Origin of the sequence: Aeromonas sp. 603079, from assembly GCF_049172135.1 — a bacterium.
GTDB classification, from domain to species: domain Bacteria; phylum Pseudomonadota; class Gammaproteobacteria; order Enterobacterales; family Aeromonadaceae; genus Aeromonas; species Aeromonas veronii.
On the sequence record NZ_JAAKPX010000003.1, the window covers coordinates 1 to 114,963 of the forward strand.

At 59.9% G+C, this 114,963-nt stretch carries 92 protein-coding genes, 1 other RNA gene and 1 riboswitch (1 of these 94 only partly in view); of the genes, 46 read left to right on the top strand and 47 right to left on the bottom strand.

Annotated features, from left to right (window positions below; genetic code table 11):
* Nucleotides 1-271 precede the first annotated feature (271 nt).
* The 3 genes from G5287_RS02375 to G5287_RS02385 form a co-directional block, all read right to left on the bottom strand.
* Complete coding sequence (locus G5287_RS02375) at nt 272-1,324, bottom strand: lipocalin-like domain-containing protein (RefSeq protein WP_421230850.1); 1,053 nt, start codon at nt 1,322-1,324, stop codon at nt 272-274.
* A gap of 185 nt (nt 1,325-1,509) precedes the next feature.
* Nucleotides 1,510-3,939, bottom strand: coding sequence for an FtsX-like permease family protein (locus G5287_RS02380; RefSeq protein ID WP_421230742.1), 2,430 nt, complete (start codon nt 3,937-3,939; stop codon nt 1,510-1,512).
* 30 nt (nt 3,940-3,969) lie between these two features.
* Nucleotides 3,970-4,650 (bottom strand): ABC transporter ATP-binding protein, encoded by a 681-nt coding sequence (locus G5287_RS02385; RefSeq protein WP_338774637.1) that lies wholly within the window; start codon nt 4,648-4,650, stop codon nt 3,970-3,972.
* Nucleotides 4,651-4,847: 197 nt separating this feature from the next.
* On the opposite strand from G5287_RS02385, the gene G5287_RS02390 reads away from it, so the two are divergent.
* Together G5287_RS02390 and nhaD are read left to right on the top strand one after the other, a co-directional pair.
* On the top strand, nt 4,848-5,315 hold the full coding sequence (locus G5287_RS02390) for a DUF4357 domain-containing protein (RefSeq protein ID WP_005333716.1): 468 nt from the start codon (nt 4,848-4,850) through the stop codon (nt 5,313-5,315).
* 107 nt (nt 5,316-5,422) lie between these two features.
* A complete protein-coding gene (gene nhaD, locus G5287_RS02395) occupies nt 5,423-6,847 on the top strand; it encodes a sodium:proton antiporter NhaD (protein ID WP_421230743.1) in 1,425 nt (474 codons plus the stop codon).
* A gap of 80 nt (nt 6,848-6,927) precedes the next feature.
* On the opposite strand, the gene G5287_RS02400 is transcribed toward nhaD, so the two are convergent.
* From G5287_RS02400 to G5287_RS02450, 11 genes are all read right to left on the bottom strand, one after another.
* Nucleotides 6,928-8,139 (bottom strand): Bcr/CflA family multidrug efflux MFS transporter, encoded by a 1,212-nt coding sequence (locus G5287_RS02400; protein ID WP_421172186.1) that lies wholly within the window; start codon nt 8,137-8,139, stop codon nt 6,928-6,930.
* A 113-nt stretch (nt 8,140-8,252) separates the two neighbouring features.
* Nucleotides 8,253-9,947 (bottom strand): hypothetical protein, encoded by a 1,695-nt coding sequence (locus G5287_RS02405; RefSeq protein ID WP_421172185.1) that lies wholly within the window; start codon nt 9,945-9,947, stop codon nt 8,253-8,255.
* Nucleotides 9,948-10,005: 58 nt separating this feature from the next.
* Entirely contained in the window at nt 10,006-11,334 is a 1,329-nt protein-coding gene (locus tag G5287_RS02410; RefSeq protein WP_421230851.1) for a hypothetical protein, read from the bottom strand.
* Between the two features lie 106 nt (nt 11,335-11,440).
* Entirely contained in the window at nt 11,441-12,001 is a 561-nt protein-coding gene (locus tag G5287_RS02415) for a hypothetical protein (RefSeq protein WP_227340711.1), read from the bottom strand.
* Nucleotides 12,002-12,035: 34 nt separating this feature from the next.
* On the bottom strand, nt 12,036-13,460 hold the full coding sequence (locus G5287_RS02420; protein ID WP_227340710.1) for an NAD(P)/FAD-dependent oxidoreductase: 1,425 nt from the start codon (nt 13,458-13,460) through the stop codon (nt 12,036-12,038).
* Between the two features lie 102 nt (nt 13,461-13,562).
* Nucleotides 13,563-14,402, bottom strand: a complete 840-nt coding sequence (locus G5287_RS02425; RefSeq protein ID WP_164536636.1) for an FTR1 family iron permease — start codon at nt 14,400-14,402, stop codon at nt 13,563-13,565.
* Nucleotides 14,402-17,392: a YncE family protein gene (locus tag G5287_RS02430; protein ID WP_421230744.1), complete on the bottom strand. Its 2,991-nt coding sequence runs from the start codon at nt 17,390-17,392 to the stop codon at nt 14,402-14,404. The genes G5287_RS02425 and G5287_RS02430 overlap by 1 nt, the downstream gene beginning before the upstream one ends.
* Nucleotides 17,393-17,396: 4 nt before the next feature.
* The gene (locus tag G5287_RS02435) at nt 17,397-17,846 is read right to left on the bottom strand and encodes a hypothetical protein (RefSeq protein ID WP_100653541.1); all 450 of its coding nucleotides are present in this window, start codon (nt 17,844-17,846) and stop codon (nt 17,397-17,399) included.
* Between the two features lie 310 nt (nt 17,847-18,156).
* Nucleotides 18,157-18,633, bottom strand: a complete 477-nt coding sequence (locus G5287_RS02440; protein WP_216953818.1) for a DUF2919 domain-containing protein — start codon at nt 18,631-18,633, stop codon at nt 18,157-18,159.
* 150 nt (nt 18,634-18,783) lie between these two features.
* Nucleotides 18,784-19,731 carry a magnesium/cobalt transporter CorA gene (gene corA, locus G5287_RS02445; RefSeq protein ID WP_266133904.1) on the bottom strand — a complete coding sequence of 316 codons (948 nt, stop codon included), beginning with the start codon at nt 19,729-19,731 and terminating at the stop codon, nt 18,784-18,786.
* A 292-nt stretch (nt 19,732-20,023) separates the two neighbouring features.
* The gene (locus tag G5287_RS02450; RefSeq protein ID WP_421230745.1) at nt 20,024-21,667 is read right to left on the bottom strand and encodes an electron transfer flavoprotein-ubiquinone oxidoreductase; all 1,644 of its coding nucleotides are present in this window, start codon (nt 21,665-21,667) and stop codon (nt 20,024-20,026) included.
* A 169-nt stretch (nt 21,668-21,836) separates the two neighbouring features.
* Between G5287_RS02450 and G5287_RS02455 the strand changes: the two genes are divergently transcribed.
* The 5 genes from G5287_RS02455 to aroG all read left to right on the top strand — a co-directional run bounded on the left by G5287_RS02455 (nt 21,837) and on the right by aroG (nt 27,613).
* A complete protein-coding gene (locus G5287_RS02455) occupies nt 21,837-22,589 on the top strand; it encodes an electron transfer flavoprotein subunit beta/FixA family protein (RefSeq protein WP_069553891.1) in 753 nt (250 codons plus the stop codon).
* Nucleotides 22,586-23,512: an electron transfer flavoprotein subunit alpha/FixB family protein gene (locus G5287_RS02460; protein ID WP_216978614.1), complete on the top strand. Its 927-nt coding sequence runs from the start codon at nt 22,586-22,588 to the stop codon at nt 23,510-23,512. Before G5287_RS02455 ends, G5287_RS02460 begins: the two co-directional genes overlap by 4 nt.
* A 225-nt stretch (nt 23,513-23,737) precedes the next feature.
* Nucleotides 23,738-24,826, top strand: a complete 1,089-nt coding sequence (serC, locus tag G5287_RS02465) for a 3-phosphoserine/phosphohydroxythreonine transaminase (RefSeq protein ID WP_216978615.1) — start codon at nt 23,738-23,740, stop codon at nt 24,824-24,826.
* A gap of 227 nt (nt 24,827-25,053) precedes the next feature.
* Nucleotides 25,054-26,337 carry a 3-phosphoshikimate 1-carboxyvinyltransferase gene (gene aroA / locus G5287_RS02470; protein WP_421230746.1) on the top strand — a complete coding sequence of 428 codons (1,284 nt, stop codon included), beginning with the start codon at nt 25,054-25,056 and terminating at the stop codon, nt 26,335-26,337.
* Between the two features lie 220 nt (nt 26,338-26,557).
* The gene (aroG, locus tag G5287_RS02475; protein WP_144713523.1) at nt 26,558-27,613 is read left to right on the top strand and encodes a 3-deoxy-7-phosphoheptulonate synthase AroG; all 1,056 of its coding nucleotides are present in this window, start codon (nt 26,558-26,560) and stop codon (nt 27,611-27,613) included.
* A gap of 92 nt (nt 27,614-27,705) precedes the next feature.
* On the opposite strand, the gene G5287_RS02480 is transcribed toward aroG, so the two are convergent.
* Complete coding sequence (locus G5287_RS02480) at nt 27,706-29,961, bottom strand: LTA synthase family protein (RefSeq protein ID WP_421172176.1); 2,256 nt, start codon at nt 29,959-29,961, stop codon at nt 27,706-27,708.
* Nucleotides 29,962-30,216: 255 nt separating this feature from the next.
* Here G5287_RS02480 and G5287_RS02485 point away from each other — a divergent pair, with 255 nt between their 5' ends.
* The gene (locus tag G5287_RS02485; RefSeq protein WP_421230747.1) at nt 30,217-31,302 is read left to right on the top strand and encodes a hypothetical protein; all 1,086 of its coding nucleotides are present in this window, start codon (nt 30,217-30,219) and stop codon (nt 31,300-31,302) included.
* 81 nt (nt 31,303-31,383) lie between these two features.
* Here G5287_RS02485 and lysC read toward each other — a convergent pair whose 3' ends face one another.
* Nucleotides 31,384-32,736, bottom strand: coding sequence for a lysine-sensitive aspartokinase 3 (gene lysC, locus G5287_RS02490; RefSeq protein WP_421230748.1), 1,353 nt, complete (start codon nt 32,734-32,736; stop codon nt 31,384-31,386).
* 90 nt (nt 32,737-32,826) lie between these two features.
* Nucleotides 32,827-33,050: riboswitch (Lysine riboswitch) on the bottom strand.
* 107 nt (nt 33,051-33,157) lie between these two features.
* The gene (argA, locus tag G5287_RS02495) at nt 33,158-34,486 is read right to left on the bottom strand and encodes an amino-acid N-acetyltransferase (RefSeq protein ID WP_005345063.1); all 1,329 of its coding nucleotides are present in this window, start codon (nt 34,484-34,486) and stop codon (nt 33,158-33,160) included.
* A 268-nt stretch (nt 34,487-34,754) separates the two neighbouring features.
* Here argA and msrA point away from each other — a divergent pair, with 268 nt between their 5' ends.
* Nucleotides 34,755-35,387, top strand: a complete 633-nt coding sequence (msrA, locus tag G5287_RS02500; protein ID WP_005352745.1) for a peptide-methionine (S)-S-oxide reductase MsrA — start codon at nt 34,755-34,757, stop codon at nt 35,385-35,387.
* 261 nt (nt 35,388-35,648) lie between these two features.
* Here msrA and G5287_RS02505 read toward each other — a convergent pair whose 3' ends face one another.
* The 3 genes from G5287_RS02505 to G5287_RS02515 are packed head-to-tail and all read right to left on the bottom strand — an operon-like array spanning nt 35,649 to nt 36,910.
* Entirely contained in the window at nt 35,649-35,984 is a 336-nt protein-coding gene (locus G5287_RS02505; RefSeq protein ID WP_005333735.1) for a DUF3802 family protein, read from the bottom strand.
* 57 nt (nt 35,985-36,041) lie between these two features.
* Entirely contained in the window at nt 36,042-36,530 is a 489-nt protein-coding gene (locus G5287_RS02510) for a GNAT family N-acetyltransferase (RefSeq protein ID WP_115520955.1), read from the bottom strand.
* Nucleotides 36,527-36,910, bottom strand: a complete 384-nt coding sequence (locus G5287_RS02515; RefSeq protein ID WP_421230749.1) for an MmcQ/YjbR family DNA-binding protein — start codon at nt 36,908-36,910, stop codon at nt 36,527-36,529. The genes G5287_RS02510 and G5287_RS02515 overlap by 4 nt, the downstream gene beginning before the upstream one ends.
* Nucleotides 36,911-37,028: 118 nt before the next feature.
* Here G5287_RS02515 and G5287_RS02520 point away from each other — a divergent pair, with 118 nt between their 5' ends.
* The 3 genes from G5287_RS02520 to G5287_RS02530 all read left to right on the top strand — a co-directional run bounded on the left by G5287_RS02520 (nt 37,029) and on the right by G5287_RS02530 (nt 40,373).
* On the top strand, nt 37,029-37,820 hold the full coding sequence (locus tag G5287_RS02520; RefSeq protein WP_158112256.1) for an alpha/beta fold hydrolase: 792 nt from the start codon (nt 37,029-37,031) through the stop codon (nt 37,818-37,820).
* 251 nt (nt 37,821-38,071) lie between these two features.
* Nucleotides 38,072-39,442 (top strand): leucine-rich repeat-containing protein kinase family protein, encoded by a 1,371-nt coding sequence (locus G5287_RS02525; protein WP_421230750.1) that lies wholly within the window; start codon nt 38,072-38,074, stop codon nt 39,440-39,442.
* Nucleotides 39,443-39,725: 283 nt separating this feature from the next.
* On the top strand, nt 39,726-40,373 hold the full coding sequence (locus tag G5287_RS02530) for a thiopurine S-methyltransferase (protein WP_005337003.1): 648 nt from the start codon (nt 39,726-39,728) through the stop codon (nt 40,371-40,373).
* A 331-nt stretch (nt 40,374-40,704) separates the two neighbouring features.
* Here the strand turns inward: G5287_RS02530 and G5287_RS02535 are convergent, their stop codons facing one another.
* Nucleotides 40,705-43,491 carry an insulinase family protein gene (locus G5287_RS02535; RefSeq protein ID WP_266133915.1) on the bottom strand — a complete coding sequence of 929 codons (2,787 nt, stop codon included), beginning with the start codon at nt 43,489-43,491 and terminating at the stop codon, nt 40,705-40,707.
* Nucleotides 43,492-43,653: 162 nt separating this feature from the next.
* Here G5287_RS02535 and sixA point away from each other — a divergent pair, with 162 nt between their 5' ends.
* The 3 genes from sixA to G5287_RS02550 all read left to right on the top strand — a co-directional run bounded on the left by sixA (nt 43,654) and on the right by G5287_RS02550 (nt 45,543).
* A complete protein-coding gene (sixA, locus tag G5287_RS02540) occupies nt 43,654-44,121 on the top strand; it encodes a phosphohistidine phosphatase SixA (RefSeq protein WP_005351311.1) in 468 nt (155 codons plus the stop codon).
* Nucleotides 44,122-44,254: 133 nt separating this feature from the next.
* Nucleotides 44,255-44,461, top strand: coding sequence for a DUF1107 domain-containing protein (locus tag G5287_RS02545; protein WP_005336998.1), 207 nt, complete (start codon nt 44,255-44,257; stop codon nt 44,459-44,461).
* A gap of 164 nt (nt 44,462-44,625) precedes the next feature.
* Entirely contained in the window at nt 44,626-45,543 is a 918-nt protein-coding gene (locus G5287_RS02550) for a DMT family transporter (protein WP_266133916.1), read from the top strand.
* Nucleotides 45,544-45,647: 104 nt separating this feature from the next.
* Here G5287_RS02550 and G5287_RS02555 read toward each other — a convergent pair whose 3' ends face one another.
* Nucleotides 45,648-47,264 carry a peptide ABC transporter substrate-binding protein gene (locus tag G5287_RS02555; protein WP_421230751.1) on the bottom strand — a complete coding sequence of 539 codons (1,617 nt, stop codon included), beginning with the start codon at nt 47,262-47,264 and terminating at the stop codon, nt 45,648-45,650.
* A 382-nt stretch (nt 47,265-47,646) separates the two neighbouring features.
* Between G5287_RS02555 and fbp the strand changes: the two genes are divergently transcribed.
* A complete protein-coding gene (gene fbp / locus G5287_RS02560) occupies nt 47,647-48,681 on the top strand; it encodes a class 1 fructose-bisphosphatase (protein WP_236341877.1) in 1,035 nt (344 codons plus the stop codon).
* Between the two features lie 245 nt (nt 48,682-48,926).
* Here the strand turns inward: fbp and mfd are convergent, their stop codons facing one another.
* Nucleotides 48,927-52,409, bottom strand: a complete 3,483-nt coding sequence (gene mfd, locus G5287_RS02565; protein ID WP_421230852.1) for a transcription-repair coupling factor — start codon at nt 52,407-52,409, stop codon at nt 48,927-48,929.
* A 56-nt stretch (nt 52,410-52,465) separates the two neighbouring features.
* Entirely contained in the window at nt 52,466-53,041 is a 576-nt protein-coding gene (locus G5287_RS02570; protein ID WP_005351323.1) for a hypothetical protein, read from the bottom strand.
* Between the two features lie 76 nt (nt 53,042-53,117).
* Here G5287_RS02570 and G5287_RS02575 point away from each other — a divergent pair, with 76 nt between their 5' ends.
* The 3 genes from G5287_RS02575 (at nt 53,118) to lolE (ending at nt 56,390) form a co-directional block, all read left to right on the top strand.
* A complete protein-coding gene (locus tag G5287_RS02575) occupies nt 53,118-54,353 on the top strand; it encodes a lipoprotein-releasing ABC transporter permease subunit (RefSeq protein WP_421221558.1) in 1,236 nt (411 codons plus the stop codon).
* Nucleotides 54,354-54,450: 97 nt separating this feature from the next.
* Nucleotides 54,451-55,149, top strand: a complete 699-nt coding sequence (gene lolD / locus G5287_RS02580; RefSeq protein WP_005336988.1) for a lipoprotein-releasing ABC transporter ATP-binding protein LolD — start codon at nt 54,451-54,453, stop codon at nt 55,147-55,149.
* Nucleotides 55,149-56,390, top strand: a complete 1,242-nt coding sequence (lolE, locus tag G5287_RS02585; RefSeq protein WP_421230752.1) for a lipoprotein-releasing ABC transporter permease subunit LolE — start codon at nt 55,149-55,151, stop codon at nt 56,388-56,390. The genes lolD and lolE overlap by 1 nt, the downstream gene beginning before the upstream one ends.
* 87 nt (nt 56,391-56,477) lie before the next feature.
* Here the strand turns inward: lolE and yfbR are convergent, their stop codons facing one another.
* Together yfbR and G5287_RS02595 are read right to left on the bottom strand one after the other, a co-directional pair.
* Nucleotides 56,478-57,068, bottom strand: a complete 591-nt coding sequence (yfbR, locus tag G5287_RS02590) for a 5'-deoxynucleotidase (protein WP_019445066.1) — start codon at nt 57,066-57,068, stop codon at nt 56,478-56,480.
* 92 nt (nt 57,069-57,160) lie between these two features.
* Nucleotides 57,161-57,595 (bottom strand): YccF domain-containing protein, encoded by a 435-nt coding sequence (locus G5287_RS02595; RefSeq protein ID WP_005336982.1) that lies wholly within the window; start codon nt 57,593-57,595, stop codon nt 57,161-57,163.
* A gap of 441 nt (nt 57,596-58,036) precedes the next feature.
* Between G5287_RS02595 and tig the strand changes: the two genes are divergently transcribed.
* The 6 genes from tig to ppiD all read left to right on the top strand — a co-directional run bounded on the left by tig (nt 58,037) and on the right by ppiD (nt 66,475).
* The gene (gene tig / locus G5287_RS02600) at nt 58,037-59,347 is read left to right on the top strand and encodes a trigger factor (protein WP_005336981.1); all 1,311 of its coding nucleotides are present in this window, start codon (nt 58,037-58,039) and stop codon (nt 59,345-59,347) included.
* An 86-nt stretch (nt 59,348-59,433) separates the two neighbouring features.
* Nucleotides 59,434-60,057: an ATP-dependent Clp endopeptidase proteolytic subunit ClpP gene (gene clpP, locus G5287_RS02605; protein WP_005336979.1), complete on the top strand. Its 624-nt coding sequence runs from the start codon at nt 59,434-59,436 to the stop codon at nt 60,055-60,057.
* A 70-nt stretch (nt 60,058-60,127) separates the two neighbouring features.
* The gene (gene clpX / locus G5287_RS02610; RefSeq protein ID WP_005336977.1) at nt 60,128-61,402 is read left to right on the top strand and encodes an ATP-dependent protease ATP-binding subunit ClpX; all 1,275 of its coding nucleotides are present in this window, start codon (nt 60,128-60,130) and stop codon (nt 61,400-61,402) included.
* A gap of 141 nt (nt 61,403-61,543) precedes the next feature.
* Nucleotides 61,544-63,898 (top strand): endopeptidase La, encoded by a 2,355-nt coding sequence (gene lon, locus G5287_RS02615; RefSeq protein WP_227340692.1) that lies wholly within the window; start codon nt 61,544-61,546, stop codon nt 63,896-63,898.
* A 240-nt stretch (nt 63,899-64,138) separates the two neighbouring features.
* Nucleotides 64,139-64,411: a nucleoid-associated protein HU-beta gene (gene hupB / locus G5287_RS02620; protein ID WP_005315375.1), complete on the top strand. Its 273-nt coding sequence runs from the start codon at nt 64,139-64,141 to the stop codon at nt 64,409-64,411.
* A gap of 150 nt (nt 64,412-64,561) precedes the next feature.
* On the top strand, nt 64,562-66,475 hold the full coding sequence (gene ppiD, locus G5287_RS02625; protein ID WP_227340691.1) for a peptidylprolyl isomerase: 1,914 nt from the start codon (nt 64,562-64,564) through the stop codon (nt 66,473-66,475).
* Between the two features lie 193 nt (nt 66,476-66,668).
* Here the strand turns inward: ppiD and G5287_RS02630 are convergent, their stop codons facing one another.
* The 5 genes from G5287_RS02630 to G5287_RS02650 all read right to left on the bottom strand — a co-directional run bounded on the left by G5287_RS02630 (nt 66,669) and on the right by G5287_RS02650 (nt 72,911).
* Nucleotides 66,669-68,261, bottom strand: coding sequence for an ABC-F family ATPase (locus G5287_RS02630; RefSeq protein WP_069553922.1), 1,593 nt, complete (start codon nt 68,259-68,261; stop codon nt 66,669-66,671).
* Between the two features lie 167 nt (nt 68,262-68,428).
* Nucleotides 68,429-70,081: a cation acetate symporter gene (locus G5287_RS02635; protein WP_040068108.1), complete on the bottom strand. Its 1,653-nt coding sequence runs from the start codon at nt 70,079-70,081 to the stop codon at nt 68,429-68,431.
* Nucleotides 70,078-70,389 carry a DUF485 domain-containing protein gene (locus tag G5287_RS02640; protein ID WP_040068110.1) on the bottom strand — a complete coding sequence of 104 codons (312 nt, stop codon included), beginning with the start codon at nt 70,387-70,389 and terminating at the stop codon, nt 70,078-70,080. The genes G5287_RS02635 and G5287_RS02640 overlap by 4 nt, the downstream gene beginning before the upstream one ends.
* A gap of 105 nt (nt 70,390-70,494) precedes the next feature.
* Nucleotides 70,495-71,121, bottom strand: a complete 627-nt coding sequence (locus G5287_RS02645; RefSeq protein ID WP_421230753.1) for a 3'-5' exonuclease — start codon at nt 71,119-71,121, stop codon at nt 70,495-70,497.
* A gap of 2 nt (nt 71,122-71,123) precedes the next feature.
* The gene (locus tag G5287_RS02650) at nt 71,124-72,911 is read right to left on the bottom strand and encodes a putative nucleotidyltransferase substrate binding domain-containing protein (protein WP_421230754.1); all 1,788 of its coding nucleotides are present in this window, start codon (nt 72,909-72,911) and stop codon (nt 71,124-71,126) included.
* 168 nt (nt 72,912-73,079) lie between these two features.
* Here G5287_RS02650 and G5287_RS02655 point away from each other — a divergent pair, with 168 nt between their 5' ends.
* Nucleotides 73,080-73,886 carry a crotonase/enoyl-CoA hydratase family protein gene (locus G5287_RS02655; protein WP_216953774.1) on the top strand — a complete coding sequence of 269 codons (807 nt, stop codon included), beginning with the start codon at nt 73,080-73,082 and terminating at the stop codon, nt 73,884-73,886.
* Between the two features lie 70 nt (nt 73,887-73,956).
* Here the strand turns inward: G5287_RS02655 and G5287_RS02660 are convergent, their stop codons facing one another.
* Nucleotides 73,957-75,456 (bottom strand): alanine/glycine:cation symporter family protein, encoded by a 1,500-nt coding sequence (locus tag G5287_RS02660; RefSeq protein ID WP_100645999.1) that lies wholly within the window; start codon nt 75,454-75,456, stop codon nt 73,957-73,959.
* Between the two features lie 349 nt (nt 75,457-75,805).
* Between G5287_RS02660 and G5287_RS02665 the strand changes: the two genes are divergently transcribed.
* Complete coding sequence (locus G5287_RS02665; RefSeq protein WP_204483368.1) at nt 75,806-76,243, top strand: GNAT family N-acetyltransferase; 438 nt, start codon at nt 75,806-75,808, stop codon at nt 76,241-76,243.
* A gap of 76 nt (nt 76,244-76,319) precedes the next feature.
* Complete coding sequence (locus G5287_RS02670) at nt 76,320-77,084, top strand: zinc-dependent peptidase (protein ID WP_421230853.1); 765 nt, start codon at nt 76,320-76,322, stop codon at nt 77,082-77,084.
* 81 nt (nt 77,085-77,165) lie between these two features.
* On the opposite strand, the gene G5287_RS02675 is transcribed toward G5287_RS02670, so the two are convergent.
* The 9 genes from G5287_RS02675 to G5287_RS02715 form a co-directional block, all read right to left on the bottom strand.
* A complete protein-coding gene (locus G5287_RS02675; RefSeq protein WP_005336948.1) occupies nt 77,166-77,762 on the bottom strand; it encodes an acetate uptake transporter in 597 nt (198 codons plus the stop codon).
* Between the two features lie 225 nt (nt 77,763-77,987).
* Complete coding sequence (locus G5287_RS02680) at nt 77,988-80,990, bottom strand: DUF748 domain-containing protein (RefSeq protein WP_421230755.1); 3,003 nt, start codon at nt 80,988-80,990, stop codon at nt 77,988-77,990.
* Between the two features lie 52 nt (nt 80,991-81,042).
* Entirely contained in the window at nt 81,043-81,804 is a 762-nt protein-coding gene (locus G5287_RS02685) for a substrate-binding periplasmic protein (protein ID WP_421230756.1), read from the bottom strand.
* A 36-nt stretch (nt 81,805-81,840) separates the two neighbouring features.
* Nucleotides 81,841-82,251, bottom strand: a complete 411-nt coding sequence (locus G5287_RS02690; protein ID WP_005336945.1) for a MerR family transcriptional regulator — start codon at nt 82,249-82,251, stop codon at nt 81,841-81,843.
* Between the two features lie 2 nt (nt 82,252-82,253).
* A complete protein-coding gene (locus tag G5287_RS02695; protein WP_421230757.1) occupies nt 82,254-83,222 on the bottom strand; it encodes a hydroxymethylglutaryl-CoA lyase in 969 nt (322 codons plus the stop codon).
* A complete protein-coding gene (locus tag G5287_RS02700; protein ID WP_421230758.1) occupies nt 83,219-85,189 on the bottom strand; it encodes an acetyl/propionyl/methylcrotonyl-CoA carboxylase subunit alpha in 1,971 nt (656 codons plus the stop codon). The genes G5287_RS02695 and G5287_RS02700 overlap by 4 nt, the downstream gene beginning before the upstream one ends.
* A complete protein-coding gene (locus G5287_RS02705) occupies nt 85,186-86,040 on the bottom strand; it encodes an enoyl-CoA hydratase-related protein (RefSeq protein WP_421230759.1) in 855 nt (284 codons plus the stop codon). The genes G5287_RS02700 and G5287_RS02705 overlap by 4 nt, the downstream gene beginning before the upstream one ends.
* 11 nt (nt 86,041-86,051) lie before the next feature.
* Complete coding sequence (locus G5287_RS02710) at nt 86,052-87,653, bottom strand: carboxyl transferase domain-containing protein (protein ID WP_421230760.1); 1,602 nt, start codon at nt 87,651-87,653, stop codon at nt 86,052-86,054.
* Nucleotides 87,650-88,792: an isovaleryl-CoA dehydrogenase gene (locus G5287_RS02715; protein WP_421230761.1), complete on the bottom strand. Its 1,143-nt coding sequence runs from the start codon at nt 88,790-88,792 to the stop codon at nt 87,650-87,652. Before G5287_RS02715 ends, G5287_RS02710 begins: the two co-directional genes overlap by 4 nt.
* 319 nt (nt 88,793-89,111) lie before the next feature.
* Here G5287_RS02715 and G5287_RS02720 point away from each other — a divergent pair, with 319 nt between their 5' ends.
* From G5287_RS02720 to ffs, 8 genes are all read left to right on the top strand, one after another.
* Nucleotides 89,112-90,269, top strand: a complete 1,158-nt coding sequence (locus G5287_RS02720) for an acyl-CoA dehydrogenase family protein (protein ID WP_421230762.1) — start codon at nt 89,112-89,114, stop codon at nt 90,267-90,269.
* Nucleotides 90,270-90,409: 140 nt separating this feature from the next.
* Nucleotides 90,410-91,192 (top strand): enoyl-CoA hydratase, encoded by a 783-nt coding sequence (locus tag G5287_RS02725; protein ID WP_421230763.1) that lies wholly within the window; start codon nt 90,410-90,412, stop codon nt 91,190-91,192.
* 18 nt (nt 91,193-91,210) lie between these two features.
* Complete coding sequence (locus G5287_RS02730; RefSeq protein ID WP_421230764.1) at nt 91,211-92,323, top strand: enoyl-CoA hydratase/isomerase family protein; 1,113 nt, start codon at nt 91,211-91,213, stop codon at nt 92,321-92,323.
* Between the two features lie 51 nt (nt 92,324-92,374).
* The gene (gene mmsB, locus G5287_RS02735; RefSeq protein WP_421230765.1) at nt 92,375-93,277 is read left to right on the top strand and encodes a 3-hydroxyisobutyrate dehydrogenase; all 903 of its coding nucleotides are present in this window, start codon (nt 92,375-92,377) and stop codon (nt 93,275-93,277) included.
* 52 nt (nt 93,278-93,329) lie between these two features.
* A complete protein-coding gene (locus tag G5287_RS02740) occupies nt 93,330-94,109 on the top strand; it encodes an SDR family oxidoreductase (RefSeq protein ID WP_139429631.1) in 780 nt (259 codons plus the stop codon).
* 358 nt (nt 94,110-94,467) lie between these two features.
* Entirely contained in the window at nt 94,468-95,904 is a 1,437-nt protein-coding gene (gene arcD / locus G5287_RS02745; RefSeq protein ID WP_005336921.1) for an arginine-ornithine antiporter, read from the top strand.
* Nucleotides 95,905-96,009: 105 nt separating this feature from the next.
* Nucleotides 96,010-96,798 (top strand): sulfite exporter TauE/SafE family protein, encoded by a 789-nt coding sequence (locus G5287_RS02750; RefSeq protein ID WP_202002487.1) that lies wholly within the window; start codon nt 96,010-96,012, stop codon nt 96,796-96,798.
* Nucleotides 96,799-96,900: 102 nt separating this feature from the next.
* Nucleotides 96,901-96,997: signal recognition particle sRNA small type (gene ffs / locus G5287_RS02755), an RNA gene on the top strand.
* A 317-nt stretch (nt 96,998-97,314) separates the two neighbouring features.
* On the opposite strand, the gene G5287_RS02760 is transcribed toward ffs, so the two are convergent.
* Both G5287_RS02760 and G5287_RS02765 read right to left on the bottom strand, forming a co-directional pair.
* Nucleotides 97,315-99,141 (bottom strand): ATP-binding protein, encoded by a 1,827-nt coding sequence (locus tag G5287_RS02760; RefSeq protein ID WP_421230766.1) that lies wholly within the window; start codon nt 99,139-99,141, stop codon nt 97,315-97,317.
* Between the two features lie 8 nt (nt 99,142-99,149).
* Complete coding sequence (locus tag G5287_RS02765; RefSeq protein WP_005351410.1) at nt 99,150-99,641, bottom strand: molybdopterin-dependent oxidoreductase; 492 nt, start codon at nt 99,639-99,641, stop codon at nt 99,150-99,152.
* A gap of 338 nt (nt 99,642-99,979) precedes the next feature.
* Here G5287_RS02765 and G5287_RS02770 point away from each other — a divergent pair, with 338 nt between their 5' ends.
* From G5287_RS02770 to G5287_RS02795, 6 genes are all read left to right on the top strand, one after another.
* Nucleotides 99,980-100,330, top strand: a complete 351-nt coding sequence (locus G5287_RS02770; protein ID WP_005333409.1) for an STAS domain-containing protein — start codon at nt 99,980-99,982, stop codon at nt 100,328-100,330.
* Nucleotides 100,327-100,743, top strand: a complete 417-nt coding sequence (locus tag G5287_RS02775) for a hypothetical protein (RefSeq protein WP_019445317.1) — start codon at nt 100,327-100,329, stop codon at nt 100,741-100,743. Before G5287_RS02770 ends, G5287_RS02775 begins: the two co-directional genes overlap by 4 nt.
* Nucleotides 100,744-100,761: 18 nt before the next feature.
* Nucleotides 100,762-102,867, top strand: coding sequence for an SLBB domain-containing protein (locus tag G5287_RS02780; RefSeq protein WP_224969957.1), 2,106 nt, complete (start codon nt 100,762-100,764; stop codon nt 102,865-102,867).
* A 1-nt stretch (nt 102,868) separates the two neighbouring features.
* Entirely contained in the window at nt 102,869-103,537 is a 669-nt protein-coding gene (locus tag G5287_RS02785; RefSeq protein WP_317115164.1) for a capsular biosynthesis protein, read from the top strand.
* A 23-nt stretch (nt 103,538-103,560) separates the two neighbouring features.
* Nucleotides 103,561-105,051 carry a SpoIIE family protein phosphatase gene (locus tag G5287_RS02790; RefSeq protein ID WP_421230767.1) on the top strand — a complete coding sequence of 497 codons (1,491 nt, stop codon included), beginning with the start codon at nt 103,561-103,563 and terminating at the stop codon, nt 105,049-105,051.
* 80 nt (nt 105,052-105,131) lie between these two features.
* The gene (locus G5287_RS02795; protein WP_421230768.1) at nt 105,132-106,133 is read left to right on the top strand and encodes a glycosyltransferase family 4 protein; all 1,002 of its coding nucleotides are present in this window, start codon (nt 105,132-105,134) and stop codon (nt 106,131-106,133) included.
* A 296-nt stretch (nt 106,134-106,429) separates the two neighbouring features.
* Here the strand turns inward: G5287_RS02795 and G5287_RS02800 are convergent, their stop codons facing one another.
* From G5287_RS02800 to G5287_RS02810, 3 genes are read right to left on the bottom strand one after another with little or no spacing between them, the layout of a single operon-like run.
* Entirely contained in the window at nt 106,430-107,065 is a 636-nt protein-coding gene (locus tag G5287_RS02800; RefSeq protein ID WP_005333398.1) for a sugar transferase, read from the bottom strand.
* Nucleotides 107,062-108,255, bottom strand: a complete 1,194-nt coding sequence (locus G5287_RS02805; RefSeq protein ID WP_042083499.1) for a glycosyltransferase family 2 protein — start codon at nt 108,253-108,255, stop codon at nt 107,062-107,064. The genes G5287_RS02800 and G5287_RS02805 overlap by 4 nt, the downstream gene beginning before the upstream one ends.
* Before the next feature lie 31 nt (nt 108,256-108,286).
* Nucleotides 108,287-109,414: a glycosyltransferase gene (locus G5287_RS02810; RefSeq protein ID WP_421230769.1), complete on the bottom strand. Its 1,128-nt coding sequence runs from the start codon at nt 109,412-109,414 to the stop codon at nt 108,287-108,289.
* 157 nt (nt 109,415-109,571) lie between these two features.
* Here G5287_RS02810 and G5287_RS02815 point away from each other — a divergent pair, with 157 nt between their 5' ends.
* The 3 genes from G5287_RS02815 to G5287_RS02825 all read left to right on the top strand — a co-directional run bounded on the left by G5287_RS02815 (nt 109,572) and on the right by G5287_RS02825 (nt 113,288).
* Nucleotides 109,572-110,987, top strand: a complete 1,416-nt coding sequence (locus G5287_RS02815) for a GumC family protein (RefSeq protein WP_421230770.1) — start codon at nt 109,572-109,574, stop codon at nt 110,985-110,987.
* 404 nt (nt 110,988-111,391) lie between these two features.
* Entirely contained in the window at nt 111,392-112,414 is a 1,023-nt protein-coding gene (locus G5287_RS02820; RefSeq protein ID WP_108539686.1) for a restriction endonuclease, read from the top strand.
* 85 nt (nt 112,415-112,499) lie between these two features.
* Nucleotides 112,500-113,288 (top strand): HNH endonuclease, encoded by a 789-nt coding sequence (locus G5287_RS02825; protein ID WP_421230771.1) that lies wholly within the window; start codon nt 112,500-112,502, stop codon nt 113,286-113,288.
* Between the two features lie 217 nt (nt 113,289-113,505).
* On the opposite strand, the gene G5287_RS02830 is transcribed toward G5287_RS02825, so the two are convergent.
* Nucleotides 113,506-114,351 carry a DUF1194 domain-containing protein gene (locus G5287_RS02830; protein ID WP_421230772.1) on the bottom strand — a complete coding sequence of 282 codons (846 nt, stop codon included), beginning with the start codon at nt 114,349-114,351 and terminating at the stop codon, nt 113,506-113,508.
* 157 nt (nt 114,352-114,508) lie between these two features.
* On the opposite strand from G5287_RS02830, the gene G5287_RS02835 reads away from it, so the two are divergent.
* Nucleotides 114,509-114,963: the 5' portion of a hypothetical protein gene (locus G5287_RS02835; protein ID WP_100645977.1), read on the top strand. It continues 313 nt past the right edge of the window; 455 of the gene's 768 nt are visible here — the first part of the coding sequence; its start codon is at nt 114,509-114,511; the stop codon falls past the right edge of the window.

Below are 114,963 nucleotides of genomic sequence, written 5' to 3' on the forward strand. Positions count from 1 at the left end.
TGTCCGTTTCACACCTTGTCCCATCGGGCTCTCCATTTATTGGGGGGAAAGGTGTAAACCATATTCAGGACGGGACAGCGGCAACAAAAAGGGGCGTTCTGCGCCCCGAATTCTTTATCATGCCCCCTTTAAAATCGCCGGGTCCTGGTGCGGCGCGCCCTGTGTGCTGCAGTGAGGGGCGAGAGCCCCGGCGCCATGGTGGCTGCGTGCATCATCAAGCCCGCCTGGCAGGGCATTGACGGCGATTGCAATCAACAGACACGCTCCTGGATCAATAGCCCGTCATCTCCAGATAGCCGACCCCCTTGGCATCCCCCGAGACAGAGACCGCGCCCTCCCAGTAGTCAAAGCGACCTGTCATGGCCTGATTGGGCTGACGGGCTTTGATGGTGAGGATCATACCGGCGGCGTTTAGCTGCCACTCGACGGGGTAATTCTGCCCCTTGGGGCCGCGCCAGGTGTTGCCCGGCGTAAGGCGAATCGCGTCGGGGGCGAGCACCCGGCTGCTGCCATCCCGCTCAATGAGAATGCCGTAGCGGTTTTCTGGCTGGTTTTCGGGATTAGCGCGGCCCGGTTTGGTGCGCAGGCGAAACAGCATCAGCTCGCGGCCATCGGCCAGTTGCAGCGAAAACCAGTCCCAGCCCGATTGCCATTCGGCCAATACCGAGCTGCTCCACTCGTGATCAAACCAGCCTTGTCCGGTGACGGTGCGGGTCTCGCCATCGCGAGTCAAGGTGCCGCGAAGAGTGAGGCGCGGGTAGGAGTAGTAAAAGGAGGCGTTGCCCGGGCTCTTCTCGCTGTAACCGGCCTTGCCTTGCAGCACCAGCGGCTTGGCGGCAGTGACGGTGAGGTTCAGCTCGCCAATCTTGCTCTGCACCTTGAGGGTGGCGGGGAAGAGCGCCGCCCCTTGCGAGGCAAGCCGCCACTCCCTGAGCCAATATTGGCCGCCGCTGGCCCCCGCCAGTCCCGGCCCCTGCCGACTGGCCCGCTCATCTTGCTGGTGGCTGCCACGGTCGAGATCCGTGATGGCAAATTGGGCCAGCCAGAGCTGGGGGGTGAGCCAGGGGGTGCTGGTGCGAAGATCTTGCTCAATCCCTTGGCGAAACAGGGTCCACTGCATGCCATATTCGCGCCCCTGTTCATCCTTGAGGTTGCCGGTGAGATACCACCACTCGGAGCGGTAATCGGGGTGGGCAGCGTGATCCTCCGGCAATTGGATGGTTTGCCCCGGCAGCACCTTTTTAAAGCTGTCGCTGCCGCCGCCGAGCAGGGCGCCCAGATCGCTGGCCTGCGCGCTGCCGATCATGGCTATCAGCGGGAGCAAGAGGGTGGCGAGCCACAGGGGCCGTAAGGAGGACAAGATCCCCCTCACCCTGGCCCTCTTCCAAAGGGAGAGGGGATGATTCAATGCCGCACTGTGCTCCTCTCTGCGCTGAAGAAGGGGCGTAGAGAGGGAAGTGGTCAATGGGAGCTTCAAGCCATGGCTGAGCCAGTGCGCTAACCGATATTTCATACCACTCTCCTTGCCGCATACCAAGATGCCAGTGCGCCACAGACCGGTGCCAGCAACAGGGCGGTGACCGCATGAAGTGGGGCGGCCTCGAAGGCGAGGCGCCAGCCAAAGGCGCGCGGGTTGACCACCTCGATCAGCACCCAGGCGAGGCCATACCCCACCGGCAGAGCCAGCAGGGCGGTGAGTAGCCCCAACCCCGCCCCTTGCCACACCAGCAGCTGGCGGCAATGGCGGGGGCTCAAGCCCAGACTCTGCAAGGTCTGCAGCTCGCCACGGCGCGCCAGCCCCAGCACCATAAAGGCCGAACCAATGCCGACAAAGGCGATGCCAAGGATCAGCAGTTTCAATAGCTCGGTCACCACAAAGGTCTGGTCAAACACCTTGAGCGCCGCGCTGTGGATGGCGGGGGCGGAGAGCAGATTGAGCTGCTCGCCAAAGCGCTCGCGCAGGCGGTCGGCCAGCTGCTCAGGGTCGTTGCTAAAGAGGGCGAGGGATTGCACCGCTCCCGCCTCGAAGGCGTGCAGGATCTGCCCCTTGTCGCTGCCGTAGTCCTGATAGACGCCGGTGACGGTGAACTGCCGTGGCCCCTGCTCGCCGCTGATCGCCAACTGCTGGCCCACCTTGACCCCGAGGCGCACCGTCAGCGGTTCGCTCGCCAGCACTTCGTCGGGGCGGGTCGGCCAGCGCCCGTCCAGCAGCGGGTAGGCCGCTTTAAGCTGGGGGATAAAGTCCATCTGCGCCCACTCGATGGGCTGCCCCTGCCAGCGGGCAGGGTGCACCGAGCGGCGCGAGGCGGCGCTCACCAGCGGGTTGGCGAGCAGGGTCTTAAGGGTTGTATCGCTCAAGGTGCCCTTGTTGCCCGCCACCCCCTTGGGGGCTGTGACATAGAGATCGGCGGCCAGACGCTGGCCGAGCCAGATCTCCACGCTTGAGCGAAAGCTCGACACCATGACTCCGATGCCGATGGCTGCCGCGATGGCCAGCTGCAACGCCATCACCGCGATGGCGGTGCGATCGAGGTGATAGAGGGTCTCGGCCACCCCGAGCCGGGCGGTAAGGGGGCCGCCCGCACGTCTTCTCAGCCAGCCAAGCAGGCCGCGCAGGGCATCGGGCAGCCAGAGCGCCATGGCCAGCAGCCAGCCTCCGGCGATAAAGAGGGCGCCACTCAGACCTGTTTGTGGCAGCCACAGGCAGAGGGCGCACAGCAGCAGGATGGCGATGGCCAGCACGCGCCGTCGCCACGGGTGAGCGGGGGGGCGGCTGCTTCCCGCTCGCAGTTCGAGGGGGGATTGGCGCAGCAGTTGCCACCAGCCGGGCAGGTTGGCGGCCAGTGTGCCGAGCAGCCCGATCAACAGTGCCTTGAGCAGGCTCACAGGGGAGAGGCGCAACAGGTCGATGGGGTTGGGCCCATAGAGATCGGCCAGCGCCTGGGTCAGTTGCCCCATCAAGGCGAGCGCCAACAGGCTGCCGAGCAGCACCCCGAGCAGGGTGCCGATGGTGGCGAGAATAAGTAGCTCCAGAATGAGCCAGCGCAGCACCCGACTCGGCCCCATCCCCAGTATGATCAACTGGGCCAGCTGGGGGCGGCGTACGCTCTGGACAAATCGCTGGGCGTTGAACACCAGAAACAATCCCACCGCCATGGCGAGCAATGAGAGCGCCGTCAGATTGAGGGCCAGTGCATCGCCAAGCTGGCTGGCATCGAGCGCCGGGCTGATGGGCTCAAGCCACAAGGGCTGGTTGGGGTAACGGGTCTGCAGGGTGGCCTGCAGGGTGCGAGCCTCGGCGTCGCTTAGCTTGAAAACGATGCGATCGAGCCGACCCGCTTTGCCCAGCAGCGGCTGGGCGAGGCCGATATCGGTTATCAGCAGCCGCTCCATGGGCACGGCGCCCGGTTCAAAGGTGCCTGCCAGCGTCAGGGTCAGGGGGCGGGCGCTGGCGCCATCGCTGCCGCCCAGCACAAAGCGTCGGCTCTGGCCCGCTTGCCAGCCAAGGCGCTCTGCCTCGGGGGTAGCCAGCCAGATGCTGTCGGCGCGGTTTAAGGAGAACGCGGGCTCGCTCTCCCGAGTGGCGCCAAACAGCTGGCGCAGCGGGCCGGGGTTGAAGAGATCCATTCCCAGCAGTTGAAAGCTGCGCCCCTCTTCATCCTTGAGCCAGCCATGGAGCTGGGGCATGGCATCGAGGGCGGGCTGGCTGGTCACCAGCTGCACATAAAGCTGCTCATCCAGCCCGCCAGCAGGGGCCAGCCGGTAGTTGGCTTCCCCCGCCAGCTGGCTGCGGGCAGCGACAAAATTGGTGCGGGCACTGTGATTGAGCCGCTCGATGGCCACCACCAGCGACACCCCCAATACCAGCCCTGCCAGACTCATCAGCAGCAACCAGGGGTGGCTGCGATAGAGGCGCAGCAGCGCTTTGAGTGGCAGCATCAGCGTGACTCCGGCAGGCGCAGTCGCTGTTTAGTCATGGCGGGGCCCCTTGAGCTCGATAAGTTGCCCCCCTTCGAGGCGCAGCACCCTGTCGGCCAGGGCGGCATAGGCCGGGTTGTGGCTCACCAGCAGCAAGCCAGCACCGGTATCGCGTACCGCCGCCACCATCAACGCCATCACCTGTTCGGCATTGTGCTCATCGAGGCTGCCGGTGGGCTCGTCGGCGAGCAGCCAACTGGGTTGATGGATAAGGGCGCGGGCCAGCGCCACCCGCTGTCGCTGACCGCCGGATAGCTGCTCCGGCCAGGCATGGCGCTTGTGGCTCATATCGAGCCGCTGCAGCAACTGGTCAATCTTTGTCTCATCCGGTGGCAGAGCGTTGATGGCGAGCGGCAGGGCCAGATTCTCGGCCACGTTCAGGGTCGGCAGCAGGTTGAAATCCTGATAGACGATGCCGAAATGGCGACCCCGCAGGCGCGCCCGCTCATCGGGGGAGCGGGTGTCGATCCGGGTCTCCCCCAGCCAGATCTCCCCTTCGTCCGGTGCAATCAGCCCGGCGATCAGATTGAGCAGGGTCGACTTGCCGCAGCCGCTTTGGCCCAGCAGCAGGGTGATCTCGCCAGCAGGGAGGGCGAGATCGAGATGGTGGAACAGCGGCAGTCGTTCACTGCCGTTATCGAAGCTCTTGCAGAGGTTGCGCAGGGTCAGCATGGGATAACCGTTTGATGGTCAATGGCTTTCATCATGCTTGGTACGCTAGCACGGCCAGCATTGATCAACACCCCTTACGGTTGATCAAGAGTGCCAGTTAGTGATCAAGGCGGCAAAAGAGCAGTGGATCCTCGCTGGATCCCGCTTGCCCGAGGTGGTTAGAATAGGGGCTTCCATGGGTCACAGGATGAGCAAGGATGTTACACAAGCAAGTCAGTTTTATCATCGATAGCAAGGGCAACAAGCAGGCTGCCGTCGTCCCCATCGAGATCTACAACGAGCTGATGACCCTGCAAAAGGCACTCTCCGACAACCGGCCGGGGGAGCGCGAGCTCTACCACTTCAATGGCAAGGGGGCCGAGGCCCACGGTTATCCGGTGGGCAAGCGGCAAAATCCGGGTTTTATGGTGCTGGCCGGTTCCACCGCCAATGGCGAGGATGCTGCCTCCCTGCGTGAAGCGGTGATCGAGCTGCGTCACGAGCTGCTGGAGAAGGGGGTCATAGTGCCCCGCAGTCAGGGCGGCTTTGTCTTTACCGCCGATCAGCTGTTCAACAGCCCGAGTCTGGCCGCCAGTCTGGTGGCGGGCAATAACCGCAGCGGTCTGGATGCCTGGCAAAACAGCGCAGGCTATACCCTCAAGCAGTCGGGTTTCGGCAAGAAATAATCCCGCGTTTCGACAGCAAACCAATTAAGCGTTAATTGACCTGGATGAATTTTTCTTTTCATCCAGGTGCTAGCATCATTGCCAGATGGTTCTAAAAGGAAGAGACCATGTCTGCGCTCACCCCTGTTATTTTGCTGCTGTCCCTGTTTATCCCTCCTGCCCATGCCAGTAGTGGCCCTGTTCTGTTGACATCTTCCTCAATCGGGCTTTTTTGTGTCGGATTGTTTGTGTTGGCCTACGCCCTGGTGATGGCTGAAGAGTATCTGCAACTGCGCAAGTCCAAACCCGTGCTGGTGGCCGCCGGGGTGATCTGGATCCTGATCGGTATCGCCTATGCACAGCAAGGGATGAGCCCTGTCGCCGAGCAGGCCTTCCGCCATACCTTGCTGGAATATGCCGAGTTGATGCTGTTCCTGCTGGTGGCGATGACCTATATCAACGCCATGGAGGATCGCAGGTTATTCGATGCCCTGCGCGCCTGGCTGGTGCGATCCGGCTTTCACTTGCGCACCCTGTTCTGGTTGACCGGCGGGCTTGCTTTTTGTATTTCGCCGGTGGCAGACAACCTGACCACTGCGCTCTTGATGTGCGCCGTGGTGTTGAAGGTGGCCAACGGTGATCGGCGTTTTGTCAATCTTGCCTGCATCAACATAGTGATCGCCGCCAACGCCGGAGGGGCGTTCAGTCCCTTTGGCGATATCACCACCCTGATGGTGTGGCAGGCGGGCAAGGTGCAATTTGGCCAGTTCTTCACCCTGCTTATTCCCTCTCTGCTCAATTTTCTGGTGCCGGCCATCCTGATGAGCCTGATGGTGCCGCGTCATGTGCCGGAGGCTGATAACGAGGTGGTCGAACTCAAGCGGGGGGCCCGCCGTATCGTCGCGCTGTTCTTGCTGACCATCATCACGGCGGTGCTATGCCACAGTTTCCTCCACCTGCCACCCGTACTGGGTATGATGCTGGGGCTCGGTTATCTGCAGTTTTTCGGCTTCTATTTGCGCAAGTCGCTGCCACGATCCCTTGCCCGCAAGCGTGCGCTCTATGAACGCAATGGCGATGAGGTGCGGTTGCGCAGTCTGGGTTCTGTGGTGCCATTTGACGTGTTCAACAAGGTGGCCAAGGCGGAGTGGGATACCTTGCTCTTCTTCTACGGGGTGGTGATGTGTGTAGGGGGGCTGGGCTTTATGGGGTATCTGGAGCTGGTATCACACTGGTTGTATGACGCTGGGGATCCCACCATGGCCAACATCTTCATCGGGGTCTTGTCCTCCGTCATAGACAACATTCCCGTGATGTTTGCCGTGATCTCGATGAGCCCAGACATGGCGCTGGGGCAGTGGCTGCTGGTGACCCTGACCGCCGGGGTGGGCGGCAGCCTGCTCTCCATCGGCTCTGCCGCCGGTGTTGCCCTGATGGGGCAGGCCCATGGCATGTATACCTTCTTTGGCCACCTGAAATGGTCGCCGGCTATCTTGCTCGGCTATCTGGTGAGCATAGGGGCGCACCTCTGGCTCAACAGTGCCCAGTTCTGAACGTCTGCCCGCCAGTACGAAAAGAGGCTTCCGTTGATGGAAGCCTCTTTCGTTTTCCTGGCCGAGGGGGATAGGGGGGGTCAATCGCCCCGCTTGCCCGCCAGCAGCCAGTAACTCAGGGTGGAACCCACGCCACAGCATGCGATGGCGATGGCCATGGGCAGCGGCGATTGGGGCGGATTGAGGTTGACCAGAATCCCGACCAGGGCGCCGATGCCAAAGCGCAGGGTACCCGCCAGTGCCGAGGCGGTACCCGCAGATTGCGGGAAGTGGCCCATCAGACCGGTCATGGCGTTGGCCCCCACCAGACTGATATGGCCGATAAAGAGTACCACCGGAATGACGATGCCCCACAGACCGCCGGTCTGGCTCCAGGCGTTGTAGATCAGCAGGGCGCCAGCGCAGGGCAGCACCAGCAGGCCGTATTGCAGCATCCGCTCGGCACCCACCCCTTTTACCAGTCGGCTATTGACGAAAGTGACCACCATCATCAGCAAAATATTGAGACCAAACAGCCAGCCGTAGTGCTCGGTCTGCACCTTGAAATACTCGATATAGACATAAGGGGAGCCACTCAGGAAGGCGAACATGCCGGAGCTGGAGAGGGAGCCGCACAGCACGTAGCCCATGGCGCCGCGATGGGAGAGTACCCCCCAGTAGTTCTTGAGGATCTGGCCCAGATTAAGGGGCTGACGGTGCTCGGGTTTCAGGGTCTCCTGAATTTTCCACTGCATCACCAGACAGATCAGCAGGCTGATCCCCACCAGCAGCCAGAAGATCACCCGCCAATCGGCGTGGGCGCTGATATAGCCGCCGACCACAGGGGCTACCAGCGGCGCCAAGGTCATCACCAGAATGACGAACGACATGGCGCGAGAAAACGCATCCTTCTCGAACAGATCGCGCAGCAGGGCATTGACCACTACCGAGCCCGCCGCACCGCCCGCTGCCTGCAACATCCGATAGGCCAGCAATTCGGGCAGGGAGTCCGCCATGGCGCAGCCCACCGAGGCGATGGCAAACATCACCAGCCCCGCCAGGATCACCGGCTTGCGGCCATAGCTGTCGGCCAGCGGGCCGTAGAAGAGTTGGCCGATGGCAAAACCGCCCAGAAAGGCGCTGATGGTGAGCTGGGCACCGTCGATGCTGGTGGCTAGATCCCGAGCGATGGCCGGAATGGCGGGCAGATACATATCCACCGCCAGCGGGGTCAGACCCGCCAGAGCGCCGAGCAGGATAAACAGGAAACGGGGAGAGAGCATGGTGGCCTGGGGGGACTGTGCGTGGGGCATAGGGTATCCGCTGGTGAACCTTGGTTGAAAAAGGGAGAAGGGCGAGTCTATCAGGTTTGCCCCCGCTCGGCATGACGTTCCTACCCCCTCAAAAGGGGGAGGTGTCCGATCGCTCAGGCACCTTGGGGATCACGCTTGCGGTCATGTCGGCGCGCTGCGCGGATCACTCCCCCCAGCCAGAGCAGCCAGGCCAGCAACGAGATGGCGTAACCGAGCCGCTCCGGCCAGCGGGCGGTGAGGGTGAAGGTGAGGCTGTGTTGTCCGGCGGGCACCCAGACCTGCACCAGCCCGTTGCGGGTGCTGCTGACGCTCAGCGGCAGGCGCTGGTCGAGCCTTGCCTGCCAGCCCGGGTAATCAAACTGGTGCAGGACCAGCTTGGCGGGTGCCGGGGCATCCACCGTCAATTCGATATGACGAGGCTGCCAGCGCTGGATCTGCCAGTTCACCCCCTGATGGTCGCTGGTGATGGCGGGCTGGAATTCCTCTTTCCAGGCCAGCAGGGTGGGGGCAAACATGCCGCGTGGCACCTGCTTTGGTCGGTATTCGCGGGCGCTGCGCTTGCTGTCGAACTCCCCGTCGAGCTGACTCTTTACGGGAGCCTGGGTGAGCGGCGCCTCGCGTACATAGAGTCCCTGCGAGAGCAGGGTGAGGGCAAGCAGTAACCACCAGACCCACTGCCACGGGCGATAGGTGGGGGTACCCAGCGCCACCACGGCGACGGTAGCGATGACCAGCAGCAGATTGAGGCGCCAGGGAAATTGCACCAGTTGCAACGGAGTGAGCAGGCGCCACAGGGGCTCGCTTGGAGGCAGCATCATCAGAAAGCTCAGGGTGCCAATGACCCCCCAGAGCAGCAACTCGGGATGGCGCGGCTCGCGGGCGGCAGCCCAAGCTACCAGCAGCAGAGCCAGGGTGAGCAGCGTCAGCCAGGCGAGATGGCCGCGAAAGCGCCAGTCATCACGGCTTTGGGGCAAACGATCGAGAAAGTTGCGCTGAAATTCGAACATGCCGGTGCGCATCTGCTCCATGGAGATCCCCCCCTGATCCAGCAGAGCGGGCAGCAGCAACAGGCTGGCCATCGCCAACCCCCAGAGCTGGCCCAGCAGGGTGCCAATGAGCGGGGAGGCGGTGACAGGGACACTGACAAGCGCTGTGCTCCCCTTGTAGCGCCAGACCAGTAGCAGGCTGCGCAGGGTGAGCAAGCCCAGAATGAGCAGGGTGCTTGGTAGATGGGAAAGCGTCAGCATGGAGACGGCCAGTGCGAGCTGCAGTAGTGCAAAGGGGGCGCCGCGGCAGAGGCGATCCTGCGCCAGCAGAGCCAGCGGCGCCCAGACGAAGGCCCAGCTCTCCGCCAGGGCAAAGCGGGCGTAGATATCGATGGCCAGATGATAGGGCAGCGCCATATAGAGCAGACTGGCCGCCAGCGCCCGTCCGTGGCCGGCAAAGGGACGCAACCAGAGATAGGCAAACAGGCCGGAGAGCCAGAGTGCCACGCTGCTGCTCCAGAGCAGCGGCGTCATCGCCTCGTGGGCCAGTGGGGTGGGGCCGGCGAACAGTGCGCTCACATAGTAGGGCAGGGGGGGATAGAAGAAAAAGACCGGGCTGCCGAAGGCGCCGTTCATCTCCATCAACCAGCGCGGATAGAGTTCACCTTGCCACAGTTGCACGGCAAAGAAGTGACCGGAGAGCAGGTGATGAAACAGATCATGGCCCTGACTGCCGCCGCGCAGCCAGAATGGTAGCAACAGGAGGGCACAGGCCCCGGTCAGCACCGACAAAACCCACAGCCACTCTCTGGTTACACGCATAAGGAGACTCGTCTGTTATGGATGCGCTGTGAGTGTACCCGAGTTGTTCCCCTCTTTTTTAGTTGCCTTGGCGGATTTTTGTGCTCTTTATATGTTTCTTGTCACTTTCCCCATGGGTTGTCTGCAGCGAGGGAATGGCGAGCCAGAGTCCGGGCTCGGCGGCAAAGCGCGGGGCAAACCAGTGCTGGCGCACCGCGCTGGGCATTTCGTTCGCGGCGATGGGGCGGCGACTGAGGCGGCAGGCTCCCTGAGAGAGTGCCAGCGCCGCATCCCCCTTGTACCAGCCGTCCGTTACCGGCAGTGCCGTGGTTTCCCGCAGCAATCTTACCCCCCACTGGGTCACCAGCGCAGGGCACGCTTTCTCTGCCAGCCTTGCTGCCTGCACCATGGCGGGTGGACGGGGCAGGGTAAAGGTTACGCCGAGCAGCAGCAATCCGGCCACCGCGACCACCCCCTCGCCACGGCGCGGCAGCCAACCTGCCAGCAGCACGATACCGAGCAGGGTGACGGGGGCCAGATGGCGGGGATTGTCGGGATTCTGGCCAAACAGGGTCCAGAGCAGCAGGGCGAGCCAGTAGAGCGTCCAGAGCACGGAGGGGGTCGCATTGTGATCCTTTGACCGTTGCCAAAGCGGCGGTACCAGCAGCGCCCCAACAGCCAAGGGCCAAAGCGGGGTGAGCTGATCGTTGAAGGTGCGCGCCCAGCTCAGCAGCCGATCGCCGTGGGCCGCCGCCGTGTTGCCCCACAGGGTAAAGTGGCCGTCGGTAAAGCGGCCTCCCTCGCTGAAATAGGCCCAGCCATCGGCCTGCCAGACAAAGAGCAGGCTGATAAGCCCAACCAGTGCGATGGGGAGCACAAATCTGACGCGTGTTCCCTTTTGCGCCATCCCCAGCCACAGAGGTAGCAACGCCAGTACAAAATAGGAGGGGCGCAGGGCCAGCATAAGGCCCAACAATAGGCCTGCCAGTGCGAATCTGCGCTGCTGCAAGGCCAGCAGCGCCCCAAGCCAGGCGGCGAGCGCGGACCCGTCAGAAAGGCCGGAGAGCGCCAGCGTCGGGGTGAGCGGCAGGGCCAGCACCAGCAGCCAGACGGGGGCGAGCAGGCTTGGCCGTTGCCACAATCTGACCGCCAGCAAGGCGGCGAGCGGCGCCAGCAAACTGCTACCGAGCAGACTTGCCCACTGCACCGCACGGGCTGGATCGTCTACCGCCAGATTAATCAGCCGCGCCAGCCAGATAAAGGCGGGGTAGCCCGGAAAGTGGGGGGAGAACTCCAGCACGCTAAAGCGCGTCACCCCGTGGGCGAAATTGAGGGCATCATCGGAATCGAGTGCTACCGGGAAGGCTAGCAGCCAGCCGAGCCAGGCCAGTTGCAGCAGGATCAGCAAGTAGGGTCGATTAGCGAAGCGTAATCGGCCGTGGTGACGCCCCCCTTCTCCCCTTGCGGGAGAAGGGTTGGGGATGAGGGGGGCTGTCATCATCGATGAGAGGCCATCAAAGCGGCGCCAGCACGGCCATCAGCGCTTTTTCCGCTGCGGCAAAGGCGGCGGCGTCGGCGGGCTTGGCGCCCACCCCGAATACCCCCGGGTTGCCGATGGCATCCAGCACCTTGGCCAGCGCCTGTTCGGCCGCCTTGCGATCCCCTTCATCGAGGGAGGGGAGGATCAAGTCGAGGAAGCGCTTGCTCTTGACCACCAGCACCTTGGCGGTCTGGTAGTCGCCAAGATTCTGGCTGGCCCCTTCGAGGCGGCGTTCGATCTCCGCCTTGTAGGCGCGATTGAGCAGGGCGGCGGTGGCGGCAGCGTCTTTCCCCTTGATGGCGGCGGCCAGCGGCCCTTGCAGCTCCACCTTGTGGTGCTGTTCCAGATAGGTCAGCTCGTCGGCAATCTCGCTCAAGGTGGCGCTGGCATCCTTGCCGTCAGTGGCGGCGCCCAGCAGCGCCTCGCGGGCGTCGATCAGTGGCTCCTTGCCGGCGGCGGCGTAGGAGTATGCCTGCGCCTGCCCGCTCAGGGTCAGCAGCAGGGTGAGGGCGAGTAAACCCGGGCGGATGGTCATCCTGTTCTCCTTACTTATGCCAATGGCGCGGCACTCAGGCCACGCTCTGGGTTTCAATCACGGTATTTTCGTTGCGATGGTTAAAGATGGCGTGGCGTCTGTCCACCCCGTCGATCACCATGTCGGCCGCCATCATCCCCATCTCCATGGCGGTGTCGGTGAAGATATAGCGAAATGTCCCCTGACGGCCGGTCATGATGAGGTTGGTGATGGGCATCAGCGCCTTGATGGCTTCGTTGCGGCGCGCCTGATAGCCCAAATCCATCAGCGGATAGGCGTACTCGCTGCGGGCTTCGAAGGTCTCATCGCCAAGCTTGGCGGTATCGACGCCGAGGCTCGCCAGATCGGCGGTGACCCGACCGCGCAGATCAGAGAGCGGCGCCTGCCAGGTGGCATCCCCCGGATTGCAGGGGATCTCCAGCATCACCGAGGTCTGGCCCTGGGGCGCCATAAAGGGGCTGCGGCGGCGCGGCTCCTGCAGACGGGTGGCCAGAATATGGGGGTCGGAGAGGTACTGCCAGGTGTTGTCCGACAGGTTTTCCTGTTTGAGGGGCATATTGACGAAGCGAAGCGACCGGTATTGGAGATCGCACGGCAAGCCCAGATGCTGGCAGGTGAGCGGCAGCGGCAGGGTGGAGATCACCTGATCAAAGCGCTCGCTCTGTTCAACGTCATCTTGTTTCCAATACACCCGTTCAATGCGGCCATCAGCCTGCTCAAGGCGGGTGATGGTGGCGCCGGTTTTGAGCTCGACTCCCTCGGCAACCAGCCGCTCCCCCAGAGTGGTGAAGATCTGGCCGAAGCCATATTTGGGGTAGCGGTATTTGCGGGCATAGGTGCGCACCGAGATACTGCCGTTGCGTCTTGGCAGCAGGCGGCGGGCCACGTCTTTGAGATCGATCAGGCTGATGCGCTGGCCGGCCCAGTCGGCGGAGAGCTTGTCCGGGTTGATGCCCCACAGCTTGCCCGTGTAGCCCTCGAAAAACTGGCGATAGAGGGTGCGGCCGAAGTGGCTCTGGATCCACTCGGCAAAGCTTGCCTTGGCAAAATCATCCGGCTTCTTGGCAAAGGGTAACAGCAGCAAGTCTTTTACCGCACCGGCCATCAGGGCGAGCGGCGCCGTCTTGAGCAGGTTGGGCAGGTTCAATGGGTAGTCATAGGTGCGTCCGCCAAAGCGGATGACGCTCTTGCGCTCGGCGTGGAGCAGATCGTCCCCCATCAGTTCATCGATAAAGGCGAGCAGCTCGGGGTTTTTGGTGATAAAGCGGTGACCGCCGTAGTCGAATCGATACTCCCCATCGCGCCCCTTGAAGGTCTGGGTGGCACACATGCCGCCGACCACCGGCTCCTGCTCGAACAGGGTGACTGCAAAACCGGCGCGGCGCAGGCGCCAGGCCGCCATCAAACCGGCGGGGCCAGCGCCCAGCACTGCAATGCTTTTCTTGTTGTTATCGCTCATGACCTATTCCGAAACTGCTTGATAGATAAGGGAACCGCGCCAAGGCGCGGCTCCCGAATGGTGTTGTTACCCCGTGGCCTTGTTGCCACAGGGCGTGTTGGCTCAGCCCTTGCTGGATGCGGCGCTCACCTGCGGGCGATAGCTGCGCTGCCAGAGGGTAACGAAGATCGCCAGATAGAGGGCCCAGGTCAGCAGCTGCAAGCCAGCGGGTGAGGCATTGTAGCCAAACAGAGCGCGCAGGAAGGTACCAAATACCCCCTGATCGTCGAGAATGTGGCTGATGTCGAATACCGGCGTGGTCCAGAAGGTGATGATATCTGCCGCCTGCAACATGTTGACGGCAGACGAGAGCAAGCCTGCGGCGATGATGATGATAAGCAGGCCGGTCCAGCGGAAGAAGGGGGCCAGCGCCACCTTGCGGGTGGAGCGCAGCAGCCCCCACACCAGCGCGATGGAGACCAGCAGCCCCGCCAGCGCGCCCATCAGGCCCGATTGCAGATCCACCCCTTGGCCCGAGTAGAGCAGGGCGGAGAAGAAGAGCACGGTTTCAAACCCTTCGCGCATCACCGCCAGGAAGGCGAGCAGCACCAGACCAAACAGGTTGCCGCCATCGATGGCTGCATCGATGCGCGCCGTCATGGCCCCCACCTGGGATTTGGCCTGTTTTTGCATCCAGATCGCCATATAGGTGAGCACCAGAGTGGCGAAGATGAGGATCCCCGCCATCAACAGGTGGTTGTAGCGCTCGCTCTCGAACTGGCTCACCACCACCTGGAACAGGAAGGCGACCACAAGGGAGGCGACAAGGCCAAGCCCCACCCCCAGATAGATGAACTTGTTGTAGCGGCTCGCCCCCAGCTTGGCGAGGTAGGAGAGGCAGATGCCGACCAGCAGGAAGGCTTCCAGCCCCTCGCGCAGGGTAATCAGAAAACTTGCAAACATCAGGATTGAGGCTCCGTAGCGGGCGTGATGGAGAGAGGCTGCAGGGTCAGTTGCAGCCGATTGAGTTGCACTATGGGTGGCTCCGGCAAGCTCGGCTCGGCGGCGCGCACCGCATCATTGACCCACTTGGGGTAGGTGCGGAAATTGAGTTTGATATCGGCCTTGAAGGGCCCTTGGGCTTCTGCGGGCAGCGACCAGGCTTCATCGCGCCAGCCATCGGCCGGAATGCGGGTATCTTCCAGCAGTTTGGCGTAGCGCCAGAACTTGAGCCCCACCGGCTTGCCCTCGGCATCACCGAACACTTTGCGAAACAGTCGCGCATCTTCAGGGACGGCACCATCCACCGGCTGGCCGCTGGCAAGCACCACCTTGCCGCTGGCGTCGGTGACGGTCAGCTCCAGCCAGAGTTCACGAAAATCGGCCACTCCGGTGGGCAGGGCATGGCCTGCGCCGGTATTGGTGACCCGCACCACCAGCTGTTGGCTATCGGCAGCCTGTTCGATACGGGCGGAGAGGGTAGCGCTGGAGCGCAAGAGCGCCAGACTCTCCTGTTCAAGGTCGGGATTGCGCAGCCCCACCAGCTGGTGCTGGGCGCCGGTAAAGTTGTGGCGATAGAGCCGGGCTTTCATGGTGCCGTTTTCGGTGGACTGGCCCGCCACCGGCGCGCCGCCATTGCCCGGCTCCGGGTTCATGTGGCAGTCGATGCAGGTGCGCCGTTTGGCGGGATCCTCGGCCTTGGCGAAGCTGGATTTTTCCCACTCGTCCCAGGTGTTGACGATATTGGCGCCGGTGCCCGGGGCAAACTCGTTGTGGCACGACTTGCACAGTGCCGCGTCGCGGTAGAAATCCTTCTGATAGGAGGCTTTGTGGGCTGCCGGGCGGGCGTTGATCTGCCGCTCGGCTAGCCAGTGCTGGAGGCTGCCGCCTGCGGCATCCTCGAACACATAGCTCTCGCGGTCTTTCAAATTCACGGTAAATGCGCTGTTGCCGCCCGCGTCTTCTACCTTGGTGATGCGATGGCAGAGCACGCAGCCGGTCCCTTCCTCCACCACAGGTTCGCCCGCCTTGTGGGCGGCAATCAGCGAGGCGCCACCCTGCTCGAACATATGGGAGCCCTTGGGCAGATCCAGCTGGCCTGTCATCACCTGCTGGGGCATGTGGCAGCCCTGACACCACTGGCCGAAGGCTTCGCCCTCGGTTTGGCGGGCCAGCGCCTGCACCACCTTATAGTAGGGGTGGGAGTTGCCCATCAGTCGGTGGTTGCTCTCGCTCCAATCTTTGAACGCCTGTTGGTGGCAGTTCTGGCAGGAGGCGGAGTTGAGCCAAGCCTTCGGGTGAGTGGTTGGTGCCTTGGCGGGATCCGTGCGCAGGGCATCGAGTCGCAGCCAGTTGGCGAGATAGGGGAGGTTGCCATCGGCGGTGACGAAGGCGTGTAAGTCCTCCATCATCGCTTTCACTTCCGGTTGGGGCATCGCGGGGTCAACTGCCTCGGCCCCATCGCGGGTGTCATGGCCCATGCCGCCCTGGGTCTGCTGGGTCATGCGCAGGTATTCGCCGACAAAATCCCCCGCCACCATGTTGGTGAGGTTGGCGTGGCCGTTGATGGCGTTGTCGCCGCTCTTCTGGCGATGGGCCGCCATCAGATAGCGGTTGGTGAAATTGAACCCATCCAGATGGCAGGAGTTGCAGCTCATCCAGTTGTCCCCCGCCATGGGGAAGCGTGAGTTGGACGCTGTGTTACCAAGGTTGAACAGCCGCTCGCCGCGCTGAAGCGGCTCGGGGCGCGGATCTGTCTCTACCAGCTTGGCAAAGTGGGGCACATCGACGGTGACCCGGGCAAACGGGCCGCTGCCGCCGCTATTGAGGCGGGTGAGATCCTGCCCCATGGCGTTGTGCACCAGAATATGGTCGCCATCGATCAGCAGATCCCGCGGATTCTGGCCCGGCAGGTGACGCAAGAGCTGGGTCGCCTTGGCCCCCCCCTGAAACTTCTTGCGGCGGTGGCGGTTGTTGTTGGACTTGCCGCTGCGGGAGAGGTCAAACACCAGCAGATCTTCCGAGCCCGCCAGCGTCAGATAGACCCGCTTGCCATCGGCGGTGAAGCGCGCCGCGAAGGGGTTGGAGACGATCTGGCTGCGGTTGCCGACGCTTGGCAGGTTGATCTGCAAAAAGAGCTGTTTTCTTTCATCGACCCGCTCTTTCTCCTCATCGAGATCGATGATGGAGACGGCCGGAAAGACGGTGCTCTGAAACTGGAAGGGGTGATCGAAGCTCCACAGCACATGGGGCAGCCAGGCCTCGCTGCCATCGGGGGAGAGGGCGATGCCATCGAGCAGGCGCGGCAATCCCTGGGAGTCGCTCGGCGTGTCGCTATGGGTCTCGGCCAGGGTAATGAGTTTGGGCTTGGGAAGCGAAGATCCCTTGGCGCCGTGGCCAAGCTTGGCGAGATCATAGATGGCGAGCTGGCCGGTCATGGCGTGGGTGAGCAGCAGGCGATCGTCGTCGGTCAGGGCCAGTCCACGGGGAGTCTCGGCGGTTTCTGCATCCAGCTTGAGGTTGCCTGTGGTGTCATAGGCCTGCAGGCGAGCGGATTCGAACTGCGTGACCCAGAACCACTGCCGCTTGGCATCGAAGATGACCCCGTAGGGGCGATGGCCGGTGGGGATCGCCTTTGCCAGATCGAGATCATCATCCAGCAGCAGCAGGCGATCGCCGCTGTAGTCGGTGACCAGCAGGGTGCCGTCATCGGCGCGGGCAAGCTGGCGCAGATCGCCTCCCAGCTGCACCTCTTTGAGCCGCTTGCCGCTATCGCGCTCAAGCAGGGTGACCGATCCTGTGCTCAGGTTGGCGGTGACGAGGCGCGGGGCGCTCCCTTCCTCATAGGCGATCATCCCGGCACCCATCTGCTGGGCAAACGCGAAGGGGCTGGTCAGCAGCAGGACGAGTGCCAGCAGGGGTGACAAATATGCAGAAAACGATGACTTCAACATGGGATCAGGATCGCCATTTCAAGATGGTCCAGCGCCAGGCGTGGCGCAGCACCAGAGGAGTTAACGCCAACGCGCTCAGCCAGTGGGCCCAGCTGGCGAGGTTGCCCGTGGCATCGCCCGGAGTGCCGTGCAGCACCAGCAGCAGGCCGCTGGCCAGACAGATCAGCAGCAGGGCTTCAATAATCCGCCCAGTGGTGCGTAAAAAGGGTTTGTTGCTGCGGTTCAACAAGCTGCGATGGGAGAGCCAGAAGGCGCCAAACAGCAGGGGGAACAGGGTGAGCGAGAGCATCACATGGAAAAACAGATTCCAGCGTGCCAGCGACCAGAGCGGGGTCAGCGGTTCCCACAGCAGCAGGCCTGAGAAGAACATCAGATAGAGGGTGCCCTCGGCGGCCTGATGGTGGTAGGCCAGCCACTGCCAGAATTGTCGGGGTGAGAGAGAAAGGCTTGTCATAAAGGCTCCAGCACCCGGGCGGGGCCGCCCGGGGGGAGCAAGTTTATAACGCAGTAAGAGTAATGAAAAGTGTTATCAATTCCATTGATAATGAATCAAGCCTGAATGAACGGGGTGACCGAACACGGCTATTGATAATCCCTTATCCGCTTGGCCGCCACCTATGGGGCGAGAGTGCGGGCGCAGCCGTTCCTCGACAACGGGGCCGCTTGCGGCTCGGGGTTATGATCGCGCGTCTGGCTTGTTGTGGGTGTTCAGCTCACCAAGAGGCTTTTTATATTTATTTCAATTGATTGCAGCTAAAGCTTGGCTAGATGTTCGACTCCTGATGAGGATCATCAGCAGCATATTCCCGTAGCTGGCGACTGCGCAGCAGATACCAGAGTGACCAGAGGCTGGCGACCAGCACCAGTGCGGTGGGCCAGCTGAATGACCACTTCTGCAGATTGAGGCTGTGCAACTGCATCAGCAGGCCGCTGACGGCAGAGCAGAGCAGCAGCAGCGGGCTGTGGCGCCGGAGTCTGGCGCGAATGCTCTGGGTCTGCTGATAGGTGCCCCCGCAGGCGAGCAACGCCAGCATGGCGGGTACGTCGGTCAGCAGGCTGATGTAGAGGGTGATTTTGTCCGGATAAAAGAGGGTCAGGATCTCGCTGCCGCTCTCGCGGGTGACGCCGGCCATCAGAAACAGCCAGACCGAGCGGGTCAGCAACAGGGCGATGGGCCAGAACCAGAGGGGAGGGCGCAACTGGCCGTGATCGTCATATCGATGTTCGGGGTAGAGGGTCATGGTTGCCCGATATCCATTCATAGAGTGCAAGTGATGCAAGGGATATGGGGCGAAGGCGAGCCCTTTGCAAGGCGCGGGAGAGAGCGGGAATTAATCGGGGGGCCATGCCCCCCAATCCGCGAAAAGTTGTCTTGTGCCGAGCGGCTGGCGTTACAGCCACCCCTTGCGCTTGAAGAAGAGCCCGGTGCCCAGCGATGACATCACCATCAGCACCAGCGAGAGGGGATAGCCATACTCCCAGGCGAGCTCAGGCATGCGGCCAAAGTTCATGCCATAAATACTGGCGATCAGGGTCGGCGGCAGGAAGATCACGGCGGCAACCGAGAAGATCTTGATCACCTTGTTCTGCTCCAGATTGGTCACCCCCATGGAGGCCTCCAGCTGGAAGTTGATCTTGTCGAACAGGAACTGGGTGTGAGGCAGTAGTGACTCCACGTCGTGCAGCATCTCGTCGATCCACTTGTTCTGCTCCAGGCTCATGCGCTGGCGCAGGCTGCGTTTGAGGAAACGCAGGGCGCGGCGGGTATCGTGCAGGGAGAGACGGATCTGGCCGTTGGCCTCTTCCTGTGCCAACAGCTCCTTGAGCATAGGGTTGATCTGATCCGGCTCGAAGATCTGATCGGCGGTGTTTTCCAACGTCTTGTAACCATCTTCGATAAGATCGGAGAGGTACTCCACCTTGAGGTTTTGTACCTCCAGCAGGATATCGAGGGCATCCTCCACCTCCAGCCGATCCTGGCGCATATAGTGGCGCAGCAGGCGCACCAGCCCGATGTCATCTTCACGAATGCTGATCAGCAGGTTGTTGCGCAGGGTAAAAGAGACGTGGACACCCTTGGTGTCACGACCGATCCGTTGGGGAAACAGGGAGTGAATGTGCAGACCATCGGTATCCCAGTAAAAACGGGCGGATGCTTCGATGTCGTCGAGCTCTTCCTTGTCGGGAACCTCTTCCAGGAACAGGCCCGTCAACCATTCTCGCTCTGCCGTGTCCGGCTTGTAGGCATCCAGCCAGACCGTGTTGTCAGGTACTATGTCGTCAGGCCCGAGCGTGACTATGTCCAGCACCTTGTTATTGAGAATGTAGGCGGTGATCATCTGTCCCCCCTTAAAAAGTCATGGGTAATCAGGGATGGTTGCACAGGTCATGCGGCCTTAGATCGCTGCAGAAGGCGATCCCGTGGATAAGCAGATCGGGCCGATGGAAAACCTGAATGCGGCGAACTATACAGGGGTGGGCCCCGCTTGTCAGGGGCTATTCATCAGGGATTCAGCTTGTTTGTCCAAAAAAACAGCGAGGTCGGATCACCTGAGCGGCTATGCGGGGTAGAACCCGCCTTTGGCTGGGGGAGGGGCAGCTGGGGCTGCTTGTTGCCGCTGCCCCGCTTCATCACATATTCGGATAATTGGGCCCGGAGCCCCCCTGTGGCGGCGTCCAGATAATGTTTTGACTGGGATCTTTAATGTCACAGGTTTTGCAGTGAATACAGTTGGCGGCGTTGATCTGCAGTTTGGCCGCGCTTTCCATTTCCAGTACCTCAAACACCCCGGCCGGACAGTAGCGTTGGGCGGGTTCGGCCCAGGTGGGCAGATTGACCTCGACCGGAATGCGCTCGTCCTGCAGCTTGAGGTGGCAAGGCTGATCCTCGTCGTGACTGGTGTTGGCCAGATACACAGACGAGAGCTTGTCAAAGCTCAGTCTGCCATCGGGTTTGGGGTAATGGATGGGCTCGCAGCGGCTGGCCACGCGCAGCTGACGGTAATCGTGAGCCTTATCGAGCAGTTTGAAGGGCGAGTTTGCGCCAAACAGCCGTTGCTCCAGCCAGTTGAAGGCACCGCCCAACCAGGGACCATAGCGATGAAGAGCCGCGCCGAAGTTGCGCGCCGCCTTGAGTTCGCGGGCCAGCCAGCTCTGGTGCAGCTCGTCACCATACTGGGCCAGATCCCGGCCCCCTTCATCGCCCCCCCGCAGGGCCATCGCGACGGTTTTTGCCGCCAGCATGCCGGACTTCATGGCGGTGTGGATCCCCTTGATCCGGGAAAAGTCGAGAGTGCCCGCATTACAACCGATCAGCAGGCCGCCCGGGAAGTGCATGCGGGGCAGGGCGTGCCAGCCCCCCTTGGTGATGGCGCGGGCGCCATAGCTGATGCGCTCCCCATCTTGCAACACGCCGGCGATAAGCGGGTGATGCTTGAGGCGCTGGAATTCGTCGAACGGGCTGAGCCAGGGATTCTGGTAGTTGAGGTCGACAATCAGCCCGACCGCCACCTGATCCCCCTCCATGTGATAGAGATAGAAGCCACCGTGGCTATTGCCGCCCCCCTGCTTGCCAAGGGGCCAGCCACTGCCGTGCAGCACCTGTCCCGCCTTGCCTTGGCCAGCAGGCAGTTGCCACAGCTCCTTGAAGCCGATGGCATAGTGCTGGGGCTGGGCAGGGCTTGCTAGGTTGAAGTCGGCGATCAGCTGCTTGCCGAGATGACCGCGGGCCCCTTCGGCAAAGAGGGTGTAGCGGCCGAGCAGCGCCATGCCGGGCACATGATCTGCTTTCGGATTGCCCACCCGATCCAGCCCCAGATCGCCGGTGATGACCCCCTTGACCCGGCCCGCTTCCATGATAAGTTCGCTGGCGGTAAATCCCGGGTATATTTCGACTCCCAGTTTTTCCGCCTGTTGGCCAAGCCAGCGGCAGAGATTGCCGAGGCTGATGATGTGGCAACCCTCATTGTGCATCCGGGGCGGCACCGCCCAGGCGGGGAGTTGCAGGGAGCGTTGCTCGCTTTGCAGCAGATGAACCTGATCGTCGCTGACCGGCACGCCGAGCGGCGCTTGCTGCCAGCAATCCGGCAGCAGCTCTTGCAAGGCGACGGGATCAAACAGGGCGCCGGAGAGCAGATGGGCGCCAATTTCCGCTCCCTTCTCCAGCAGACAGACAGAGAGAGTGGCATCCTGCTGTTTCAGGGCGATGGCTGCACTGAGCCCCGCCGGACCGCCGCCGACGATGACGACATCAAATTCCATTGCTTCCCGTTCCATCTTGCCTCTGCGCTCTGGTTGGCCTAGGGTAATGCTGGTAGTTTACGTAAACGTAAAGTAGTTGTAAGCAAAACTGAGCAAGAAAAAGCAAAAAATTAGGGAAGAGCGTACTGCAACAAACGCAGAGGCACACTAATGAATTCAATCCAAAGAGACGAGGCATGACCCCATGAAGCTGCTGGTCGCAATCAAACGGGTAGTCGACTACAACGTCAAGATCCGGGTGAAGGGAGACGGCTCCGACGTGGAGCTCGCCAATGTGAAGATGGGGATCAACCCCTTTTGTGAAATTGCGGTGGAGGAGGGAGTCAGGCTGCGGGAAGCCGGGGTTGCCAGCGAGCTGGTGGTGGTGACCTTCGGCCCTGACGCTGCCGCCGAGCAACTGCGCCATGGGCTGGCGCTGGGGGCGGATCGGGCGCTGCATTATGTCACCGATGAGACGCTCACCCCGCTGACTGTCGCCCGCGCCTTGCACAAGGTGTGTGAGCAGGAGCAGCCAGATCTGGTGCTGCTCGGCAAGCAGTCCATCGATTCAGACAACAATCAGGTGGCCCAGATGCTGGCTGCCCTCAATGATTGGCCGCTGGCGACCTGTGCGTCCGCCCTCAAGGTGGAAGCTGGGGAGCTGCTGGTGACCCGCGAAATCGACGGTGGCCTCGAGACCCTCGGCATGCCGTTGCCTGCGGTAGTGAGCGCCGATCTGCGTTTGAATGAACCGCGCTTTGCCTCGCTGCCCAACATCATGAAGGCCAAGCGTAAGCCGCTTGATAGCGCTCCGTTCTCGACACTCGCCGTTGAGGTGGCCAACCAGACCCGTTTGCTCGGGGTGATGGCGCCGCCAGCCCGCAGCGCCGGGATCAAGGTGGGCTCGGTGGACGAGCTGGTGGACAAACTCAAACACGAAGCGAAGGTGCTGCCATGAGCGTGCTGATCATTGCCGAACATCATCAGGGCCATCTGGCCGACAACGTGGCACAACTGGTCACCGCCGCCGGAGCCATCGGCGGTCAGGTTGACCTGCTGTTGCTGGGTCAGGGGCTGACCGAGGCGGGTGAACAGGCGGCAGCCCTCAGCGGCGTCGACAAGGTGTTGCTTGCCGAACATCCCCTGCTGGCCGACGGGCTGCTGGATGGGGTGGACAAGCTGCTGGCCAGCTGGTGCGAAGGTTACAGCCACTGCCTTATGGCGGCGAGTGCCATGGGCAAGGCGCTGCTGCCACAGGTGGCGGCCCGGCTCGGGGTGGAGATGCTCTCCGAGGTGACGGCTATCGAGAGCAGCGACACCTTCCTGCGCCCCATCTATGCGGGCAATGCCATCGCCAGAGTGGCAAGCTCGGCGCCCGTCAAGGTGATGACGGTGCGGGCCACCGCGTTTGCCAAGGCGGCGACGGGCGGGCAGGCTCTCATCGAACGCTTGGCCGTGCCCGAATTCGCTGGTCGTACCCGGTTGGTCGAGCGCCGCGCGGTGCGCTCCAGCAGGCCCGAACTGACCGCCGCCCGGGTGGTGGTCTCCGGTGGCCGGGCACTGGGCTCCAAGGCGCAATTTGCCCTGATTGAGGCGCTGGCCGACAAGCTGGGTGGGGCGGTGGGGGCATCGCGAGCCGCCGTTGATGCAGGATATGTCGCCAACGATCTGCAGGTGGGGCAGACCGGCAAGGTGGTGGCACCCGAGCTCTATATCGCGGTCGGTATTTCGGGCGCCATCCAGCATCTGGCGGGGATGAAGGAGTCGAAGGTGATCGTGGCCATCAACAAGGACAGCGATGCCCCCATCTTTCAGGTGGCGGACTACGGGCTGGTGGGGGATCTCTTCACTCTGCTGCCGGAGCTCACCGCCAAACTGTAAATTTGTCAGAAATGGCTGAGCTGTGGTCGTTTATGCGCTCTGCCCGCCATTTCTGTGCATGTTCCCTGCAAGCCCTGACCCGTTCAGGGCTTTTTCTACTGCAAGGGGGAGGCAGAGTGACGGTAAAAGGTTGAGCCAGCTCCCAAAAAGCCTTTGATCCGCTGGCTGCTCTTGTGTAAAACCTGACAAGTCATCGATTACTCTCATCCACTCACGGAAAGCGTCATGAGCAAACAGATTTACAACTTCTGCGCCGGCCCCGCCATGCTGCCGGTTGAAGTCATGGAGCGCGCCCAGCGCGAATTTTGTAATTTTCAGGGGCTGGGAGCCTCGGTCATGGAGCTTTCCCATCGCGGCAAGCCCTACATGGCGGTGGCCGAGAAGGCCGAAGCGGATCTGCGCGAGCTGCTGGCGGTGCCGGACAACTACAAGGTGCTCTTCATGCATGGTGGCGGCCGCGGTCAGTTCTCCGCCGTGCCCATGAACCTGCTGGGCGGCGCCAACAAGAAGGCGGACTTCCTGCTGACCGGCGTCTGGTCCCAGAGCGCTGTGGATGAAGCCAAAAAGTATGGCGATATCCAGACCTTCCAGGGGGTTGCCAAGAACGAGCAGGGGATCTCTCACCTGCTGCCGACCCCGGCGTTTCGCGCCGATGCGGCTTATGTTCACTACTGTCCGAACGAAACCATTGACGGCATCGAGATGTTTGACATCCCGGCTACCGGCGAGGTGCCGCTGGTGGCGGATCTCTCCTCCACCATTCTCTCCCGTCCTCTCGAGGTGAGCCGCTTTGGCATCATCTATGCCGGTGCCCAGAAAAATATCGGGCCGTCCGGGCTTGCCATTGCCATCGTGCGCGATGACCTGCTGGATCAGGCGAGAGCCGATGTCCCCTCGATTTTCGACTACAAGCTCACTGCCAAGAACGACTCCATGTTCAACACGCCGCCCACCTACGCCTGGTATCTGGCCGGTCTGGTGTTCGAGTGGCTCAAGGAACAGGGTGGCCTCGAGGCGATGGAAGCGCGCAACAAGGAGAAGGCCGACTTCCTCTATGACTATCTCGATCAGTCGAGCTTCTACGGCAATCAGGTGGATGTCAGCTGCCGTTCGCGGATGAACATCCCGTTCCAGCTGAAAAATGCCGAGCTGGACAAGCAGTTCCTGGCCGAATCGGAAGCCGCTGGCCTGCTGGCCCTCAAGGGGCACCGTATTGTCGGTGGCATGCGCGCCAGCATCTACAACGCCATGCCGCTGGAGGGGGTGAAGGCCCTAGTGAGCTTTATGGATGGCTTTGCCAAGCGCCACGGCTGAGAAGATAGTACCCACGTGCTTGCCGGCGGCCTCTCGTGACAACCAGTGAGCCGCTTCCAGCTATTGCAGTGATTCAAGACGCCGGGGATACCCCGGCGTCTTTTTTTCAACAGAACCAGCGCGCTGGCGTTTGCCGTGCGATTTCCCCTGAAAGTGCCCTTGCCGAGCGGGACGCAGGCTGTTAACGTCCGGACAGGCGTTTATTTTTGAGATAGCACAGGAAGTCTATGAATTCGTTGCGTTTGGAACCCATTTCTCGTGTGGCCGGTGAGGTCAATCTGCCCGGCTCCAAGAGTGTCTCTAACCGTGCGCTGCTGCTGGCGGCGCTGGCTCGTGGCACCACCCGTCTGACCAACCTGCTCGACAGCGATGACATTCGTCATATGCTGGCTGCGCTGACCCAGCTCGGGGTCAAGTACAAGCTCTCCGCCGACAAGACCGAGTGTACCGTGCAGGGTCTGGGTCGCAGCTTTGCGGTGAAAGAGCCGGTCAATCTGTTCCTCGGCAACGCCGGTACCGCCATGCGACCGCTGTGCGCCGCGCTGTGCTTGGGCTCCGGTGAATATACTCTGGGCGGCGAGCCGCGCATGGAAGAGCGTCCCATCGGCCATCTGGTGGATGCCCTGCGTGAAGCGGGTGCCCATATCCAGTACCTGAAACACGATGGTTATCCGCCGCTGGTGGTGGACGCCAAGGGGCTGTGGGGCGGCGATGTGCACGTCGACGGCTCCGTCTCCAGCCAGTTCCTGACCGCGTTTTTGATGGCGGCGCCGATGGCGGCGGGCGATACCCGGATCCACATCAAGGGGGAGCTGGTTTCCAAGCCCTACATCGACATCACCCTGCACATCATGAAGCAGTTCGGGGTGGTCATCGAGCACGACAACTACAAGCTGTTCTACATCAAGGGCAACCAGACCTACATCAGCCCGGGTGACTTTCTGGTGGAAGGGGATGCCTCCAGCGCCTCCTACTTCCTCGCGGCGGGTGCCATCAAGGGTAAGGTGCGGGTCACCGGTATCGGCAAGCACAGCATTCAGGGTGATATCCACTTCGCCGACGTGCTGGAGAAGATGGGCGCGCGCATCACCTGGGGTGGTGATTTCATCGAGGCGGAGCAGGCGCCGCTGCACGGAGTGGATATGGATATGAACCATATTCCCGATGCGGCCATGACCATCGCCGTAGCGGCGTTGTTTGCCGAGGGGCCGACCTCCATTCGCAATATCTACAACTGGCGGGTGAAGGAGACCGATCGTCTGCACGCCATGGCGACCGAGCTGCGCAAGCTGGGCGTCGAAGTGGAGGAGGGGCATGACTTCATCACCGTGACCCCGCCGACCCAGCTCAAGCATGCCGAGATCGATACCTACAACGATCACCGTATCGCCATGTGCTTCTCGCTGGTGGCGCTGTCGGATACCCCGGTCACCATCAATGATCCCAAGTGCACCTCGAAGACCTTCCCGGATTACTTCGACAAGCTAGCCAGTATCAGCCAGCGTGGCTGATCACTGACAAACCCGTCATCACCGACGCTTCGGGCCCGCGCTGAGCGGGCTTTTTTGCCTTCCTCATCCGCACTTCCATTTCGCGTAGCATCATTTCAATAACTTGCAAGATTGCTCCGCAAAATAGTTTTGTGATTGCTGTAATTTCCTATTTACACATGGGCTGTCGCGGGCTATGTTGAGATTTCCTAATCGCAGTCATCTAGCAGGAAGCCTTGTCATGCAGCATCAAACCGACGACGTTCGTATCAGTGAAATCAAAGAGTTATTACCCCCGGTTGCGGTGCTTGAGAAGTTTCCGGCTACCGAGGTGGCCTCGTCCACCGTTTTTGAATCCCGTCAGGCCATTCACAATATCCTGGCCGGCGAAGATGATCGTCTGCTGGTGGTGATTGGTCCTTGCTCCATCCATGATCCGGTTGCCGCGCTGGAGTATGGCAAGCGCCTCAAGGCGCTGCGCGACGAGCTGAAAGGTCAGCTGGAGATCGTGATGCGGGTCTACTTCGAAAAACCGCGCACCACAGTGGGCTGGAAGGGGCTGATCAACGATCCGTACCTCGATAACAGCTGCAAGATCAACGACGGTCTGCGCATTGGTCGCAAGCTGTTGCTGGATCTCAACGACATGGGGCTGCCGACTGCCTCCGAGTTCCTCGACATGATCACCCCGCAATATGTGGCGGATCTGATGAGCTGGGGCGCGATCGGTGCCCGTACTACCGAATCCCAGGTACACCGCGAGCTGGCCTCCGGTCTCTCCTGTCCGGTGGGCTTCAAGAACGGCACTGACGGCACCATCAAGGTTGCCATCGATGCCATCGGTGCCGCCAGTGCGCCGCACCACTTCCTTTCGGTCACCAAATACGGTCACTCCGCCATCGTGGCGACCCGCGGCAACCCGGACTGTCACATCATTCTGCGTGGTGGTCGTGAGCCGAACTACAGCGCCGCCCACGTGGACGAGGTGGTGAAGGGGCTGGAGAAGGCCGGTCTGCCCCAGAAGGTGATGATCGACTTTAGTCATGCCAACAGCAGCAAGCAGTTCAAGAACCAGATGCTGGTGGCCGAGGATGTGGCCGGCCAACTGCGTGCCGGCAGCAAGGCGGTGTTTGGTGTGATGGTGGAGAGCCATCTGGTGGAAGGCCGTCAGGATCTGGTGGAAGGGTGTGAACTCACCGTCGGCCAGAGCATCACAGATGCCTGCATAGGTTGGGCCGATACCGAAGTGCTGCTACGCAACCTGGCGGATGCCGTTGCAACCCGTAACGCCCGCTAAAGACCGGATTTCGCAGTCGCAGTGACAAAGAGAAAGTGATAACCAGAGGCCGCTATTGCGGCCTCATCTATTCGTGTTGCGGGGCTTAAGGCTCAGGGCAGGGCATCGGGCCGGAAGCTGGCGCGGATCTGCGGCACCAGGCTCGAGGGGTCGAATCCCTTCTCTTCACCCAGCACCGGATGGAGCAGGGGCTTCTCTTCGATGGGGGTGATATCCCCCGCCAGCAGCTGGCGGGTGGCCTGACCCATCTGGTAGAGCTGGCGCACCGGCGCAAACTGGGTCGCCAGATTGAGGGGGTCATCGGCGCGGGTGAAGGCCATCATGGGGATCTGGTAGGTGGCATCGCGCGCCGGCTTGTCACCGTGAATCCCCTTGCCGGCAGACATCAAAAACGGCTGGTGATCGCCAAAGGCCACCACCAGATAGCGCTTGTCCGACTGGTCTAGGGTCTTGAGCAGTCGCTCCAGCGAGGCCATGGCATCCACCACCCCTGTGTAATAGGTGTTGAGTAACTGGGTGTCGCTCTCGCTCTGGTTCGGACAGGCGCCGCTGCGCTCCTGCCCCTGATAGCGGGGGCCATCGAAGGGGCCGTGCCCCTGCATGGTGACCGCATAGGCAAACAGCGGTTTGTCATCCTGTTCGCTGCGCTTGAGCAGGTGGTCGATCAGCGCATCATCTGAGATATAGAGCCCCTTGTGCTCAAGGGTGGTGAAGCGGGTGTCGAACCAGCGCTCCTCATAGCCGAGCGCCGGGATCGCCTTGGCGCGGCCCCAGAATTTTTCCACATAAGGGTGGGCGAACAGGGTCTTATAGCCGCTCTGTCTGGCGCTCTGGGCTAGCCCCGGCACCTGCTGCGAGAGGTAGTAGTAGGGCACTACGCCCTGCTTGAGCAATCCCACCGGCAAGCCGGTGTTCATCTCGAACTCCGCCAGCACCGTCATGCCGCCGGTGGTGGGGGAGTGGATGGTCTTTTGCCACTGCTGCACGCTGGCGGGCAGGGAGAGGGTGGGAGCCGGTGCGCAGATCCGCCCCTTCCAGTCGAGCCAGAGCGATTCATATTGCAGCACGATCACCAGATCCCAGCGCGGCGCTATGCCCTGGGGCGGATGGCTCAACTGCGGGGTCAGCTCGTTGATCTGCAAGGGGTAGCGAAACACGCTGCCGCTTTGCAGCATCTCGTCCACCAGATTGAACAGATAGAGGCCGGGGCCGGAGCGGATGATGTCCCTGTGGTAGTTGACTGCGCGGTCCACGTAACGAATGTTGGCCCCCAGCAACTTGTTGCCGGTCTGGGTGGCAAAGACACAGAGGGCAAAGAAGGCGACGGTGGCGGCTGCGGTGCGCAGCACCCAGCGCGACAGGGCAAAGCGCCAGCAGAGAAACAGTGCCAGCAACACGGTGAAGATGGGCAGGATGGGGTGCTGGTCGAGCAGGATCCGCAGCAGCGCCAGCAGGTTGCCAAAATCGTCCCCGCCGAGCGGCACGCCGTAGATGGCGATCTTCATAAAGTTGGCCAGCAGACCTATGCCTGACAGCGCGGTAAAGACCAGCCCCATATAGAGGTTGAAGCCCGCCAGCGCGCAGAGGCTCCAGCCCAGCACCATGCTGCCCCAGGCCAGATAGTAGTGCTCCGGCCGAAAGCCTGACCAGAGCAGAAACTCCCCCAGCTTGAACACCACGAAGCCGTGCAGCAGCACGAAGGTGAGGTTGCCGAGCAGCAGGCTGCCGATGATCCGCCAGCGCAGGCTGCGGCGCAGCTTTGGCAGCACCGTTTTGAGCACGGCGGCGCTCAGGGCCAGCACTAGGGTCAGGCTCACCACCAGATAGGTGAGGTTGAAGCCCTGCTCCGGCAGGGTTTGCAGGATCTGGCTGAAATCACCGCTCTCGGGGCGATCCTTGAGCAGCAGACCGATGCGCAGCTGATAACGGCTGGCCAGTGCATCGTCCGGTGCGCGCAAGGTGCTGTTGAGATCCAGCGAGCAGCGGTTATTGCGGCACACCTGACGCTTATCCACCGATTGACTGAGCTGGTCGATCCGCTCCCCCTTGTCGTTGAGCAGCTCCACTCGCACCTTGTCCCCCGCTTGCAGCGGCCCCCGCAACAGCCACTGGCTGCGCACCACCAGATAGAGGCCGCGGCTGTCGCTTTTATAGAGCAGGGCGTGGCGGGTGAGGGTGGCCAGCGGATTGTCGGCGGGGCCCAGCACCAGCGGTTGGGCACGGCCCAGCCAGCTACCGGGATTGATCAGCGGCAACAACAGGGTCAGCAGCAGCAATCCGCCCAGCAGGGCAAGCAGCCCAGAGGGCAGGCTCAGAACGCGGGGGCGGCCTGAGGAGGGGCGATTCATATAAGCTCATCCTTTGAGCGAGTGAGGGAGAGATCGTTCATCCGCATAGAGTTTGACCCGATGGTGCGGGCCTTGTTTCAGCTTGTCAATTTAATGACCACTTAATGAATATTTGGTTACAGCTCAACCTTGCAAATTGTGATCCCGATCGAGGGGTTGTTCGGAATATGTGATGAAAGCGTCATCATGGGGTTTTGCCACTGGCTTGGGAGGGATCTGCTGTTTAGTCTCTCGATAGCGACTGGAGGTACATGTATGAATCCCAAAGTGATGGCACGTCAGGCCAGATTGCTGCGCATGCTGGAGAGCAAGGAAGAGATCCGGATCGGACGCGAGCGCGACTGCCCGCTGCCGCTGGCCCAACTGGTCAAGCTGAAGGATAGCCATCCGGCTGTGGTCAAGGTCTATCGCCACGGTCTCACCGCCGAGGTGTTTCACCTCAAGGTGGATGGGCATCACTGGTGCCTCAAGCGGCGCCGTCAGGATTCACTGGTGGCCAACCTCGATGGCAAGACCGCCTTTCTGACCGAGCTGGAGCGGCGGCGCGAAATCGAGGCGCTGCGCGAGCTGCATCCTACTGTCCTCTCCCACGTGGTCTGCACCAGCTTTGGCTCGGCGCGCGCCGGGGTGCTGGTCTCCCCCTGGTTGCGGGGTGTGCCGGTCCATCAGCTCAACGAACGCAATCTGGCCCAGATGCTGGAGGTGCAGGGTGAGCTGGCCCGCTGGGGCTGGTTTGACTGGGACCCGAGTCCGGGCAACCTGCTCGATGACGGCGAGCAGATCTGCGTGTTCGACTTTGGCTATATGTGGACCTTCGATCCCCGCTTTGAATACAACTCCAACGGTCTGGTCGATCCGCAGTTCCATGTACCGGAGCGGTTGGAGACCCGTACCCTATCTGGACTCTGGCTCGATGAGGCCGATCCTTTACCGCAATTTCGCTACTGGCGCGAGCTTTGTCTGAAATGGGTGAAACGGGAGATCCACCACCTGAACCGTGAAGGGGCCAGCGCGCCCGTGCTGGCCCGCCTGCACGCCCTGCAAGGGGAGTGGAGCGCCGCGCTGGCGAGCGACGAGGCGCTGGTCGCCAACTGGTGGCGGGACATGTATCGCAGCCACCGGCTCGATGTGGCCGATGATCTGAGCGGCCAGAGCTGCGGCCCGCTCACCCTGCGTCGCCTCGACTGGTTGATGCAGGCGGTGACGGATCACTATCCGCTGCTGGTGGACAATCTCTCGCCTCAGGAGACGGAGCTCGGCCAGACCGGGCTGCTGGCCCGCTTGCAGCAGCTGCGCCGCGAAGCCGTGGCCTGCCAGCTGCCTGCCACCAGCCTTGCCTGAGCCAACACATCTGCGGAATAAAAATGAACAGGGCGCCTTGTAGGCGCCCTGTTGCATGGCCGGAATTTCCTCGGTTGAGGGTCAGTCCAGCAGCTCCTGATGGAGGCGGTTGACGATATTGCCCGCCTCGCTCTCCTTGACCAGAAAGCAGAGGTTGTGGGCGCTGGCGCCGTAGCAGATCATCCGGATGTTGTGCTCGCGCAGGGCGTCGAAGACCTGACTGCCCACCCCGTTCACTTCGCTCATCCGGTTGCCGATGAGCGCCACCAGTGCCAGACCGGTTTCCACCTCCACCTTGCAAAGCTGGCCCAGCTCGGCCAGTACCTTGTCGCTCAGGATCGGCTCGCCGTTACTCTGGCTGCCGGTGTGATCCAGCGTCAATGACACGCTCACCTCCGATGTGGTGATGAGATCGACCGAGATGCGGTGACGGGCCAGAATGCCGAACACTTCGGCCAGAAAACCGTAGGCGTGGAACATGTTGAGGCTGTGCAGGGTCACCAGCACCTGCTGGCGGCGCAGGGCGACGGCGCGAAACAGCGGGCTTGAATCTGTGCTGGCGCGGATCCAGGTACCACCGGCGGCAGGATCCCTGGCGGAGCCGACAAACACCGGAATATTCTGGCGCACCGCCGGTTGCAATGTGGCGGGGTGCAGCACCTTGGCGCCGAAAGTGGCCATCTCGGCCGCTTCGACAAAGCTGATTTCGGGAATGGGGCGGGCGCGGGTGACGAGGCGCGGATCCGTGGTGTAGATGCCGGGCACATCGGTCCAGATCTCGATACTGGCGGCATCGAGTGCTTCGGCGAGCAGGGCTGCGCTGTAGTCAGAGCCGCCGCGCCCCAGCGTGGTGGTGCGGCCATCGCCATCGGCGCCGATAAAGCCCTGGGTGATGATGAGGCTGTCGCCAAGCTGCGGGCCCAGCGTCTGCTGGCAGAGGGTTCGGGTGGTGGCCAGATCGACGGTGGCCTTGCCAAAGCGGCTGTCGGTGCGCATTAGCTGGCGCACATCCTGCCAGTGGGCCTTGACGCCGCGCTGGCGCAGCAGCTCGGTAAAGAGGCGGGTAGACATCAGCTCGCCGCAGGCGATGAGGCGGTCGGCCAGCTCCGCATCGGTATGCTGGTGGGCTTGCTGGGCCATGAGGCGAATTTCGTCCAGCTGGCCATGAATGAGGGCGCTCACATCAACGGGGTTGCCGAGATCGGCCAGAATGGCCTGCTGGATCCCGGCCAGTTTGGCCAGCTGCTCGTCGCGGCCCGCCTCGTCCAGCTCCCCTTGTGCCAGAGCGACCAGCAGGTTGGTGACACCGGCACTGGCGCTCAGTACCACCACCCGGGTGGCGGGATTGGCCAGCACGATGTCGGCGCAGTGATTCATGGCCGGGAAGTTGGCGACACTGGTTCCGCCAAACTTGGCGACATTGATCGGGCTCATTGCTTACTCCTGTCTTATTTTAAGATTCCGGTTCCATCGGGCAAAAAAGAGAGGAGGAGGCTGAAAATGGCAGGAATGAACGAAGCTATCCCGGCCAGAAGCACTCCACCTGCAGAGCCCATCCCGTACCGCCCCTGACAGGGCGCGGTGGGGGATGATCACTACCGATGACAACCCGGGGGATTCAGCCCCCGCAGCCGACGTTGAGGTCACCAGTCTCCTCACTCGTCTCGGCGCTGCTCCCCCTGACCCAAGTTCACCGGACGCTGGCGTCCTCCCTTGGGCTGCCTGGGCAGCGCTCCTCTTCTGGCTCCACCAGGGCGGTGGAGTGCATTTAGAAATACCCTGCGTTGGATTGCACTGTCAATCGAGTTTGTGAAAAAGTTCAAATTGTCGGCTAACTCAACACAGAATCAATGGCTTAGGCAATGGTCTTTGACAAAACCTTGGAACGGCGCTGCCAGTTGTAGAGACGCTGGCGCGCCACCGGCAGATCTTCCACTTCCAGCGGATCGAAGCCCCGCTCCCGGAACCAGTGGATGGAGCGGGTGGTAAGCACGAACAGGCGACGGATCCCGAGCCGCTTGGCCCGCTCGGCCACCTTGGCCACCAGCTGATCCCCCCGGTTGGAGTTGCGATAATCGGGGTGGATGGCGACGCAGGCCATCTCCGCCATCGCCTCTTCCATAAAGCAGTAGAGGGCCGCGCAGCCGATGATGAGGCCATCGCGCTCGATGATGGTGAACTTGTCGATCTCCATCTCCAGCTGCTCGCGGGAGCGGCGCACCAGAATGCCTTCCTCTTCCAGCGGGCGGATCAGATCCAGAATGCCGCCGATATCCTCGATGGTGGCGGCGCGGGCCTGCTCGGCGCTTTCCCGCACTATCTGGGTGCCGAGACCGTCGCGGCTGAACAGCTCCTGCAGCATGGCGCCATCATCCTGATAGCTGACCAGATGGGAGCGGGGCACCCCGCCACGGCAGGAGGCGATCGCTGCACGCAGGTAGCGGGCGGTGCCGGACATCTCTTCGCCCGCCTGCTCCAGCTCCACCAGCAGCTCTTCGGCCTGCTCGGGGAAGAGCTCGGAGATGGCTTCGCCGCGTCTGTCCATCACCCCCTGGGTGCTGCTAAAGCAGATGAGCTTGTCCGCCTTGAGGTCGACCGCCACCCGGCGGGCCACCTCTTCGGAGCTCAGGTTAAAGCTCTCGCCGGTGACCGAGCAGCCGATGGGGGAGATGAGCACCAGACTCTTCTGGTCAAGCTGGCGGGTGATCCCCTCCACGTCGATGCGGCGCACCCGGCCGCTGTGGCAAAAGTCGATGCCATCATCCACCCCCAGCGGCTGGGCAGTGACGAAGTTGCCGCTCACCACGCTGATCCGCGCCCCCTGCATGGGTGTGTTGGCGAGTCCCATGGAGAGCTGGGCTGTGATGTCATATTGCAGGCCACCACACACCTGTTTGATGATGGTGAAGCTCTCGTCATCGGTGACCCGGATCCGCTTGTGATACTGGGCCTCGATACCGGCGCGGGCCAGCGCTTCATCGTTTTGCGGACGTGAACCAAACACCAGCACCAGGCGTATGCCCAGTGTCTGCAGCAGGGCGATATCGCTGACGATATTGGCGAAGTTGGGGTGGCAGATGGCTTCTCCCCCCATCATCAGCACAAAGGTGGCACCCCGATGCACATTGACATAGGGGGTGGATTGCCGGAAGGCATTGACCAGACTGGGTTCGCGTTCACGCACTTGATATTTCTTCCATAAAAAAACAGCGATTGGCTCAATATATGAAAATTAATTCACAAATCAAGACTAAATATTGATTTTGGCCGTTTCTGGTCTACGCGGGGCGGCTTGGCCGTGCGGATCGGGAAAGGATGGTTCGAAGCGCAGACGGCCGCCGGGGCGAGCGGGGAGGGGCCCTCCGGTTGATCCGGCGCGATAAACTGCTATCTTCGATGCTCCTTTTCGTCAGCTGTGTGATTTCACAGGGTTTTATACAAGGACAGAATTCATGGAACAGATTATTTCACCGGCAGATGCCCTGCCGGGACGACGCGAAGCGATGGTGATTGGTCAGCAGCATGCGGTGAATGGCAACCCGACCCAGGGGCCTTGGCCCGAGAACATGGAGATCGCCTGGTTTGGCATGGGCTGTTTCTGGGGCGTGGAGCGCCTGTTCTGGCAGCAACCGGGCGTCTACTCCACCGCGGCCGGTTATCAGGGCGGCGTGACCCAGAATCCCACCTACAAAGAGGTGTGCAGCGGGCTGACCGGTCATGCCGAAACGGTGCAGGTGGTGTTTGATCCGGCGGTGATCAGCTACGGCGACCTGCTCAGACTGTTCTGGGAGCAGCACGATCCGGCGCAGGGGATGCGTCAGGGCGGGGACATTGGCACCCAGTATCGCTCGGTGATCTTCTATGGCGACGAGAGTCAGCAGATCATTGCTCAGCAGAGCATGGCGGCCTACCAGCAGGCGATGGCGGCAAGCGGTGACAGCCGTGCCATCACCACCCGCATTCTGCCGCTGGCACCCTTCTATTACGCCGAGGATTACCATCAGCAATATCTGGAGAAAAATCCGGATGGCTACTGCGGATTGGGTGGCATTGGAGTCTGTTTGCCGCCCAGCCTGAACCGCTGAACAGGTTTGTAGTCGATTTCTTAATAAAAGTGAAAATAAATGGTCGGAGGAGGGAACTTATCGCGACCAGTCGGGACTAACTAGGTAGCGTCCAGGGATCGGATGCAAAGTCCAGACACATTTCTTGCCTTGATAACCGCCTGATGAATGAACGCACTGGCGGGTTGAAAATGATAGCAAGCAGGGCTGCCCACCAAGGCGGCCCTTTTCCTTATCTGCTGCTTTGAAATCTTGCGTTGGGCGGGAGAGCCGGACGGCAGATCAGCCGATGGCGCTGTCGAACAGGTTCTTGATGAGATCGATAAACTCGATGAGGAAGGTTTTCTGTTCCGGGGTCGGGGCGCGCAGCCAGACGGCGGAGAGCACCTCTTCCAGATCGGCGACCACGGCGTCGGCCTCCTGCATGATGGCGAAACGCACCTTGGGATCGAGCTGGGGGTTTTGCTCGCAAATGGCCATCAGATTGCTGGCAACACGGCCACTGACCAGATCTTCGATGGTCTCTTCACCATCGTTCTGCTGTTGGGATTCAAACAATCCCAAACTCTCCACCAGATACTCGATCAGCGAGATATAGCCTTCACTTTCTACCACCATGGTTGCTGCCTCAATACAGTAACAATACGAAAATTAAGCGTATTTTAGTGGCTTGCCCTAGCTTGGCAAGCAGCAGTGCAGGCGATGGCGAGTAAAACTGACTCCGCCCCGCTCCACGCACTCCAGCCCGGTCAACGTAAAGCCATGTCGTAAAAATAGCTCATAACTGAAGGCGCTGGCCTCGGTGGTGATGAGCGTCAGACCGAGCCCTCTGGCCCCCGCGAGCGCCGTGGTGAGCAGCAGATTGCCCAGCCCCTGGCGCTGATGGTCGGCGCTCACATAGAGCAGGCTGAGGTGGCCATCGGGGCTCAGAGTGACAAAACCGAGGGGCACATTTGCCTGCTCCGCCACCCAGCCGTGGTGTTCACGCAGCTGGCTGACAAAGCCCGGATGCTGTGAACCGAGGGCCCACTGCTCCACCTGTTCGGCGCTGTAGTGCTCGGGGCCGCTGCGTCGCACCGCCTGCTCAAACAGGGTCACGAGAGCGGGGATATGTGCCTCGCCAAGGGGGACAATACAAAGTGCTGGACTAAGTGCTGGCGTCATAAGATTGGGCCATCAGTAGGGGTGAGGGGGCGCGGCGCCTGTGGCCGTTTGGCTTTGGGCAGACCCGCGACAACCCGCTCATAGGAGTGGTGCACCCAGCCCTGCCACAGATCATCTGGCAAGGTGCTGTTCAGGGTCACTGTGTTCCAGTGTTGCTTGTTCATATGCCAGCCCGGTTTGACCTCGGGGTGGATCTCGCGCAGCAGCAACGCCAGCTCGGGCTCGCATTTGAGGTTGATGGTGAGCGGCTCGGCCTGCCAATCCACCAGCGCGAACATCTTGCCCGCGATGCGGTAGACCAGGATCTCCGGGCCAAACGGGGTATCTTCGGTGGCGCCCGGCAGGGTCAGCAGAAAGTGGCGCAAACGGGTCAAATCCATGGAAAATTCTCGCGCAAGGGGTGATCCGGGTCATTTCAGGCGCATATCTATCGGCGGGCCTGTTCTGTTAATATGCGCGCAGCCGAGTATACCCCCCATCACCAAGGGAGCCTATTGGATGTTGTATCACAAGACTTTCGAACTGGGTCCCGAGCGGGATTGGGTGGTGTTTGTCCACGGTGCCGGTGGCAGCTCCTCCATCTGGTTCAAGCAGCTGCGCGCCTATCGCGAACACTTCAACGTACTGCTGCTGGACTTGCGCGGCCACGGCCAGTCTCACCAGCTGCAACAGGTGGTCAAGGGCCACTACAGCTTTCGGGAAGTGACCGAAGATATCGTTCGGCTGCTCGATCATCTCGATATCCGCCGCGCCCACTTTGTCGGCATCTCCCTTGGCACCATCCTAATTCGCCATCTGGCCGAGCTCTGCCCGGAGCGGGTGAAAAGCATGGTGCTGGGAGGCGCTATCTTGCGGCTCGATATCCGCTCGCGGGTGCTGGTGCAACTGGGCCGACTCGGCCAGCACTTCCTGCCCTATATGTGGCTCTACCGGCTGTTTGCCTTCATCATCATGCCGCGCCAGCATCATCAGGAGTCGCGCAACCTCTTTGTGCGCGAGGCCCGCAAGCTCTGCCAGAAAGAGTTCAAACGCTGGTTCCGCCTCGCCACCGAGGTCAATCCGCTGATGCGTTACTTCCGCGAACGCTCCCTGCCCATTCCCACCCTTTATGTGATGGGGGAGGAGGATCATATGTTTCTGGCCCCGGTGCGCGAACAGGTGGCCCGCGATGCCAGCTCCTCGCTGGCGGTGATCCAGCAGTGTGGCCATGTCTGCAATGTGGAGCAGCCGGAGCAGTTTAATCGCCGTACGCTGGCATTTATTCAATCGCTGGGGAGCGGACGGAAATAAGGATTCATTACGCTGTGCATTCAGGTCATGCTACAGCGGCATTGCAAGCTGGCCGCGAGCAAAGCGCTGCCAACGTGCAATAGATGCCGCTGTCTTGGCGATCGTATAAGCCGCATACTTTCAAGCTACAAGGGGTGATCTGCCCCCCTGATTCTTTATAATGCCCCCCTTTAAAACCGCCGGACCCCGGTTCGGCGCGCGCTGATGGCTGGCTACGTCATCAGGCAGATTATCAGGATTGAGAAACGGTTATGCATACTCTGGAACAGCTGCGTGCGGGTGAACTGTGCGGTGCCCGCCATCTGAAGCTTTGTGAAAACCTGACGGAGTTCCCCACCGAGATTTTGAGCCTGAAAGAGACGCTGGAGGTGCTGGATCTCACCGGCAACCAGCTGAGCACGCTCCCTGACGAGCTGGCCGGGTTTGGCAAACTGCGCATTATCTTCTGCTCCGAGAACCGCTTTATCGAGCTGCCCGAGGTGCTGGGGCGCTGTCCGGCGCTTACTATGGTGGGCTTTAAGGCTAACCAGATTGCTACCGTCTCGGCCAAGGCGCTGCCCGCCGGTTTGCGCTGGCTGATCCTGACCGACAACGCGGTGGAACAGTTGCCTGATGAGCTGGGTCAGTGCGACGCCCTGCAAAAGTTGATGCTGGCGGGCAACCGCCTGCGCGAGCTGCCCGTAAGTCTTGCCAACTGCCGCAATCTGGAGCTCCTGCGCATCGCCGCCAACCGCATCGAACGTTTCCCCGAGTGGCTGCTCTCACTGCCGCGCCTTTCATGGCTCGCCTACTCCGGCAACCCCTTTAGTGAAGGGGAGGAGGCGCGGGCCATCGATGATGCCCATGTAGAACCCCTTTCCTGGGAGACGCTGGCGCTGGGCGAGTTGCTGGGGCAGGGAGCATCCGGCGTTATCCATCGCGCCACCCTTGTGGGCAATCCTGCTGATGAAGTGACTCAGGCGAGCGACAGAGGTGATGGCTGTCAGGTGGCGGTCAAGCTGTTCAAGGGGGCGGTGACCAGCGACGGGCTGCCCCGCTGCGAGATGGCGGCGTCGCTGGCGGCGGGCACTCATCCCAACCTTATCAAGGTGATAGGCAAGGTGGCGGATCACCCCTCCGGCATTCCGGCGCTGGTAATGGAGCTGATCGATCCGGCCTTTGCCAATCTGGCCGGGCCGCCGAGCCTGGACTCCTGCACCCGGGATGTCTATCCCGAGGGGCTGCACCTGAGTGTGCCGGATGCGCTGGCGATGGCCCACGGCATCGCCTCGGTGGCGGGCCATCTGCACCGCGCGGGCATCATGCACGGGGATCTCTACGGTCACAATATCCTGTTTGCCCGCGGGCCTGACGCCCCGGCTCGCGCCCTGCTGGGGGATTTTGGTGCGGCTTCCTTATATGACCGCAGCAACCGCGAGTGGGCCGTGGGCCTTGAGCGGTTGGAAGTGCGCGCCTTTGGTTGTCTGCTTGAAGAGCTGTTAGCCCATTGCGATACGCAAGACTCATCGCTTGATGGGTTGCATCAGCTCAAAGCGGCCTGCCTCTCGGAACTCCCCGCCGAGCGCCCCGATTTTGCTTATATCGAGCGTCAGCTGGCGGCTGCTCGCGCCACGCTGTCGTGATCTTTCTGGCGTTGGCAGGCACGAGTTGGCCTGCCAACGTCATTCCTTTTATTCCTTCATCGCCATACACCCATGACGTTTTTGTATGGGTTGGTATGCTTCTGCCCGTCATAAACGCACTCAATAGCGCTCATTGCGACTGTGAGGCGCACGGAAAGGTGACGTCCCGCCATTCGCCCGATAACACGCAGAGGCTGCGCGGCAAAAAGGGGAGGGCAGAGGGTTGCGCGGTGCCGGTTAAGTTGTGATATTGAGGCATCTTTAGTACAGAAGGGTAATAACGATGGAAGCTGCGTTTTGGCATCAGCGTTGGGAAGAGAACCGAATTGGCTTTCATCAGGCGGACTTCAACCACTGGCTGCAATCCTGGTGGTCAGCTCAGCAAGCGGACGAGCCGGTGCTGGTTCCCCTGTGTGGCAAGTCTCGCGATATGCTCTGGCTGAGCGCTCAGGGCCATCCGGTCGACGGTTTCGAGCTATCGAGCCTTGCCGTCAGCCAGTTCTTCAGTGAAAACCAGCTCGCCGCGACCGTGAGCGAAGTGGGCCCTTATCAGTGCCATCAGGTGGACAGCCTGCGCATTTTTCAGGGAGATTTTTTCGCTGCCCCCAGTCTGGGTCGCCGTTACCGGCTGGTCTATGACCGCGCGGCGCTGATCGCCCTGCCGACCGCGATGCGCCGCCAGTATGCTGCCCTGATCAGTTCGCTGGTCGAGACCGGTGGCCAGATCCTGCTGGTAACCCTCGAATATCAGCCGGAGCAGCAGAGTCAGCCCCCCTTCTCGGTGGGTGAGATGGAGGTGCGGGCCCTGTTTGAGCGCGATTTTCGTATCGAGGTGCTGGGGCGCGCTGCCGAGGTGGATCACCCGCGGGTGTTGTCGGGCCAGCTCTCCTACTTCGATGAGGTGGCCTACCGGCTGGTTCGCCGGGGTTAACGGGCAGCTAACGGGCGGCCAAAGAGTGATCTGCGCCGACAAATCATCGGGCTACGCGCTCTTCGCTACCTCCTTTGACGTAGATCAACGTGATTGGCGGGGGGAGTGCCTAATATGAGGCTGTTTCTCAATCACTGTTGGCATTGCAAAGCGAGTGTCGGGTCTTTCCCGCTTGCTGATCAGCAACTCAGTGTCTGATTTTCACGCTCATGTTCACTTTTGGCGGCTTTGGTCGCAATTGTTATGGTTTTTCCAGCCGACCCTGATGGGTCGGCTTTTTATTGCCTGCGATTTGCCGTGGGAAGGAAAAACGGGGGATGTCGAGGCCTGATCAGGCTTCGAAGGTGGCGGCATTGAGCCGAAATGCCCGTGGATCGTCGATAAACTGGCCGGTGATCCGCTCGTCATGTTCGTGCCCCTGACCATAGCTGCAGAGGATCAGCCGATCGGAGGTGCGCGAACGCAGTTGGGTGATAAAGCGCACCAGATCGGCGCGGCTCAACTTGCCCACCTCGTCGCAGACCCGCTCCCGCTGATCGAACCCCAGATCCTTGTTGCCGATGCTGACCCACAGCCGCTGGCCGCGACTGCGCAGGTTGGCATCCCGCTCGCTCAGCTGGGCTTGCAGCCCCGCCTTGCTCTCCTGCCACTGCTGTTCGGTAAATTCGAGCATGGCGAGCGGGAAGAGGTCGATAAACTCCTCCACCGCATCGAGCAGGATCTGCGGCCCCGCCACCGGCGACTGGATATAGAAGATCAGCCCCGGGTGGCGATTGAGGGGCAGGTTGCCGGCACCCACCACATACCCCAGTTGTTGGCGGGTGCGCAGCTCGTGGAAGAAAGTAGAGGACATGATGTGGTTCGCCAGAGTGAAGCAGGCGAGATCCCGCGCTCGGGTGGTGCGGGATTGGTAGTAGACCAGGAGCGCCGAGTCTTCGTGATCGCAACCCTGCTCGCGAATAAGGGTGCCCCTGTCCTGAATGGAGATGAGCGGACGACGGGTCTCGCCGCTCGGCTTGCTGCTGGTGCCATTGATATCGCTCAGGTGGCGCTCCATCAGGGCGGCCAGCTCCAGTGCTTCGGCGGCAGTCCAGTCGCCATGCACCAGCGCTTCGACATGCACCTCGCCAAACAGCTGGGCCACGAAGCCGGGCATCTCTTCCAGCTCGACGGTGCGCAGGTGACGCAGCAACTGCTCGAACGGCGGGTTGTTGGGTTGCAACAGGCTGGTGAGCTGGTTAAAGAGCTGGGAGATGGGGCGCGCCTTGGACTGGTTGTCCCAGTTGCGAATGAGCTGCTCCTTGATCTCGGCGAAGCGACCCGGATCCGGATACCCCAGGGTGCGGTTGCCGAGGATCATGTCGAGCAACAGCGGCTGCTTGTCGGCAAAGCCGCTCAGGTTGATGGTAAAGCCCCCCTGATGGGCATAGATCTGGTAACCCAGCCCCGCCAGCTCCGCAGGATAGGTGAGGGCGTTGAGGTGGTCGGCCAACAGCTCCACGGCGAGGCGCGCCATGGCGATATTGCGCGGATTTTTTACCGCATGTTCGCTGTCGATGGAGATGTAGAGATTGCCCTTGGGCACGCTGAACAGGTGCTCATGGAGGTGCCAGAGGCGAAAACCGGGGCGATCGATAAGACAGGCGGGCATGTCGGCGGCAAGCTCGGGCGTACGCGGATCGAGCCTACTGCTGATAAAGGGGTTGGGCTTGGGTAGCGCCAGCGCCGGATCCGGCTCGCTCTGCTGCCAGCGAATTTTCTCGGCCTCGGTAATGGTCGTCACGCTGTAGGGGGTCTGATACCAGCGGGCCAGCCGATCGGTCGCCACTTCCGGCGCAGTGATGGTGATACGCAGGTTGTGCGGGGTGAGCTTGGCGAGGAAGCGGCGGATCAGCCCCTCGTCATATTCGCGCATCATGTAGTCGCCGTAGAGCAGATCCTCAGGCTGGTAGCTAAAGAGGTTGAGCACCAACCCCGACACCGTATCGAGGGGGCGGCCGCGCTCCTGAAAACGGAATGCCGATTCGAGCACGGTCCGTTTTTCGTCATAGCGCCAGCTCTGCAGCCCTTCGCGGCCAATCAGTTTCAGATAGCCAAACAGGGCGGCGAGGATGTCGTCCACATGTTCAAGGCCGAGCGGGGTGAGGCCGAAGTTGACGCCAAAATCCTTGAAGTTGGCGCCGCTGATGCCACCGCCCGCCGAGAGCTGGTTGACCCAGCCTTTCGCTTTAAGCAGGGAGAGCAGGCTGCCATCCCCCTCATAACCGATCAGATGGCTCAGGAAGGTGAGGGGCTTTTTGTCGTAGAACTCGTCCACATTGGGCAAGGGGAAGCTGAGCGACAGCTTGCGGGTCTCCTTGACCGGATTGATGTGGATGCGCACGCCGAGATCATCGAGCCGGTAAAGCGGCATGGTGAGCGTCGGGGTTCCCAAATTGCGATTCAAAATGGGAGCAAAGTAGCGACAGCACCACTGCAACTGGGTATCGATGGATTCCGGCGAGATCATCACCAACGCCATGCGATCCGCGCTGTAGTGGCTTTCGTAAAAACGAATAAGATCGGAGCGCAGATCCCGTCCCGGCAGATCGGCCAGGGTATCGAGGTTGCCCACCGAGAACTTGGAGAAGGGGTGCGCCGGGTTGACCGTCTCTTTATGCACCTGATAGCTGCGGCGCATGTCGTCCTGCAGTTTGAGGCGATACTCGGAGTCGACCGCGTTGCGCTCCTTGTCCACCCACTCCGGATCAAAGGTGGGGCAGATAAAGAACTGGGAGAAGCGATCCAGCCCCGCTTCGAAGAAGCCGTTGTCGATCTCGAAGAAGAAGTTGGTGAATTCGGTGCCAGTCCAGGCGTTGTTGCTGCCGCCATGACGGCTCATAAATTGCTGGTACTCACCAGGCTTGGGGTAGGTGCAGGTGCCGAGAAACAGCATGTGCTCCAGAAAATGTGCCATTCCCTGCCGGTCGGCGGGATCGTCAAAATGGCCGGTATTGACCGCCAGAGAAGCGGCGGATTTGTCGGTGTCGGGATCACAAATCAACAAGACCCTGAGCCGGTTGGCCAGCTCCAGAAAATGGTATTGCCGATGGTCATTGGGACTGGCATATGGGCTCATTGGCGTGTGACTCACGTTGGATTTATTTGAATTTAAACATGATTATCGACCCCGCTATCCCGTCAGGCAAACCCTTTTCTGAGAGGTAGCGCAATTGTTTCCACACCCGTGGCGGGGTAAGATCCCCCGGCTATCAAAACAGGCCCGTTGGGCGAGGTTGTAATGAAGATCTATATCATGCGTCATGGCCAGGCTGGCATGAATGCGAAAACAGATGAACAGCGTCCATTGACCGAGCAGGGTATTGAAGAGTCTATCCAGATGGCCCGCTGGCTGGCGCCTCAGCTGATTGGCCCGCTGGATCGGGTGATCCACAGCAACTATCTGCGGGCACGCCAGACCTGGCAAGCCATATGCAGTGAATTGCCTGACGCAGCAGCCGTTGAAGAGAGTGGCGACATTACCCCTTACGGTGATCCCGCTTTCGTGGCCAGCTACCTCACCACTTTGGCGCAGCAACATGACCAAATCCTGATGGTCAGCCATCTGCCGCTGGTGGGTTATCTGGTGCAAAGCCTCTGCCCGGCCGCAGGAGCACCCATGTTCGCCACCTCGGGGATCGCCTGTATCGAGTGGCACGATGGCAAAGGAGCCTTGCTCTGGCTCGAAGGGCCGCATACAATAGGCTAAAAGTTAATAAAAAGTTATAGATTGAATTTTTTGGGAAGAGATGGGCGAGTTTTCCGGATTTTTATAAATATTTTACGGAATTAATTCGCAGAAGCTGCTGTCATACGGATACAACTGCAAGAGGTTGCAAACGATGAGAGTGTTCAAGAAGTACCTGCCACTGATGGTGGCAAAGCATGTCAAAACCTTCTTTAAAGGTCGGATTTACATTCATGGTCGGGGGCGGTTTGATTTCCAATCCGGTTTGTTGCTGATGCCGAATCCGGCGGATATTCCCCATCGCCAGACAGTCACCGAGGTCAACGAGCTGATCTCCAGACTGCACATGGATGCCGCGTGATGCGCTTCTGAACCTGTTTCTGCACTGATATGCCCGCACTTTTGCGGGCATATTTGTTTCTGGCTACTGGCGTTCACCATGTGGCTGTTCAGGCCCACACCTTTGTTTATCTTCCATCGCCCCCTATACTGGCCCGCTGTTGTTTCTTCGGTCTGGATCCTCTCATGCCCTTTGCCTTTCTGTTTCCTTTCTCCTGCATTGCCATCTGGGCTGGCAATGGCATCGTCAGCAAACTGGCGGTTGGTGTGTTGTCCCCGGCAGCCTTGGCCTGGTCGCGCTGGGTGGTGGCTGCGCTGGTATTAAGCCCGTTTCTGGCCCGTCGAGTATGGCGTGCGCGTGCCCGCATTCGTGCCGGCCTTTGGCAGATCGCCATGCTGGCCTCGCTGGGCATGGTGCTTAATCAGACCTTTGGGTACTACGCCGCACAGACCATGGGGGCCACCGAGATGGGATTGATGATGGGGCTGACGCCACTGTTGACCGTGTTACTCAGCATCTGGCTGCTGCGTGAGCGGCCCACCTGGGGCGCCGTGCTGGGGGCGCTGCTCTCCATCTTTGGCTTGTCTATCTTGCTGGGGCAGGGGGATCCGACCCGACTGTTTACCCAGGGTATTCATATCGGCTCTGTCTACATGCTGCTCTCGGCGGGCACTTATGCCCTTTATAGCGTGCTGCTCAAGAAGTGGGATTTGGGGCTCGACAACTGGTCGCTGCTCTACGGTCAGGTGCTCTGCAGTGTGCTGATCCTGACCCCCTTCTTTCTGCTGGTGGATGGTCAGCTGCCAGAGGGGCGTGCGATCTGGCTGATCTTCTATGCGGGGATCCCCGCGTCGGCCCTCTGTCCCTGGCTCTGGATGCAGGGGATCACCCTGCTTGGTGCCAATCGTACCGCCATCTTTATGAATCTGCTGCCAGTGATGACGGCTGGCCTTGCCATCACCCTGCTGGGAGAGCGGCTGACCAGCTATCACCTGATCGGGGGCGGTCTGACTCTGCTGGGGGTTTTGCTGGCTCAGTTGCTGGTGCGTCCGGTGGTGATGGGTCGTCGCCGGGAGGTGTTGGCTCCTTGTCCCGAAGAGTAATCTTGCGTGAAAGCGTAGATGGGCCCAATGGCCCGCTTGGCCGCCAATGAAAAGCGCCTGCAGCAATGCCGGCGCTTTTTTATGGTCACATCTTGCCGAGCCGGTTACTGGGCAACCAGATAGAGCTCCTTGCTGTAGACCACATCCTGCGGGTTAAGGTGGGGATAGCCTTTCACGAAAGGTTTGAGCAACCTTGATTTGACCGAGAAATAGATGGGGGCGATGGGGGCATCCGCATCAATGAGTGCCTCTGCCTGTTGATACAGGGCATTGCGTTCAGCGGGATCCAGCGAGTCTTGGGCCTTGGCCAGCAGGGCGTCGTACTCCTTGTTGAACCACTTGCCGCTGTTGGCGCTGCTGCTGGAGGTCATGATGTCGAGGAAGGTGGAGGCATCGTTATAATCCCCGTTCCAGCCATAGCGGCTAACCCCGAAATCCCCCTCGTTGAGTGCCGAGACCATGGTCTTCCACTCCATGTTGTTGAGGGTGGCAGTGACCCCTAGGTTGTGTTTCCACATGGAGGAGACGGCCAGCGCAATCTTTTTGTGGCTCTCGTTGGTGTTGTAGAGAATGTCCACTGTGAGTGGCTTGTCCGGGCCATATCCCGCTTCGGCCAACAGGGCTTTGGCTTGCTTGATCCGCTCCTCTTTGCTCTGCAGCTGGCTGGCCGGTTTTTTCAATTCAAAACCGTCCACAATGGGGGGCGTGAAGCTATATGCGGCAATTTGTCCCTGTCCCAGGATCTTGTCGGTGATGGTCTCCCGGTCGATGGCGAGCGAGAGCGCCTTGCGTACTTTCGGGTCATCGAACGGTTTGCGCTGGGTATTGAAGACATAGTAATAGCTGGCCAGCGTGGGGACGCTGACCAGTTCTTCCGGGCTCTTGCTCTTGAGCTGCTTGTACTGCTCCAGCGGATAAGGGGTGTAGTGCAGTTCACCGGTGCGATAGCGGTTGTAGGCGGCGGTTTCGGAGACGATCTCCAGATAGATCACCTTGTTCAGGACGGTGTGCTGGTTGTTCCAGTAGTGGGTATTGCGCTCGGCACTAAGCCGCTCGTTGGGGGTCCACTCCTTGAGTACAAAGGCACCGTTGGAGACGATATTGCCCGGTTTGACCCAATCCTTGCCGAATTTTTCAATGGTGGCCTTGGGGGCCGGGAACGTGGTGTAGTGGGCCAGCGTCTTCAGGAAGAAGGGAACCGGATTTTTCAGGGTAACCTGCAGGGTGTGGTCATCGAGCGCCTTGATCCCGAGCTCTGACGGGCTCTTCTTGCCCTGGGTCACCTCGCTTGCATTGACCACTCCGGTCAACTCGATAAACCAGGCGTAGTTGGAGGCCGTCTTGGGATCGGCCGCCCGTTGCCAGCCGTACACATAATCGGCGGCGGTGACCGGTTCACCGTTTGACCACTTGGCCTCGGGCCTCAGCTTGAAGGTGTAGACGGTACCTGTCTTGTCGACCTCGTAGCTGACGGCGCCTGCTGGTTTGATCTTGCCGGTATTATCCAGCTCATAGAGCCCTTCAAACAGATCGTTGACGATGGCACTACCGGCGGTCTCTTCCACCAGCTGGGGGTCGATGGTGGTGGGTTCGGTGCCGATATTGGTCACGTAGATTTGTTGGGCATCCGGCAGCAGCTTGGTACCGGCAGGCACCTGGGCAGCCCAGGCGGGAAGTGCAAACAGTCCGGCTACCATGCCGGCAATGAGAGTCTTGTTCATTGATAATCCTTGAGTTTTATTTGCTTCCAAAGCGAAATCAGTGTGCTGGATTGGCGATCGGATCTCAAGAGGCAATGGCTGAGGGAACGGCAGGCCCACCAGACTCCATTTTTAATGGCTCAAGGCCAGTCAGCTCATGGCTTGTCGCAGGTTATTGCCACGAATTAAGGGTCCGGAAGTTATCGATTGAAACCGAATGAAAAGCCTCTTTTACCATAACGTGAGGCGAAATAGCCTATTTAATAGGCCGCTTAATTCGCTGCAAAAACAAAAAACAGACGTTACATTAGGTTACAAATCAAGGCCGCCGGTGATCGGCATTTTTTTTGCCGATGCCTGCAAACGTTTTCAATGCCAACGGATGCGATCTAAAGGAACAAAAATGCGAAACATGATCACCATGGGTGAGTTCATAGTCAAAAAGCAGGCGGATTATCCTACCGCGACCGGCGAGCTGACCTCGTTGCTCAGCTCGATCCGCCTTGCTGCCAAGGTGGTGAACCGGGAGATCAACAAGGCGGGACTGGCGGATATCATCGGTTCCATGGGCGCTGAAAACGTACAGGGCGAGGTGCAGCAGAAGCTGGATGTCTACGCCAACGAACGCTTCAAGGCGGCGTTAGAAGCGCGCGGCGAGGTGTGTGGCATGGCCTCTGAAGAGGAAGAGGACTTTGTCGCCTTTGACTCACCGCTCTCCAAAAACTCCAAGTATGTGGTGCTGATCGACCCGCTCGATGGCTCCTCCAATATCGACGTCAACGTCTCGGTCGGAACCATCTTCTCCATCTACCGCCGTTTGAGCCCGCAAGGTTCGCCGGTGACGCTGGAGGACTTCCTGCAACCGGGCAACCGTCAGGTCGCCGCCGGTTATGTGGTCTACGGCTCCTCCACCATGCTGGTCTACACCACCGGCTTTGGCGTCAACGGCTTTACCTACGACCCCTCCATCGGTTGTTTCTGCCTCTCCCACGAGAACATCCGCATTCCGGACGAGGGCAAGATCTACTCCATCAACGAGGGCAACTACATCAAGTTCCCGGATGGGGTGAAGAAGTACCTCAAATATTGTCAGGAGCGCGACGAGGCGACCCACAGACCTTACACCTCACGTTATATCGGCTCCTTGGTTTCCGATTTCCATCGCAACCTGCTCAAGGGTGGCATCTACATCTATCCGTCCGGCACCAACTCGCCGAACGGCAAGCTGCGCCTGCTCTATGAGTGCAACCCGATGGCGTTTCTGGTGGAGCAGGCCGGTGGCAAGGCATCCGATGGCTTTGGCCGCATCATGGATATCCAGCCCACCGCGTTGCACCAGCGTACCCCTTACTTTGTTGGCTCGACCAAGATGGTGGAGCGGGCCGAGGCCTTTATGCGCGAGTTCTCCGCCCATGAGGATCCAGCCAACCAGGGCTGATCGTCAGAGGTGTAGGTTGGTGCTGAGCGCAGCGAAGCCCAACATTTACCGATGCGATTCCCTCTCCCCAGGGATAGGGCAGGGTGAGAGGAATGGTTTTCACTGCCCCCCTCATCCCCGACCCTTCTCCCACAAGGGGAGAAGGGAGACGCTAGTAGCCAGCCAACATAAGCAAAACGGGAGCCAATTTGGCTCCCGTTTTTGTTGGCATTCTCTTTCTGGCTCGCCGCCAGCGTTGCAGAGACTCACAGGCTGTTGCTGGCCAGATCAGCCAGCAAACCATCTACCAGTTTCAGGCGCATGGCGCGATCCTGGGTCGGCACCTGGAAGCGCAGCCGGGTCGGCCCGTCCATCTTGTAGACCCGTGGCTGGCTGGAGAGCAGTTTGACCAGATAGGCCGGATTGACCTTGGTCTCTTGCGTGAAGTCGAGATAGCCGCCGCGCTCGCTCATCTCCACCCGGCGAATGCCAAGGGCAGTGGCACGCTGACGGAAGGCAGCCAGCTCCAGCAGGGTTTTGGTCGCCTCCGGCAAGAGGCCGAACCGGTCGATCAGCTCCACTTTTAGCTCGCGAAGCTCCTGCTCGTCCGCCGCACTGGCAATCCGCTTGTACATGGAGAGACGCATATTGACGTCCGGAATATAGTCATCCGGCAGCAGCGCAGGCAGGCGCAGCTCCACCTCGGTGTGCTGGCTCATCAGTTGCTCCAGCGACGGCTCCTTGCCATTTTTCAGTGCCTCGACCGCCTGCTCCAGCATTTCCATGTAGAGGGTGAAGCCCACCGATTCAATCTGGCCGCTCTGATCGTCGCCGAGCAGTTCGCCCGCGCCACGGATCTCCAGATCGTGGGTCGCCAGCGCAAAACCGGCGCCGAGATCTTCGAGCGAGGCGATCGCCTCCAGCCGCTTGGCCGCATCCTTGGTCATCAGCTTGGGGTGGGGGGTGAGCAGGTAGGCATAGGCCTGATGATGGGAGCGGCCAACCCGGCCCCGCAGCTGGTGCAGTTGGGCCAGACCGAGATGATCCGCCCGATCCATGATGATGGTGTTGGCGCTCGGCACGTCGATACCGGTCTCGATGATGGTGGTACAAACCAGCAGGTTGAAGCGCTGATGGTAGAAGTCGGACATGATCCGCTCAAGGTCGCGCTCGCGCATCTGGCCGTGGGCGATGCCGATGCGGGCCTCGGGTACCAGCTCCGCCAGATCGGCGGCGCACTTCTCGATGCTCTCGACATCGTTGTGCAGATAGTAGACTTGACCACCACGCTTGAGTTCCCGCAGTACCGCTTCGCGCACCACAGCCGGTTCGTGCTGACGCACGAAGGTCTTGATGGCGAGCCGCTTGGCGGGTGGGGTGGCGATGATGGAGAGATCCCGCATGCCGGACATCGCCATATTGAGGGTGCGTGGAATAGGGGTGGCGGTGAGGGTGAGGATATCCACATCGGCCCGCAGAGCCTTGATCTTCTCCTTCTGGCGCACCCCGAATCTGTGCTCCTCATCGACGATGAGCAGCCCCAGATCCTTGAAGGTGAGTTCGGATCCGAGCAGCTTGTGGGTGCCGATGATGATATCCACCTTGCCCTCGGCCAATTCCTTCATCACTGCGCTCTGCTCCTTGGCGGAGCGGAAGCGGCTCAGCACCTCGACCCGCACCGGCCAGTTGGCAAAGCGGTCGCGGAAGTTGTCGTAGTGCTGTTGCGCCAGCAGGGTGGTGGGCACCAGCACGGCAACCTGCTTGCCGCCGTGCACCGCCACAAATGCCGCCCGCATCGCCACTTCGGTCTTGCCGAAACCCACGTCGCCGCACACCAGTCGGTCCATGCTCTTGGCCTGACACATGTCCCCCAGCACCGCATTGATGGCGTTGAGCTGATCGTCGGTCTCCTCGAACGGGAAGCTTGCAGCAAATTGGCGATAGGCCTCTTTGTCGTGCTTGAAGGCAAAGCCGGCGCGAGCGGCGCGATGAGCGTAGACATCCAGCAACTCGGCTGCCACGTCGCGCACCTTCTCCGCCGCCTTGCGCCGCGCCTTGCTCCAGGCCTCGCCACCCAGCTTGTGGCTGGGCGGGTTATCAGAGCCGGTGTAGCGGCTGATAAGGTGCAAACTGGTGACCGGCACGAACAGCTTGTCGCCGCCGGCATATTCGAGGGTCAAAAACTCGGTGGGCAGACCACCGGCGTCGATGGTTTCGAGCCCCAGATAGCGGCCGACCCCATGATCCAGATGGACCACCGGCTGACCCTGGGTCAGCTCGCCCAGGTTTCTGATCACCGCATCGGAGCTTAAGTTTTTGCTCTTCTCCCGCGCCCGCTTGCTGCGCACTTTGCCGCCCAGCAGTTCGGTCTCGGTGATCAGCGCCAGTGGATCCTGACCAGCCTCCTGCCAAAGGAAGCCACGCTCAAGCGGTGCAACCAAGAGGCCGTGGCGATCCTGGCTTGCCATAAAGGCGTCGAGGGAGGGGAACTCTTTAGGTTGCAGCGAGATACGCGCCAGCAGATCGCCGAGCACCTCCCGTCGCCCTTCGGATTCCACCGCAAACAGGGTGCGCCCGGCAAAGCCTTGCAGGAACTGGTTAAGCGCCAGCAGAGGTTGCTCCTTGCTGTGATCGAGTTGCAGATCGGGCAGCGCGGAGATGGGCAGATCGTGCTGACCGGCATCACCGGCGGTGGCGGCCTCTTGCAGCCGCACCGCGCCATATTGGCCGAGGGAGGCAAAGAGCTGCTCCACCGGCAGATAGAGCTGGGCCGGTGGCAGCAGTGGGCGGGTGTTGTCCCAGCGTCTGTCTTCATAGCGCTGGCCGATGTCGTTCCAGAAGCGCTGGGCGGCGGGGTAGATATCCCCCACGGTGAGCAGCAGGGTCTCTTCCGGCAGATAGTCAAACAGGCTGGCGGTCTGGTTGAAGAAGAGCGGCAGATAATACTCGATGCCGGCGGGCCAGCGTCCCTTGCTCACCTCCTGATAGACGGAACCCTCGGCCCGCGACAGCTCGAACTGCTCGCGGAACTGGCCGCGAAACAGTTCGATGGCCGCCTCGTCGGTAGGGTATTCCCGGGCGGGCAGCAGGCTGACCGTCTTGACCGGTTCGCTGGAGCGCTGAGTCTCGGGATCGAATGGGCGGATGGAGTCCACTTCATCGTCGAAGAAGTCGATGCGATAGGGGCTGCTGCTGCCCATGGGGAAGAGATCGAGCAGGGAGCCGCGGGCGGCAAACTCGCCGTGCTCCAGCACCTGATCCACCGCCACGTAACCCGCCTCGGCCAGGCGGCCGCGCAACTGTTGCAGATTGAGGCGCTGGCCGGCCTTAACCATCAGGCTGTATTTGTCGAGATAGACCCGGGGGGCGCAGCGCAACATCAGGGTGGAGATGGGGACAATGAGTACCCCCTTGCTCATCTGCGGCAGCTTGTAGAGAGTCTCGAGCCGCTGGGAGATGATGTCCTGATGGGGGGAGAAGGTGTCGTAGGGCAGGGTCTCCCAATCGGGGAACAGCAATACGGGGGCGGACTGATCGGCTAGCTGCTTGTCTGCCAGCAGCTTGCCTGTCAGCAAATACTGTAGCTCCTGCTCCAGGCGCAGGGCGCTCGGGGTATCGGCGGTGATAAGCAGTACCGGCCCTTTGGCTTCATTGGTGAGACGAGCTGCAATCAGCGAGAGGCTGCTGCCGACCAGCTGGCCGAGCGTGATCTTTTGGCCCGCTTTGGCGGGCAAGGCGGGGAGTGTCATTGGCATGGTTCGATTCTTTTAACGTTGACGTTATCTATCGCTGACGTTCGCTCTGGTTAGCGCTGACGTTCTTGGGCGCGCAGCTTGAGCTGCTTCGATTGCACGTGGAGGCTGGCTCGAACCAGCAGTTCACGGTCATCTTCGCGGATCCGCACATAGTCGAGCTGCACATGGGTGCCATGTTCACCGCCGTCGAGCTGTTTGACCTGGCCATAGCAGTAGATGGCGGCCGCCTCTTCCCGCAGGAAGATCTTGAGGCGGACGATCTGGTGCAGGTGCGGCGCATCCCCGTGATCATGATAGGGGTGCAGGTAGGTGAGCTGGCCAGCCCCGAAGCGCAGGGTGTGAAAGCGCTGCTCCGGATGGTCCTGCAGGGAGAGCACATAGCCCATGATCATGTCGATCTTGCGGGACTGCTGATTGACGATCTCGATCAGATCGTGCATCGACTCGTTCTGGTTGCGCAGCAGGCGAGTGGTCACCAAATCGATGGAGGTAATGGCCGAAGAGATCCGAAAGGGCTCCGGCAGCTCAGCGTCCAGCTCCTCCAGCGAGGGGAGGTGGAAGTCGGCCGGCATGGGGATCACATTGACCGGCGTGGCATGAGTGACGCTGAAGAACTGTTCCTGCATGGAGGCTATCCCTTGTTGTCATGGACGGTTTCCCTTTATTATCCGGTATCTTATTTTGTTGGCAACGTACATATCCTTGAAGACCGGACTTTTTCAGCCCCTTTCGCTGGCCATCGGCCTGCGTTATGCAGGCTCGAAGCGCAGCAATCGCTTCGTCTCATTTATCTCCCTGTTCTCTACCTTTGGCATCGCCATCGGGGTCGCCGCCCTGATGGTGGTCATTTCGGTGATGAACGGTTTCGAAGGGCAGCTCAAAGGGCGCATCCTCGGGGTGATCCCCCATGTGGTGGTGACCAATCAGGCTGGCCGCATTGATGCCGACCCGCAAGGCTTGCCGGATCTGGCCAAATTACCCCATGTGGTCGCCTCGGCCCCCATGCTCGACAGCGAAGGGATGCTGCAAAGCCCTGGCCAACTGACCGGGGTGAGCGTGCAGGGGATCGACCCTGCTAAGTGGCCCAAGGATGACATCCTCCATAGCCAGATGCTGGGGGGGCGCCTCGATACCCTGCAGCCCGGCCACTACCGCATCGTGCTGGGGCAGGGGGTGGCACGCCGTCTCAATGTCTCCATCGGCGATCAGGTTCGCCTGATCCTGACCGAGGGGACCCGCTTCACTCCGTTTGGCCGGGTACCGGCCCAGCGCCTCTTTACTGTCTCCGGCATCTTCGGGGTCGGTGCCGATGTGGATAACCAGATTGCGCTGATCGCCCTGGGGGATGCCCAGCGGCTGCTGCGCCTGCCGCCAGAAACCGTCGGTGGCATTCGCCTCTGGCTCGATGATCCCTTTGCCGCTGACGAGGTGATCAAGACGCCGTTGCCGGATAGCTTGCTATGGCAGGATTGGCGCCGCGAGCGGGGCGAGCTGTTCCAGGCGGTCGCCATGGAAAAACGGATGATGGGGCTGATGCTGGTGCTGATCATCGCCGTCGCCACCTTTAACATTCTCTCCGCGCTGGTGATGGTGGTGACGGACAAGGAGGGCGAAGTGGCCATCCTGCGCACCATGGGTATGAGTGAATCAGGTATCGTCAAAATCTTCATGGTACTTGGCGCCTCCAGCGGGGTGATTGGGGCTCTGTTTGGCGGACTGGCGGGCCTTGCGCTCTCCTTGGGTCTCAACCCCCTGCTCAATGCAGTGGGGCTCAACCTCTATATGGCGGCTGGCGGCAGTGGCTTGCCGGTGATTGTCGAGCCGGCTCAGGTCATCACCATTTTGCTGGGCGCCGTGCTGCTGAGCTTCAGTGCCACCCTCTATCCGGCGGCCCGCGCCGCACGGGTGAAACCGGCCGAGGCGCTGCGTTATGAGTAATGCCGTGAATAATACATCTTCTGTTGTTACCTCCGGTGCGAGTACCGGCGTTGTTACTGGTGCCTCTGTGGTCACTGGCGTAAGTGGAGCCCCTGTTATGAATGAAGCCGTATCCCGTGAACCTCTGCTGCGCTGCCAGGCGCTCAATCATGTCTATAAAGAGGGGGAGCTGGAGACTCAGGTGCTCAAGGGGATCGATCTCTGCGTCGCGCCCGGTGAAATGCTGGCGGTGGTGGGGAGCTCGGGCTCCGGCAAGACCACTCTGCTGCATCTGATGGGGGCGCTGGACAACCCCTCCAGCGGCGCCGTGCTGTTCAAGGGGGAGGATATCCACCATTGGGACAGCCGTACCCAAGCCCGTTTTCGCAACCGCGAGCTGGGCTTTGTCTACCAGTTCCACCACCTGCTCTCCGAGTTCAGTGCGCTGGAAAATGCGGCCATGCCGCTGCTGATCGCCGGTGAGTCGGTGGCGGTTGCCACCGAAAAGGCAACCAAGATGCTGGGGCGGGTGGGGCTTTCCCATCGCTTGAATCACCGTCCCTCCGAGCTTTCTGGTGGCGAACGTCAACGTGTGGCGATCGCCCGGGCGCTGGTCAACGAACCGAGTCTGGTATTGGCGGATGAACCCACCGGCAATCTGGATCACGCCAGTGCCACCGCGGTGTACGAACTGCTGTGTGAACTGAATCGTGAACTGGGCACTGCGTTTGTGGTAGTGACTCACGACTTGAGCCTCGCGGCCAAGCTCCATCGCCGGGTGACCCTGGTGAGCGGCGTGATGGCGGAGGTTGCCTGATGTTCAAACCGCTGCCCCTCTTTCTGGGCCTGCGTTACAGCCGCTCCCGCCGTCGCAACGGGTTTATCGCCTTTATTTCTGCCTCTTCCCTGATCGGTATCGCCCTCGGGGTGATGGCGTTGATCCTGGGCCTCTCTGCCATGAACGGTTTCGAGCGGGAGCTTAAAGATCGGGTGCTCTCGGTCGTGCCGCAAGGTGAGCTGGACGCCGTCGAGCGGCCGTTGCCGGATTGGCCGCGTCTGCGTGACTACCTGCTGGCCCAGCCGGGCGTTGAGGCGGCCGCGCCGGTCATTCGCCTCAATGGCCTGCTGGAGCATGGCTCTGCCCTCAAGGGGGTGCAACTGCGCGCCGTGCTGCCCGATCTGGAGGCCAATCTGTCGGATGCAGGCAAATACATGACGGGCCGTGGTCTGCGTGAGCTGCAACCGGGTGAACGTGGGGTGATTCTTGGCAAGACCATCGCCGACAAGCTGGGGGTCAAGGTGGGGGATTCGGTCGCCCTGCTGCTGCCGCAAGGGGGCGATCAGGCCGGGATCAAGAATCCTCGGCGCGAAGCCCTGACCGTGGTGGGGCTGCTGGAGATCGGCGGTCAGCTCGACGGCCTGCTCGGCTTTATGCATCTGGCCGATGCACAAGCGATCACCGGCATGGGCAGCGATGTGGAGGGTTTCAGCCTGCGGGTGAGCGATGTGCTTAATGCACAAAATATTACGATCGCCGCCGCGCAGCAGTTCCCCCATCACGTCTATATCCGCAGCTGGATGAACAGCCAGGGTTATCTCTATCAGGACATCCAGATGGTGCGTACCGTCATGTATGTGGTGATGCTGATGGTGGTGGCCGTCGCCTGCTTCAACATCGTCTCCACCCTGGTGATGGCGGTGAACGAGAAACGCAGCGAAATCGCCATCCTGAAGACCATGGGGGCGAGCCCCTGCCAGATCCGGCTCACCTTCGTTATTCAGGGGATGGTCAACGGCGTGGCTGGTGCCCTGCTTGGCGCCCTGCTGGGCGGGCTGCTTTCGAGCAAGCTGACCCAGATCCTGGGTGTTATTGAGAAGCTCATTGGCCACCGCTTCCTCAATCCGGATATCTACTTCATCGACTTCCTGCCGACTGAGTTGCATATGCAGGATCTGCTTATCGTGACGTGCGCAGCCATCCTGATGAGTCTGGTGGCGACCCTCTATCCCGCCTGGCGGGCGAGCGGTCTGGTGCCATCTCGCGAGCTGGGGCACTGATGCGTTGCATCTAATGCGCAATAAAGAATGAAGGGCCCGCTGGTGCAAACCGGCGGGCCCTGCTGTTTTCAGGTCATGTAGACAGGCTTAGTGAGCGTTAAGCTCATCGAGCGGCAGAGAGAAGCTGGCTACGAAGGTGTCGATAAAGTAGCGCATCTCATCGCTCATCCGCGCTGCCAGCATGGCCTCAAGGCGCTTGCGAGCCGGTTCGAACTCCCGGTTGCCCGCGTTGATCTCCTCCAGACACTTGGTATAGGCGCAGAGGGTGTCGGCATCCTTGACCAGTCTGGCCAGTTCGCCATCCTGGGCTGCCGAATCGAGCAGGGGGCGAAAATCCTCCACCAGTTCCGGCGGCAGCATGCCAAGCAGCCGCTGTTCGGCGGCCAGTTCTATCTTCTTGTACTCGCGGGCGATCTCGGGATTGAAGTATTTGACCGGGGTGGGCAGATCGCCGGTCAGCACCTCACTGCTGTCGTGATAGAGGGCCATCACGGCGGCGCGGTCGGCATTCACGCTGCCGCCAAATAGCCGGTTTTTGATGATGCCGAGGGCATGGGCCACCATGGCCACCTGCAGGCTGTGCTCGGCAATGTTTTCCGGCTGGATGTTGCGCATCAGGGGCCAGCGATAGATGAGTTTCATGCGGGCGAGATTGGCGAAAAAGTGACTGGGTAACATGATGGCCTCAACAAAAGAGAATAGAAAAGGGCAGACCCTAGTCTGCCCTTTTTTTCGTTGCTGGGCAGCGTCTGCCCGCGCATTTCCCGCAGTTAGCGGATATAGCGGCCCGATTCCGCCTCCTGATTGGTCACAATCATCTGGCCAATGGGCGCCAGGCTGATCAGCGCCAGCTTGAGGTGCTGGATACCGAACGGGATACCGATAATGGTCACGAAGCAGGCCAGCGCGGAAGCGATGTGGCCGATGGCCAGCCAGACACCGATCAGCACGAACCAGAGGATATTGCCAATCAGTCCCAGCGTGCCGGTGCCGATATCGCTCTGGCCGGTCATGGTCTTGCGATTGACCGCCTGCTTGCCAAACGGGAAGAAGGTAAAGGTGCCGATCACGAAGCAGGCACGTCCCCAGGGGATGCCGACCAGCGAGATAAAGCAGACAAGACCGGCCAGCCACCAGGCCAGGCCCATAAAGACACCTCCCAGTACAAACCAGAGCAGATTGAACAAGAAGCGGAAAAAGGCCATGTGAGTGACTCCAGATCATCAATTTGGTTGCCACCATAACGAGGGAGGGGTAGGGACGCAATGGTTGATTGGCCCAATCGCCATTTGGCTGGTCAAATTGAGTCGTCGTCCGCAACGGTGACCTGTTTATCGGCGAAAAATGGGTAATAAAGCGGCGTTCGGATGAAAAAAGGTGAGCAAACGCAAAATTATCCTCACTGGATGGTTGAACTAGAGGGCCTCTCTCCCCATATAAAGGGCAGTTTTGCACGAATTGTGCTTGCACGCCGCTCAATGTGGGGGATGTGTGGCTCGACTCGACCAAAGTGCGCCGCTATAATGCCGCGTCATATTTTCTCATCACAAAGACATATCGTTGTCTTTATAAACAGGAAGACTCCGGGCTTTGCCCAGGGGCAATAAAGGGTCAGCACACAGTGCTGAGTTGAACGAGGTAGAAGAATGCAAGTTTCTGTAGAGACAACCCAGGGTCTGGAACGCCGTCTTACCATCACTGTACCGGCCGCTACCGTAGACGCCGCTGTGCGTAAAGAATTGAATGGCCTGGCCAAAACTCGTCGCATCGACGGTTTCCGTCCTGGCAAGGCTCCGGTTGCCATCATCAAGAAGATGTTCGGCGCCATGGCTCACGCCCGCGTTGCTGATGAAATGATGCAGAGCAACTTCATCAAAGCCATCATCGAAAACAAACTGAGCCCGGCCGGTGCCCCGACCATGGATCCGAAAGAGATCAAAGAGGGTCAGGATTTCGAATTCACCGCCACTTTCGAAGTGTATCCGGAGTTCGAAGTTGCAGGCCTCGAGACCATCAAGGTCGAGAAGCCGGTTGCGACCGTGAAGGATGAAGATCTGGCCAACATGATCGACACCCTGCGCAAGCAGCACGCTACCTGGGCTGATGCCGATGTTGCCGCTGCCAATGGCATGCGTGTGACCATGGACTTCGTCGGTTCCATCGACGGTGAAGAGTTCGACGGCGGCAAAGCTGAAGGCTTCAACTTGGTGCTGGGCGCTGGCCGCATGATCCCGGGCTTCGAAGACGCCATCATGGGCAAGAAAGCGGGCGACGAGTTCACCATCGAAGTGACCTTCCCGGCTGATTACCACGCTGAAAACCTGAAAGGCAAAGAAGCCAAGTTCGCTTCCAAGCTGATCAAGGTTGAAGAGCAGATCCTGCCTGAGCTGACCGAAGAGTTCGTGAAGCGTTTCGGTATCGAAAGCGGTTCTGTTGAAGAGCTGAAAGCCGAAGTGCGCAAGAACATGGAGCGCGAACTGGCTCAAGCCCTGAAAAACAGCGTTAAAGAGCAGGTTCTGAACGGTCTGGTTGAAGCCAACCAAATCGACCTGCCGAAAGCTGCCGTTGCTCAAGAGATCGACGCACTGCGTCAGCAGGCGCTGCAGCGTTTCGGTGGCTTCCAGGGCGGCAACGCTCCCGAGCTGCCGGCTGAACTGTTCCAGGCTCAAGCCGAGCGTCGTGTACGCGTAGGCCTGCTGCTGGGTGACGTGATCCGCACCAACGAGATCAAGGCTGACGATGCTCGTGTAAACAGCATCATCGAGTCCATGGCGACTGCCTACGAAGATCCGAAGGAAGTGATCGAGTACTACCAGAAGAACGAACAGATGCTGAACGGCGTTCGTAACTTGGCAGTAGAAGATCAAGCCATCGACCTGATCCTGTCCAAAGCGCAAGTGACCGAAAAAGAAGTTGCCTTTGACGAAGTGATCAACAAGTCTGGCGCCGCTGCCTAAGAACATTTGACTTAAGGTCAAGACTGTTAAGTATAATGGCTCGTGTGATCTCCACTCGGGCCATTTTATTTTAGGGACAATGCCTTATGTACAAGAACTATAACGATATGACCGATTCTCCCAGCAATGCGCTGGTCCCCATCGTGGTCGAACAGACTGCCAAGGGTGAACGTTCCTACGATATTTACTCCCGTCTGCTGAAAGAGCGGGTGATCTTCCTGACTGGTCAGGTTGAAGATCACATGGCCAATCTGGTGGTTGCCCAGCTGCTGTTCCTCGAGTCCGAGAATCCGGACAAGGACATCTATATCTACATCAACTCACCGGGTGGTTCGGTGACTGCGGGCATGTCCATCTATGACACCATGCAGTTCATCAAGCCGGATGTCAGCACCGTCTGCATGGGGCAGGCCTGCTCCATGGGTGCCTTCCTGCTGGCTGGCGGTGCCAAGGGCAAGCGTTTCTGCCTGCCTAATGCCCGCGTGATGATCCACCAGCCGCTGGGTGGCTTCCAGGGGCAGGCATCTGATATCCAGATCCATGCCCAGGAGATCCTGAAGATCAAAAATACCCTGAACGAGCGCCTGGCGTTCCACACCGGTCAGGACATGGCTACCATCGAGCGTGACACCGATCGTGACAACTTCATGTCCGCCGAGCAGGCCGTGGCCTATGGTCTGGTTGACGGTGTCCTGAGCCAGCGTAGCTGAGCAGGGTGTCCCGGTCTGTTGTAAACTCAACAGGCCGATCCATCCTCTATTGATAAAACGAGGTTGCTGAATGACAGAGAAACGCAAGGGTGAGGGTGATAAGCTGCTCTACTGCTCTTTTTGCGGCAAAAGCCAGCATGAAGTGCGCAAGCTGATCGCTGGCCCTTCCGTCTACATATGCGATGAGTGTGTCGAGCTGTGCAACGACATCATCCGCGAAGAGATCCGCGAGATCTCGCCCAAGCGCGATGGTAACGAGCTGCCGACCCCTCATCAGATCCGCGCTCATCTCGATGACTATGTGATCGGGCAGGAGTACGCCAAGAAGGTGTTGGCCGTTGCCGTCTACAACCACTACAAGCGTCTGCGCAACAGCGGCGAAAACAGTGGTGTGGAGCTCGGCAAATCCAACATCCTGCTGATTGGCCCGACCGGTAGCGGCAAAACGCTGCTGGCCGAGACCTTGGCTCGTCTGCTGGATGTGCCGTTTACCATGGCCGATGCGACCACCCTGACCGAAGCCGGTTATGTGGGCGAGGACGTGGAGAACATCATCCAGAAGCTGCTGCAAAAGTGCGACTACGACGTAGAGAAGGCCCAGCGTGGCATCGTCTATATCGACGAGATCGACAAGATCTCCCGCAAGTCGGACAACCCCTCCATTACCCGCGATGTCTCCGGGGAAGGGGTACAGCAGGCACTGCTCAAGCTGATCGAAGGGACCATCGCTTCCGTGCCGCCGCAAGGTGGTCGCAAGCATCCGCAGCAGGAGTTCTTGCAGGTTGATACCTCCAAGATCCTCTTCATCTGCGGCGGTGCCTTTGCCGGTCTGGACAAGGTGATCGAGCAGCGTTCCGTGAAGGGAACCGGTATCGGTTTTGGCGCCGAGGTGAAATCCAAGGATGCCAAGGCCACCCTGAGCGAGACCTTCGCCAAGGTAGAGCCGGAAGATCTGATCAAGTATGGTCTGATCCCCGAGTTCATCGGCCGTCTGCCGGTGGTCGCGACCCTGACCGAGCTGGACGAGTCTGCCCTTATCCAGATCCTGAAAGAGCCGAAAAACGCGCTGACCAAACAGTACGCTGCGTTGTTCGATCTGGAAGGGGTTGAACTGGAGTTCCGTGACGACGCACTCAACGCCATTGCCCGCAAGGCGATGGAGCGTAAAACCGGTGCTCGTGGTCTGCGTTCCATCGTGGAAGCCGTGCTGCTGGATACCATGTATGACCTGCCTTCTCTGGAAGGGGTCAGCAAGGTGGTGATCGACGAGACCGTGATCAAAGGGGACTCTGCGCCCTTGATGATCTACGAAAATCCCGAAACCCAGGCTGCTGCATCAGAGTAAATGTCTGATTTTTAATCAAATGGAAGGGGCTTTTTGCCCCTTTCATGCTTTTTACGGTTTCGGCGATTGAATCTCATCTCAGCGCCCCCATATACTCAGCCAAGCGCTTTGCCAACGGTATAACAAGCCGAGAGGACATATATGAACCTAGAGCGTTCAGAACGCATCGAGATTCCCGTCCTGCCTCTTCGTGACGTGGTGGTTTATCCCCACATGGTCATTCCACTCTTTGTGGGGCGGGAAAAATCCATTCGCTGTCTGGAAGCGGCCATGGAGCAGGACAAGAAAGTTCTGCTGGTGGCCCAGAAGGATGCGTCAACCGATGAGCCGACTGTGGAGGAGATCTTCACCGTCGGGACAGTGGCCAATATTCTGCAGATGCTCAAGCTGCCGGACGGCACCGTCAAGGTGCTGGTAGAGGGTGGGCAGCGTGCCCGCCTGGAGCGGATGATCGACGACAAGGATTTCTTTGTCTGCGAGGCTCAGTACATCCCCTCCCAAGCTATTGAGGAGAAGGATCAGGAAGTACTGGTTCGCTCAGCCATCGGCCAGTTTGAAGGCTATATCAAGCTCAACAAGAAGATCCCGCCCGAGGTACTGACCTCGATATCGGCGATCGACGATGCTGCGCGTCTGGCTGACACCATGGCGGCCCACATGCCGCTCAAGCTGGAAGACAAGCAGAAGGTGCTGGAGATCGTCTCTGTCTCCGAGCGCATCGAATTCCTGATGGCGATGATGGAGTCGGAAATTGACCTGCTGCAGGTTGAGAAGCGCATCCGTACTCGCGTCAAGAAGCAGATGGAAAAGAGCCAGCGCGAGTATTACCTCAACGAGCAGATGAAGGCCATCCAGAAAGAGCTGGGTGAGCTGGAAGATAGCCCGGATGAGTTTGAAGCCCTCAATCGCAAGATTGAAGAGGCTGGCATGCCGGAAGATGCCCGTGAAAAGGCCCAGGCCGAGCTCGCCAAGCTGAAGATGATGTCTCCCATGTCCGCCGAGGCTACCGTGGTTCGCAGCTATGTGGACTGGATGGTACAGGTGCCGTGGAAGGCGCGCTCCAAAGTCAAAAAAGACCTTGGCAAGGCGCAAGAGGTACTGGATGCCGACCACTATGGCCTCGAGAAGGTCAAGGATCGCATCCTCGAATATCTGGCGGTACAGGCACGGGTGAACAAGCTCAAGGGCCCGATCCTTTGTCTGGTTGGCCCTCCCGGTGTGGGCAAGACCTCGCTGGGCCAATCCATCGCCAAGGCGACAGGCCGCAAATATGTGCGGATGGCCCTCGGTGGGGTGCGTGACGAAGCGGAGATCCGCGGTCACCGCCGTACCTATATTGGTTCCATGCCCGGCAAGCTTATCCAGAAGATGGCGAAAGTCGGCGTGAAGAACCCGCTGTTCCTGCTCGACGAGATCGACAAGATGAGCTCGGACATGCGTGGCGATCCCGCATCCGCCTTGCTGGAAGTGCTTGATCCGGAACAGAACAACAGCTTCAACGATCACTACCTGGAAGTGGATTATGACCTGTCGGACGTCATGTTCGTGGCCACCTCCAACTCCATGAACATCCCGGGCCCCTTGCTGGACCGGATGGAAGTGATCCGCCTCTCCGGTTACACCGAAGATGAGAAGCTCAACATTGCCAAGCAGCATCTGGTTGCCAAGCAGATCCAGCGCAACGGCCTGAAAGCCTCCGAGATCACCATCGAAGATTCTGCCTTGGTCGGAGTGATCCGCTACTACACCCGTGAGGCGGGTGTGCGGAGTCTGGAGCGCGAGATCTCCAAGATTTGTCGCAAGGCGGTCAAGCGTATCCTGCTGGACAAGAGCATCAAGCATGTTCAGGTCAATCAGGAGAACCTCAAGGAGTTCCTCGGGGTGCAGCGTTTTGATTACGGCAAGGCCACCGACCAGAACCAGGTGGGTCAGGTGTGTGGTCTGGCGTGGACCGAAGTGGGGGGCGACCTGCTCACCATCGAGACCACCAACATGCCGGGCAAGGGCAAGCTCACTTATACCGGTTCCCTCGGCGACGTAATGCAGGAGTCCATCCAGGCGGCCATGACGGTGGTACGGGCCCGTGCCGAGAATCTGCGCATCAATGCCGACTTCTACGAGAAGCGCGATATCCATGTGCACGTACCGGAAGGGGCAACCCCGAAAGATGGTCCGAGCGCCGGTATCGCCATGTGTACCGCCCTGGTCTCCAGCTTGACCGGTAATCCGGTTCGTGCTGATGTGGCGATGACAGGGGAGATCACCTTGCGCGGCGAAGTGCTGCCCATCGGTGGTCTCAAGGAGAAGTTGCTGGCAGCCCACCGTGGCGGCATCAAGCGAGTGCTTATTCCGAAAGAGAACGAGCGTGACCTTGAGGAGATCCCGGCAAACGTCAAACAAGACCTTGAAATTTATCCGGTTCGCTGGATTGACGAGGTGCTGGAACTGGCGTTGCAGGACAATCCACAGGGGTTTGAGCGCGTTTCTGTCGTGTAAATGTTGATGCGCCGCAAATTTGGCGCATTCGGCGGGTGGTTAAGGCTTGCATGCGCCCGATAACGGAAGTAGCCTTGACCACCGATCGGGTACTCGTGATGAGTCGCAATGCGTTGTGTGGCGCGGGTTTGCGCCAGATTGTCACTTGCAACTGATCAGGAGGCTTGCTATAAAACCTCCACTTGTTGTGGCCAGGGAAATCAGCGCCGCAGCGGTGTTTGATAAAAGGGGAATATAAGAGTGAATAAATCTCAACTGATTGACAAGATTGCAGACGGTGCCGATATCTCCAAAGCTGCCGCTGGCCGTGCGTTGGATGCCTTCATTGATGCTGTTGGTGAAGCGCTGAAAGAGGGTGACCAGGTTGCTCTGGTTGGTTTTGGTACTTTCGCTGTACGCGAGCGTGCTGCCCGTTCAGGCCGTAACCCGCAGACTGGCGCGACCATCGAAATCGCTGCTGGTAAAGTTCCTGCCTTCAAAGCCGGTAAGGCCCTGAAAGACGCTGTTAACTAAGTCGGTCGCTGATATCCGTCGGCTACCGTCCTTGGTCGCAGACCAGACAAGTTAGAGAGTCTTCTCTCATACTGATTGACCAAGGCGCATCGCAATCGGTGCGCCTTTTTATTGTTTACGCCCATCGAGTTCGGGAGCATAAGTACAAACATGATGTTGGATAAACTACGCGAAGGGGCGCAGGGCAAGGTAGCCAAGGTTATCTTGGGCCTGATCATCCTCTCCTTTGCCTTGGCTGGTGTAGGTAGTTACCTGAACGGCCCGGCCCGTACCGCCCCCGCCACCGTCAATGGCACCGAGATCAGTGCTGCGGCACTGGAAAATGCCTACCGTAACGAGCGCGCCCGCATGGAATCCCAGATGGGAGAGGCATTCAGCCAGCTGGCCGCGAACCCCGATTACATGAAACAGTTCCGCCGCGGCGTGCTGGATCGGCTGATCGATCAGGCGCTGCTGGACAGCAAGGCTCGCGAGCTGGGTCTGCGCGTCAGCGATGAGCAGATCAAGCAAGCCATCGTGGCCATGCCGGAGTTTGCCGAGAACGGCAAGTTCAACAATGACCGCTATCTGCAACTGATCCGTCGTGCTGGCATGACTCCCGAAATGTTCCGTGACTCCCTGCGTCAGGACATGGTGCGTCAACAGTTGATGAGCGCCCTGCTGGGCACCGAATTCTCCCTCAAGGGTGAAGCGGAGCAGCTCGACAAGCTCTACAACCAGACTCGCGATCTGCGTCTGGTGCGTCTGGCTGCTGCCAACTACATGGCTGACGTTCAGGTCTCCGACAACGAGCTGGAGCAGTACTACAAGACCAATGGCGCCCGTTTCATGAACGACGAGCAGGTCAAGGTCGACTATCTGCTGCTGGACGCTGCCAACCTCGCCAAGGATATCAAGGTCACCGAGCAGGATGCCCAGGATTACTACGATCAGCACCAGGATCTGTTCCAGCGTGCCGAGCGTCGCCACGTGGCTCACATCCTGATCCCGTTTGGCAAGGATGAGAAAGCGGCCGAGCAGAAAGCAGAAGCCGTGCTGGCCAAAGCCAAGGGGGGTGATGATTTCGCTGCGCTGGCCAAGGCTGACTCTTCCGATACCTTCTCTGCCAAAAAAGGCGGCGAGCTGGACTGGTTCGAGAAAGGGGTGATGGATCCGGCCTTCGAGAAAGCCGCGTTCGCCCTGAACAAGGCTGGCGATCTCTCCGGCGTGGTGAAGAGCCCGTTCGGTTTCCACATCATCAAGCTGCTGGGGGTTGAAGCAGCCCAGACCAAGCCGTTTGCCGATGTGAAAGAAGAGACCATCACTCGTCTGCAAGCTGACAAGGCCAAGGAGAAGTTCTTCGCCGAGCAGCAGAAGATGGCTGACAACAGCTTCGAAAACCCGGACTCGCTGGATCTGACCGCTGATGCCATGGGGATGAAGGTTCAATCTTCCGATTTCTTCACCCAGGCGACTGCTCCGGCTCCGCTGAACGATCCCAAGGTGCTCTCCGTGGCGTTTTCCGAACAGCTGCGCGATGACAACACCAACTCCGACGTGATCGAGCTGGCTGACGGCAAGGCGCTGGTGCTGCACATCACTGGTCACAAGCCCAAAGCGGTCAAGCCGCTGGCCGAGGTGAAAGAGCAGGTGATTGCCGCCATCAAGCATGACAAGGCTAGCGAAGTAGCCCGTGGCAAGGCCCAGGGCCTGCTGGACAAGCTGAAAGTCGGTGAGAGCATCACCGCCGATCTGACTGCACTCGGTCTGAAAGTGGAGACCCACAAAGGGGTTGCCCGCTTCGATCGCGAGCTGGATCAGAACCTGATTGCCCAGGCGTTCACACTGCCTCATCCGGTCGACGGCAAGCCGAGCGTGGCTCTGGTTGCCGAGACCAATGGTGACCGCGTTGTAGTTGCGCTGGACAAGGTCAACGTCCCTGCCGCCGCATCCGGTATGGCCGCCATGCTGCAAGCTCAGCTGGGTCAGGGCAAAGCCCAGGTGGATTACAAATCTCTGATCGACGAGTTGCGTAAAGCGGCCAAGATCGAGTACTTCACCAGCGTGGAAGCGACCGTCGAGTAATCGTCAGTTCAATTCAGTGAAAACGGCTCCTTGATGGAGCCGTTTTTTTATCTGTGGGCGAGGGGAATAATCAAGCCCAGCTCCCAGTGATCGCTGCGCAGCCGTAAGCCATATCAGTCGCCATAAACATGAGATATAAAAAAACCGGCACATAAGTGCCAGTTTCTCATTGCTAGCTTGTGCTGCGCAGGGGTTACACCACGCCCTGGGTGCGCAGGTAATCCTCGTAGGTGCCGCCGAAGTCGCGGATGCCATCTTCGGTCAGCTCTAGGATACGGGTCGCCAGAGAGGAGACGAATTCGCGGTCGTGAGAGACGAAGATCAGGGTCCCTTGGTAGAGCTCCAGCGCCATGTTCAAGGATTCGATGGATTCCATGTCCAGGTGGTTGGTCGGCTCATCCATGATCAGGATATTGGGGCGCTGCATCATCAGCTTGCCGAACAGCATGCGACCCTGCTCACCACCGGAGAGCACCTTGACCGGCTTCTTGATGTCGTCCTGAGAGAAGAGCAGACGGCCCAGTATGGAGCGTACAGCCTGCTCGTCTTCGTTCTCCTGTTTCCACTGGGCCATCCAGTCGAACACGTTGAGATCAGTGTCGAAGTCTTCGGCGTGATCCTGAGCGTAGTAACCGATCTGGGCGTTCTCGGACCACTTGATGGTGCCGGTATCCGGTGCCAGTGCGCCTACAAGGGTCTTGATCAGAGTGGATTTACCGATACCGTTGGTACCCAGAATGGCGACCTTCTCGCCCACTTCCATCATCATGTTGAGGCCCTTGAACAGGGGACCGTCGCCATAACCCTTGGATACACCTTCCACTTCCAGGATGTTGCGATAGAGCTTTTTGTCCTGCTCGAAGCGGATGAAGGGGTTCTGGCGGCTGGAGACCTTGACGTCCTCAATCTTGATCTTGTCGATCTGCTTGAGACGGGAGGTCGCCTGACGGGACTTGGAGGCGTTGGCGCTGAAACGGGAGACGAAGGATTGCAGATCGGCGATCTGGGCCTTCTTCTTGGCGTTGTCGGCCAGCAGACGCTCGCGCGCCTGGGTGGCGGCCAGCATGTAGTCGTCGTAGTTGCCCGGGTAGACGCGCAGCTCGCCGTAGTCCAGATCCGCCATGTGGGTACAGACGGAGTTCAGGAAGTGACGGTCGTGAGAGATGATGATCATGGTGCTTTCACGTTCGTTGAGCACCTGCTCCAGCCAGCGAATGGTGTTGATATCCAGGTTGTTGGTCGGTTCGTCCAGCAGCAGGATGTCAGGGTTGGAGAAGAGGGCCTGTGCCAGCAGCACCCGCAGTTTCCAGCCTGGGGCCACTTCGCTCATTGGGCCGTTGTGCTGCTCAAGGGGAATGCCGACACCCAGCAGCAGCTCGCCTGCGCGCGCTTCGGCGGTGTAGCCGTCATACTCGGCAACCAGACCTTCCAGCTCGGCGGCCTTCATATAGTCTTCGTCGGTGGCTTCGAGGTTGGCGTAGATGGCATCGCGCTCGGCGATAGCCGCCCACAGCTCGGTGTGACCCATCATGACCACGTCCAGTACGCGCATCTCTTCGTAGGCGAACTGATCCTGACGCAGCTTACCGATGCGCTCGTTGACGTCCAGGCTCACATTACCGCCAGTGGGCTCCAGATCACCACCGAGGATCTTCATAAAGGTGGACTTGCCACAGCCGTTGGCGCCGATAAGGCCATAGCGGTTGCCGCCGCCAAACTTGACGTTGATGTTCTCAAACAGCGGCTTGGCGCCGAACTGCATGGTGATGTTGTTGCTGCTTAACAAGGTATGTGTCCCGATTGGTCTGTCAAATGGCGCGCATTATGGCACAGATCCCCCGAAAGTTTTAGCGAGAAGTGTGATCTTGATCGGGGCAAGCGGGGCGTGCAGCCGATTGATGGGCAATAAAAAAAGCCGGCTTGAAGCCGGCTTGGAAGGATGAACTTGATCTGTTAGTGGGAAGTTGCGCCAGAGGCCCCCAGCCCGGTTTGGGAGCGAACGAACTGCGGCAGGAACTTGGCATGCTCGTCGGCGGCGTTCTGGGAGCTGTCAGTGATGGAGAAGAACCAGATCCCGATGAATGCCAACCCCATGGAGAAGAGGGCAGGGTATTCGTAGGGGAAGATGGCCTGGGCATGGCCCAGCACTTTCACCCACACGGTCGGACCCAGGATCATCAGGGTCACTGCGCTCGCCAGTCCCAGCCAGCCACCGTAGACGGCGCCACGGGTGGTCAGGCGTGACCAGAACATGGAGAGGAACAGCACCGGGAAGTTGCAGCTGGCGGCGATGGAGAAGGCCAGACCGACCATGAAGGCGATGTTCTGCTTCTCGAACAGGATCCCCAGACCAATGGCAACCACACCCAGCACCAGAGTCGTCATCTTGGAGACGCGCAGTTCATCGGTCTCGTTGGCCTTGCCCTTCTTCAACACGCTGGCATAGAGGTCATGGGAGACCGCAGAGGCACCGGCCAGGGTCAATCCGGCGACTACCGCCAGAATGGTGGCAAATGCCACGGCAGAGATGAAGCCAAGGAACAGACTTCCACCCACTGCATCAGCCAGGTGGACGGCTGCCATGTTTGTGCCGCCCAGCAGGGCGCCGGTGGCATCCTTGAAGGCCGGGTTGGTGCTCACCAGCAAGATGGCGCCAAAACCGATGATGAAGGTGAGAATGTAGAAGTAACCGATAAAGCCTGTGGCGTAGAACACCGATTTACGCGCCTCTTTGGCGTCACTTACGGTGAAGAAGCGCATCAGGATGTGGGGCAGGCCGGCGGTACCGAACATCAATGCCAGACCGAGCGAGATGGCGGAGATGGGGTCGGAGACCAGCCCGCCCGGGCTCATGATGGCGGAGCCTTTCTCGTGCACTTTGACCGCTTCGCTAAACAGGGCGCCGATGTCGAAGTTGACTGACTTCATCACCATGATGGCCATGAAGCTGGCACCGGAGAGCAGCATCACTGCCTTGATGATCTGCACCCAGGTGGTAGCCAGCATGCCGCCAAACAGCACGTAGAGCACCATCAGGATACCGACCAGCACCACGGCCACATGGTATTGCAGGCCAAACAGCAGCTCGATCAGTTTGCCGGCACCGACCATCTGGGCGATCAGGTAGAGGGCGACTACCACCAGCGAACCGCAGGCGGAGAGGGTGCGCACTTCAGTCTGTTTGAGACGATATGAGGCGACATCGGCGAAGGTGTATTTGCCGAGATTGCGCAGCCGTTCGGCGATCAGGAACAGAATGATGGGCCAGCCCACCAGAAAGCCGATGGAGTAGATGAGGCCGTCATAGCCGGAGGTGTAGACCAGCGCGGAGATCCCGAGGAAAGAGGCGGCGGACATATAGTCACCGGCGATGGCCAGACCGTTCTGGAAGCCGGTGATACGGCCACCGGCCGCATAGTAGTCGGAAGCCGAGCGGTTGCGCTTGGAGGCCCAGTAGGTGATGAACAGGGTAGCGGCCACAAACACCAGAAACATCACGATGGCGGCGACATTAAGGGGCTGACGCTCCACGGCGCCAGAGATTGCATCGGCCGCCAGCAGGGGAGAGGAGGCCAGTGAGGTCAACAGCAGCAACTTGCCTTTCATGATTGCACCCCTTTGAGGATCTTCTGGTTCAGTTCATCAAACTCGCCGTTGGCGCGAAAGACATAGACGCCGGTCAACACGAAGGAGGAGAGGATCAATCCTACCCCGACAGGAATGCCGCGAGTAATGGTCGACCCTTCGCTCAAGGGGGTGCCCAGCCAACCGGGGGCAAAGGCGATGAGCAGAATAAACGCCAGGTAGAGTCCCAGCATCAGAGCCGAGAGGGCCCAGGCAAAACGCTGGCGCTTGGCGACCAGCTCCTGGAAGTTGGGATCTTGCTGGATCCTCAGATAGCTTTGCTGTTCCATTGCAGTTCTCCATGACATGAGTGTCAGCGGTGGATGGGGTAACCTCGACGAGCAGGCAATCTGCTCATGTAAGCAAAATGTGAATTAAATGTTATTTCTCGACAATTAGACTTTGGGATAAGTGAGCGGCGAGCCGCAGGTCAGGCGCAGGTAGATGAGCGCGGCCTTGGTGGCATCGGCAAGGGCATCGTGGGCGGGCAGGGATGGGAGTTCAAGGTGGCTGCAGATGGCACTCAAATGGAGGTCAATAGCCGCATCGGGATAGCGGCGATAGAGGTGGTCGTGATAGAGCTGGCTCACCTCGATCCCTCGCTGGGGCAGGGTCAATCCCCACAATTTCTGGCAGGCGAGATTGAGAATACGCAGATCGTAGGCTACGTGATAGCCCACCAGTTCACGGGGGCCGATAAAGTCGAGCAGCAGGCGCAGCGCGGCTTCCAGCGTCATCCCCTGTTGCAGATCCTGATGGCGCAGACCGTGGATTATCACCGATTGGCCGGTCAGGCTGGCCGGTGGCTGCACCTTGATGGCGAGAGCCTCGCCGGTCAGCAGTCGGTTACCCTGAATGCGCACTGCCCCGATGGAGACGATCTCGGCCTGCTCGGGATCGAGACTGGTGGTCTCGAAATCGAGGGCGATCCGTTCATCTTCAGGTGGGGTGGCAAAAAGCGGCGCGAACTCGCCCGTTCGGTACGCGCGGCCATACCAGTAGCGTCGAGCGCGGCTCAACATGACTATTGTCTCAGACGAAAGTGCAAGGTGAGCCACTGCTGGAACTTCTTCACCTGATGCAGCGCCTGACGCAACAGATCCCGCTCGCTGTGGCTAAGCTCGCTTGTCTGCACCCGACTATTGCCCCCCTTGAGCTGGCTGCGCAGCCTCAGCCGGATAAAGAGCCGAAACGCCTCTGCCAGATTGCTGCCATAGTCGGCACTGAGCCGCTCGGCGGCCACCAACGCATCGATGCGCCCCAGGGTCGAGGTCTCCAGAATGCCTGCCTCAAGGGCCAGCATGCGGATACCGTGCACCAGCGGGAACAGGCCGCCCCGCTTGAGATCCAGCCCTTCCGGTGGCTGCTCCAGCCTGCCAAACAGGGTGAGCGGGGCATGGAAGGCCACCGCCGGTCGCACCATCTCCGCCAGCAGATCCCGCCTGTCCGCCAACTGCTCGCGCAGCGCTCTGGCAACCGGCAGATGGAGCTGACGATCCCCTGCTATGGGGTGAGCATCGGCCAGGGTGGCGAGCCAGAGCAGCTCATCCTCCTTTGCCGTGGTGCAGGCGCTGGCAATGGCGCTTTGCCACTCGCTGCCCATTTTCACCCAGGCCGGATTGTTCACCATCACCTGCCCGGGGCACAGCGGGTAGCCGAGGCGCTCCAGCAGGGCGCTGAATTCGGCCAGATCGGCTGCTTGGGTGGGCCATGCCAGCCCCTCTGGCAGGATCAGGGCGTTGTCCTGATCGGTTTTGAGGATCTGCTCGCCGCGCCCCTCCGAGCCCAGCATCAGCAGGCAGACCTTATCCTGCACCTCGGGGGGGATCACCAGCGCAAAGGCTTTGGCGATCAGCTGTTCATTGATGGTGGCGATGAGCTTCATCAAAAAGGCGGTGTGGATCCCCTGGGCAAACAGCGAGCGGGTCAATTGTTGCTGCTCGCGGGCGACCGCCTCCAGCGCCGGTAGACTGTCGGCGCGGGCGATACGCAACGTCAGCACGTGGGAGTGGGTAGAGAAGAGCCCCAGCACCTGAGTCAGTTGCAGGATCCCCGCCACCTCATTGCCGCGCCACACCACCAGTCGCTTGATGCGATGGCGGGTCATCAGCAGCAGGGCATCAAACAGATAGCTCTCCAGCGGCAGACCAATCAGGGGCGTGGGGGTCAGCACCGAGAGCGGGGCCGTCAGCGGCAATCCCTTGAGGGTCAGGGCGTGGAGCAAGGTCTTGCGGGTTGCCAGCGTGAGGGAGCCATCGTGGGCCGGGTAGAGCAGGCAATCGGTCCCCTTGCTCACCATGGCTTCGGTCGCCGCGAGCAGTGAGAGCTTGCTATCGACGATAAGCGGTGCCTGCAGGTGGCCGGGTTCGATGCGGGTCAGGATAAATTCCGCCAGATTCTTCTGACCCAGTTGTTCGCGTTGCTCCTGCTGGCGCTGGCGCTCGGCCAGATTGGCGGTGAAGTAGCTGGCAAACTGCAGATCCTGCTCACAGAGCGCCAGAAAGGTGTGGCGAGGAATGAGCTGGCAGAGGCTATCTTCCAGCGCGGTGAAGCGGTGGCGGCAGCGGCCGTCAAACTGGGCGCGCACGTCGAACAGATCATCGACCCCGTAATCACCAAACTGGTGGTGAGGGGCCGACTCTTCCACCGCCCCCTTGATGATGAGATAGAGGCCGGGAGGCTCGTCCCCCTCCTTGAGCAGCAGATCCCCGGCCCGAAAATAGCAGAGCGAGAGGTGACGGGAGAGCCGCTCGCGCGCCTCCTCGTCCAGTCGGTCGAACGGTGGTCTGGCAAAATTGAACAGGGTTGACATGACAGCGTCCTCTGCTGGCTTGCGGCACTCATGCAGCTCCCAGTGTGACAAAGGGAGGGGGAGGCGACCAGCCGACTTTAGTCTCAGCTGTACCGCCTGTTCACACTCTGATAACGTGGTGGTATGACCAGTGAGTCAGTTTCAGGGATCAAGGGGAGGACAAGGGAGATGGAAAAACCAAGGATCAAGTGCGAGATCCACGACGGGATTGCCGAAGTGATGCTGACGCGGGGGGACAAACTCAATGCGCTGGACCGCGCCATGTTCAGCGCCATCGATGAGACATTGACGCAGCTCGCCCGGCACAAGGGGCTGCGGGCGGTGATCCTGCATGGCGAGGGGCGAGCCTTCTGCGCCGGGCTGGATGTGAAATCCATGCTGAGACAGCCGGTAGCGGCGCTCGATATTCTCAAGCGTGAAGCAGACGAGGCGACCAATCTGGCCCAGCGGGTTGCCTATGGCTGGCACCAGCTGCCGGTGCCGGTGATTGCGGTGACCCAGGGAGTCTGTTTTGGCGGTGGCTTGCAGATTGCGCTCGGCGCCGATTTTCGCTTCAGCACCCCCGATTGCCGCTTCTCGGTGATGGAGATCAAGTGGGGCATCATTCCCGATATGAGCGGTAGCGTCACCATGCGCAACCTGATGGGAGTGGATACCGCCATGGAGCTGGCCATGAGCGGGCGCGAGCTGGATGCCATCGAGGCCAAATCCCTCGGGCTGGTGAGTCGGGTCTGCGCCGATCCGCTGGTGGAGGCGCGGGAGTTTGCCCGCACTCTTATCACCAAGTCGCCGGATGCACTGGCGGGGATCAAGCAGCTCTACAGTCAGGCCTGGGCCCGCAGCGATGAGGCGATGCTGAAGGAAGAGACCCGCTTGCAAAAGCAGATCCTGGGGCGACCCAATCAGTGGCGGGCCACCCTTAACAGCCTGTTTCGCTGGCGCCTGCCCTTCGGGCCGCGCCGCAATCCGCTCTGAGATGAGGTGACAGGAAAAAGAAATGGCAGCCGAGGCTGCCATTTTTATCGAACGGTTATTTCGTGTCGGTTTAGGAGATCTTGCGATCCTGATCCGGCTCGAACTGATGGCCCGATTTCTCCCGCTCCAAGTTCTCTTCGGAGCGTTTGCCCACCCAGTAATCGGCGTTCTTGATGCCGAGCTTCTCCGGGTGGAATACGGGGTCAATCCCTTGTGCCTGCTGCGCTTCATAATCCTTCAGACAGGTGAAGGCGGTTTTTTGCAGCAGCAGGATGGCGATGATGTTGAGCCATGCCATCAGGCCGACCCCGATATCACCCATGCCCCACGCCAGATCTGCCGTCTTGACGGTGCCGTAGACAGTGGCAGCCATCAGCGCAATCTTCAGCAAGAAGGTGAGCCAGGGGCGATTTATCTTGCGGTTGATGTAGGCGATGTTGGTTTCGGCGATGTAGTAGTAGGCAACGATGGTGGTGAACGCGAAGAAGAACAGCGCGATGGCCACGAAAATGCTGCCAAAGCCCGGCATCATGCTCTCCATGGCGGTCTGCACATAGCCCGGGCCTGCTGCGATACCGGCAATACCCGTGTAGATGGCGGCGCCGTCCGGCCCTTGTACGTTATAGAGGCCGGTGATCAGCAGCATAAAGCCGGTGGCGGAGCAGACGAACAGGGTGTCGATATAGACGGAGAACGCCTGCACCAGACCCTGCTTCGCCGGGTGACTCACTGCCGCAGCAGAGGAGGCGTGCGGCCCGGTACCCTGACCCGCTTCGTTGGAGTAGACCCCGCGTTTTACCCCCCACATGATGGCCAGACCCAGAATGGCACCGAAACCGGCATCCAGACCGAAGGCGCTCTTCCAGATCAGCAGGATCACGCCCGGCAGCTGGCCGATATTGAGGGCGATGATGACGCAAGCCACGATGATGTAGCCCAGCGCCATAAAGGGTACTACGGTACTGGCGAAGTTGGCGATGCGCTTGACGCCACCGAAGATAATAAAGCCGAGCAGCAGCGCCAGACCGGCGGCTGTGACGTTCGGATCGATATTAAAGGCGGTCTGCAGGCTTGAACCGATGGAGTTGGCCTGCACGCCCGGCAGCAGCACGCCGCAGGCGAAGACGGTCGCGATGGCGAAGGTCCAGGCGTACCACTTCATGCCAAGCCCTTTCTCGATATAGAAGGCCGGGCCGCCGCGGTATTCACCGTTGATCTTCTCTTTGTAAACTTGACCCAGAGTGGACTCCACGAAGGCGGAGCTGGCGCCGAGGAAGGCAACCATCCACATCCAGAACAGGGCGCCCGGGCCACCGAAGGTGATGGCGGTGGCCACACCGGCGATGTTACCGGTACCCACGCGACCTGCCAGGGTCATGGCCAGCGCCTGGAAGGAGGAGACACCGGCATCGGTGCTCTTGCCATCAAACATCAGGCGCACCATCTCTTTCATATGACGCAGTTGCAAAAAACGGGTGCGCAGGGAGAAGTAAAGACCGACCCCCAGACACAGGTAGATGAGCGCAGGGCTCCAGATTACACCATTGATGGCATTGACGATTTCATTCATGTACAACAACTCCTTTGTTGTGTTTGTGGCGCTGTCTTGGCGAGATCTTGGCCTCGCTCTCTGTCACAGTTAGGGGCTCATTTGTTAACAGTCTGAGGTAAGCAAACGAGGGTGGCTCCGAGTGGTTTGGCAGGGCGCAAACCCGCGCCATGCATGGGAGGTAACATATCGAGTTGCATCCATTCTTCCCAGCTAAAAATGTTGTCTTGTTGCAAATTTGTGAATTGACAAGGGTGGGGGGATAATGGCAGGCAGCGTTTTCTATGAGTAAAGATGAGATCCTCCTTGTTGATCTGCGCCAGACAATGTGACGGGCGTAACACAATGGAAAGCAAACATGAGGCCAACAATGAAAAATGATCCTGAGACGTTGACGATCCGTCCCCCTGAGGCCGACGACGGGAGCGCCATCGCCCACCTGTTCAGCCAATTGGGGTATCCTGCCGAAGGCGCTGACGTGACGGCGCGCCTGTTGGCGCCGGATCCCGCGAGCGTTGTGCTGCTCGCCTCCCTGGCCGACAGAGTGGTCGGTGTGCTGGTGTGGCACAAACTGGCACCGCTGCATGTTGCACCAGCTTGGGGCCTGATCTCGGCGCTGGTTGTCGATGAAGGGGCAAGAGGGGCGGGAGTGGGCGCAGCCCTGCTCAAGGGCGCCGAAGCGATAGCGCGGGCCGCAGGTTGCGCCCAGCTGGAGCTATCCAGTAGCCTCAAGCGCGAGGCGGCCCACCGTTTCTATCTGGCGCAGGATTATCAGGAGCGGCCGAAACGGTTCGTCAAACTGTTGTAACCTGTTTTTTGCATCAAAAGAAGGAGTAGGCGTGCTGGGATGGTTCAAATGGCTGGGTGGTCGCCCGCAAACGCCCATGAGTGAGGATGAGTTGGCGCTGTGGCGTCAGGCGCTGGCGGCTGTGCCCATCTTGCAAGGGCTCAGCGACACCGAGCAGACAATGCTTATCGGCTTGGGGCAACAGCTGCTCAAGCGCAAGACCCTGACCCTGATCGGGGTCGAGCTCAGCAGCCGTCAACAGGCGGTGCTGGCGCTGCAGGCGGCGTTGCCTATTCTGCACCTCGGCCTTGACTGGTATCGCGGCTTTCACGAAATCATCATCATTCCCGAGCCCGTCACCCGGCGCCAGGAAGTACAGGATGAGTTCGGGCTGGTGAGCGAGTTTGAAGAGGAGAACGCTGGCGAATCCTGGCCGCAAGGGCCGCTGGTGCTGGCCTGGAGCGAACTGCAGCAGGATGGCGACTGGGACGGCTTTAATCTGGTGATCCACGAGCTGGCCCACAAACTCGATATGCTGGGTGGTGAGGCGGACGGTGCGCCGCCGTTGCCGGGGCAGATGAGCAGCCTGCTGTGGCAACAGGCCTTTCAGAGCGCCTTCGATGCGCTCTGCCAGCAGCTTGATCGGGACGAGGTAACCGCTATCGATCCCTATGCGGCTGAACATCCCGCGGAGTTTTTCGCCGTTAGCTGCGAATGTTTCTTTACCGATCCGCTGCGGCTGCAGCAGGTTTATCCCGCGGTATACCGGCAACTGAGCCAGTTCTTTAGCCAGGATCCCGCCCTACGTTTCCCCGTGACCCGCTTGCTGGCGGGGGAGGTGGACGCCGGGTCACTTAGCTGATAACCGATCGGTTGAATGGTTATTCGAGATAGCAAAAAGGCACCCGAGGGTGCCTTTTTTACAATCTGAGTGGCTTGCCTATCAGGCAGCGGCTTTCAGCTGTACGGCGGCGGCTTTCTTGTGATCGCCGATCGGCATCACGGTGCGGCCGAACTGCTCGTTGATCACGGTGGCCATGGCCAGGTAGATGGCGCTGGCGCCACAGATGATGCCTTCGAAACCGGCGATGGTGCCGATCAGGGTGCTGCCGGTGAAGTCACGGGCGGCCAGCAGGAAGAACAGCACGGTCAGGGAGGCGAACACGAACTGCTTGGCGCGCGGGTAGTTGATGGTGCCAACCAGCATGAACAGGGTGAACATGCCCCACATCAGCAGATACCAACCCATGTAGGCGTGCGGAGTGGCTTCGGCCAGACCCATGGTCGGCATGATCAGCAGGAACACCAGGCTCAGCCAGAACAGGCCGTAGGAGGTGAACGCGGTCACACCGAAGGTGTTGCCACGCTTGTACTCCATGATGCCAGCAATGATCTGGGCGATGCCGCCGTAGCACAGGCCCATGGCCAGGATCATGGCGCTGATGGGGAAGAAACCTGCGTTATGGATGTTCAGCAGGATGGTGGTCATACCGAAACCCATCAGACCCAGAGGGGCAGGGTTGGCCAATTTTTCGCTCACGTGGCGTTCTCCAAAAATAGAGGTGGGGGTTAACAAAAGACGCGCGATTTTAGGCAGGCTGTGGCGCGCCCGCAAGGGGGCAATGGGGATAAATCGTAAAAAAACTACGTGATTATTTGCATCAGAGGCCAAATGCTCACCAAGGCAGGCTGTTTGGTGAGCAAAAGGTGTCAAAATAGTTGAGGGGTTGTATTTTTATTACGCTTTTTACGAAGTGCGGCGGCGTCACTGATCCAGTGTCAGGATCACTTTGGCTTCCTTGTCCTCTTCCTTGACCTGGCTGTCGAGCACGAACAGCCGCTCCGGGGCGATCCCCTGGCTGTCGACCAGAAACTCCTTGGTGTTTTGCGCCCGGCGCATGGCGAGATTGCGCAGGGATTTGGCGGTGATGAGCTGCTGATCCCGCAGCAGGATCACCGCCTGGGCTCGCAGTGCCGTGCTCTCTTCATCCAGATGGAGGCGGTCCGCCAGATCTTCCAGATCTTCGCCAAAGCGCTCTTCATAGGCCTGGGCCAGCGCCTCTTGCAGGGCGGGGTCCTGTTCCAGCAGGTCGAGATCCGCCTGATTGCCGGTGAGCTTGGCCAGTACCCGTTCCAGCTTTTGCCGTTGCAGGATGGGGCGCTCCTCGTTGAAGTTGACCTTGCCGCGAATGTTCATGCTGAGCTTGGGTCTATCCTTGAGGGCCTGCGCCAGCTTGACCAGTTTCTCCTGCTGGGTGGGGGTGAGATCGGGATCCCCCGGCAGGAAGGGAAGTTCGTCGAGATCTTCGGTGCCATCGGCCAGCGAGGCGAGCAGGGAGAAGGGGGAGGTGATCGCCTTGCTCAGGGTGTTGCCCAGCACATCCCAGAAGATATTGCCGATGCTGAAGTCCGGTTGATCGAGATCCCCCTTCACCTTGAGGTTCATCTGTATCACCCCGTTGGCATCGCTCAGCAGGGCGATGGCCAGCCCCAGCGGCAGATCCTTGGCCTGATCGCTCTTGATCTTCTCGCCCAGTTGCAGCTTCTTGATGGTGATGTCGTTATCCCCCTCCAGCCGGTTGCCCTCCAGTTTGTAGTGCAGTTTCATGGAGAGCTGCCCCTTGTCGATGGCATAACCGGCATAGGTGCCCGAATAGGGGGTAAAGGTGGTGAGCTCCAGATTGTGGAAAGCGACCGCGATGTCGAGGATCGGGTTGGCCACCAGCAGGTTGGTACCGCCGCGAATGGTCACCGGTGCATAGCGATCCACCTTGCCGTTGAAGGCGAGATCGGAGCGTTGCCCCGGAATATTGCTGATATGGCGACTTTGGCCGCCCAGCGAGGCGATATCGGCCACAAAATCCTGACTCAGACTGCGGTCGGCAAAGCGCAGGTTGCCCTGCTCGGTGCGCAGCTGATCAATGGTGAAACGAAAGTCGGGAGCCTTGCTGCCTGCCGCCGCTTGAGTACTTTTGGCTGCCGCCGGCTGCGGCAGCAGCAGTTGTTGCAGGTTGGTGGTGCCATCTTCGTTGATCTCGATGCGGGCGAAGGGCTTGTTCAGGGCAATGTCCTTGATCCGCATCTGCTGGCTGATGCCGTCGTACGTCAGACCGGTGAGAGCCAGGGTGTTGAACTCCAGCAGCCGCTGATTGTCTGCCCGATCGACCACCTTGAGCCCGTTGACATCGAGCCCCCCCTGCAGGGTCAGCTTGCTGAGATCTCCCTGGGCGGTGGTGGCGAGATCAAGGCGGGTCTTGCTGCTCAGCAGCCCGTTTTGCACCTTGATGCGTACCAGATCGGCCAGATAGGGCTGTGCCAGCGTCAGGGGTAGCCCCTGCTGGTTGATGTCGCCGCTTAAGGTGAAAGGAGTCAGGGTCAGTTGGCCATCAAAGGCGAGGGGGCTGCTCTGGTTGAACTGGGTGGCCAGAGTCAGTTTGCTCGGTTGCTCCCCCTTGCTGCCCAGTGGCCCCAACGCCAGCTTGAGACCGGAGAGCTGGCGTGCCTGCGGTTTGCCGCTGCTCGATTCGGTGAGAGTGAGATCGCCCTTGTCGATGGTGATCTGCTTGATCTGCCACTGCCAGGGTTTGTCTGCCCCTTGTTTCTTGCCGTTACCGGCTGTCTTTGCTTGTTGTGCCGACTTGGGCGCCGCATTGTTGGCCACCTCGTTTGCGGCGTTGGCTTCTTTGACGGGCTTGGCGGGGGCCTGTTCAATCAGCAAGTCAGCCAGATCCAGTTCCTGCTGTGGGTTGAGGGTGGCCTTGAGCAGGGGCTGTTGCAGGGTCACCTTGCCGATCTGGAGCGACTGTTTCTGGCCATCGACAGCCAGATCGCTAAGGGCCAACTGGCCGAAGCGGGCAAATTCGTCGCCCTTGTGTTTTTTAAGCTGCCAGTTGTCCAGGGTCAGCTTGCCTTTGGACAATTGCCACAGTACCCCTTGCTTGCTCTCTTTAAGCTGGTACTCCACCTCTGCATTGGCGTGGCCCTTGGCCAGATCCAGCTTGAGATAGGGTGCCCAGAGCGGGGCGAAGGGTTTCAGCTCGACCTGTTTGAGGCTCACCTTGCCCTGACCCATGCCGCTCATCACATCGAGTTTGCCGTGAGCGGAGAGACTGCTTTTGCCGTTGATGGCGGCGTTCAGCTGATAGGCGGTCGGGTGATTTGCCTCGGTGCGCAGGTTATCGAGCTTGAGGGTCACTTTTTCCAGATTGAGGGGCGGCAACCAGCCAGGTTCGCTTTCCTTGCGTTGATCCTGATAGCGCACATGGCCGTCAGTGACATTGACACTGGCAATATCGACCAATAGCGGGGCGCTGGCTGTTTCGGGCTCGGGGGCGGGCGCAGGGGCGAGCAGGGTCGCCAGCGCATCGGTCAGATTGAGTCGAACATCCCCCTTTTTGTCTGCCAGCCGTTGCAGCAGCACCACGGGTTTGGTCAGGGTGACGGCGGAAAGCACGACCCCTTTTTGCTGCCAGCTGGCTTGCAGGTCGGGGGTGATAAAGAGCTGCTCAAAACGGATGATGGGCTGCTGTTTGGCATCGAGCAGGGCGGTCGCGCCGAGGGTGAGAGATGGGTTGCGCAGCCCTACGTCAATCTCCCCCAGCGTCAGTTGCAGGCCATAGTGTTCGGCCAGCCAGCCGGGCAGATAGCGCTGGACCAGACGGGGGGTTTGCCACAGCAGCAGGGTGATCAGGATAAGAAGCAGCAGAAAAGCGTAGGCAAGGTAGCGCAGCAAGCGGAGCTTGGGGGACGCGGGCTCAGTGGTGTTCATTTGGTGCACTCCCATTTGGTTCCCGCCATGGTACAGAAAAGCTGGATAGTAATCATGGGGTTGCGTGCTGTTGTACGCCGTACTTTGTCCAAAGGCGATCCAGTTCACCCTTTTGTTGCAGCGCTGCCAACCACTGTTCCAGCTGGGCAGGGGTAATGGGGGCCGCAGGGTGAAGGATGGCGCGGTGTTGATACTGTTGATCCCATTTTTGCGAGATCAGCAGCTGGTCGGCGGTGTCGGGATGGGCCAGCAGATACTGGTTAAGGTATGAGACGTTGAGAATGGCTACCTCGCCACGTCCTTTGAGCAGCGCTTGCAGGGCGCTGATGTTGTCCTTGACCAAGGTGATATTGAGCTTGCGCTGCAGGTAGAGGGGATCAGCATTGAACTGGCCGACGCCGTAGTGGTAGCCGGTCACCCCGATAAGATGATGCCGAGAGGGGTCATCGAAAAAGCGCTGATCTCGGCCCGTTTTGTTCAGGGCCACATAGACCTCACCACCACCGAGAAAGGGGGCTGTTATCTTGAATTTATCTGTGTCCCAGCCCCACTTGGTGTCTTCAAACAGCATCAGCGAGAAACGGCCCAGATCGAGCGCCTTGTAACGGTTGGCGGCCGATGTGGGAACAAACACGAATCTTACCTCTTGCTGGATCTCGTTTAGCTTGGCGATGAGGTCCAGCGTTAGCCCTTCATAGCTGGAATCGGGGAGTTTGACCACAAAGGGGGCATAGGGGTATCCACCAACCTTGATGAGGGGATGGCTCCAGCCAGAGAGGCTGAACAAGAGCAAAAACCAGCACCAATATCTCATGGGATCCCCAGGGCAATAGCTTGCTCCCAGATTCGGTTAATCTGCGCCAGTTTTCAAGCTGTTAAGGGAATTAACACAGCGCTGTTCGGCGGCTTCCAGCTCGGCCATCACCATCTGGATATCCTCCAGTTGCTGGCGCAGGGCGCCGCGTTTTGCCTCGATCAGCTGGATCATGGAGTGGAGCTGGGTTTTGCTCGATTTGTCGGTGTCGTACATATCGAACAGCTCGCGGATCTCGGCCAGGCTAAACCCCAGCCGTTTGCCGCGCAGGGTCAATTTGAGCCGGATCTTGTCCCGATGGCTGTAGATGCGGGTTTGCCCCTCCCGCAGCGGGGTGAGCAGCCCCTCATCCTCGTAGTAGCGGATGGTGCGCGGCGTGACATCGAATTCGTGGGCCAGCTCCGAAATGCTGTAGGTGATCTCCTTGCCGGGCAGGGAACGGGACATGGTCATGACTCCTGTTGCTGGGCGTGTGGCTGGCAGAGGCGGGCACGCAGCCGTTCGGCATTGGCGTGCAAGGCCTGACCGACCCGCGAGCCGTTGGCGCGGCCGAGCTGCTCGCTCACCCACTGGCCGGTGGCCGCCAGTTTGTCGAGATCCACCCCGGTCGTCATGCCAAGGCCGTGCAGCAGGTAGACCACCTCTTCTGACGCTACATTGCCGGAGGCGCCCGGCGCATAGGGGCAGCCGCCAAGCCCCGCCACCGAGCAGTCGATGGTGCGAATGCCACGCTCCAGCGCGGGTAGCAGGTTGGCCAAGCCTTGACCGTAGGTGTCGTGAAAATGGACCGCGAGCCGCCCCGCCGGGATCTCGTGCAGCACCGCATCCAGCATGGGCGCCACCGTGCCCGGAGTGCCGACGCCGATGGTGTCCCCCAGCGAAATTTCGTGGCAGCCGAGATCCAGCAACTGTTCGGCCATGGCGGCGACCCGTTTCGGGCGGGTCGGGCCATCGAACGGGCAGGCGATGACGGTGGAGAGGTAGCCGCGCACCTTGATGCCGAGGCGTCGAGCTTCCTGCACCAGCGGGGCGAAGCGCACCAGCGACTCCTCCACGCTGATGCCGATATTGGCCCGGGTAAAGCCATCGGAGCAGGCGGTGAAGAGGCCAATCTCGTCGGCGCGAGCGGCAATGGCTGCCTGCAAGCCTTGCAGATTGGGCACCAGGGCGCTGTAACGGGTTGAGCCCTTGCGCGGCAGTGCCTCGAACAGCGCTGCGGAGTCCGCCATCTGCGGCACTTTTTTGGCAGAGACAAAGGCACCCACCTCGATGCGTTGCAGGCCGCTGTCGGTAAGGCGCTGGATCAGCTCCAGCCGCTGTACCAGGGAGAGGGGCGCAGCTTCATTTTGCAGGCCATCTCGCGGCCCCATCTCCACCAGACTGACCCTGTCGTCACGGACGTCCTGTGATCGGTTCATGGGTGATCCTCCTGTGAAGCTATCTCTTCGGCAAAGCGCACCAGCACAGTTCCCTGGCTTACCTGCTCGCCCTGTTTGCACTGCAGGGCTTCAATTACCCCGTCCCGCTCTGCACGCAGTTGGTGTTCCATCTTCATCGCCTCCAGCACCAGCAGGGGTTGCCCCTTGCTGACCGTTTGGCCGGGTTCGACCATTACGGCCACCACGATGCCGTGCATGGGGGCGATGGCGCCTTGTGCCTTCTCGTTTGCCTGATCATGGTGGTGGCTGTGCTGCTGATCATCAGCAGTGAAACGGATGCGCTGGCCCCCCAGGATCATGATGAAGGTTGCCTCCGAGCCTGCGACCGTCTGAATGGGGATCTGCTGCCAGCAGCCACCCTGTTGTAGCCGGATATGATCGTCACCTCTCTGGTAGCAACGGGTCTCCCCTTGCCACTCAAACTGGCCGTCATGATCGTTAAGGGTCAATACCCGGCGCTCATCACCGATCCGTACCGCCGCCGTCCAGCAGCGATCCGGCCCCAGCCGAAATCCACAGGCTTGCTGCCAGGGGGAGGTGCCCACAGGGCGGCTCGCCAGCCAGAGGGCGGCCAGCGGCCAGGCGAGCTCAGGAATGGGCTGTGCTGTGGTGGGAATGGGCCACTGGGTATGGTGGCCTATGGCCAGTACGTCGGGCTCTTCACACAGGCGCAGCAGCAGCTGGCCGTTGTGGACCAGCGGCCTGAGATCCAGTGCCGCCAGCGCATCTGCCAGTTTGGCGAACGCCTCGGTGCGGCTCTGGCCGTGGGCGATCAGCTTGGCGATCATGGGATCGTAATAGGGGCTCACCTCATCGCCAGCGGTAACGCCGGTGTCGATGCGCACGCCATCCGGCCAGTGGAGCCAGTGGATAGGCCCGCTGGCAGGCAGAAAACCGGCCGCCACATCCTCGGCGTAGAGGCGCGCCTCCACCGCATGGCCGCGTAGCACAACTTGTTCTTGGGAGAGTGGCAGTGGCTTGCCTTCGGCCACGGCCAGCTGCCAGGCCACCAGATCCTGCCCGGTTACGGCTTCGGTGACCGGATGCTCCACCTGCAGCCGGGTGTTCATCTCCATAAAGAAGAACTCATCCTTGCAGAGCAGGAACTCGATGGTGCCAGCCCCCTGATAGTGGATGGCCTTGGCTGCGGCCACGGCCGCATCCCCCATGGCGCGGCGCAGAGCCGGAGGGATATCGGGGGCGGGCGCCTCTTCGATCACCTTCTGATGGCGTCGCTGCAAGGAGCAGTCCCTGTCCCCCAGATAGATGGCGTTGCCGAGGCTATCGGCAAAGACCTGCACCTCCACGTGGCGAGCCTTGGGCAGATAGCGCTCCAGCAGCACCAGATCGTCACCAAAGGCAGCGTTGGCTTCCCGTTTGACTGCCGCCAGCGACTCGTCAAAGTCGGCCAGCTGATCGACCCGGCGCATCCCCTTGCCACCGCCGCCGCTGGCGGCCTTGATAAGAAGCGGGAAGCCAATCTGGCTCGCCTGATCGCGTAAAAAGTCCGGCCGCTGATCTGTTCCGTGATAGCCGGGCAGCACAGGTACACCGGCAGCCTGCATCAGCGCCTTGGCGCCCGATTTATCGCCCATAGCGAGAATGGCGGCGCCGCTTGGGCCGACAAAGCGCAGGCCGCGCTGTTCGCAGGCGGTGGCAAAATCGCTGTTTTCCGACAGAAAGCCGTAACCGGGATGGATGGCATCGGCGCGCGCCTTTTTGGCAACCTTCAGCACCTTGCCGGTGTCCAGATAGCTCTCTCTGGCCGGTGCGGGCCCCAGATGCCAGGCCTCATCGGCCAGACGGGTGTGCATGGCGTGGGCGTCGGCATCGGAGTAGAGGGCGATAGTGTGGATGCCTAGGCGTTTCGCCGTCTTGATGATGCGCACGGCGATTTCGCCGCGATTGGCGATCAGCAGGCGTTTAATCTGAGTGTGGTGGGTCATGTCTCATCCTTGAAACGGGGACGCCAGGCGGGAGGACGTTTGTCGAAGAAGGCCTGCATCCCCTCCTGGGCTTCGAGCCCCACCCGAACCCGGGCGATGGTCTCGACGGTTCTCTCTTCATGAAGGCGGGAGGGATGGGCCTCTATGGCCGCCAGCAGCCGTTTGGTCTCTTTCATCGCCTCCGGCCCGTTGCGGCACAGACGAAGGGCCTGCGCCCGCCCCTCCACCAGCAGTTGATCCGGCTTGCAGAGTTGATGTGCCACATTGAGCCGACAGGCGGTGATGGCATCGAACGGCTCGGCACTGAGCATGTAGCGGCGCGCCTGACGCATTCCCATGGTGCGCACCACGTAGGGGCTGATCACCGCAGGCACCAGACCTAGGCTCACCTCTGAGAGGCAGAAGCGCGCATCATCGCTGGCCAGCACCAGATCGCAGGCGCAGATGAGGCCGAGCGCCCCGCCATAGGCGGCCCCCTGCACCAGAGCTACCGTGGGGAAGGGGAGCTCGTCGAGGGTCTGCATCAGCCGGGCCAGTACCCGGGCGTCTTCGCGATTGTGCTCGAAATCGGCGTGGGCCAGATTACGCATCCAATTGAGGTCGGCGCCTGCGCAAAAGTGTTTTCCCTCGGCACGTAGCAGCAGGGCGTGAGGACGTTCGGCAAGATCATGACCATGGAGATGGGCCAGGTCATCGAGGCAGTCGAGCAGCCCCAGCATCAGGTCGGCATCAAAGGCGTTGTGACGGGCCGGGCGCGACAGCACCAGCTCGGCCAGCGGGCCATGCCGCTCCAGCCGAAATGGGCCCTGTGTTGAAGAGCCAAGTGCTGAGGAAGTAAGTGGGTCTGACATGGGTTTGCTCCTTACATCCGAAAGATGCCGTACTGCTCGGGTTCAATGCGGGCACCCTGACATGCGGCGAGCGCCAGTGCCAGCACGGTGCGGCTCTGGGCCGGGTCGATGACGCCATCATCCCAGAGGCGGGCGCTGGCGTAGTAGGGGTGACCCTGGCGCTCATACTGTTCGATCACGGGCGCGCGGATGGCGGCCGCCTCCTGCTCACTCAAATCTTTGCCCTCGGCAGTCAGCTTGTCCCGACGCACCTGCACCAGCACTCCGGCAGCTTGTTCGCCTCCCATGACAGAGATGCGGCTGTTGGGCCAGCTAAAGAGAAAATCGGGTTCATAGGCACGGCCACACATGCCGTAGTTGCCGGCACCAAAGCTGCCGCCGACGATCAGGGTGATCTTTGGCACCCGGCTGCAGGCCACTGCGGTCACCAGCTTGGCGCCGTGCTTGGCGATCCCCTCCTTTTCTGCACTACTCCCCACCATAAAGCCGGTGATGTTCTGCAAAAAGAGTAGCGGGATGGCGCGGCGATTACAGAGCTGGATAAAGTGGGCGCCTTTCTGGGCGCTGTCGCTGTGCAGCACGCCGTTGTTGGCGAGGATCCCCACTTCCATGCCGCAAATACGGGCAAAGCCGGTCACCAGTGTAGTGCCGAACAGCGCCTTGAATTCGTCAAAGTCAGAGCCATCCACCAATCGTGCAATCAGTTCGCGGGCGTCGTAAGGGCGTTTGAGACTGGTGCCCACCAGACCGTAGAGCTCCTCGATCGGGTAGCTGGGGGGCTCGTAGCCGGGGCTGCTCTCTATCGGCTCGTTACCCAGATGAGTCACCAGCGTGCGGGCGATGGCCAGCGCATGGGCATCGTCACGGGCCATATGATCAGCAACGCCGGAGTGGGCACAGTGCACTTCGGCGCCGCCCAGGGCCTCGGCGCTGATCTCCTCGCCGGTGGCGGCCTTGACCAGCGGCGGACCCGCCAGAAAGATGGTGGCTTGCTCCCTGACCATGATGGATTCATCAGCCATGGCGGGCACGTAGGCGCCGCCAGCGGTGCAGAGTCCCATCACCACTGCCAGCTGGGGAATGTTCTGGGCCGACATGCGGGCCTGGTTGTAGAAGATGCGGCCAAAGTGATCCCGGTCGGGGAACACCTCATCCTGCATCGGCAGAAAGGCGCCGCCGGAATCCACAAGATAGAGGCAGGGGAGGCGCAGCCGCTCGGCGATGGCCTGGGCGCGCAGGTGCTTTTTCACCGTGAGCGGGTAGTAGGTGCCGCCTTTCACGGTGGCATCGTTCACCACCAGCATGCAGAGCCTGCCCGAGACCCGGCCGATGCCGGTGATGATGCCGGCGGCGGGCACCGGCTCGTCATAGACCTGCCAGCCAGCCAGCGCCGAGAGCTCGAGAAACGGGGAGCCCGGGTCCAGCAGCTGATTGATGCGCTCGCGGGGCAGCAACTTGCCGCGGGCCTGATGGCGGGCGTTGTTGGCCGCGCCGCCCCCTAGCGCGATCTCGGCAATGCGGGCATGGAGATCGTCGACCAGCCCCTGCATTGCAGCCCGATTGGCCGTATATTCCGGGCTCGCCGTGTCGAGACGGGAGTGGAGCCTGCTCATGCGTTATCCCCCATCAGCTCGCGGCCGATGAGCCAGCGGCGGATCTCAGAGGTGCCGGCGCCTATCTCGTAGAGTTTGGCGTCCCGCAGCAGGCGGCCGGTAGGGTATTCGTTGATGTAGCCGTTGCCGCCGAGCAGCTGGATGGCATCGAGCGCCATCTGGGTGGCATTTTCGGCGGCAAACAGGATGGCGGCGGCGCAATCTTTACGGCTGGTGCGGCCCTGATCGCAGGCGTTCGCCACCGAGTAGACCAGCGCCCGGCTGCTAGCGAGGCGGGTATACATGTCGGCGAGCTTGCCCTGCACCAGCTGGAACTCGCCGATGGCCTGGCCAAACTGCTTGCGCTCACGCACATAGGGCAGCACCACGTCCATGCAGGCCTGCATGATGCCAAGGGGGCCCGCCGCCAGCACCAACCGCTCGTAATCAAGCCCGCTCATCAGCACCTTGACCCCGCCGTGCAGGGGGCCTAGCAGGTTTTCCTGCGGCACTCGGCAGTTGTCGAACACCAGCTCGCAAGTGCTGGAGCCGCGCATCCCCAACTTGTCGAGCTTCTGGGCGGTAGAAAAACCGGGAGTGCCCGTCTCGACGATAAAAGCGGAAATCCCTTTGGGGCCCGCACTGGCATCCGTCTTGGCATAAATGACGAAGGTGTCGGCATCCGGACCGTTGGTGATCCACATCTTGTTGCCGTTCAGCACGAAGTGATCGCCCTCGCGCTCCGCGGTGAGGCGCATGCTGACCACATCGGAGCCGGCTCCCGGCTCGCTCATGGCCAGCGCCCCCACATGCTCGCCGCTCACCAGCGGCGGCAGGTAGCGCGCTTTCTGTTCTGCCGTGCCGTGGCGGTGGATCTGGTTGATGCAGAGATTGGAGTGGGCGCCGTAGGAGAGGCCGACCGAGGCGCTGGCGCGACTCACCTGTTCCATCACCAGCACGTGGGCCAGATAGCCGAGGTTCACCCCGTCATACTCCTCCGCCACCGTGATGCCGTGCAGCCCCAGCTCACCCATCCGGGGCCAGAGATCACGGGGAAAGGCGTTGCTCTGATCGATCTCGCTGGCGCGCGGGGCGATCACTTTCTGGCAGAAGGCCGCAACCTGTTCGGTCAGGGCATTCAGGGTCTCATCCATCTGCATCCATGCTCTCCTTGCGGATATGACAGTCGGGTAGGAAGGTTGGGTCGACCGGCTGACTCGGCGTTACGGCTGGCAGTGGTCGGTCCATTTTGTACTTCACTTCTGCCACAAGTTTACGTTAGCGTAAACGTAAATCAATTGTTAATCTGTTGTGTGTCGATAAAGCCGTGGTAGTGAGTGCGTCATCAGCTACCACGACAACAGCGCCATAGTGGCAGATCCGACTGACGCAGTGTGTGGGCGCCGCGTCATAAAGTGCTAACTCAGGAAAATAAGCGCGGGGAAGAAAGCGCGGGGCAACAAGGGAGAGAAAGACGAGATGGATTTTACCCTGACAGATGATCAACAGGCGTATGTGGAGGCGGCCGCCGCCTTTGCCGATGAGGCGCTCACACCCCATGCCGCGCGCTGGGACAAGGATCATGAGTTTCCGATCCCGACCATCAAGCAGGCGGCCGGGCTAGGTTTTTGCGGTCTCTATACCCCGGAGCAGTTTGGCGGATTGGGGCTGCCGCGCCTCGATGCGAGCCTCATCTTCGAACGCCTCGCCATGGGCTGTACCTCGACCACTGCGTATCTGACCATCCACAACATGGTGAGCTGGATGCTGGGTAACTGGTTGCCCACCGAGGTTGCCAAGGAGTGGGTGCCCAAACTGGCCAGCGGCGAGCTGCTGGGATCCTATTGCCTCACCGAGCCGGGGGCGGGTTCCGATGCGGCGGCACTCAAGACCCGGGCGGTGCGCGAGGGTGACAGCTACCTCATCGAAGGAACCAAGATCTTTATCTCGGGAGCGGGGAGCAGCGATGTGCTGGTGGTGATGACGCGCACCGGTGGTGAAGGTGCGAAGGGGATCTCTGCCTTTATGGTGCCGGCTAATGCCCCCGGCGTGAGCTATGGCAAGGCAGAAGAGAAGATGGGCTGGAACAGCCAGCCGACCCGGGAGGTTGTCTTTAATGGGGTTCGCATTCCTGCCTGCTATCGGTTGGGCGAAGAGGGGGAAGGGTTCAAGTTCGCCATGCAGGCCCTCGATGGTGGTCGCATCAATATTGCCACCTGTTCGGTGGGCACCGCCCAGCAGGCGCTGGACGATGCGCTGGCCTATGTGCAGCAGCGCCAGCAATTTGGTCACCCGATCAGTGAATTCCAGAGCGTGCAGTTTCGCCTGGCCGATATGGCGACCGAGCTGGCTGCCGCCCGCTTGCTGGTACGTCAGGCCGCCGACAAGCTGGATCGCGGGGCACCCGACAAGAGTGCCTGGTGTGCCATGGCCAAACGGTTTGCCACCGATGTGGGTTATCGAATCTGTGATGAGGCTCTGCAACTCTTTGGCGGCTATGGTTATATCCGCGAGTATCCGCTCGAGCGCTATCTGCGCGATACCCGGGTACACCGCATTCTGGAGGGCACCAACGAGGTGATGCGACTCATCATCGCGCGCCGCCTGCTGGCCGATCCCGGCTTGTCGCTGGGCTAACCGGTGGTCGCATCAAGGGTGTGTTGCCTGCCACCCGATTTGCACCATGCCATGCCGGTTTCGGCTTTGTGAGCCAGCCACAGGTTGGTGTCATTCAAGCCTGTCATCATGGCGGCAGCTTCATCGACAAGGACAATGTTATGACAAGGTTCAGACTCGAATATCATGGCCACGTGGCCTATATCACCCTCGACCATCCCCCTGCCAACACCTGGACTCTCGCCAGCCTGCAGGCCTTTTTGCAGATGATGGTGGAGCTCGACAGTCGTCCCGATGTGGTGGCGCTGGTGATCCGCGGGGCTGGCGACAAATTTTTCTGCGCCGGTGCCGACCTCAATATGTTTGTCGAAGGGAATGTCGAGCTGGCCCGCGAAGTAGCCGAGGCCTTTGGCAAGGCCTTCGAGGCGCTGGCCCGTTTTCACGGCGTCAGTATCGCCGCCATCAATGGTTATGCCATGGGCGGTGGCCTGGAAGTGGCGCTGGCTTGTGATATCCGCATCGCCGAGCAGCAGGCGTTGCTGGGACTGCCGGAAGCTTCGGTGGGCTTGCTTCCCTGTGCTGGTGGCACCCAGCGTTTGACCGAGCTGGTGGGGCCGGGCTGGGCCAAGCGGATGATCCTCTGCGGTGAGAAGGTGAGTGCCTCGCTGGCCTACGAGATGGGGCTGGTGGAGGAGGTGGTGAAAACCGGTCAGGCGTGGGAGGCCGCGCACCAGATGGCCCATCTGGTGGAGCGCCAGAGCCCGAGCGCCCTGCGCGCCTGCAAAACCCTGATCAATCAGGGCCGCAGTGGCCCGCGGGATGCAGCCTTGCCCCTTGAGCGGTCGCTGTTTCTCGATCTCTTTAGCGATGCCAACCAGCGTGAAGGGGTGGCCGCCTTCCTGGAGAAACGCTTACCGCGCTGGCAATATGGCCCAACAGAGTAAATCCATACGGAGCCGTTTATGAGTGAGCCGGTCAAGGTTAGCTGTTATCCCACCGAAGATGGCCATCAGATCGGGGTGTTGACCCTCGACAGCCCTGCGTCTCTCAACGCATTGAGCCTGCCGATGATCCACATCCTGCAACAGACGCTGACCGGTTGGGAGCAGGATCCCGCCATCGTCTGTGTACTGCTGCAGGGGATGGGTGAGAAGGCATTTTGTGCCGGTGGCGATATCCGCTCCTTCTATTACCGCAAGCAGGAGGCAAGCGGATCGGAACTGTTCGAATATGCCCGCGACTTTTTCGAGCAGGAGTACCGGCTCGACCACCACATCCACTCTTACCGCAAGCCCCTGATCTGCGTGGCGGACGGTATCTGCATGGGGGGCGGCATTGGCCTGTTTGCCGGAGCCGATTTTCGGGTTGTCACCGAAAGAAGCCTGTTTGCCATGCCGGAGGTGACCATTGGCCTCTACCCCGACGTGGGAGCGAGCTGGTTTTTAAGCCGGCTGCCGGGGCGGCTGGGGCTCTGGCTCGGTCTGACTGGCGCCCGCTTCAACGGGAGTGATGCCATCGGTCTTGGGCTGGCGGATCACGCCATCGCCAGTGGCGAGCGCAGTGCGCTGTTGTCACGCTTCGCCGTGCTCGACTGGACTGGCAGTGGTGATCCCCGTGAGCAGATCGATCTGTTGCTCAGGGAATTGCACAGTGAGGTGGCGGCCCGCTTGCCAGCGCCTGTGCTGCTGCCCCATCAACAGAGGATCGATGCCCTGCTGGCGGGGCGCACGCTGCAAGGGGTATTGGCGCGGTTGTTCGAGGCTCAGTTCGATGAACAGGAGGCGGTACTCCAGCAGGCGCAGCAGCTCTGCCGCACCGGCAGCCCCATCAGCCGTGCCATTTTGTGGCGCCAATATTGGCAGGCTCGCCGCTACTCCCTGGCCGAGGTACTTGCCGAGGAGCTGACCCTCTCGGTCAACTGCGTGCTCAAGGGCGATTTTGTGGAAGGGGTGCGAGCACTGCTGATCGACAAGGATAAAGGTCCCCGCTGGCAGCAGCTACCACCGGAGGGGGAGTGGCTGGATGAGTTTTATCGCTGGCCGCAGGGGAGCAATCCGTTGGCCTGCAAGGAATAACAGGTTGGCAACCGTCGGACGCCGCCATCAGCAACGCAAGGAGCAAGCGGGATGACAAGGATAGGATTTATCGGGCTCGGCAACATGGGCGGGCCCATGGCGGCCAATCTGGCCAGGGCCGGGCACACGGTGCAGGTGTTTGATCTGGTTGCTCAAAACATTGAGCGCGCCATCGCCGCTGGCTGTATCGCAGCGGGGGATGCCCGAGAGGCGGTGACCTGCTGCGAGGTGGTGATCAGCATGCTACCTGCGGGGGAGCATGTGCGCGACCTTTGGTTGTCTGAGGGGCAGGATCTGCTGGCAGCCCTGCCGGTTGGTGCACTGGTGATCGACTGCTCCACTATCGATGTCGACTCTGCCCGTCAGGTCGGGGAGGCAGCCCGCGCCCGTGGTTTGCGCTTTATCGATGCCCCTGTATCGGGCGGTGTCGTCGGTGCGGCCGCTGGGACGCTCACCTTTATCGTTGGCGGCGACGCGGCAGATTTCGAGTCGGCGAAACCTCTGCTCGCCTGCATGGGGCAGAACCTGTTTCACGCCGGGACGCTGGGTGCCGGGCAGATCGCCAAGATGTGCAACAACATGCTGCTTGCGATCCATATGGCGGGCACTGCCGAGGCGCTGGCCCTCGGGGTGAAGGAGGGACTGGATCCCGCCGTGCTCTCCACCATCATGGGCAAGAGCTCCGGCAACAACTGGAGTCTGGAGCGCTACAACCCCTGGCCCGGGGTGATGGAGAATGTCCCTGCCGCTCGCAACTATCAGGGGGGCTTTATGACCCGTTTGATGGTGAAAGATTTGGGATTGGCCATGGCGCTGGCCGAGCATGGGCACAGCGCTGTGCCCATGGGGGCGCTGGCCCGCAACCTGTTCAACCTGCATGCCGCCCAGGGGCAGGGGAGTCGCGATTTCTCCAGCATCGTCGAACTCTATCTGGATAAACAGGGTCCCGCCTGACGGGCCACCTCTCTTCAAGGCATCTCCCTTCGACCAGCTACAAGGAGCATTGATGGATATCAAAGATAAGGTCATCGTTATTACCGGCGCCGGACGTGGCTTGGGACGGGCCATTGCGTTGGCCCTGGGCGCACAGGGGGCGACGCTGGCACTGCTCGACATCAATCGCGCCGATCTGGAAGCGACCGCCGCCCTGGTGCGCAGTCAGAATGATCAGTGCGATCAAGATAGCCAGTGCGAGCTGTTTGTCTGCAATGTGGCGAGCGAAGCCGAGGTTGAGTCGGTTTTTGCTGGCATCAAGGAGCGTTTTGGCGTGCTGCACGGTCTTATCAACTGCGCCGGCATTTTGCGCGATGGCATGCTGATCAAGGTGAAAGAGGGTGAGCTGGTGGAGAAGATGACGCTGGCCCAGTGGCAGAGCGTGATTGACGTCAACCTCACCGGTACCTTCCTCTGCGGTCGCGAGGGGGCGGCGCTGATGGCGCAAGGGGGGCAGGGGGGCGTCATCATCAACATCTCCTCCATTGCTCGCGCCGGCAACATCGGCCAGAGCAACTATGCCGCCAGCAAGGCGGGAGTTGCCTCGCTGGTGGTGACCTGGGCGCGGGAGCTGGCTCGCCATGGCATTCGGGTCATGGGAATTGCCCCTGGGGTGTTTGCCACCGACATGACGGCGGCGATGAAGCCGGAGGCGATGGCGCGGATGCAGCAGGCCATTCCGGTCGGCACCCTTGGCGAGGCGCAACAGCTGGCCGAGACGGTGAGCTTTATTTTTGCCAACGACTATCTGTCGGGGCGGATGGTAGAACTGGATGGCGGTTTGCGTTTATAGGGATTTACATAATGGGCCCCGGTGTTTCCACCGGGGCTTTTTTATGCAGATTATTTATACAGAGAGCGCCTGAATGGCGATGCATAGGAACCATGCGAGTCAGGTTGTGTTGGCAGAAAAATGAGAAATATCAATGGGTCTTGGTTAATTTGAGCCAGCTCACAGGCCATATGGGTCAGTGCTGTAAAATTGCGCGCGGTCAAGGCGGTGCATGATTGACGGGACGAGGGATTGCGGTCGGAATAGTCATGCAATATAGTTGCCGCCTTTTTCACGGGGTCAGGATTCCCAGCCCCTCCCATATTGCGCGCAGTATGAATACGGACGCTCTGCCGCCGCCTAAATAAACAGGATTGAAATGGACAAGAAACTAGGGCTGGGCGCCCTCATTTCGCTGGTGATCGGCTCCATGGTCGGCGCCGGGGTCTTCAGTCTGCCACAAAACATTGCTGCGCATGCCAGTGCCGGGGCGGTCGCCCTGGGTTGGGCCATCACCGGTCTTGGCATGATCTGTCTCGCGCTGGTCTATCAGAACCTCTCCATGCGCCGCCCCGATCTCGATGGCGGTATCTTCAGCTATGCCAAAGCCGGTTTCGGCGATTTCATCGGTTTCAACGCTGCCTGGGGTTACTGGCTCTGCCAACTGCTGGCCAACGTCTCTTACGCCATCGTAGTGTTCAGCGCCCTGAGCTACTTCTTCGATACGCCGGACAACGTCATCTTCGGTGACGGCAATACGCCGGTCGCCATCACGTTGGCCTCCATCCTGATCTGGTCGGTGCATGCGCTGGTGCTGCGCGGGGTGCAGGTCGCTGCGCTGGTGAATATCGTCACCACCATCGCCAAGATGGTGCCGCTCATCGTCTTCTGTGTTGCGATCCTGCTGGCCTTCAACATGGATACCTTCACTCTGGATATCTGGGGCCAGAACAACATGGAGCTGGGCTCCGTGATGGATCAGGTCAAGTCCACCATGAAGGTGACCCTCTGGGTCTTTATCGGGATTGAAGGGGCCGTGGTAGTCTCTGCCCGTGCCCGTCATCGCAAGGATGTGGGCCGTGCCACCGTGCTGGCGCTGCTCGGCGCCCTGACGCTCTACGTGATGGTGACCCTGTTCTCGCTGGGTGTCATGAGCCAGCCGCAACTGGCGGCGCTCAAGAACCCTTCGACCGCCATGATCCTTGAAGCCGTAGTCGGCCCCTGGGGCGCCTGGCTTATCAACATCGGTCTGGTGGTGTCGGTAATGGGTGCTCTGCTCAGCTGGACCGTGCTGGCCGCTGAAGTGCCCTATATCGCAGGCAAGACCGGCGTCTTCCCGGGCTGGTTTGCCAAGGAGAACAAAAACGGCTCGCCGCAGGTGTCCCTCTGGTGCTCCACCTGTCTGGTGCAGATCTTCCTGATCATCATCTACTTCCAGAGCAGCACCTATCTGGCGCTGGTCAACATCGCCACCTCGGCGGCGCTGGTGCCCTACGTTTTCTCCGGTGCCTATGGCCTGAAGCTGGCATTGAAAGGGGAGACCTATCAGGGTCAACCTCATCAGCGCAAGCGTGACCTGCTGCTGGCCCTGGTGGCGACCGTTTACGGCTGCTGGCTGGTCTACGCTGCCGGTGTGGAGTACCTGTTGCTGGTGGCGCTGCTCTATAGTCCGGGCATCTTCATCTACTGGAAGGCGCGTCAGCATCACGGTCTGCGCGGCCTTAACCGATTGGAGCAGGGGATGACGGCGGCCCTGCTCGGCTGTGCCGTGCTGGCCTTCTACAAGGTGATGGACGGTACCATTCCACTGCACTAACCGGCACAATGAAGAGATGGCCCTCGCGCCATCTCTTTTTTTTCATGCAGATATCCACTGTTGCCCGGCCGTGTTGGCCAGTTTTTGTTTAACACAGGAATTTTTATGCTGTTTATGGGTTACCTCCTGCTGGGCGCCTTTGCCGGCATGCTGGCGGGGCTGTTCGGGATTGGCGGTGGATTGATCATTGTTCCTGTGCTGGTGGTCAGTTTTCGTGCGATGGGATTTGAACCCGAAATCATTACCCATTTGGCCCTGGGCACTTCCCTTCCCACCATGATCTTTACCGGATTCAGCTCGCTTAGAGCGCACCAGGAAGCGGGCGCCGTCGACTGGGTGATGATCCGCAGATTGGGGGCTGGTATGTTGGTTGGTGCCTGGCTCGGTGGTATGACGGCCAATCTGCTCAGTACCGGCACCCTCAATATCATTATCGGCTGCTTCGCCTGGACTATGGCGCTGCAGATGGGGCTTAACCTCAAGCCCAAGGCGGAAAGACACCTGCCAGGAGCGTTCGGCACAGGCATCGCCGGTACCATCATTGGCTGGATGTCAGCGCTGTTTGGCATTGGCGGTGGCTCGCTCACCGTCCCTTACCTGAGCTGGAACTCGGTGCCAATGCGCAATGCGGTAGCGGCCTCTGCAGCTTGCAGCATGCCCATCGCGCTGGCGGGGAGCCTCAGCTACCTCTATGCGGGTTGGGGTCATGCCGATCTGCCCGAGTGGAGTGTGGGCTACATCTATCTGCCCGCCCTGCTGGGCATTGTGCTGACCAGTACCCAGTTTGCCCGCCTTGGTGCCAAGCTGGCACACCGATTGTCACCAAGACGCCTCAAGCAGGCATTTGCTCTGCTGATGCTGCTGGTGGGGGCGAAATTTATGCTGTTTAGCTGATTCATTCGGCAGATTGTTGAAAAATAAGGCAAACGATCTGTTGGAGGGTAGAAAGCCGTTGCATTGAACGCCCAGTTTGCCTATTCTCCTCGCCGGTGGTCCTATTGGTCCTCTCGCATTGATAACCCGTCGACCTGGTCAGGACCGGAAGGTAGCAGCCAAGGCGGGGGACTCGAGTGCCGGGATGTGGCTGGTAGGGCCACCACTTGTTTCTGCAATTCAATAAGTTAGCTTCCTAAAGCCCTTGGTCATCCACTTTGTGTGGACGACGAGGAGCTCATCGATGAATCTCTGGCTCAGTCCCCACGGCATCCGGTATTACCGGAAAGTCACCACGCTCCCCTGTGGCCGTCGTAAAGAGATCAAAAAATCCCTGCATACCCGAGACAAGCTGACGGCCCGTGCAGCTGTTGCGAAGCGGCTTGCCTGTGCGCGTTCCAGACCCAAGCCCATTCAGTTGCCTGCAGAGGTCAATGTTGTCCCACATGAGCAATCAGTAGCCCGGAATCCAAGGTTTTATTGTTTGGTGACACGCATGGCTGCGTTGTATTTGAGCCGACCATGGGAAATATGTCTGTTTATCTCGCTTAGCAGCGTCTCTTTATTGATGGGCTTGGTGATATATCCATTCATGCCATGGGAAAGATAGTATTGCTTGGATTCCGGCATCGCATCAGCCGTCAGGGCGATGATGGGGATATCTGCCCAAGGCATCTGGGAGGTGCGGATCCGGGTGGTGGCCACCAGGCCATCCATCACTGGCATCTGGACATCCATCAACACCAGATCAAATTCGGTGTGACCCAGTTTCTCCAGCGCCTCTTCTCCCTGAACGGCCAGTGTGACCTGATGGCCCACGGAGTCGAGCATGGCGCCGATCACCTTGCGGTTGGTGGCATTGTCATCAACCAGCAAGATGCGATAACTCTCCTGATCCAGCGGTTTGGACTGCAGGCAAACAATCGAGGGGGTCGTGGCTCTGGCGGGCCAGATGTAGGTAAAAGTACTGCCATGTCCCTCGCTGCTCTCTACCGAGATATCGCCGCCCATCAGGCGTGCGAGGTTACGGGATATTTCAAGTCCCAGGCCCGATCCGCCATATTGGCGGGTGATCGAGACATCCGCCTGGGCGAAACGTTGAAACAGGTTCTTTAGCTGACTTTTGCTCATGCCGATCCCGGTGTCTTGGATCGAGATGCGTATCGAGTGGCGATCCTGCTCCAACAGGGTGCTATCAACATGGATCTTTACTTCCCCCTGATGGGTGAACTTGATGGCATTGCTCACCAGGTTGAAGAGAATTTGGCGCACCCTCAGCGGGTCGATCATCAACCACTCCGGCGTATCGGGGGCAACAGCCAGGGTCAGCTTGATCCCTTTCGCATCGCAGTTGCTCTGCATCAGGGCCCGGATATCCTCCAGCAGCTGAGGCAAGTGATGGGGGGCCAGTTGCAGCTCGATCTTGCCCTCTTCCAGCTTGGATACATCCAGAATGTCGTTAAGCAGACCGAGCAGATGGTTTGCCGATTCCCGCGCCGTCTCCAGATAGTCTCGCTCCCTCGGATCCATATCCCGGTCGGCCAGCAGTGAGAGCATGCCGAGAATGCCATTCATGGGGGTGCGAATTTCATGGCTCATGTTGGCCAAAAAGCTGCTTTTGGCTCTTGTGCCTGCCTCTGCCGCCTGATTTGCCCGCAGCAGTTTGTCATTGAGCTGCTGCATCAGTTTGTGTTGCAGAAACGAGATATTCATTTGCCGCCAGATCAGCAGGGCGAGCACAAAGAGCAGCGCAAATTGCAGGGTTGCGATGAGTGTCGTCGTGATGATCTGCTCCCTCACGCTGTCGCGACGCGCCACATCAAACAGGGTCGCCTGCTGGTTCACCTCCAGAGTCAGCTGATGGAGCAGGGGGAGCAGGGAGGCAAGCTGTTGGCGCAGCTCCTGATGGGCAAGATTGTCCAGCGGCTTGGTGGCTTCCGGGCCGAGCCAGATATCCGCCAGAGAGATGTAGGAGCGAATGGCTTTGCTTGCCTGCTGGTAGATCTCTGTTTGTTGAAGCAGGCTGCGATCCTTGCTCTCCAGCACCAGATCCATGCGGCTGACCAGAATATCGTATCTGAGCTGGAAGGTCGGTTGCGACTCATGGAGCAGCGAGCTTTGAAAACGCAGCGCTTCATTATAGAGCTGGAAATAGTTCCACATCACGTTGTCTTCGCCCTGGCTGGTACTGCGCTGCAGATCCTGAAATTGCCGGTACTGGATGGTACCAATACCGGCAAAGGCAAGGAGCAGCACGCAGAGCACCACAAACAAGAAACGTTGACTGGCCGCCATGGAACGCATGATGGGATCTACTCCACTTTTATCGCGCTGATCTGCCAGATAGCCCGACCGTAATAGAGCTTGTTTTGCAGTTCGGGATATTGATCGAACGGATAGACAAGGAACAGCGGCCCTTTGTCACGCACCGACAGTGGCTTGCCATTGATCGTGCGGGCGAGGATGACCCGATACTGCTCGGCATCGCTTGTCGGCACCTGTACCGAGTAGTCATTGAGCGCGGTAATGGTGAGCTGTTTGCCGGTTGCCCCGACCTTGGCCAATACATCTTGCAGCAGCGGGCCGCGAAAGGTCTTGGCTTCGTCATACCAGGGGGTATGGGTTTTGATTTCGTGTACCGGCAGTTGATCCAGCATGGCGCTGTCCCACAGGGCCAGAGCCTGGTGAGTGGGGCTGCTGATGGCGCCTTCAACCTTCAACACGGCGCTGTCAGGGGAGGGGGCTGCGTATGCGGTGCCGCAAAGGGCTGCCAACAGTGGTGCGATGTAAAGGCCTGCTTTCATGATCTCTCCTTCCTGGAATATGGCGGCATGGGGGCCGAGCCAACGGTGGCTTGTGAGCTGTGTGCAAAGGCAAGCAATAATCGGGCCCGGTCTAATGGGCTTGAATTATCAGTCATTTAGCCTGTTATCGGGCGATCTCGACCCAGGTGAATTGCAGTTTGCAACGTGCGGGGGAGGTCAATTGCAATTTGGCAATCAAAACGAGGAGTGGGTGTCGGCGAATAAGGCGCAAAGAGTATCATTTGGAGAACAAGTGCCGTGGCACTGCCCGGCATAACATTTGCAGCGTGCTGAATGCCGTGACAGCAAATAGTCTGAGAATCGACAAGGAGCTAGCGATGGAAAGCATGACTTACACCCTTAATGATATCCAGGTAGTGGTACTGGAAAACGAGTTTGACGCGATGGCCGTCAGTGAGCTCCGCCCGTTGTTTGAAACCCTCTCGACCCACCCGGGAGATATCCTGGCCGATATCAGCGATGTTCATTTTATCGACTCGTCGGGGATCGGAGCCTTGGTATTTCTCTATAAAAGATTGATTATGAACGGGCATCAGATGGCCCTTGTCTGCGGACCCGGTCAACCTCATGACCTGCTGGAGATGCTGCATATCGACCGGGTGATCCCCTGCCATGAGAGCATCAAGGCCTATATGCGCTCCCGTGGCATGATGGCCGCAGCATCATGAAACGCTTTGGTATCCTGCTCTCGTCCATTCTGCTGTCGGGTTGTGCGCAGTGGCCGCCACAGGGGTATGGCGGCATGGCAGAGGCAAGACCCACCCGTATTCCGGTCAATGAGGATGAACGGCGGGTCTGGTCTCGTTATGATGAGCGTCAGAAGGAACTCGACTTGCAGCTGACGGAATTAAAGCAGGCGAGTCTGCAGGGGTGTATGCCTGCCGAGTTGAAACGGCTACAATCTCAACGTATTGATATCGAACGGGATATGCACGGACGGCTCTGGTCGGATGTAGCCTGGCGTCAGACCGTGTTGGCACAATCACTACAACAAGTACGTTTGCGGCTGCAACAGACAACAGCGGATGGCTGTCGTGCTGATTGGTCAGGGCTCCCCTTACGCCAATGGGGGCAGACGTAACAGACGAAAAGGATGTCTATGAAACGGGGCGCTCTCGAAGGATTGATCTGTGTTCTCTTGCTGTTGTTCACCTGCCCGTTACTGGCCTCCGCCTTGTTGGCTCCCGGTGATCGGTTGGCCATAGTGCAACCCGGTGAGCCTGCTTTTGATCAGCCTTTCCAGATCAACAAGCAGGGGGAGATTGCACTGCCTGAAGTTGGCAACGTCGTGGTGGGGGGGAAGACCCTGCAACAGGCGGATGAGCTGATCCGCACCGCCCTCAAACCTGTTTACAACAACCTCTCTCAATTGACCGTCACCTTGCTGGAGAAGCGGCTGCTGATCAGCGTGATGGGCTATGTCAAAAAACCCGGCAGTTATGATCTGGCGCCCGATGGCAACGTGCAGATGGCCCTCGATGCCGCTGGTGGTCTGGTGCCCGGTGCCCAGCTCAACAATATGCAGGTGCGGCGCGGCAGCACGGTCTCTAGCTTCGACTACAAGCGTTATCTCGATACCGGCGATGCCAGCGTGTTGCCGCCATTGCAATCCCTTGATGTGGTGTTCGTACCCGCCTCTCCGCTGATCGGCAACGTGCAGATCGATTTTGATGCGGCAACCCTGGCGGCAGGCGGGGATGGCGATACCGGCAAGGCGATCAAGGTATTTGGCGAGGTCAACAGCCCCGGCGCCTTCAGTTTCAAGAGCGGCAACTCCATTGTGGATCTGCTGATGCGGGCCGGTGGGGTGACACGCTTTGCCGGGGTGGAGCGGATCCGGGTGATCAATGGTGATGCCCCCGAACTGTTCGATCTCAAAGCCTATCTTGACTCCGGCAACAACAAGCTGCTGCCCAATCTGGCGCCGGGCGCCACCATCTTCGTGCCCAAGGATGAAGAGCAGATAAAACGGGGGGCACGCACCATCTACATCATGGGTGAGGTGTTCAAACCCGGTGCCTATGAGGGGCGGGAAGGGGACTCCTTCCTCGATATTCTGGCCAATGCCGGCGGCCCGACCCGCTATGCCGAGAGTCGCCAGATCCGTTTGCTGCGCACCGATGGCACGATCGAACCCATCGACTTGCAGGCCTATACCGAAGGGATGCAAAAGGCGCTGCCGCAAGTCAAACCCGGTGATGCCATCTTTGTGCCGGAAAAGACCGATATCAACGAGAAGTCCTGGTTGAAAGTGGCCCCCGGGCGGGCGGTGATGGTGATGGGGGCGGTGCGGATCCCGGGCCGCTATGAATGGTCTGATGAGATGTCGCTGCTGGATCTGATCGCCCACGCCGGTGGCCCCAACGAGCGGGCCGATATCGCCAAGGTGCAGATCCTGACCGCCGAAGGGGGGCAGGCCACGCCAACCCTGTTTGATCTTGACAAGTTCCTCCATCAGGGCGGGGCGCTCGCCAGCCTGCCGAAGATCCGGGCCGGATTCACCATCATGATCCCCGAGCTGCCCACCGATCCCAGTGATAACAAGTCCCAGTGGGTGCGCCAGTCACCGGACAGTTCCATCTATATCTTCGGTCAGGTCGGGGCGCCCGGTCGCTATGCCTTCAATGAGCAGATGGGCTTTATCGACATCCTGTCGGCCGCCGATGGTCCGACTGCGGCGGCGGATCTGCGCAATGTGCGTATCGCCCATCGCAGTGGCAGCACGGCGCGGGTCAGCAAGCTCGACCTTGCTCTCTACTTTGAAACCGGCGATGAAACCTTGCTGCCCAAGGTGCTGCCCGGCGACTCCATCTACCTGCCGGAGAAGAATCGCCCCTGGCTCGATGAGCCCAAGGAGAACACCATTCGGGTGCTGGGAGCGATAGCCCGCCCGGGTCGCTACCGCTTTGACTCCTCCATGACCCTGCTGGATCTGCTGGCCGAGGCAGGGGGCCCGACCAGCAGCGCCTATATCAAGAAGATTGTGGTGATCAACATGGCCACCAGTGGTCAGGGGGATCAGGCCCGCAGCTTCGATCTCGACGGCTTTGCCAAAGAGCCCGACTTTAGCCAGTTACCGGTGCTGCGCGCAGGGGACACCGTCTTTATCCCTGACAGCAAAAGCAGCAACTGGGCCATCTTCATGGATGGCATGCGCGACATTTTGACCACGATCTCGGTGGTGGCCCTGGTCGGGACGCTTTGATATGAGCATCCCCATTCAATATCTGGAGCTCGAATCCCTCTACGCGGCGACGGTCGCCCGGGGAATCCGCTCGCTGGCGGTCACCTCGTCAGAAGGGGGAGAGGGGGTGAGCTCCATCTGCGATGCGCTGGCCAGGCGCTCGGAGGCGGATGGGCTGCGCACCCTGCTGGTGGATCTCAATCTCTATCACCCCGGCCGCGCCACGGCGGTTGCCTGGGGTCCCAATGATGTGCCCGAGCCGGTGGCCACTGGCCGGTCGTTGTCCCTGCTCCCGGCGCCGGGCAAGGATCTGATGGCTTTTCGCAACAAGGATACCTTGCGTCAGCTGCTGGTTCGTTGGCTCGAACATTACGATGTGGTGATCTTCGATACCTCACCGCTCACCGCCCTCAATCGGGGCAATATTCCGGCCGATCAGGTGTGTGGGGCCTGTGAAGGGGCGCTGCTGGTGGTGCTGGCGGGAGTGACGCCGACGACCGTGGTACAAAGTGCGGTGGATAAACTGACCCGTGCCGATGCCAATCTGATTGGCGCTGTCTATAACGACAAGCTCAACCCGGGGCTGGCCAGCGAGATCCTGCGCGAGCTCAACCGGCTGCCCAGCAACCGGGTGACCGAATGGCTCAAGCGCTGGTGTCGGCGCAGCGCCTTGCTCAATTTCCGGATCTGATCGCCCGCTGATGGAGGCCCGATATGGATGACTGGTTGCGATCTGCTCCGGCAACCCTGCAGTCGGTGCGCGAACTGCGCAACCGGCTGGCGCAGGGACTCTCCCTGTTTCAGGTCTCCCCAAAGGATCAAGCCAACTGGCTGCTCTGTTTCAGTGAGCTGGCCACCAATAGCGTCAAGCACACAGCGCCTCCCGCGACCCGGCTCTGGCTCACTCTGAAAGAGGATGAAACGGGCTTGAGTTTGATACTGGAGGATGATGGCGGCCCGCAACCCGGTCTTGCCAGTGCGCCGTTACCCGATGAGCTGCAGGAAGGGGGATACGGGCTGGCGCTGGTGCACCAGCTGTTTGCCGAGGTGCACTTCTCTCGCAACGGTGAGCGCAATCACGTGACCCTTCGCCAGCAGGGCCCAGTCAACCAACTGCCGGTGATCGCGGTGATCGACGATGACAAGGTGATGCGTGCCTTGCTCACCGCCTACCTTCATGAGCACTACCGGGTTGAAAGTTATGCCGACTCCCATGCCGCCCTGCTGGCGCTCGGAAAGCAGCCCCCCGCGCTGGTGCTCTCCGATATCGAGATGGAGGGGATCGATGGCTTTGGGCTGCGCCAGCAGTTGATGAAGGATCCCAAGATGAAGGGGGTGCCCTTTATCTTCCTGACCGGTCATCAGGATCAGTGGACCCAGAGTCGGGCGGGGGCGCTGGGGATCGATGACTTTCTGGTCAAGCCCATCACCAAGCAGGATCTGTTGCTGGCGGTTTCGCGGGTGTTGCAACGCTCACAGCAGCTCAAGTCACAATGGGGCGAGCAGCTGGATCAGCGCATGACCTCGGCGCTGCGCCCGTTATTGCCCGCCACCTCCATAGGGGGATACCAGCTGGCGTTGCAAACCCGCGCGGCTACAGTGGGGGGCGGGGACTTTCTGCTGGTCAAGGATCGGGTGCTGTGGCTCGGGGATGTGATGGGCCACGATGCGGAAGCCAAGTTCTTTGCCCATGCCTATGCCGGTTATCTGCGCGGCTTGCTGACCGCCCACGATCTGGAGCGCGCCCCCGCCCGCTTGCTGACCATCTTGTCCAATGCGGTTCACAGTGATCCGCTCCTTGGGGCTACCCTGCTCACCACCCTCTGCATTGAACTCGGCAACGAGGGGCGAGTGCAGTGGGCCAGCGCGGGTCACCCTGCGCCCTGGCTGGTCGGGCCCGGCACCATCCGTCAGGTCGGCGTGACCGGCCCCTTGCCCGGTTTGCGCCCGGATCCCCACTTCGTGACCAATGAGCGTCAGCTCAAGCCCGGCGAGATCCTTCTGTTCTGGACCGACGGCCTGCTCGATAGCCGTGATGCCGCAGAGCGCCAGCGCTGGGAGTCGCAGCTAAAAGAGATCTGCCTGACCTCGGGGCCCGGTCTTGAGCAACTGGCTCATCGCATTGCCCGCTGGTTTGATGAGCGCATCAATGATGCCGCCCTCGATGACATGACCCTCCTGCTGGTCGCCTGTCCCGGTGCCTGATCCAGCCCCTCTTTGCCTGACTGGCCCGCTCTATGCAGCGCCTCATTTCTGGTGGCATGGAGCCACGGGAGGAGGTGCCTATGTTACCCATGCAGCAGATCTGGCTGGCCATCGATGCGCGTCAGGTCGGTGGAATAGAAGTTCACATTATCCATCTCGCCAACGATCTGCTGGCCAGGGGATTTCGCCCCACCATAGTGCTGGTGAGCAACCACGGCATGACCCCCTTTACGACCCTGCTCAAACAACAGGGCTTGCCCTACGAGGTGTGCCAAAACAGCCGCGATTTTATGCGCCGTCTGGCCCGCCAGACGGCTTCTGTGCTGATCCATACCCACGGCTACAAGGCCGGGGTGCTGGGGCGACTGACGGCCTGGTTCACCGGCAAATCGGTGGTTTCGACCTTTCACAGCGGGGATGACGGGGAAGGTTTGCTGAAGTTTTACAGCTGGCTGGATCGCACCACAGCGCGTTTTGCGAAGTGTATTGCAGTAAGCGAGCCCATCGCTCGCAAATTGCCTGTGCCAAGCACGGTGATCAGCAACTTTGTCCCCATGCCTGCGACACCGGCATCGGTAACTGGCAACCGGATTGCCTTTGTCGGCCGCCTCTCGCCGGAAAAGGGGCCGGAGGCGTTCTGCCAGCTGGCCGCCTTCTGCCCGGAGGGGGCGTTTCATCTCTACGGGGATGGCCCCATGAAAAGCGGCTTGTTGCAGCAGTATGGTGATCGCGTCCAGCTTCATGGTTTCCAGAACATGGCCAATGAGTGGCACAACATCGACCTGCTCTGCATCACCTCCCGCTTTGAAGGGTTGCCGCTGGTGGCCCTGGAGGCGATGGCTCACGGCATACCTGTCTGTACCTTTGCGGTGGGGGGCCTGGTCAATCTGATCGACCATAAATCCAATGGCTGGTTGGTGGAGCCCGGCCATGTGCGGGATATGGCGGAGCTGGTCAACTACTGGCTGCGCAGCGATGGGGGGGGGCGCAGCAAAATGAGTCAGGCGGCGCGCAACACCATAGCCCGAGGGTACAGCGTCAACAACAGGGTGACCGATATTCTGGCCGTCTACGGCGCCTGAATCACGGAGAAACCTGTCAAAACGAGTGGCCGCTGGCTACTCGTTTTTTTATGTGCCGGTGTTAGAGGTAGCAGGGGGCGGATTGCTTCTGTGATCACGCAACGCTTGGGTTTCTGCGGGGGGCAAGCGGACATCAGGCCTGTGGATGGGGCCAGATGATGGCGATCAGGTCGCTGACTTCTCGGTGATCACCGCGGACGTGCCACAACGATGCGCCATAAAAAAGGCCATTGCAGTGACAATGGCCTGATGGGTGTTGAGATGTGGTTGAGGTTGTGCGGCGGGATGCGGCGGGATTAGCGCCCCTTCTTGCCAACCATGATGGCGATCGTCTTGCCGATGATATGCACATCCTGCACCAGCCAGCGCCAGGGGTGGAGCAGGGCGACCGAGTAGGCCAGATCGAACGCCAACTTGCTGCGCACATCATCGAGCGACTCGTCGTAACCCTGGTTGACCTGTGCCAGACCGGTAATGCCGGGGGCCACTTCATAGGTGCGTTCGATAAAGTACGGCACCGCATCTTCCAGCCGGTTGGCGATCCCGGGTCGCTCCGGGCGGGGGCCGATCAGCGACATCTCCCCTTTGAGCACATTGATAAACTGCGGCAGCTCATCGAGCCGGGTTTTGCGCAGGAAGTCGCCGCTGCGGGTGATCCGGCTGTCCCCCTTGCCACACCAGACCGGCCCGGTGGCCGCCTCGGCGTCGGCGCGCATGGTGCGAAACTTGATCATGAAAAAGAGCTCAGTATGGGTGGCATGGCTGCGCCCGATCCGCAGCTGACGAAAGAACACAGGCCCCGGGCTATCGAGCCGGATGGCCAGCATGATCAGCGGCCACAGTGGCAGCGTCAGCAGCAGGCCAAGAGTGGCACCGAGCAGATCCATGCTGCGTTTGACCACCAGGGTCAATCTTGGAATGGGGTGTGTCATACGGCTTTCTCCTGTGACATGAAACGTATGGGGGCGCGCAGGCAGTAGCGCAGGGTGCCCATGCCGTTGTACCAGTGTCCGAGTACCAGATAGTGGATCTTGCGAAACAGATTGGGCCAGGGGTGCACAGGGGTCAGCTGGATCAAGATGACCAGCAGATACCCCAGCAGTTGCAGCCCCAGCAGCAGTTGAAACAGCAGGGATTGGGTGGCCAGCGGGATGGCGCAGAGCCACAGCAGGGTCAGGCAGAGCGGCATCAACACCCGCAGCCCCTTGCCACTGGCAAAGTTGAAGGCAACCCAGCCGAACTTGGGGTGCAGCAGGGGCAGCAACCGCAGCAGCTGCTGGGTGTTGCCGGCCCCGATCCGCTTGCGCCGTGTCGCCTCCAGCGCGGCATTGGAAACTTCCAGCTCCAGTGCGGCGCAGCGATTGTCATAGACAGCGCGATACCCCTTGGCTATGGCCTGCATCGGCAGGATGAAATCGTCGTTGATGGTATCGGCGGCCAGCGGGGTGAGGCACTCCCGGCGCATCATGTAAAAGGCCCCGTGGGCCCCCAGCATGCCGCCAAGGGCCGACTCGCAGAGCTTGATCTGGCTTTGATAGTGCCAGTAACTCTCCTCGCCCTGTGAGCCCGGTTGCCAGAAGCGGTATGCCTCCCCGACCACCCCTACCTTGGGATCGGCAAAATGGGCGACCGCCAGCAGCAGGCTGTCGATGGGCAGCAGGGCCGAGACATCGGTGAGGGCTACCAGATCGCTGTGCACCCGGGTCATGGCCTCGTTGAGCACGGCGACCTTGCCGCGATTGCGGGGGTGATCAAACAGCCTGATCTGCAACTGCTGCAGGGCGGGATCACCGAGCTGGCTCAGCGCAATGGGGTAGCTGTTGTCGCTGCAACCATCGAAATGCACATGCACCCACAGCTTGTCGGCGGGGTAATCGAGGCTGGCGAGGTTTTGCAGCTTGGCCGCGATGGTCGCCGCCTCGTTGTAGACCGGCATCAACAGGGTGATGGTCGGCAGCGCCTCATCGGCGGCCTCTGTTTTGAACCCTCGATCCAGAGGGCGCGGTGGATTGGCTACCTTGCGCGCCTGCCGACCACCAAACTTGAGCAGCAGGGGATAGCCGACATGGTGGTAGACCACCAGTACAGCGCACAGCCAGAACACGATCATGATCCATTCCATGGGATGCTCCTCTGGTCATCGGGTCGCTTGATCAGCGGCTGTAAAGCTGCTGATAGGCCTGAGCCATCCGGCTCAAGCTGCTTTGCTGGCACACAAACTCACGGGTGACGGCACGCAGGCTATGGCACTGCAGCAACCCTTGTGCCAGAAGCTGGGCAAGGCGGCCGGGATCACGCTCCGACAGGATATGACCGCTGGCCTGGCAGACGATCTCTCTGGCCGCCCCCACGTCGCTCATCACCACCGGCACCCCGCACGCCTGTGCTTCCAGCACGCAGAGCGGCATCCCCTCCGCCAGCGAGGGGAGGCAGAAGAGATCCAGCCCCTGATAGAAGCGCGGCATGTTTTCGACCAGCCCGAGAAAATGGACCCGATGGGCGACCCCGAGCTGCTGACACTGTTGTTGCAACGCATTTTGCAAACTGCCGACCCCTGCCAACGCAAGATGCACCTCCTCCGGCAGGGTGCGGATCGCCTCCAGCAGCAAGGTATGTCCCTTGACCGACTCGAGGCGGGCGGCGCAGCCAATCAACTTGACCCCTTGCGGCAATCCCATCTCCTGACGGGCGAGGGCGGCGGCGCCCGGGGCAAAGCGCAGCTCATCGATGCCGTTGGGGATCACGGTTGGCGACAGCTGGCCCAGCTTGGCCAGCAGCTGGTTGGCCACCGGCGTGGCATCGGCCACCAGAATGGGTTTGAAGGCGCGCAGCCCCCACAGGGCCAGCGTGCGTTGATGGGGATCATCGAGATACCAGGCATCGTGCTCTGTGTGTACCAGGGTGGGCACCCGGGCCAGCCGACTGGCCAGACCGCCATAGAGCATGGGCCCCAGATGGTGGGTATGTACCGCGACGGGCTTGAGTTGGCGCAGCAGCTGGGTGAGCCGCCAGAGGGTTGCCAGCGACCAGCCCGCGGGCTTTTCCAGGCAGTGAATATTGCCTGCGAAGGGATGCAGGGCGGGCCATGCACTTAGTACATCCCCTTTGCGCCCTTCGAGGGAGATGATATGCACCGGTTGCTCGGCAGGGCTCGCCTGAGTGAGGTTGAGCACCATGGTCTCCAGCCCGCCGGGCTGCAGGTGCTGCACGACCTGTACGACAGGCTGGGCGCTGGAGTTCCCGCGGGGATGGGGTTTGTGCGACGGGGTTGATGACAACATGGTTCGCGCTCCGGCAAGGGAAGGGGTGGCACCCCGGATAGCGGGAGAATGCGAATCTTGTACCACTCTTGCGATCTGCTCACAGAGGCGATCAGCTCCTCTGGTGGCACTGCCTTTGCATCGTGCGGGGGGAGGGCCTTTCTCAGGGAGTGATGCCATGCCTGTCCAGTTCTATTACAACCTCTACATCATTCTCTTTGCCGCCTGGCGCCGTCGTTATCTGCTGGTGATCCCGGTGCTGGTGATGCCGCTGGTGGGCGTGACGGTCGGCCTGCTCACCCCCAAGGAGTATGAGAGCCGCACCACCTTTATGGTGCCGCAAGATGCCAACCAGACCCCGACCCTCAAAGACCTCATCACTCAGGAGAGCCTGAAAGATCGCTTTGCGGTGCTCGAAGCCCTGCTGCGCAGCCGTTATGTGCTGGACGGGGTAGCGCGGGATCGTGGCCTGGTCAATGACGAGACCCCCCCAGCTCAGCGCGATGCCATTATGGACTGGCTCTCGAGTGCCGTCTCGCTGCGGCTGATTGGCGATGAGGTGATCGAGATAAAGGTAAAAGCGGATTCGGCGGCCAACAGCGCCGGTTTGCTCGAAGCCATTTCGCGGCGCTTTTTCTTCAACCTGCTCAGCAAGGGGCGCCAGTCGGCGGAATCGTCCGAACGTTTCCTGCAAAGTCAGCTCGACAGCCGCCGCAGCGAACTGCAAGCGGCCGAGCAGCTGCTTGCCGACTTTAAACGGGAGCATGCCAGTGCCTTGCCCCAGCAGCAGAGTACCAACGTCGCCCGTCTCTATGGTTTGCAGGAGCGTTATGCCGAGAGCCTGATCACCTTGCAGCAGGCCAAGGCCCGGGTCGATCAGCTATCGCTGGGGCAGGAGAGCCAGCTGGCCCGCCAACTGGATGAGAAGCTGCAACTGATGCGCACCGAGCTGGTGTTGCTGCGAGCCCGCTACAGCGACGAGCACAGCAAGGTGCAGAGTTTGCGCTATCAGATTGACCAGTTGCAGCAGGAGTTCGAGCAGCTCAAATCCCAGCCGGATATGGCCCGTGGGCCCGAGTGGCAGCTGGCCCAGACGCAGCTGACGGAGGCGGAGCAAAACACCGCCGGCCTGAAGAGTCAGCTGGATGGGCTGGACAAGGTGGTCGACTCCCAGGGCGATACCGAACGCCAGCTCGCCGAGCTGGAGCGGGATCTGGCGGTCAAACGCACCCTCTATCAGGATTTGCTGCTGCGCTATGAGAAGGCCAAGGTGACTGGCGATCTGGGCAACTTCGAGCAGGGGGAGCGGATCAAGGTGATCGACAAACCCTTTGCCCCCAGCAAGCCGAGCAACTACCCGCTCTGGCTGTTTTTGCTGGCGGGCATTGTTGGCGGGTTGGGGCTGGGCTGCGGTCTGGCGCTGGTGGCCGAACTGGCGGATGCCAGCCTGCGCCGCTCCGATCAGCTGGCCGCCCTGGTCAAGGCGCCGGTGCTAAGCCGCATTCCCTACTGCGAGCCGGTGCCGGACTATCCATCCAATAGTGATCATGCGCTGGATGGGCAGGTGCTGCCCTTGTCACCAGAGCCGGGGTGATTGCCGTCAAAGCAGGCTGCCAGCCGGAATCTGGATATTTCTGAAAAGGCCTTGTGATAAGGCCTTTTTTATATCTCACAGATGGCTAACTATTTATTGTTACTTGCCTATAACAGATGGGTGTTGCTTTATATTACATACTGCAACTTATCTTATTATTTCTTGGCAAGGGTGATAGATGTTGCATTTTCTATTTTAGTTTCTTGACTGTAGTCTTACCTAATGGTAGTGGTAAAGCTAATGCAACTTTTTATTTGCTCATGAACAAACTATGAGCTGATTGGCTCTGAAATCGTTATTTAAGTTATTTATTGATGTTGGTAAGACACTGTTTTGGTGAGGCTAGATGTAAGGGGTTGCTTACATATTTATAGTTTTTCTAATCAATTCTCTAGGTAAATAAAATGGGTAAATGGGTAACAACAAATACAGCGTTCACTTCGTTTTTAAGTGACCGCGTTGGATACAAATCTGGATTGGCTCTTTCGAGAGACGAAATGGTCGATCTTTTAGATAAGAGTGATCCTTTGTTGAACATTATTAAAAATGATAATGAAAAACTTGTGCGTATACCGACAGATCAGATTGAAGATTCCTTTCAGATTATCTTGTGCCGACTGGGGGTCATAGAACAACCATTTGTTGGGCATGGTCCCACACTTCTCAAGTTTGAGTTTCTCAATAATCCTGAGCAGCAATTTTTACTTCAACAAGTGCTCCAGCATTTGGGTGAAAACCACTTCGATAGAGGCCACAAATCCATATTTGATAACTTTGACGAGCAACAGTTTTTTATAAAAATAAAAGAAAAATATGGGGTTATGGCATGTTCTATTAGCCAAAGATTGGTAAAATTGATAAAGGATAGTGAGGAAGCTAGTCCTTGGGATTGGCTTAGTGCAAGAGTTATGGAATGGAAATCTCCAATTGAACTAAAAGAGTTGTTTGAAAGTGAGTCTCTCAACGCAATGTATGGACGTTTTCTGGATCAGAGGTATATAAATTATCTGGCAGAGAATCCAGACAAGTTATCTAGTATGAATTGGAGAAAATTTGAGGCTCTAACTGCAGAGTACTTTGAAAGGTCTGGTTACAGAGTAGAGATTGGTGAGGGAAGAAATGATGGGGGCGTTGATATTAGGGTTTGGGGTCAGGTCGATAATAAAAGTCTCGCTCCTGTAACCTTAGTCCAATGTAAGCGTACTAAGTCTAAAATTGATAAAGTTCTTGTCAAATCATTATGGGCTGATGTTGTGGATGAAAATGCAAGTAGTGGGGTGATTGTTACTACATCATATTTTTCTCCGGGAGCAAGCCAGGTTTGCAAGGCCAGAAAATATCCAATTCGCGAAGCCAATAGAGATACAGTAATGAGTTGGCTGAAAGAGCTTAAAAAAACAGGCCGTGGTGTATTTATGGGGGAGTGATTCACCAAAAATACATTAAGAGTAATCGCTAACTCTTGATATTGTTAGCTCCTTGGCTGTAGGTTATAAGTGTAGAGGGATGTGTATGAATATATGGCGTCTGATAGCGCATCACCAAAATGCATTAGAATCAATCGAGCTCATGAAAGATGTAGGTTGTATTGCAATTGGTTGGTCGGATATTGGAGATCTATCGGAGATTAACCCAGGCAATCAAGCAGAAATAACAAGTTTAATTAATATGAAATATCCTGAGTTAGGTAATGCCCATTTAGGTGGGCCAAGTCTATGGCATCTTTATAGAAAAATGGAGATAGGTGACTTTGTTATAGTTAATGCTCATAGTCGGCGTAATTGTGTGTTTGAGATATCAGGGGATTACTTTTTTAATATGAATGAACCTATCCTTGGATATATGCATCAACGTTCGGCAATTCTTACTGAAATCGATGCTGAAAAATTGTGGCAAGAATGTGGCGCAAATGTGCAGAAGGGGCAAAACATTCGTTGGACACTAGCAAGTTGTCATTTATCTACTAGTGCTGGGGAAATGATACTTGTTGAGGGTGCACGAGTTTCAGTATCATCAACAGCGATCGAGCGTAACCCAATAGCAAGGCAAAAATGCATCGAGCATTACGGATATACCTGTGCTGCTTGTGGGATTAACATGGAAAGAAAATATGGATTTATCGGTAAAGAATACATACATGTACATCATCGATCAGACTTAGCATTGAAGAATGGGGTTCATAAAGTCGATCCGATCGAAGATTTAATTCCATTATGTCCTAACTGTCACGCAATGATTCACAGAGAAGTACCAGCAATGCCGTTAGAAAAACTTAAAAAAGCACTCACAGGAAATTCTTAGTATATGTCTCGAAAGGAATTTCAACGTGTAGCGTTCCTAATTCACAGTAGCCAAAGTGGTTCTTGTGTTGGGGGAGATATGTAGGCACCTTATCGACAATAACTTAGTTGTCAGATAGTGATCACTCAGGTTTTGATCATTTAGGATAGACAGGCCTTAGCCTCGGCAAAAAATCAGGGAGCCATAGCTCCCTAATCGCGACACACGGGGTGATAAATCAGCCAATGGCGGGTGCCAGTTGCCCGTTGGCGGGCTGCAGGCGTCCTTGGTTACGGCGCTGATAGCGCCAGGCCAGCAGTAGCGGCATACCGAGCAGCAGCTGGGCGGCCACCGGGATCTCCTCGATGGGGGCGGCCAGTGCCCCTTCCGGAATAATGCCCCCCTCAATTTCGGCTGCCAGTTTGAGCTCCAGCGCATTGCCAAAGTCGGCGAAGGTGGTGGCATTGATCACAAACGCATCCTGACCGCCCGCCACGTTCTCCACATACCACTCTTGCAACACCCCATCGGCGTAGTCCTGACCTATGGTGATGCCGTTAATGGTGTCGATGCCGGAGGCGAGCAGTTGATCCCGCACGGTGGAGGTATCCAGCCCGTTGTTCTGGATACCGTCACCTGACACATCCATCACCTGGCGGGCGGCGGTGTAGTTGTTGGTATCAAACTGCTGGGCACCAAAGGCCATGGCCGAACCGGGGGCCGTCATCCCCGCATAGGGGCGGACCAGGGCATCCAGGGTGGCGGCGAAGTTGTTGATGGAGGTCATATCGTAGAGGTGGAACCAGTCAGTCATCACGCTCTGCTGGTTGCTGCTGCTCCACATGATCATCTGTACGGCGATGGAGCCGAGTTTGCCACCACTGGTGTCGAGGATGGCGCTTTGTACATCCTGACTGTAAAAGGCGTCCACATACCCCTGTAATTGCAGATTGAATTCCGATGAACTGACGCTGCCCGACACATCCATCAGCAGTTGCAGTTCGGTATCGACTTCGGTCAAGGCGTATGCGGGGGAGGTTACCAATAACATCCCCAGCAGCCCTGCCAACGGTTTGAGTTTCATTGCTCACTCCTTCTCCCTGGCGCTAGTGCCAGCAGGGGGAATGAATAAAGCGTGCCAGCTTTGTTGCATCCTCTGACTTGGCTTGGTCCGGGTGAGAGCGGGCAGGCATGGAACTTGCGACAGCGGTCAAAAGCGCTGATAACCGGCAGGAGTTGCGATGGAGATCCGTCCCTGGCAGTGGGCACCCAACTGGCTGCTACTTGGTTTGGCCAATCAGTGGGGCATGGTGTGGCTCAATATGGGCCACTTCAACTTGCTGGTGGTGTTGCTGATTGCTATCTGGTGGCAAATTGCATCGCGGGTTGCACCGAGCTGGCGCCCGCATCCACTGGCGCTCGCCCTCTTTATCCTGCTGATCCTGATCCCCAGCGCCAGTTGCAAGGCGCTGGCCTGTCTGTTGCTGGTGGCCTCGCTGTGGCGCCGTCATCAGAGTGGCGATGAGCGGGCGGTGTTGCAGATTGTGCTCGCCTTTACCGTGGCGGTGTTGTGGGGGCAGCAGGTGTTTGCCCTGCTCTCCGGCCCCGTGCTGGCCCTCGATGCCTGGGGGGTAGGCCAATGGTTGCAACTGCTTGGCTGGGAGACTCGCCTTGATGGCAATCGCATCGAGCGGTT

What these genes read in the sequence shown, in the direction of transcription:
- lolD (WP_005336988.1), top strand. Translation starts at nt 54,451, where the DNA reads ATGAATGAAGCCGTATCCCGTGAACCTCTGCTGCGCTGCCAGGCGCTC.
- G5287_RS02415 (WP_227340711.1), bottom strand. Translation starts at nt 12,001, where the DNA reads ATGACCATCCGCCCGGGTTTACTCGCCCTCACCCTGCTGCTGACCCTG.
- G5287_RS02430 (WP_421230744.1), bottom strand. Translation starts at nt 17,392, where the DNA reads ATGTTGAAGTCATCGTTTTCTGCATATTTGTCACCCCTGCTGGCACTC.
- G5287_RS02425 (WP_164536636.1), bottom strand. Translation starts at nt 14,402, where the DNA reads ATGTTTGCAAGTTTTCTGATTACCCTGCGCGAGGGGCTGGAAGCCTTC.
- lysC (WP_421230748.1), bottom strand. Translation starts at nt 32,736, where the DNA reads ATGAGCCCGATCAATGTCGCCAAGTTTGGCGGAACCAGTGTCGCCAAC.
- G5287_RS02680 (WP_421230755.1), bottom strand. Translation starts at nt 80,990, where the DNA reads ATGAACACCACTGAGCCCGCGTCCCCCAAGCTCCGCTTGCTGCGCTAC.
- G5287_RS02830 (WP_421230772.1), bottom strand. Translation starts at nt 114,351, where the DNA reads ATGAAACTCAAACCGTTGGCAGGGCTGCTGGGGATGTTATTGGTAACC.
- yfbR (WP_019445066.1), bottom strand. Translation starts at nt 57,068, where the DNA reads ATGTTACCCAGTCACTTTTTCGCCAATCTCGCCCGCATGAAACTCATC.
- G5287_RS02460 (WP_216978614.1), top strand. Translation starts at nt 22,586, where the DNA reads ATGAGCGTGCTGATCATTGCCGAACATCATCAGGGCCATCTGGCCGAC.
- G5287_RS02390 (WP_005333716.1), top strand. Translation starts at nt 4,848, where the DNA reads ATGTTACACAAGCAAGTCAGTTTTATCATCGATAGCAAGGGCAACAAG.
- G5287_RS02725 (WP_421230763.1), top strand. Translation starts at nt 90,410, where the DNA reads ATGACAAGGTTCAGACTCGAATATCATGGCCACGTGGCCTATATCACC.
- G5287_RS02440 (WP_216953818.1), bottom strand. Translation starts at nt 18,633, where the DNA reads ATGACCCTCTACCCCGAACATCGATATGACGATCACGGCCAGTTGCGC.
- G5287_RS02705 (WP_421230759.1), bottom strand. Translation starts at nt 86,040, where the DNA reads ATGTCAGACCCACTTACTTCCTCAGCACTTGGCTCTTCAACACAGGGC.
- mfd (WP_421230852.1), bottom strand. Translation starts at nt 52,409, where the DNA reads ATGACACTCCCCGCCTTGCCCGCCAAAGCGGGCCAAAAGATCACGCTC.
- G5287_RS02795 (WP_421230768.1), top strand. Translation starts at nt 105,132, where the DNA reads ATGTTACCCATGCAGCAGATCTGGCTGGCCATCGATGCGCGTCAGGTC.
- G5287_RS02550 (WP_266133916.1), top strand. Translation starts at nt 44,626, where the DNA reads ATGCCCTTTGCCTTTCTGTTTCCTTTCTCCTGCATTGCCATCTGGGCT.
- G5287_RS02825 (WP_421230771.1), top strand. Translation starts at nt 112,500, where the DNA reads ATGAATATATGGCGTCTGATAGCGCATCACCAAAATGCATTAGAATCA.
- G5287_RS02800 (WP_005333398.1), bottom strand. Translation starts at nt 107,065, where the DNA reads ATGACACACCCCATTCCAAGATTGACCCTGGTGGTCAAACGCAGCATG.
- fbp (WP_236341877.1), top strand. Translation starts at nt 47,647, where the DNA reads ATGCGAAACATGATCACCATGGGTGAGTTCATAGTCAAAAAGCAGGCG.
- G5287_RS02480 (WP_421172176.1), bottom strand. Translation starts at nt 29,961, where the DNA reads ATGAATCGCCCCTCCTCAGGCCGCCCCCGCGTTCTGAGCCTGCCCTCT.
- G5287_RS02775 (WP_019445317.1), top strand. Translation starts at nt 100,327, where the DNA reads ATGAAACGCTTTGGTATCCTGCTCTCGTCCATTCTGCTGTCGGGTTGT.
- G5287_RS02765 (WP_005351410.1), bottom strand. Translation starts at nt 99,641, where the DNA reads ATGAAAGCAGGCCTTTACATCGCACCACTGTTGGCAGCCCTTTGCGGC.
- G5287_RS02505 (WP_005333735.1), bottom strand. Translation starts at nt 35,984, where the DNA reads ATGGTGGTAGAAAGTGAAGGCTATATCTCGCTGATCGAGTATCTGGTG.
- G5287_RS02670 (WP_421230853.1), top strand. Translation starts at nt 76,320, where the DNA reads ATGAGTGAGGATGAGTTGGCGCTGTGGCGTCAGGCGCTGGCGGCTGTG.
- G5287_RS02730 (WP_421230764.1), top strand. Translation starts at nt 91,211, where the DNA reads ATGAGTGAGCCGGTCAAGGTTAGCTGTTATCCCACCGAAGATGGCCAT.
- G5287_RS02515 (WP_421230749.1), bottom strand. Translation starts at nt 36,910, where the DNA reads ATGGATTTGACCCGTTTGCGCCACTTTCTGCTGACCCTGCCGGGCGCC.
- G5287_RS02450 (WP_421230745.1), bottom strand. Translation starts at nt 21,667, where the DNA reads ATGGAACGGGAAGCAATGGAATTTGATGTCGTCATCGTCGGCGGCGGT.
- G5287_RS02535 (WP_266133915.1), bottom strand. Translation starts at nt 43,491, where the DNA reads ATGAGCCCATATGCCAGTCCCAATGACCATCGGCAATACCATTTTCTG.
- G5287_RS02435 (WP_100653541.1), bottom strand. Translation starts at nt 17,846, where the DNA reads ATGACAAGCCTTTCTCTCTCACCCCGACAATTCTGGCAGTGGCTGGCC.
- G5287_RS02400 (WP_421172186.1), bottom strand. Translation starts at nt 8,139, where the DNA reads ATGCCCCACGCACAGTCCCCCCAGGCCACCATGCTCTCTCCCCGTTTC.
- G5287_RS02385 (WP_338774637.1), bottom strand. Translation starts at nt 4,650, where the DNA reads ATGCTGACCCTGCGCAACCTCTGCAAGAGCTTCGATAACGGCAGTGAA.
- G5287_RS02640 (WP_040068110.1), bottom strand. Translation starts at nt 70,389, where the DNA reads ATGGAACAGCAAAGCTATCTGAGGATCCAGCAAGATCCCAACTTCCAG.
- lolE (WP_421230752.1), top strand. Translation starts at nt 55,149, where the DNA reads ATGTTCAAACCGCTGCCCCTCTTTCTGGGCCTGCGTTACAGCCGCTCC.
- G5287_RS02770 (WP_005333409.1), top strand. Translation starts at nt 99,980, where the DNA reads ATGGAAAGCATGACTTACACCCTTAATGATATCCAGGTAGTGGTACTG.
- arcD (WP_005336921.1), top strand. Translation starts at nt 94,468, where the DNA reads ATGGACAAGAAACTAGGGCTGGGCGCCCTCATTTCGCTGGTGATCGGC.
- G5287_RS02715 (WP_421230761.1), bottom strand. Translation starts at nt 88,792, where the DNA reads ATGCAGATGGATGAGACCCTGAATGCCCTGACCGAACAGGTTGCGGCC.
- mmsB (WP_421230765.1), top strand. Translation starts at nt 92,375, where the DNA reads ATGACAAGGATAGGATTTATCGGGCTCGGCAACATGGGCGGGCCCATG.
- G5287_RS02485 (WP_421230747.1), top strand. Translation starts at nt 30,217, where the DNA reads ATGAATCCCAAAGTGATGGCACGTCAGGCCAGATTGCTGCGCATGCTG.
- aroA (WP_421230746.1), top strand. Translation starts at nt 25,054, where the DNA reads ATGAATTCGTTGCGTTTGGAACCCATTTCTCGTGTGGCCGGTGAGGTC.
- G5287_RS02810 (WP_421230769.1), bottom strand. Translation starts at nt 109,414, where the DNA reads ATGTTGTCATCAACCCCGTCGCACAAACCCCATCCCCGCGGGAACTCC.
- G5287_RS02665 (WP_204483368.1), top strand. Translation starts at nt 75,806, where the DNA reads ATGAAAAATGATCCTGAGACGTTGACGATCCGTCCCCCTGAGGCCGAC.
- clpX (WP_005336977.1), top strand. Translation starts at nt 60,128, where the DNA reads ATGACAGAGAAACGCAAGGGTGAGGGTGATAAGCTGCTCTACTGCTCT.
- G5287_RS02660 (WP_100645999.1), bottom strand. Translation starts at nt 75,456, where the DNA reads ATGAATGAAATCGTCAATGCCATCAATGGTGTAATCTGGAGCCCTGCG.
- G5287_RS02720 (WP_421230762.1), top strand. Translation starts at nt 89,112, where the DNA reads ATGGATTTTACCCTGACAGATGATCAACAGGCGTATGTGGAGGCGGCC.
- G5287_RS02650 (WP_421230754.1), bottom strand. Translation starts at nt 72,911, where the DNA reads ATGTCAACCCTGTTCAATTTTGCCAGACCACCGTTCGACCGACTGGAC.
- G5287_RS02750 (WP_202002487.1), top strand. Translation starts at nt 96,010, where the DNA reads ATGCTGTTTATGGGTTACCTCCTGCTGGGCGCCTTTGCCGGCATGCTG.
- G5287_RS02510 (WP_115520955.1), bottom strand. Translation starts at nt 36,530, where the DNA reads ATGACGCCAGCACTTAGTCCAGCACTTTGTATTGTCCCCCTTGGCGAG.
- G5287_RS02710 (WP_421230760.1), bottom strand. Translation starts at nt 87,653, where the DNA reads ATGAGCAGGCTCCACTCCCGTCTCGACACGGCGAGCCCGGAATATACG.
- G5287_RS02420 (WP_227340710.1), bottom strand. Translation starts at nt 13,460, where the DNA reads ATGAGCGATAACAACAAGAAAAGCATTGCAGTGCTGGGCGCTGGCCCC.
- G5287_RS02595 (WP_005336982.1), bottom strand. Translation starts at nt 57,595, where the DNA reads ATGGCCTTTTTCCGCTTCTTGTTCAATCTGCTCTGGTTTGTACTGGGA.
- msrA (WP_005352745.1), top strand. Translation starts at nt 34,755, where the DNA reads ATGGAACAGATTATTTCACCGGCAGATGCCCTGCCGGGACGACGCGAA.
- G5287_RS02805 (WP_042083499.1), bottom strand. Translation starts at nt 108,255, where the DNA reads ATGGAATGGATCATGATCGTGTTCTGGCTGTGCGCTGTACTGGTGGTC.
- G5287_RS02740 (WP_139429631.1), top strand. Translation starts at nt 93,330, where the DNA reads ATGGATATCAAAGATAAGGTCATCGTTATTACCGGCGCCGGACGTGGC.
- G5287_RS02695 (WP_421230757.1), bottom strand. Translation starts at nt 83,222, where the DNA reads ATGAACCGATCACAGGACGTCCGTGACGACAGGGTCAGTCTGGTGGAG.
- G5287_RS02760 (WP_421230766.1), bottom strand. Translation starts at nt 99,141, where the DNA reads ATGCGTTCCATGGCGGCCAGTCAACGTTTCTTGTTTGTGGTGCTCTGC.
- G5287_RS02380 (WP_421230742.1), bottom strand. Translation starts at nt 3,939, where the DNA reads ATGCTGCCACTCAAAGCGCTGCTGCGCCTCTATCGCAGCCACCCCTGG.
- G5287_RS02530 (WP_005337003.1), top strand. Translation starts at nt 39,726, where the DNA reads ATGGAAGCTGCGTTTTGGCATCAGCGTTGGGAAGAGAACCGAATTGGC.
- lon (WP_227340692.1), top strand. Translation starts at nt 61,544, where the DNA reads ATGAACCTAGAGCGTTCAGAACGCATCGAGATTCCCGTCCTGCCTCTT.
- nhaD (WP_421230743.1), top strand. Translation starts at nt 5,423, where the DNA reads ATGTCTGCGCTCACCCCTGTTATTTTGCTGCTGTCCCTGTTTATCCCT.
- clpP (WP_005336979.1), top strand. Translation starts at nt 59,434, where the DNA reads ATGTACAAGAACTATAACGATATGACCGATTCTCCCAGCAATGCGCTG.
- G5287_RS02700 (WP_421230758.1), bottom strand. Translation starts at nt 85,189, where the DNA reads ATGACCCACCACACTCAGATTAAACGCCTGCTGATCGCCAATCGCGGC.
- G5287_RS02525 (WP_421230750.1), top strand. Translation starts at nt 38,072, where the DNA reads ATGCATACTCTGGAACAGCTGCGTGCGGGTGAACTGTGCGGTGCCCGC.
- G5287_RS02815 (WP_421230770.1), top strand. Translation starts at nt 109,572, where the DNA reads ATGCCTGTCCAGTTCTATTACAACCTCTACATCATTCTCTTTGCCGCC.
- tig (WP_005336981.1), top strand. Translation starts at nt 58,037, where the DNA reads ATGCAAGTTTCTGTAGAGACAACCCAGGGTCTGGAACGCCGTCTTACC.
- G5287_RS02685 (WP_421230756.1), bottom strand. Translation starts at nt 81,804, where the DNA reads ATGAGATATTGGTGCTGGTTTTTGCTCTTGTTCAGCCTCTCTGGCTGG.
- corA (WP_266133904.1), bottom strand. Translation starts at nt 19,731, where the DNA reads ATGATCACCGCCTACATTCTCAATAACAAGGTGCTGGACATAGTCACG.
- serC (WP_216978615.1), top strand. Translation starts at nt 23,738, where the DNA reads ATGAGCAAACAGATTTACAACTTCTGCGCCGGCCCCGCCATGCTGCCG.
- G5287_RS02790 (WP_421230767.1), top strand. Translation starts at nt 103,561, where the DNA reads ATGGATGACTGGTTGCGATCTGCTCCGGCAACCCTGCAGTCGGTGCGC.
- G5287_RS02555 (WP_421230751.1), bottom strand. Translation starts at nt 47,264, where the DNA reads ATGAACAAGACTCTCATTGCCGGCATGGTAGCCGGACTGTTTGCACTT.
- aroG (WP_144713523.1), top strand. Translation starts at nt 26,558, where the DNA reads ATGCAGCATCAAACCGACGACGTTCGTATCAGTGAAATCAAAGAGTTA.
- G5287_RS02405 (WP_421172185.1), bottom strand. Translation starts at nt 9,947, where the DNA reads ATGCGTGTAACCAGAGAGTGGCTGTGGGTTTTGTCGGTGCTGACCGGG.
- G5287_RS02635 (WP_040068108.1), bottom strand. Translation starts at nt 70,081, where the DNA reads ATGAAAGGCAAGTTGCTGCTGTTGACCTCACTGGCCTCCTCTCCCCTG.
- G5287_RS02820 (WP_108539686.1), top strand. Translation starts at nt 111,392, where the DNA reads ATGGGTAAATGGGTAACAACAAATACAGCGTTCACTTCGTTTTTAAGT.
- G5287_RS02455 (WP_069553891.1), top strand. Translation starts at nt 21,837, where the DNA reads ATGAAGCTGCTGGTCGCAATCAAACGGGTAGTCGACTACAACGTCAAG.
- G5287_RS02780 (WP_224969957.1), top strand. Translation starts at nt 100,762, where the DNA reads ATGAAACGGGGCGCTCTCGAAGGATTGATCTGTGTTCTCTTGCTGTTG.
- G5287_RS02570 (WP_005351323.1), bottom strand. Translation starts at nt 53,041, where the DNA reads ATGCAGGAACAGTTCTTCAGCGTCACTCATGCCACGCCGGTCAATGTG.
- G5287_RS02520 (WP_158112256.1), top strand. Translation starts at nt 37,029, where the DNA reads ATGTTGTATCACAAGACTTTCGAACTGGGTCCCGAGCGGGATTGGGTG.
- sixA (WP_005351311.1), top strand. Translation starts at nt 43,654, where the DNA reads ATGAAGATCTATATCATGCGTCATGGCCAGGCTGGCATGAATGCGAAA.
- ppiD (WP_227340691.1), top strand. Translation starts at nt 64,562, where the DNA reads ATGATGTTGGATAAACTACGCGAAGGGGCGCAGGGCAAGGTAGCCAAG.
- G5287_RS02655 (WP_216953774.1), top strand. Translation starts at nt 73,080, where the DNA reads ATGGAAAAACCAAGGATCAAGTGCGAGATCCACGACGGGATTGCCGAA.
- G5287_RS02645 (WP_421230753.1), bottom strand. Translation starts at nt 71,121, where the DNA reads ATGTTGAGCCGCGCTCGACGCTACTGGTATGGCCGCGCGTACCGAACG.
- G5287_RS02785 (WP_317115164.1), top strand. Translation starts at nt 102,869, where the DNA reads ATGAGCATCCCCATTCAATATCTGGAGCTCGAATCCCTCTACGCGGCG.
- G5287_RS02690 (WP_005336945.1), bottom strand. Translation starts at nt 82,251, where the DNA reads ATGTCCCGTTCCCTGCCCGGCAAGGAGATCACCTACAGCATTTCGGAG.
- G5287_RS02545 (WP_005336998.1), top strand. Translation starts at nt 44,255, where the DNA reads ATGAGAGTGTTCAAGAAGTACCTGCCACTGATGGTGGCAAAGCATGTC.